Origin of the sequence: Methylibium rhizosphaerae (assembly GCF_006386545.1) — a bacterium.
GTDB lineage: Bacteria > Pseudomonadota > Gammaproteobacteria > Burkholderiales > Burkholderiaceae_C > Pseudorivibacter > Pseudorivibacter rhizosphaerae.
The window spans coordinates 1-99,731 of the sequence record NZ_SWAR01000019.1 but is presented as its reverse complement, the minus strand read 5'-3'; the positions used below and the strand labels follow the sequence as shown (position 1 = coordinate 99,731).

At 69.7% G+C, this 99,731-nt stretch carries 101 protein-coding genes and 1 tRNA gene; 54 read left to right on the top strand and 48 right to left on the bottom strand.

All coding sequences use genetic code 11. The features are described 5' to 3' along the window. Positions 1-119: 119 nt before the first annotated feature. Together E8D38_RS15110 and E8D38_RS15105 are read right to left on the bottom strand one after the other, a co-directional pair. Complete coding sequence (locus tag E8D38_RS15110; protein ID WP_140632293.1) at positions 120-824, bottom strand: anti-sigma factor; 705 nt, start codon at positions 822-824, stop codon at positions 120-122. A gap of 1 nt (position 825) precedes the next feature. Continuing rightward, positions 826-1,458 (bottom strand): sigma-70 family RNA polymerase sigma factor, encoded by a 633-nt coding sequence (locus E8D38_RS15105; RefSeq protein ID WP_140632290.1) that lies wholly within the window; start codon positions 1,456-1,458, stop codon positions 826-828. Between the two features lie 142 nt (positions 1,459-1,600). Between E8D38_RS15105 and purU the strand changes: the two genes are divergently transcribed. From purU to E8D38_RS15080, 4 genes are all read left to right on the top strand, one after another. Then, entirely contained in the window at positions 1,601-2,488 is an 888-nt protein-coding gene (purU, locus tag E8D38_RS15100) for a formyltetrahydrofolate deformylase (protein ID WP_140632286.1), read from the top strand. A 214-nt stretch (positions 2,489-2,702) separates the two neighbouring features. Further along, complete coding sequence (locus tag E8D38_RS15090; RefSeq protein WP_140632281.1) at positions 2,703-3,149, top strand: YybH family protein; 447 nt, start codon at positions 2,703-2,705, stop codon at positions 3,147-3,149. Position 3,150: 1 nt separating this feature from the next. Continuing rightward, positions 3,151-4,158: a YheT family hydrolase gene (locus tag E8D38_RS15085; RefSeq protein ID WP_140632278.1), complete on the top strand. Its 1,008-nt coding sequence runs from the start codon at positions 3,151-3,153 to the stop codon at positions 4,156-4,158. Positions 4,159-4,172: 14 nt separating this feature from the next. Then, entirely contained in the window at positions 4,173-4,730 is a 558-nt protein-coding gene (locus E8D38_RS15080; protein WP_140632273.1) for a DUF2946 family protein, read from the top strand. Positions 4,731-4,801: 71 nt separating this feature from the next. On the opposite strand, the gene E8D38_RS15075 is transcribed toward E8D38_RS15080, so the two are convergent. Further along, positions 4,802-5,359, bottom strand: a complete 558-nt coding sequence (locus E8D38_RS15075; RefSeq protein ID WP_140632268.1) for a c-type cytochrome — start codon at positions 5,357-5,359, stop codon at positions 4,802-4,804. A 154-nt stretch (positions 5,360-5,513) separates the two neighbouring features. Between E8D38_RS15075 and E8D38_RS15070 the strand changes: the two genes are divergently transcribed. The 6 genes from E8D38_RS15070 (at position 5,514) to E8D38_RS15030 (ending at position 11,488) form a co-directional block, all read left to right on the top strand. Continuing rightward, positions 5,514-5,589, top strand: a tRNA-Arg gene (locus E8D38_RS15070). Positions 5,590-5,753: 164 nt separating this feature from the next. Beyond that, positions 5,754-8,285 (top strand): hybrid sensor histidine kinase/response regulator, encoded by a 2,532-nt coding sequence (locus E8D38_RS28320; RefSeq protein ID WP_181179156.1) that lies wholly within the window; start codon positions 5,754-5,756, stop codon positions 8,283-8,285. 151 nt (positions 8,286-8,436) lie between these two features. Continuing rightward, complete coding sequence (locus E8D38_RS15045) at positions 8,437-8,910, top strand: Hsp20/alpha crystallin family protein (RefSeq protein ID WP_140632264.1); 474 nt, start codon at positions 8,437-8,439, stop codon at positions 8,908-8,910. A gap of 30 nt (positions 8,911-8,940) precedes the next feature. Further along, a complete protein-coding gene (locus E8D38_RS15040; RefSeq protein WP_140632258.1) occupies positions 8,941-9,357 on the top strand; it encodes an Hsp20/alpha crystallin family protein in 417 nt (138 codons plus the stop codon). Positions 9,358-9,419: 62 nt separating this feature from the next. Then, positions 9,420-10,898: a cytochrome P450 gene (locus tag E8D38_RS15035; RefSeq protein ID WP_246099507.1), complete on the top strand. Its 1,479-nt coding sequence runs from the start codon at positions 9,420-9,422 to the stop codon at positions 10,896-10,898. 107 nt (positions 10,899-11,005) lie between these two features. Beyond that, the gene (locus E8D38_RS15030; protein ID WP_140632255.1) at positions 11,006-11,488 is read left to right on the top strand and encodes a VOC family protein; all 483 of its coding nucleotides are present in this window, start codon (positions 11,006-11,008) and stop codon (positions 11,486-11,488) included. A 9-nt stretch (positions 11,489-11,497) separates the two neighbouring features. On the opposite strand, the gene E8D38_RS15025 is transcribed toward E8D38_RS15030, so the two are convergent. From E8D38_RS15025 to E8D38_RS15005, 5 genes are all read right to left on the bottom strand, one after another. Next, entirely contained in the window at positions 11,498-12,274 is a 777-nt protein-coding gene (locus E8D38_RS15025) for a fumarylacetoacetate hydrolase family protein (protein ID WP_140632251.1), read from the bottom strand. A 28-nt stretch (positions 12,275-12,302) separates the two neighbouring features. Continuing rightward, positions 12,303-13,562: an MFS transporter gene (locus E8D38_RS15020; protein ID WP_140632248.1), complete on the bottom strand. Its 1,260-nt coding sequence runs from the start codon at positions 13,560-13,562 to the stop codon at positions 12,303-12,305. Between the two features lie 108 nt (positions 13,563-13,670). Next, positions 13,671-14,789 carry a S1C family serine protease gene (locus E8D38_RS15015; protein ID WP_140632244.1) on the bottom strand — a complete coding sequence of 373 codons (1,119 nt, stop codon included), beginning with the start codon at positions 14,787-14,789 and terminating at the stop codon, positions 13,671-13,673. Positions 14,790-14,843: 54 nt separating this feature from the next. Further along, on the bottom strand, positions 14,844-15,110 hold the full coding sequence (locus E8D38_RS15010; protein ID WP_140632240.1) for a hypothetical protein: 267 nt from the start codon (positions 15,108-15,110) through the stop codon (positions 14,844-14,846). A 22-nt stretch (positions 15,111-15,132) separates the two neighbouring features. Continuing rightward, positions 15,133-15,342, bottom strand: coding sequence for a cold-shock protein (locus E8D38_RS15005; protein WP_140632237.1), 210 nt, complete (start codon positions 15,340-15,342; stop codon positions 15,133-15,135). 307 nt (positions 15,343-15,649) lie between these two features. Here E8D38_RS15005 and E8D38_RS15000 point away from each other — a divergent pair, with 307 nt between their 5' ends. Further along, positions 15,650-15,907, top strand: a complete 258-nt coding sequence (locus tag E8D38_RS15000; RefSeq protein WP_140632233.1) for a hypothetical protein — start codon at positions 15,650-15,652, stop codon at positions 15,905-15,907. A gap of 148 nt (positions 15,908-16,055) precedes the next feature. Here the strand turns inward: E8D38_RS15000 and E8D38_RS14995 are convergent, their stop codons facing one another. After that, positions 16,056-16,457, bottom strand: coding sequence for a hypothetical protein (locus E8D38_RS14995; protein WP_140632230.1), 402 nt, complete (start codon positions 16,455-16,457; stop codon positions 16,056-16,058). Between the two features lie 183 nt (positions 16,458-16,640). Between E8D38_RS14995 and E8D38_RS14990 the strand changes: the two genes are divergently transcribed. Continuing rightward, positions 16,641-17,408: a hypothetical protein gene (locus E8D38_RS14990; RefSeq protein ID WP_140632224.1), complete on the top strand. Its 768-nt coding sequence runs from the start codon at positions 16,641-16,643 to the stop codon at positions 17,406-17,408. Here the strand turns inward: E8D38_RS14990 and sorU are convergent. Then, a complete protein-coding gene (sorU, locus tag E8D38_RS14985; protein ID WP_140632221.1) occupies positions 17,405-17,740 on the bottom strand; it encodes a SorU family sulfite dehydrogenase c-type cytochrome subunit in 336 nt (111 codons plus the stop codon). The genes E8D38_RS14990 and sorU overlap by 4 nt on opposite strands. Continuing rightward, on the bottom strand, positions 17,737-18,948 hold the full coding sequence (sorT, locus tag E8D38_RS14980; RefSeq protein ID WP_140632214.1) for a SorT family sulfite dehydrogenase catalytic subunit: 1,212 nt from the start codon (positions 18,946-18,948) through the stop codon (positions 17,737-17,739). The genes sorU and sorT overlap by 4 nt, the downstream gene beginning before the upstream one ends. Positions 18,949-19,104: 156 nt before the next feature. Here sorT and E8D38_RS14975 point away from each other — a divergent pair, with 156 nt between their 5' ends. From E8D38_RS14975 to atpE, 4 genes are all read left to right on the top strand, one after another. Then, entirely contained in the window at positions 19,105-20,085 is a 981-nt protein-coding gene (locus E8D38_RS14975) for a zinc-binding dehydrogenase (protein WP_140632211.1), read from the top strand. A 63-nt stretch (positions 20,086-20,148) separates the two neighbouring features. Continuing rightward, positions 20,149-20,613 (top strand): low affinity iron permease family protein, encoded by a 465-nt coding sequence (locus tag E8D38_RS14970; RefSeq protein ID WP_140632208.1) that lies wholly within the window; start codon positions 20,149-20,151, stop codon positions 20,611-20,613. A gap of 77 nt (positions 20,614-20,690) precedes the next feature. Further along, positions 20,691-21,857, top strand: coding sequence for an acyltransferase family protein (locus E8D38_RS14965; RefSeq protein WP_140632205.1), 1,167 nt, complete (start codon positions 20,691-20,693; stop codon positions 21,855-21,857). An 88-nt stretch (positions 21,858-21,945) separates the two neighbouring features. Continuing rightward, on the top strand, positions 21,946-22,188 hold the full coding sequence (gene atpE, locus E8D38_RS14960; protein ID WP_140632200.1) for a F0F1 ATP synthase subunit C: 243 nt from the start codon (positions 21,946-21,948) through the stop codon (positions 22,186-22,188). A 21-nt stretch (positions 22,189-22,209) separates the two neighbouring features. Here the strand turns inward: atpE and E8D38_RS14955 are convergent, their stop codons facing one another. The 3 genes from E8D38_RS14955 to E8D38_RS14945 all read right to left on the bottom strand — a co-directional run bounded on the left by E8D38_RS14955 (position 22,210) and on the right by E8D38_RS14945 (position 26,641). Beyond that, the gene (locus E8D38_RS14955; protein WP_140632192.1) at positions 22,210-24,447 is read right to left on the bottom strand and encodes a TonB-dependent receptor; all 2,238 of its coding nucleotides are present in this window, start codon (positions 24,445-24,447) and stop codon (positions 22,210-22,212) included. Positions 24,448-24,513: 66 nt separating this feature from the next. Further along, positions 24,514-25,569, bottom strand: coding sequence for a purine-nucleoside phosphorylase (locus E8D38_RS14950; protein ID WP_140632187.1), 1,056 nt, complete (start codon positions 25,567-25,569; stop codon positions 24,514-24,516). Between the two features lie 34 nt (positions 25,570-25,603). Next, on the bottom strand, positions 25,604-26,641 hold the full coding sequence (locus tag E8D38_RS14945; protein ID WP_140632182.1) for a 5'-methylthioadenosine/S-adenosylhomocysteine nucleosidase family protein: 1,038 nt from the start codon (positions 26,639-26,641) through the stop codon (positions 25,604-25,606). A gap of 340 nt (positions 26,642-26,981) precedes the next feature. Here E8D38_RS14945 and E8D38_RS14940 point away from each other — a divergent pair, with 340 nt between their 5' ends. After that, complete coding sequence (locus E8D38_RS14940) at positions 26,982-28,856, top strand: S8 family peptidase (protein ID WP_246099506.1); 1,875 nt, start codon at positions 26,982-26,984, stop codon at positions 28,854-28,856. 81 nt (positions 28,857-28,937) lie between these two features. Here E8D38_RS14940 and pcaF read toward each other — a convergent pair whose 3' ends face one another. From pcaF to E8D38_RS14925, 3 genes are read right to left on the bottom strand one after another with little or no spacing between them, the layout of a single operon-like run. Next, the gene (gene pcaF, locus E8D38_RS14935) at positions 28,938-30,140 is read right to left on the bottom strand and encodes a 3-oxoadipyl-CoA thiolase (RefSeq protein WP_140632178.1); all 1,203 of its coding nucleotides are present in this window, start codon (positions 30,138-30,140) and stop codon (positions 28,938-28,940) included. A 24-nt stretch (positions 30,141-30,164) separates the two neighbouring features. Beyond that, on the bottom strand, positions 30,165-30,806 hold the full coding sequence (locus E8D38_RS14930; protein WP_140632175.1) for a 3-oxoacid CoA-transferase subunit B: 642 nt from the start codon (positions 30,804-30,806) through the stop codon (positions 30,165-30,167). 8 nt (positions 30,807-30,814) lie between these two features. Next, a complete protein-coding gene (locus E8D38_RS14925) occupies positions 30,815-31,516 on the bottom strand; it encodes a 3-oxoacid CoA-transferase subunit A (protein ID WP_140632168.1) in 702 nt (233 codons plus the stop codon). A gap of 150 nt (positions 31,517-31,666) precedes the next feature. Between E8D38_RS14925 and E8D38_RS14920 the strand changes: the two genes are divergently transcribed. From E8D38_RS14920 to E8D38_RS14905, 4 genes are all read left to right on the top strand, one after another. Continuing rightward, a complete protein-coding gene (locus E8D38_RS14920; protein WP_140632163.1) occupies positions 31,667-32,485 on the top strand; it encodes an IclR family transcriptional regulator in 819 nt (272 codons plus the stop codon). 281 nt (positions 32,486-32,766) lie between these two features. Further along, positions 32,767-34,848, top strand: coding sequence for a TonB-dependent siderophore receptor (locus tag E8D38_RS14915; protein ID WP_246099505.1), 2,082 nt, complete (start codon positions 32,767-32,769; stop codon positions 34,846-34,848). 14 nt (positions 34,849-34,862) lie between these two features. Further along, on the top strand, positions 34,863-35,411 hold the full coding sequence (locus tag E8D38_RS14910; RefSeq protein WP_140632149.1) for a sigma-70 family RNA polymerase sigma factor: 549 nt from the start codon (positions 34,863-34,865) through the stop codon (positions 35,409-35,411). A 43-nt stretch (positions 35,412-35,454) separates the two neighbouring features. Continuing rightward, a complete protein-coding gene (locus tag E8D38_RS14905; protein ID WP_140632145.1) occupies positions 35,455-35,730 on the top strand; it encodes a FecR/PupR family sigma factor regulator in 276 nt (91 codons plus the stop codon). Between the two features lie 13 nt (positions 35,731-35,743). Here the strand turns inward: E8D38_RS14905 and E8D38_RS14900 are convergent, their stop codons facing one another. From E8D38_RS14900 to E8D38_RS14860, 9 genes are all read right to left on the bottom strand, one after another. Then, positions 35,744-36,877: an aromatic ring-hydroxylating oxygenase subunit alpha gene (locus E8D38_RS14900; RefSeq protein ID WP_140632141.1), complete on the bottom strand. Its 1,134-nt coding sequence runs from the start codon at positions 36,875-36,877 to the stop codon at positions 35,744-35,746. Between the two features lie 7 nt (positions 36,878-36,884). Further along, a complete protein-coding gene (locus E8D38_RS14895) occupies positions 36,885-37,640 on the bottom strand; it encodes a siderophore ferric iron reductase (protein ID WP_140632136.1) in 756 nt (251 codons plus the stop codon). Next, positions 37,637-39,499: an IucA/IucC family protein gene (locus tag E8D38_RS14890; protein ID WP_425462781.1), complete on the bottom strand. Its 1,863-nt coding sequence runs from the start codon at positions 39,497-39,499 to the stop codon at positions 37,637-37,639. Before E8D38_RS14890 ends, E8D38_RS14895 begins: the two co-directional genes overlap by 4 nt. A gap of 11 nt (positions 39,500-39,510) precedes the next feature. Then, positions 39,511-40,110, bottom strand: a complete 600-nt coding sequence (locus E8D38_RS14885; protein ID WP_140632125.1) for a GNAT family N-acetyltransferase — start codon at positions 40,108-40,110, stop codon at positions 39,511-39,513. After that, positions 40,100-41,323, bottom strand: coding sequence for an MFS transporter (locus E8D38_RS14880; RefSeq protein WP_140632121.1), 1,224 nt, complete (start codon positions 41,321-41,323; stop codon positions 40,100-40,102). The genes E8D38_RS14885 and E8D38_RS14880 overlap by 11 nt, the downstream gene beginning before the upstream one ends. Before the next feature lie 136 nt (positions 41,324-41,459). After that, positions 41,460-42,776: a lysine N(6)-hydroxylase/L-ornithine N(5)-oxygenase family protein gene (locus tag E8D38_RS14875; protein ID WP_140632115.1), complete on the bottom strand. Its 1,317-nt coding sequence runs from the start codon at positions 42,774-42,776 to the stop codon at positions 41,460-41,462. Between the two features lie 124 nt (positions 42,777-42,900). Next, a complete protein-coding gene (locus tag E8D38_RS14870; RefSeq protein WP_140632109.1) occupies positions 42,901-43,683 on the bottom strand; it encodes a DUF2189 domain-containing protein in 783 nt (260 codons plus the stop codon). A 92-nt stretch (positions 43,684-43,775) separates the two neighbouring features. Continuing rightward, complete coding sequence (locus E8D38_RS14865) at positions 43,776-44,033, bottom strand: hypothetical protein (RefSeq protein ID WP_140632104.1); 258 nt, start codon at positions 44,031-44,033, stop codon at positions 43,776-43,778. Continuing rightward, positions 44,030-44,422 (bottom strand): VOC family protein, encoded by a 393-nt coding sequence (locus E8D38_RS14860; RefSeq protein WP_140632101.1) that lies wholly within the window; start codon positions 44,420-44,422, stop codon positions 44,030-44,032. The genes E8D38_RS14865 and E8D38_RS14860 overlap by 4 nt, the downstream gene beginning before the upstream one ends. Positions 44,423-44,522: 100 nt before the next feature. Between E8D38_RS14860 and E8D38_RS14855 the strand changes: the two genes are divergently transcribed. Genes E8D38_RS14855 through E8D38_RS14845 form a run of 3 tightly spaced genes read left to right on the top strand, consistent with a single transcriptional unit; the run spans position 44,523 to position 46,220 of the window. Beyond that, the gene (locus E8D38_RS14855) at positions 44,523-45,026 is read left to right on the top strand and encodes a hypothetical protein (RefSeq protein WP_140632097.1); all 504 of its coding nucleotides are present in this window, start codon (positions 44,523-44,525) and stop codon (positions 45,024-45,026) included. Positions 45,027-45,083: 57 nt separating this feature from the next. Then, positions 45,084-45,296 (top strand): hypothetical protein, encoded by a 213-nt coding sequence (locus E8D38_RS14850; RefSeq protein ID WP_140632092.1) that lies wholly within the window; start codon positions 45,084-45,086, stop codon positions 45,294-45,296. Positions 45,297-45,317: 21 nt separating this feature from the next. Then, a complete protein-coding gene (locus E8D38_RS14845) occupies positions 45,318-46,220 on the top strand; it encodes a hypothetical protein (RefSeq protein ID WP_140632087.1) in 903 nt (300 codons plus the stop codon). Between the two features lie 62 nt (positions 46,221-46,282). Here the strand turns inward: E8D38_RS14845 and E8D38_RS14840 are convergent, their stop codons facing one another. The 3 genes from E8D38_RS14840 to E8D38_RS14830 all read right to left on the bottom strand — a co-directional run bounded on the left by E8D38_RS14840 (position 46,283) and on the right by E8D38_RS14830 (position 49,524). Beyond that, positions 46,283-47,269: a Bug family tripartite tricarboxylate transporter substrate binding protein gene (locus E8D38_RS14840; RefSeq protein ID WP_140632083.1), complete on the bottom strand. Its 987-nt coding sequence runs from the start codon at positions 47,267-47,269 to the stop codon at positions 46,283-46,285. 74 nt (positions 47,270-47,343) lie between these two features. Then, complete coding sequence (locus tag E8D38_RS14835) at positions 47,344-48,549, bottom strand: CaiB/BaiF CoA transferase family protein (protein ID WP_140632077.1); 1,206 nt, start codon at positions 48,547-48,549, stop codon at positions 47,344-47,346. A gap of 33 nt (positions 48,550-48,582) precedes the next feature. Beyond that, positions 48,583-49,524, bottom strand: a complete 942-nt coding sequence (locus tag E8D38_RS14830; protein WP_140632073.1) for a hydroxymethylglutaryl-CoA lyase — start codon at positions 49,522-49,524, stop codon at positions 48,583-48,585. An 88-nt stretch (positions 49,525-49,612) separates the two neighbouring features. On the opposite strand from E8D38_RS14830, the gene E8D38_RS14825 reads away from it, so the two are divergent. After that, complete coding sequence (locus tag E8D38_RS14825) at positions 49,613-50,515, top strand: LysR family transcriptional regulator (protein ID WP_140632070.1); 903 nt, start codon at positions 49,613-49,615, stop codon at positions 50,513-50,515. A 19-nt stretch (positions 50,516-50,534) separates the two neighbouring features. On the opposite strand, the gene E8D38_RS14820 is transcribed toward E8D38_RS14825, so the two are convergent. Then, positions 50,535-51,887 (bottom strand): MFS transporter, encoded by a 1,353-nt coding sequence (locus E8D38_RS14820; protein WP_140632324.1) that lies wholly within the window; start codon positions 51,885-51,887, stop codon positions 50,535-50,537. Between the two features lie 226 nt (positions 51,888-52,113). Between E8D38_RS14820 and cyoA the strand changes: the two genes are divergently transcribed. The 7 genes from cyoA to E8D38_RS14785 are packed head-to-tail and all read left to right on the top strand — an operon-like array spanning position 52,114 to position 58,886. Then, complete coding sequence (cyoA, locus tag E8D38_RS14815; protein ID WP_246099510.1) at positions 52,114-53,106, top strand: ubiquinol oxidase subunit II; 993 nt, start codon at positions 52,114-52,116, stop codon at positions 53,104-53,106. A 24-nt stretch (positions 53,107-53,130) separates the two neighbouring features. Next, positions 53,131-55,140, top strand: coding sequence for a cytochrome o ubiquinol oxidase subunit I (gene cyoB / locus E8D38_RS14810; RefSeq protein WP_140632058.1), 2,010 nt, complete (start codon positions 53,131-53,133; stop codon positions 55,138-55,140). Positions 55,141-55,153: 13 nt separating this feature from the next. Continuing rightward, the gene (cyoC, locus tag E8D38_RS14805; protein WP_140632052.1) at positions 55,154-55,783 is read left to right on the top strand and encodes a cytochrome o ubiquinol oxidase subunit III; all 630 of its coding nucleotides are present in this window, start codon (positions 55,154-55,156) and stop codon (positions 55,781-55,783) included. A 35-nt stretch (positions 55,784-55,818) separates the two neighbouring features. Beyond that, positions 55,819-56,196, top strand: a complete 378-nt coding sequence (cyoD, locus tag E8D38_RS14800; protein WP_140632048.1) for a cytochrome o ubiquinol oxidase subunit IV — start codon at positions 55,819-55,821, stop codon at positions 56,194-56,196. Continuing rightward, complete coding sequence (locus E8D38_RS14795) at positions 56,193-57,002, top strand: SURF1 family protein (RefSeq protein ID WP_246099504.1); 810 nt, start codon at positions 56,193-56,195, stop codon at positions 57,000-57,002. The genes cyoD and E8D38_RS14795 overlap by 4 nt, the downstream gene beginning before the upstream one ends. 8 nt (positions 57,003-57,010) lie before the next feature. Next, positions 57,011-58,351, top strand: coding sequence for an ATP-binding protein (locus E8D38_RS14790; RefSeq protein ID WP_140632043.1), 1,341 nt, complete (start codon positions 57,011-57,013; stop codon positions 58,349-58,351). Continuing rightward, positions 58,335-58,886, top strand: coding sequence for a response regulator transcription factor (locus tag E8D38_RS14785; protein WP_246099503.1), 552 nt, complete (start codon positions 58,335-58,337; stop codon positions 58,884-58,886). The genes E8D38_RS14790 and E8D38_RS14785 overlap by 17 nt, the downstream gene beginning before the upstream one ends. 3 nt (positions 58,887-58,889) lie before the next feature. Here the strand turns inward: E8D38_RS14785 and E8D38_RS14780 are convergent, their stop codons facing one another. The 5 genes from E8D38_RS14780 to pcaH all read right to left on the bottom strand — a co-directional run bounded on the left by E8D38_RS14780 (position 58,890) and on the right by pcaH (position 63,122). Next, positions 58,890-59,099, bottom strand: a complete 210-nt coding sequence (locus E8D38_RS14780) for a hypothetical protein (RefSeq protein ID WP_140632030.1) — start codon at positions 59,097-59,099, stop codon at positions 58,890-58,892. Between the two features lie 63 nt (positions 59,100-59,162). Then, the gene (gene pcaCD / locus E8D38_RS14775; RefSeq protein ID WP_140632025.1) at positions 59,163-60,416 is read right to left on the bottom strand and encodes a bifunctional 4-carboxymuconolactone decarboxylase/3-oxoadipate enol-lactonase PcaCD; all 1,254 of its coding nucleotides are present in this window, start codon (positions 60,414-60,416) and stop codon (positions 59,163-59,165) included. 27 nt (positions 60,417-60,443) lie between these two features. Beyond that, entirely contained in the window at positions 60,444-61,838 is a 1,395-nt protein-coding gene (gene pcaB, locus E8D38_RS14770) for a 3-carboxy-cis,cis-muconate cycloisomerase (RefSeq protein WP_140632021.1), read from the bottom strand. A 47-nt stretch (positions 61,839-61,885) separates the two neighbouring features. Further along, positions 61,886-62,410, bottom strand: coding sequence for a peptidase associated/transthyretin-like domain-containing protein (locus E8D38_RS14765; RefSeq protein ID WP_246099502.1), 525 nt, complete (start codon positions 62,408-62,410; stop codon positions 61,886-61,888). Positions 62,411-62,429: 19 nt separating this feature from the next. Continuing rightward, positions 62,430-63,122: a protocatechuate 3,4-dioxygenase subunit beta gene (gene pcaH / locus E8D38_RS14760; protein ID WP_140632015.1), complete on the bottom strand. Its 693-nt coding sequence runs from the start codon at positions 63,120-63,122 to the stop codon at positions 62,430-62,432. Positions 63,123-63,330: 208 nt separating this feature from the next. Between pcaH and E8D38_RS14750 the strand changes: the two genes are divergently transcribed. Continuing rightward, on the top strand, positions 63,331-64,248 hold the full coding sequence (locus E8D38_RS14750; RefSeq protein ID WP_246099501.1) for an IclR family transcriptional regulator domain-containing protein: 918 nt from the start codon (positions 63,331-63,333) through the stop codon (positions 64,246-64,248). Between the two features lie 43 nt (positions 64,249-64,291). Continuing rightward, positions 64,292-65,473: a 4-hydroxybenzoate 3-monooxygenase gene (gene pobA / locus E8D38_RS14745; protein WP_140632008.1), complete on the top strand. Its 1,182-nt coding sequence runs from the start codon at positions 64,292-64,294 to the stop codon at positions 65,471-65,473. A gap of 7 nt (positions 65,474-65,480) precedes the next feature. Here pobA and E8D38_RS14740 read toward each other — a convergent pair whose 3' ends face one another. Together E8D38_RS14740 and E8D38_RS14735 are read right to left on the bottom strand one after the other, a co-directional pair. Further along, positions 65,481-66,185 carry a DsbA family protein gene (locus E8D38_RS14740; protein ID WP_140632003.1) on the bottom strand — a complete coding sequence of 235 codons (705 nt, stop codon included), beginning with the start codon at positions 66,183-66,185 and terminating at the stop codon, positions 65,481-65,483. Positions 66,186-66,188: 3 nt separating this feature from the next. Next, a complete protein-coding gene (locus tag E8D38_RS14735) occupies positions 66,189-66,833 on the bottom strand; it encodes an NAD(P)-dependent oxidoreductase (protein WP_140631998.1) in 645 nt (214 codons plus the stop codon). Between the two features lie 108 nt (positions 66,834-66,941). On the opposite strand from E8D38_RS14735, the gene E8D38_RS14730 reads away from it, so the two are divergent. Further along, positions 66,942-67,850 (top strand): LysR family transcriptional regulator, encoded by a 909-nt coding sequence (locus E8D38_RS14730; RefSeq protein WP_140631990.1) that lies wholly within the window; start codon positions 66,942-66,944, stop codon positions 67,848-67,850. Here E8D38_RS14730 and E8D38_RS14725 read toward each other — a convergent pair. Both E8D38_RS14725 and E8D38_RS14720 read right to left on the bottom strand, forming a co-directional pair. Further along, positions 67,847-68,059 carry a hypothetical protein gene (locus E8D38_RS14725; protein WP_140631985.1) on the bottom strand — a complete coding sequence of 71 codons (213 nt, stop codon included), beginning with the start codon at positions 68,057-68,059 and terminating at the stop codon, positions 67,847-67,849. The two genes, E8D38_RS14730 and E8D38_RS14725, sit on opposite strands and share 4 nt — an antisense overlap. A 29-nt stretch (positions 68,060-68,088) precedes the next feature. After that, on the bottom strand, positions 68,089-69,009 hold the full coding sequence (locus E8D38_RS14720) for a response regulator (protein WP_140631980.1): 921 nt from the start codon (positions 69,007-69,009) through the stop codon (positions 68,089-68,091). A 146-nt stretch (positions 69,010-69,155) separates the two neighbouring features. On the opposite strand from E8D38_RS14720, the gene E8D38_RS14715 reads away from it, so the two are divergent. From E8D38_RS14715 to E8D38_RS14700, 4 genes are all read left to right on the top strand, one after another. After that, positions 69,156-69,644 carry a glutathione peroxidase gene (locus E8D38_RS14715; protein WP_140631977.1) on the top strand — a complete coding sequence of 163 codons (489 nt, stop codon included), beginning with the start codon at positions 69,156-69,158 and terminating at the stop codon, positions 69,642-69,644. 57 nt (positions 69,645-69,701) lie between these two features. After that, a complete protein-coding gene (locus E8D38_RS14710) occupies positions 69,702-70,895 on the top strand; it encodes an amino acid aminotransferase (RefSeq protein ID WP_140631973.1) in 1,194 nt (397 codons plus the stop codon). A gap of 177 nt (positions 70,896-71,072) precedes the next feature. Next, positions 71,073-71,465 carry a DUF4148 domain-containing protein gene (locus E8D38_RS14705; protein ID WP_140631969.1) on the top strand — a complete coding sequence of 131 codons (393 nt, stop codon included), beginning with the start codon at positions 71,073-71,075 and terminating at the stop codon, positions 71,463-71,465. A gap of 62 nt (positions 71,466-71,527) precedes the next feature. After that, positions 71,528-71,890 (top strand): hypothetical protein, encoded by a 363-nt coding sequence (locus E8D38_RS14700; protein ID WP_140631965.1) that lies wholly within the window; start codon positions 71,528-71,530, stop codon positions 71,888-71,890. A 3-nt stretch (positions 71,891-71,893) separates the two neighbouring features. Here the strand turns inward: E8D38_RS14700 and E8D38_RS14695 are convergent, their stop codons facing one another. After that, entirely contained in the window at positions 71,894-72,133 is a 240-nt protein-coding gene (locus E8D38_RS14695; RefSeq protein ID WP_140631962.1) for a hypothetical protein, read from the bottom strand. A gap of 117 nt (positions 72,134-72,250) precedes the next feature. On the opposite strand from E8D38_RS14695, the gene E8D38_RS14690 reads away from it, so the two are divergent. Next, complete coding sequence (locus E8D38_RS14690; RefSeq protein ID WP_140631959.1) at positions 72,251-73,147, top strand: LysR family transcriptional regulator; 897 nt, start codon at positions 72,251-72,253, stop codon at positions 73,145-73,147. 33 nt (positions 73,148-73,180) lie between these two features. On the opposite strand, the gene E8D38_RS14685 is transcribed toward E8D38_RS14690, so the two are convergent. After that, positions 73,181-74,197, bottom strand: a complete 1,017-nt coding sequence (locus E8D38_RS14685; protein WP_140631954.1) for a LysR family transcriptional regulator — start codon at positions 74,195-74,197, stop codon at positions 73,181-73,183. 152 nt (positions 74,198-74,349) lie between these two features. Between E8D38_RS14685 and E8D38_RS14680 the strand changes: the two genes are divergently transcribed. The 5 genes from E8D38_RS14680 to ald all read left to right on the top strand — a co-directional run bounded on the left by E8D38_RS14680 (position 74,350) and on the right by ald (position 82,469). Continuing rightward, positions 74,350-75,258: an alpha/beta hydrolase gene (locus tag E8D38_RS14680; RefSeq protein ID WP_246099500.1), complete on the top strand. Its 909-nt coding sequence runs from the start codon at positions 74,350-74,352 to the stop codon at positions 75,256-75,258. A 59-nt stretch (positions 75,259-75,317) separates the two neighbouring features. Beyond that, positions 75,318-76,544: an efflux RND transporter periplasmic adaptor subunit gene (locus tag E8D38_RS14675; RefSeq protein WP_140631949.1), complete on the top strand. Its 1,227-nt coding sequence runs from the start codon at positions 75,318-75,320 to the stop codon at positions 76,542-76,544. 29 nt (positions 76,545-76,573) lie between these two features. After that, complete coding sequence (locus tag E8D38_RS14670) at positions 76,574-79,819, top strand: efflux RND transporter permease subunit (protein WP_140631946.1); 3,246 nt, start codon at positions 76,574-76,576, stop codon at positions 79,817-79,819. A 37-nt stretch (positions 79,820-79,856) separates the two neighbouring features. Further along, on the top strand, positions 79,857-81,254 hold the full coding sequence (locus E8D38_RS14665) for an efflux transporter outer membrane subunit (protein ID WP_140631943.1): 1,398 nt from the start codon (positions 79,857-79,859) through the stop codon (positions 81,252-81,254). A gap of 99 nt (positions 81,255-81,353) precedes the next feature. After that, a complete protein-coding gene (gene ald, locus E8D38_RS14660; protein ID WP_140631940.1) occupies positions 81,354-82,469 on the top strand; it encodes an alanine dehydrogenase in 1,116 nt (371 codons plus the stop codon). A 10-nt stretch (positions 82,470-82,479) separates the two neighbouring features. Here ald and E8D38_RS14655 read toward each other — a convergent pair whose 3' ends face one another. Then, the gene (locus tag E8D38_RS14655) at positions 82,480-83,424 is read right to left on the bottom strand and encodes a Bug family tripartite tricarboxylate transporter substrate binding protein (RefSeq protein WP_425462779.1); all 945 of its coding nucleotides are present in this window, start codon (positions 83,422-83,424) and stop codon (positions 82,480-82,482) included. Continuing rightward, on the bottom strand, positions 83,421-84,365 hold the full coding sequence (locus tag E8D38_RS14650) for a LysR family transcriptional regulator (RefSeq protein ID WP_140631936.1): 945 nt from the start codon (positions 84,363-84,365) through the stop codon (positions 83,421-83,423). The genes E8D38_RS14655 and E8D38_RS14650 overlap by 4 nt, the downstream gene beginning before the upstream one ends. Positions 84,366-84,483: 118 nt before the next feature. On the opposite strand from E8D38_RS14650, the gene E8D38_RS14645 reads away from it, so the two are divergent. Next, on the top strand, positions 84,484-85,821 hold the full coding sequence (locus tag E8D38_RS14645) for an alpha/beta fold hydrolase (RefSeq protein ID WP_425462780.1): 1,338 nt from the start codon (positions 84,484-84,486) through the stop codon (positions 85,819-85,821). 25 nt (positions 85,822-85,846) lie between these two features. Here E8D38_RS14645 and E8D38_RS14640 read toward each other — a convergent pair whose 3' ends face one another. Continuing rightward, positions 85,847-86,395 (bottom strand): carboxymuconolactone decarboxylase family protein, encoded by a 549-nt coding sequence (locus E8D38_RS14640; RefSeq protein ID WP_140631933.1) that lies wholly within the window; start codon positions 86,393-86,395, stop codon positions 85,847-85,849. A 116-nt stretch (positions 86,396-86,511) separates the two neighbouring features. On the opposite strand from E8D38_RS14640, the gene E8D38_RS14635 reads away from it, so the two are divergent. Further along, positions 86,512-87,387 carry an AraC family transcriptional regulator gene (locus tag E8D38_RS14635; RefSeq protein ID WP_140631930.1) on the top strand — a complete coding sequence of 292 codons (876 nt, stop codon included), beginning with the start codon at positions 86,512-86,514 and terminating at the stop codon, positions 87,385-87,387. Between the two features lie 166 nt (positions 87,388-87,553). Here the strand turns inward: E8D38_RS14635 and E8D38_RS14630 are convergent, their stop codons facing one another. The 4 genes from E8D38_RS14630 to E8D38_RS14615 all read right to left on the bottom strand — a co-directional run bounded on the left by E8D38_RS14630 (position 87,554) and on the right by E8D38_RS14615 (position 91,535). Continuing rightward, a complete protein-coding gene (locus E8D38_RS14630) occupies positions 87,554-88,009 on the bottom strand; it encodes a carboxymuconolactone decarboxylase family protein (protein ID WP_140631927.1) in 456 nt (151 codons plus the stop codon). Between the two features lie 166 nt (positions 88,010-88,175). Next, positions 88,176-89,066, bottom strand: a complete 891-nt coding sequence (locus E8D38_RS14625) for an RNA polymerase sigma-70 factor (protein WP_140631923.1) — start codon at positions 89,064-89,066, stop codon at positions 88,176-88,178. A gap of 165 nt (positions 89,067-89,231) precedes the next feature. After that, the gene (locus E8D38_RS14620) at positions 89,232-89,984 is read right to left on the bottom strand and encodes an SDR family oxidoreductase (protein WP_140631919.1); all 753 of its coding nucleotides are present in this window, start codon (positions 89,982-89,984) and stop codon (positions 89,232-89,234) included. Positions 89,985-90,110: 126 nt separating this feature from the next. Then, entirely contained in the window at positions 90,111-91,535 is a 1,425-nt protein-coding gene (locus E8D38_RS14615; RefSeq protein WP_140632301.1) for an aldehyde dehydrogenase family protein, read from the bottom strand. A 127-nt stretch (positions 91,536-91,662) separates the two neighbouring features. Between E8D38_RS14615 and E8D38_RS14610 the strand changes: the two genes are divergently transcribed. From E8D38_RS14610 to E8D38_RS14580, 7 genes are read left to right on the top strand one after another with little or no spacing between them, the layout of a single operon-like run. Then, on the top strand, positions 91,663-92,622 hold the full coding sequence (locus E8D38_RS14610; RefSeq protein ID WP_140631916.1) for an ABC transporter permease: 960 nt from the start codon (positions 91,663-91,665) through the stop codon (positions 92,620-92,622). Then, entirely contained in the window at positions 92,615-93,463 is an 849-nt protein-coding gene (locus tag E8D38_RS14605) for an ABC transporter permease (protein ID WP_140631913.1), read from the top strand. Before E8D38_RS14610 ends, E8D38_RS14605 begins: the two co-directional genes overlap by 8 nt. Next, positions 93,460-94,461, top strand: a complete 1,002-nt coding sequence (locus E8D38_RS14600) for an ABC transporter ATP-binding protein (protein ID WP_246099498.1) — start codon at positions 93,460-93,462, stop codon at positions 94,459-94,461. The genes E8D38_RS14605 and E8D38_RS14600 overlap by 4 nt, the downstream gene beginning before the upstream one ends. Next, complete coding sequence (locus tag E8D38_RS14595; protein ID WP_140631910.1) at positions 94,458-95,258, top strand: ATP-binding cassette domain-containing protein; 801 nt, start codon at positions 94,458-94,460, stop codon at positions 95,256-95,258. The genes E8D38_RS14600 and E8D38_RS14595 overlap by 4 nt, the downstream gene beginning before the upstream one ends. 38 nt (positions 95,259-95,296) lie before the next feature. Continuing rightward, positions 95,297-96,784, top strand: coding sequence for an ABC transporter substrate-binding protein (locus E8D38_RS14590; protein ID WP_140631907.1), 1,488 nt, complete (start codon positions 95,297-95,299; stop codon positions 96,782-96,784). Between the two features lie 9 nt (positions 96,785-96,793). Next, positions 96,794-98,191, top strand: a complete 1,398-nt coding sequence (locus E8D38_RS14585; RefSeq protein ID WP_140631903.1) for an amidase — start codon at positions 96,794-96,796, stop codon at positions 98,189-98,191. Positions 98,192-98,244: 53 nt separating this feature from the next. Further along, entirely contained in the window at positions 98,245-99,573 is a 1,329-nt protein-coding gene (locus E8D38_RS14580; RefSeq protein ID WP_140631900.1) for a tetratricopeptide repeat protein, read from the top strand. Positions 99,574-99,731: the final 158 nt, after the last annotated feature.

The following is a 99,731-nucleotide window of genomic DNA, read 5'->3' as shown; positions in this document are numbered from 1 at the left end:
TGCGCTGCTCTTGGCTCAACTCGATCGTCGCGTCTTCACGCAGGTGCATCGTCGTTCTCCGGCCGTCAATGTACCGGAGGACATGCAAGATCAATGCAAGTTATTTCTGCGACAGGACACTAGATCTTGCCGAGGGACAGGATCGGCCCGGTCGGCGCGCCGGTCGGCGAGCCGCCGGCCGGCTCCAGGCTGACCGCGAAGGCGGCGGTGTCCTTCAGCAGCTGGGTGCGCAGCACCGTGGTGGCCGCCTGCGGCGACACCAGGCCCAGCGAACGCGGCGCGCCCTGGCCGGGCACCGCCCACAGCTCCAGGGCCCGGCTCGCGTCGAGCGCCACCGCATCGAGCGGCTTCAGCACCAGGGCCTTGCCGTCGGCGCTGACGCTGGCCACGAAGCTGGCCCGCACGACGCCGGCGGCCTCGGGGTTGGCGTTCATCACGATCACGATCGGCGGCTGCGCCGGCTGCGGCTGCGACAGCAGCACGCCCAGGCCGATGGCGGCGACGGTGGCGAAACTGGCCATGGCCTGCCACACGCCCAGGCGCTGCCACCACGGCAGCACCGTCGGCGGCAGGGTCGTGGAAGGTGTGGCGCGGGCGGCGAACAGCGTCTTCTCGACGCCCTGCCACACCGCCTTCGAAGGCTGCACCGGCTTCACCGAAGCGGCCAGCGGCATCAGCCGGTCGTGCCAGTCGCGCACCGCCGCCCGCAGGGCCGGGTGAGCCTGCAGCAGCGTCTCGAAGCGGCGCCGCGCAGGGCCGCGCAGCGTGCCGAGCGCGTATTCGGCAGCGAGGCGGTCGGCGAGCGCGGGGCGGGAGTAGTCCACCTCAGGCTCCTTCCGGCCGGGCGCCCATGCGCTCGAGGCAGGCCTTCAGCGCCAGCAGGCCGCGTCGCACCCAGCTCTTCACCGAGCCGAGCGGCTGCTTCAGGTGTTCGGCCACCTCGGCATGCGACAGGCCCTGGTAGAACGCCAGCGCCAGGCTCTGCTGCTGCTCGCCGCTCAGCCCGCCCATGCAGCTCTGGATGGCGCGGGCGTAGGAGGCGCGGCCCAGCAGTTCCAGCGGGCCGGCGTCGTCGGAGGCGAAGTCCTGCAGCATGTCGTGTTCGTCGTCATCGTCGGGGCCGGCGGCCGTGGTCGTGCTCACGGTGTGCGGTTCGGTCTGGCGGCGGCGCAGGCTGTCGATGGCCCGGTTGCGGGCGATGCTGGTGAGCCAGGTCAGCGGCTGGCTCAAGGCGGCGTCGAAACTCTGCGCGGCCCGCCACACGTTGACATACACCTCCTGGAGCACGTCCTCGGCCTGGGCCCGGTCTCGATTGATACGTAGCACCACCCCCAACAGATGCGCACTGGTGCGCTGGTAGAGCGTGCCGAATGCCGCACGATCGCCCAGCGCCACGCGCGAGAGCAGCGCCGCGAGTTCGCGGCTGCGTTCGGTCCAGTCGTCCGATCGGGTGGTCATGGGGCGGCGGAGCGTGACGAAGTGCACGGGATTCTAGGGAGGGCGGGCCCGGGTGGCGATGGCGCAGCCGCTCTGCTACGCAGCCACCCCCGAACCGGATGCAGGGGCCTGACACGGTGCGGCTCCTACAATCGCGCCCACCATGCACACCGCTGCCCGCGAATTCGTCCTCACCCTGTCGTGCCGCGATGCCAAGGGCATCGTCTATGCCGTGTCCGGCCTGCTCTACCAGGCCGGCTGCAACATCCTCGACTCGCAGCAGTACGGCGACGTGCAAAGCGAAGACGGCACCGGCCTGTTCTTCATGCGGGTGCATTTCGAGGCCCCGGCGCACCTGGCTGACGCGCCCACGCTGAGCCGCCTGTTCGCCAACGTGCAAGGGCAGTTCGGCATGACCGCCCAGTTCCATGACCTGGCCCGCAAGCCGCGGGTGCTGGTGCTGGTGAGCAAGCACGGCCACTGCCTGAACGACCTGCTGTTCCGCTGGCAGACCCGCACGCTGGACGTCGAGATCCCGGCCGTCGTGTCCAACCACCCGGACTTCGCGGCACTGGTCAAGGGCTACGGCCTCGACTTCCACCACCTGCCGCTGGCCACCGGCGCCGCGCACGAGGCCAAGCGCGCGCAGGAGGCCCGGATCGAGAAGCTGGTGGCCGAGCACGACGTCGACCTGGTGGTGCTGGCCCGCTACATGCAGATCCTGAGCCCCGAGTTCTGCGAATTCCTCAAGGGGCGGGCGATCAACATCCACCACAGCTTCCTGCCCAGCTTCAAGGGCGCCAAGCCGTACTACCAGGCGCACGAGCGCGGCGTGAAGCTGATCGGCGCCACCGCCCATTACGTGACGGCCGATCTCGACGAGGGCCCGATCATCGAGCAGGACGTCGAGCGGGTGGACCACACGCTCGACCCGGACGACTTCACCGCCGTCGGGCGCGACGTCGAATGCGTGGTGCTGGCGCGCGCCGTGAAGTGGCACGTGGAGCACCGGGTGCTGCTCAACGGTCGCAAGACCGTGGTGTTCAGATGAAGGCGTCGGCGTACTCGACCAGCGGGGTGTCGTCCGCCACGGGCCGCCGCGCCGGGCCGCCCCCAAGCCAGGCCCGGCCCCTCCCGGAGGGGTGCTCGGCGTACTCGACGAGCGGGGTGTCGTCCGCCACGGGCCGCCGCGCCGGGCCGCCCCCAAGCCAGGCCCGGCCCCTCCCGGAGGGGTGCTCGGCGTACTCGACGAGCGGGGTGTCGTCATGAGATCGAAGGTGTTGCCGGGCGCCACCACCGCCGAAGACGTCGAGGCGCAGTTCTACGAAGCGCTGCAGCAGGCCGACATCGAACGGCTGATGGCGGTGTGGTCGGACGACGACGACATCGCCTGCGTGCACCCAGGCGGGCCGCGCGTCATCGGCGCCGGCGCCATTCGCGCCACCTTCGAGGCCATCTTCGCCAACGGTGCGGTCGACGTGCGGGTGCACCAGCTGCGCAGCGTGCAGTCGCATGGCTGCGCGGTGCACCACGTGGTCGAACACGTGCAGGTGCAGGGTGACGACGGCCAGCCGCAGGCGGCCTATGTGCTGGCCACCAACGTCTACATGGAAACGCCGCAGGGCTGGCGCATGGTGGCCCACCATGCGAGCCCCGGCAGCCCGCGCGAGCTGCAGGAGATCAGCGAGGCGCCTTCGTCGCTGCTTCACTAGGATGCAAAGCTATCGCGCGCCCGGCTGGCTGGGCTGGGGTGGCGCCCTCGGCGGCAACGTGCAGACCATCTGGCCGGCGCTGTTCTCGCGCCGCTTCCATGGCCTGGCGCCCCAGTTCCGCCGCGAGCGCTGGACCACACCCGACGGCGACTTCATCGACGTCGACTTCCTCGCCGACACCGAAGCCCGCGCCGAGGCGCCGCAGCTGGTGCTGTTCCACGGGCTCGAAGGCTCGTCGGCCAGCCACTATGCGCTGGCCTTTGCCCACTGGGCCCGGCAGCACGGCTGGCGTTTCGTGGTGCCGCACTTTCGCGGCTGCTCCGGCGAGATCAACCTCGCACCGCGGGCCTATCACTCGGGCGACTTCGAGGAGGTGGGCTGGGTGCTGCAGCGCCTGCGCGAGCGGCTCGATGCGCAGCAGCAGCCGGCGGCGCCCTTGCTGGCCGTGGGCGTGTCGCTGGGCGGCAATGCGCTGCTGCGCTGGGCCGAGGAGGCCGGCGACACGGCGGCGCACACGGCCAGCGCCGTCTGCGCGATCTCGTCGCCGATCGACCTCGCCGCCGGCGGCCGCGCCATCTCGCAGGGCTTCAACCGCCAGATCTACACGCGCATGTTCCTGCGCACCATGAAACCCAAGGCGCTGGCCAAGCTCGCGCAGTTCCCCGGGCTGTTCGATCGCCAGCGCCTGCTGGCCGCGCGCGACCTCTACGAGTTCGACAACGTCTTCACCGCGCCGCTGCACGGCTTTCGCGACACCGACGACTACTGGAGCCGCGCGTCGGCCAAGCCGCACCTGGCGCGCATCCGCTTCCCGGCGCTGGTGCTCAATGCGCTGAACGATCCCTTCGTGCCCGGCGCCAGCCTGCCGCAGCGCCATGAGGTGGGCCCGTTCGTGACGCTGTGGCAGCCGCCGCATGGCGGGCACGTCGGGTTCCCGGAGGGGCGTTTCCCGGGGCATGTGATGCAGCTCCCTGACGCCGTCATGGGCTGGATGTCGCGCCAGCTCTGACCGACACTGCCGCCATGGACGACATCGTCAAGGCAGCGCTGAAGAAGTGGCCCAATGTGCCGGCCTGCTATGGCTGGCTCGCGCTCGACGCGCGCGGCGACTGGTACATGCGCGACGACCGGGTGCAGGCGGCCGGCCCGTTTCCCCAGGTGAAGGGCAGCCGCATCCAGCACGACAAGCTGAAGGAATTCATCCACCGCAACTACGACGCCGACGAGCACGGCGCGTGGTTCTTCCAGAACGGCCCGCAGCGGGTGTACGTCGAGCTCGAGGCGGCGCCGCTGGTGCTCTGGGTGTCGGCCGCGACGCAGCATGAGTGGGCGGTGCAGGCCCACACCGGGCAGGACGCAGGGCGAGTGCACAGTGCCTGGCTCGACGAACACGGCCGCCTGTTCCTGCACACCGACGCCGGCTTCGGCCTCGTGCGTTCGCTCGACATGGATGCGGCCGCCGACGCGGTGAACAGCGGCGCCTGGGCCCCGCAGAACATCCGCTTTTCCGAACTGCCGGCGCGATTCGGCTACCGGCTCAGCCCGCAAGCGCAGGCCGCGCTGCCAGAACGCACCACCTGACGGGTGCTTGCTGCGGGCAGCAAAAAGCCGGTCACTGGGACCGGCTTTCCTTTTCTGCTGGGGCGACCCGCTTACTTGCTGGCAGCGGCCTCGGGGGCCGAAGCGGCGCCAGCGGCCACCTTGGGCTCTTCGAACTTGCCGCCGCTGCCGTTGGCCATGTAGACCACCGCACGGCCGATCTCCACATCGGAGAAGTCGCCGCCGCCTTGCGGGCCCATCGCGCCCTTGCCCTTCAGGGCCGAGTTCAGCAGGGCCGGGAAGCCCTGGCCCAGGCGCGGCGCCCAGGCGCCCGCGTCGCCGAACTTGGGCGCGCCGGCCACGCCAGCCGTGTGGCAGGCGCCGCACTGCTGGTTGAACACTTCCTGGCCGGTCTTGAGCGCCGAGGCGTCGGAGGCGTCTTTCACCTCGACCATGCCCACCGGCTTGATGCGTGCCGCCACGGCCTGCTCGTTGAGCAGTTCGCTGCCGGCGCCGGACTTGGTGTCGGACGACACATAGCTCACCAGCAGCACGATCGCGAAGATCGGCACGATGAAGGCGGCCACCACGGCCACGATGAGTTGCTTGGGGGTCTTGATCGGACCTTCGTGGGCGCTATGGTGCTCTGCGTGGGTGTGTTGGTCGCTCATGAAATCCTCGAAGGGAGCGTGTTCTGGGACTAGCTGCCGCGCTTGCAGCCCGGCGAGGCCACGCGCGCAAAACTTCGGGATTATAAGGGGCCGGCCCGAGTCGACCGGTGAGGTGAAGTGCGTCGCTGCTAGAATGCGCGCCTTCCCTGTCGCTGCGCCCGTAGCTCAATGGATAGAGTACTGCCCTCCGAAGGCAGGGGTTGCTGGTTCGATCCCAGCCGGGCGCGCCAATCCCTCCCTACCAAAGCCTTGCCGCCGCCGCCTGCTGCTGCCCGCGCCGCAGCCGCGTGACTTTCGGCCGCTTGCTGCATCGCGCAATTGCGTTGCGCGATGGCTTCAAGGAACATCGGGCCCCAGCCGAGTCGTTGGACGGAGGCAGCCTCAGGGAGGCGACGTGGCCGAAGAAGTCTTGCAGCGCAGGGGCGACGACCCCTTGGCGGGCGACGAGAGCCCCTCGTTCCTGCTGAACCAGCCCGCGGGGAGGGCCGAACGCCGGCGCGCCCTGGCCGTGCTGCTGGTCTCGGCCATCGTGTTCGCCGGGCTGGTGCCCCTGGCGAAGCGGCAGCTGGCCCCGGTGCCGGCGTTCATTCCGATCTACGAGTCGGCGCTGGTCGTCAACGACCTCATCACCGCCGCACTGCTGTTCGGCCAGTACCGCATCCTGCATTCGCGCCCGCTGCTCGTGCTGGGCAGCGGCTACCTGTTCACCGCGCTCATCGCCGCCGGCCATGCGCTCACCTTCCCGGGGCTGTTCGCGCCGGGCGGCCTGCTGGGTGCCGGGCCGCAGAGCACCGCCTGGATCTACATGTTCTGGCATGCCGGCTTTCCGCTGTTCGTGCTGGCCTACGCGCTGCTGCCGCGCGAGCCGGCGCGCCCGCATGCCGGCTGGGCCTTCGGCGGGCCCGCGGCGGCAGTGCTGCTGAGTGCGGCCCTGGTGGCCCTGGCCACCGCCGGCCAAGGTCTGCTGCCGGCCATCATGGCGGGCAACCGCTACACCCCCGCCATGCTGGCCACCGTGGGCAGCGTGTGGCTGGCCAGCCTGGTGGCGCTGGCGGTGCTGTGGTGGCGCCGCCGCCCGCACACGGTGATCGACCTGTGGCTGATGGTGGTGCTGTGCGCCTGGCTCTTCGACATCGCGCTGTCGGCCATGCTCAACGCCGGGCGCTACGACCTGGGCTTCTATGCCGGGCGGATCTACGGGCTGCTCGCCTGCAGCGTGGTGCTGCTCGAGCTGCTGCTCGAGAACTCGCTGCTGTACGCGCGGCTGGCCGAGGCCCATGGCGACGAGCGCCGCCGCAGTGCGGAGCTGGCCGCCGCGCGCGACGAGGCCCAGGCAGCCAATGCCGCCAAGAGCCTGTTCCTGGCCAGCATGAGCCACGAGATCCGCACGCCGATGAATGCCGTCATCGGACTCACCCACTTGACGCTGCAGACCCGGCTGGACGATCAGCAGCGCGACTACCTCACCAAGGTGCACGTGTCGTCGAAGGCGCTGCTGGCCCTGCTCAACGACATCCTCGACTACTCCAAGGTCGAGGCCGGCAAGATCACGCTCGAATCCGAGGAGTTCAGCCCCGAGGAGGTGATCGAAAGCGTGGGCCAGCTGTTTTCGGCGCGGCTCGAGGAGGCGGGGCTCGACCTCGTCTTCGAGATCGACAAGGACATCCCGCAGCGCCTCGTGGGCGACTCGCTGCGGCTCAACCAGGTGCTCAACAACCTGGTGGGCAATGCCATCAAGTTCACGCCGCGCGGAGAGGTGGTGATCCGCGCCGAGCTGGTGTCGGCCGACGCCGAGCGGGTGCAGCTGCGCATCTCCGTGCGCGACACCGGCATCGGCCTCACGAAGGAACAGGCCGGCCGGCTGTTCGAGGTGTTCTCGCAGGCCGACAAGGCAACCTCGCGCCGCTACGGCGGCACCGGGCTCGGGCTGGCCATCTGCAAGCGCCTGGTCGAATTGATGGGCGGCACCATCTCGGTCGAGAGCGAGCCGGGCGTGGGCAGCACCTTCAGCTTCACCGCCTGGCTCAAGCCGGCCCGGCCGGGCGTCGAGCGCATCGACCTGCACCGTATCCGAGGCATGCGCGCGCTGGTGCTCGACGGCCAGCCCACGGCGCGGCAGGCGCTCGCGCAGATGCTGCAGAGCTGGCGCTTCCAGGTGGCCCTGGCCGCATTCGCCGACGACGCGCTGTACAAGCTGCGCCGGGCGGCCACCGAGGCCGCCTACGAGCTGCTGGTGCTCGACTGGAAGAGCGGCGGCCCGGAGGTGCTCGAGCAACTGAGCAGCCTCGCCGAGCAGCGTGTGGTGGCGCAGCCGGCGGTGGTCGTGCTGACGACACTGCATGCCCGCGAAGGTGTGCGGCAGGAGCTGGCCGACCTGCCGTGGTGCTGCGTGCTGGCCAAGCCGGTCACGCCGTCGCGGCTGTTCGAGGCGGTGGTGCGACTGCAGCACGGTGATGCGATGCCCACGCCGGCCCAACCGCTGGGTGCCAAGCTCGACCTCGCGCAGGCCTTGAAGACGATCCATGGCGCGCGCGTGCTGCTGGCCGAGGACGACCTCGTCAACCAGCAGGTGGCCATGGCCTTCCTGCAGATGGCGGGGCTCGACGTGACCCTGGCGGCCAACGGCCTGGAGGCGGTGGACTGCATCAAGCGCGAGCCGTTCGACGTGGTGCTGATGGACATGCAGATGCCCGAAATGGACGGCATCCATGCCACCCGCGCGATCCGCCTGCTGCCGCAGGGCGAGAAGCTGCCCATCATCGCGATGACGGCCGCCGCCATGGACGAGGACCGGCAGGCCTGCCTGGCTGCCGGCATGGACGCCCACGTGAGCAAGCCCATCGATCCCAAGGAGCTGGTGCGTACGCTGCTGGCCTGGGTGCCGGCGCCCCACCCGGCGCCCCACCCGGTGCAGCAGGCGCAATAGTCTTTGATCTGCGTCAGCAGGGTGCGGTTGCGCAACGCGCCCGTGCGCCTGCCCTCTTGAACTCCCCGCACCGAACACTATTTCGCTCCTCAGGCGCCCGGCGGCCTGTTGCTGCGGGCGCCGACCCAACCCACTGAAAGGAGCGACAGCCATGTATGAATCGATGCTGAACTTCCCGGGCAGTGTGTTCGGCGAATTCGAACGCCTGCGCCGCGAACTCGACGACGTCTTCGGCGCCGCGGGCCTCCCCAGCAGCATCCGCTCGGTGGCCCCGGGCACCTTCCCTGCCATCAACGTCGGCAACACGCCCAACAGCGTGGAGGTGTATGCCTTCGCCCCGGGCATCGACGCGTCCAAGCTCGACGTGAGCATCGACCGCGGCGTGCTGACCATCTCCGGCGAGCGCCCATCGGCGCTGCCCGGCGCCGGCGAAGGTACCCAGAACACCGGCTCGCGTGCCAGCGTGTACAGCCGCGAACGGGTGAGCGGCAGCTTCAAGCGCGCCATCGCGCTGCCCGACGACGTGGACCCGACCCGGGTGAACGCCAGCTACCGCGACGGGGTGCTCAACGTGAGCATCGCGCGGCGCGAGTCGGCGCAGCCACGGCGCATCGCGATCCAGTAATCGAAGCTGCAGGACGAAAGGAGGACCACCATGAGCACTCAGGAAGTCAGGACCACCACGGCGCAACAGCCACAACAGCAGTCGCAACAGCAGCCGCAACAGCAGCAGGCGGACAACCGCGCCATGGTGCCGCGGGTCGACGTGCTGGAAGACGAGACCGGCATCACGCTGCTGGCCGACCTGCCCGGCGTGCCGAAGGACCAGCTGGAGCTCAAGGTCGAAGGCGACACCCTGCTGATCGAAGGCGCCGTCGCGCCGGTCACGCCGGGCGGCCTGGAGCCGGTGTATGCGGAGGTGCGCGTGCCGCGCTATCGCCGTGCGTTCACGCTGAGCCGCGAGCTCGACACCGGGCGCATCGATGCCAACCTCAAGGACGGCGTGCTGAACCTGCGCATCCCGAAGCAGGAACACGCGCAGCCGCGCCGCATCACCGTGCAGGTGGGCTGAGCGGGCTGCTTGACCTGGCTCAGGTGCGTTGGCCATCATCAGGCTCCCCACGGGAGATCCTGATGATGCGCAGCCCCAGCACCACCGCCGCAACGCCGCCTGCCGCCGCGCCGCGCCGCATCGAAGACCTGCCCGGCCCGCGCGGCTGGCCGCTCGTCGGCAGCCTGTTCAGCGTGCGGCGCCAGCGGGTGCACCAGGCGATGGAGGCCTGGAGCCGCCTGCATGGGCCGCTGTTCCGGGTGAAGCTCGGCGCCACGCAGGTGGTGGTGGTGTCCGACCACGAGCTGATCGGCCAGCTGCTGCGCGAGCGGCCCGACACCTTCTCGCGCAGCTCCCAGCTGCGCCGCGTGGGGCAGGAGCTGGGCGGCATCCCGGGCCTGTTTTCCGCCGAAGGCGAGGCCTGGCGCCGCCAGCGCCGCATGGTGATGGCCAGCTTCGCGCCCGGCCACGTGCGGGCGTACTTTCCGGCGCTGCAGCAGGTGGCGCTGCGGCTGCGCAAGCGCTGGCTCCATGCCGCGCAGGCGGGCACCGCCATCGACCTGCAGGCCGACCTCAAGCGCTATGCGGTCGACATCATCGCGGGGCTTGCGTTCGGCAGCGAGGTGAACACGCTCGAAGCCGGCGAAGACGTGATACAGCGCCACCTCGACACCGTGCTGGCGACCATCTTCCGCCGGGTGATGACGCCCATTCCGTACTGGCGCTGGTTCAAGCTGGCCGACGACCGCCGTGCCGATCGCAGCATGGCTGCGCTGCAGCAGGCGATTGCCGGCTTCATTGCGCAGGCGCGCGAGCGGCTGCATGCGGATCCGTCGCGGCGCGAGCAGCCGCGCAACCTGCTGGAGGCGATGCTCGCGGCCGCAGAAGACGGCGATGCGGGCCTGAGCGACCGCGACGTCGCCGGCAACGTCTCGACCATGTTGTTCGCCGGCGAAGACACCACTTCCAACACCCTGGCCTGGCTGATCTGGCTGCTGCACCACCACCCGCAGGCGCTGCAGCGCGCCCGCGAGGAGGTGCAGCGCGTGGTGCCCGACCTCGCCGGCGCCAGCTTCGAGCAGATCGACTCGCTCGACTATGTGGAAGCCTGCGCCAGCGAGGCCATGCGGCTGAAGCCGGTGGCGCCCTTCCTGGGGCTCGAGGCGCTGCACGACACCACCGTGGCCGATGTGCAGCTGCCGCGCGGCACGCTGCTGTGGCTGGTGCTGCGCCACGACAGCCTGGACGAGCGCTGGTTCGGTGCGGCCGAACGGTTCGAACCCGAACGCTGGCTGGCCGCCGATGGCGCCGCCGCGGCCGCGCCGGCACCCAACAAGCGGGTGGCCATGCCGTTCGGCGGCGGTCCGCGCGTGTGCCCGGGGCGCTACCTGGCGCTGCTGGAGATCAAGCTGGCGATGGCCACGCTGCTCGGCTCCTTCGACCTGGATTCGCTCGCCACCGCCGACGGGCAGGCCATGCAGGAGCACATGACCTTCACCATGAACCCGAGCGAGCTGCAGCTGCGGTTGCGCCTGCGAACCCAGCCCTCTTTCCCCAGGTAACAGTGGTGTCGCCGGCTTGGCCGGCACTTGCAATCGCACCGAGGGGGTCTATGCTGTATGTCCGTACAGTGTTCGGGCTTCCCAGCCCCTGACCAGGAGACTCCCCCATGCCCAACCGTAAACCCGTGAAGGCCATCCCCGACGGCTACAGCTCCGTCACCCCCTACCTCACCGTGAAGGGCGCCGCGCAGGCGATCGACTTCTACAAGAAGGCGTTCAACGCCGAAGAGGTGATGCGCTTCAACAGCCCCGACGGCAAGATCGCCCATGCCGAGGTCCGCATCGGCGGCTCGGTGATCATGCTGCACGACGAAGCCCCCGAGTGGAAGGCGCTGAGCCCGCAGACCATCGGCGATTCGGGCAGCAGCATCATGCTGTACGTGCCCGACGTCGATGTGGTGTTCAAGCGTGCGGTCGAGGCCGGTGCCACCGTGCTGATGGACGTGGCCGACCAGTTCTATGGCGACCGCTGCGGCAACATCCGCGACCCGTTCGGCCACAAGTGGAGCATCGCCACCCACATCGAAGACGTGGAGCCCGACGAACTCCAGCGGCGCGCCGCCAAGCTGTTCGAGCAGCAGGGCGGCTGAGCCTGCGGGCTACAGCGTGACCCGCGCGTCGCCGATGCCGTCGAAGGCGACGTGCACGGTGTCGCCTGCATCGGCATGCAGCAACCCGCACCACGACCCGGCGCTCACCACGCTGCCGGCGGCCACCGTGGCGCCATGCCGCGTGGCATGACGCAGCCACTGCGGCAGCACGAAACACGGGTCGGCCAGCGGGTGGCTGCCCTGGTACACCGCCTCGGGTGCCGTGCCGATGCGCACCCGGCATGTCTGCGCGGCCCAGTCGCGCGCCGGCTCGAAGCGGGCCCAGTCGCCCAGCACCAGCGCGCCGTGCGACTGCAGGTCGGCCAGCCGGGCCAGCGGTGGCGCGTCCAGCGCCTCGGCCCAGCGCGAATCCACGATCTCGATCGACACGCACATCGCGTCCACCAGCGCGGCGGCGCGTGGCGTGTCGAGCGTGGCGGCGAGCGCCGCATCGACGTCGCGGCCCAGCCGCAGCGCCACTTCGGCCTCGATACCTCTCAAGCGCCATGACGGCCAGCCGGCCGGTGCGACGACGGGGCTGCGCCACACGCCGGCCGGCGGCAGCGGCGCATGGGTGAGTTCGATGTCTCGCGACGGGCCGCCGCTTTTCCAGAAGTGCGGGGCCCGGTCGCCGGCGCCGAACCAGCCCAGGGCCCGGGCCACCCCATCCTGCACGGCATAGGCGCTGGGCGCGTCGGGCAGCGGCACCGCGGGCACCGGCTGGCCGCTGCGCCGGGCCTGCACCAGTCGGCGCACGGCCTCGGCAATGCCGACGGGTTCTGTCATGGCTGTTCCTTCAAGGCAAGGCGTCGGGTCAGCGCTGCACGGCGGCCGTGCCCGCCGGCTGCTGCGGCGGGGTGGCGTTCGGTGGTGCGGCCGGCAGCTGCAGCCGCCCGACCCACCACAACGACGCCAGAGTCAACACCGCCGCGACCCAGCCGCAATGCTGGTAGCCGGTGACCAGCCCTTGCGCATCGCGGCCGATCAGCGCGCCGCCCACCAGCGAGGCCACACCCATCGCGGCCGACTGCACCGAGCCGTTCAGGCTCATGAAGGTGCCGCGCAACGCCGGCTTGGCGGCCTGGGTGATGAGCGCCATGCCGGGCACCATGCGGCCCGACACGAACACGAAGAACATCGTGGTCACCACCAGCAGCACGGCGACGTGCACCGGGCCCAGGTAGGTGATGCCCACCAGCGGCAGCAGGGCGATCGCAGCCACGGCGCGGAACACCCGCACCTTGCCGAAGCGGTCGGCCAGCGCGCCGATCCAGCGCGCCGAAAACAGCGTGGCCACGCCGCCGGCCAGGTACACGAGCGGGATCTGCTGCGAGGGCAGCCCAATGTTGCTGGTCATGTAGATGGTGAGGAACGGAATGGTGGTGAAGCCGGTGGCCATGACGAGCGCGGTGAAGCCGAAGGCACGCCAGTGGGCACGCTCGCGCAGCACCTCCGCAATGTCCTGCCAGGGCGAACGACGGCGGCCCGAGTGCAGGTGCGCGTCGATGACGGGCAGCGTGCGCAGGCCCATCGCGCCGATCGCGAAGCTCACCAGCGCAATGGCGATGAAGCTGGCATGCCAGCCCCACAGCTCGGCCAGCCACAGCGAAGCCGGCACGCCGGCCACGGTGGACAGCGAGAACGCGGCCATCACGATGCCCATGGCCTGGCCGCGCCGCTCGAACGGGACGGCGTCGGCAACGATGGTCTGCACCAGCGTGCCCATCACGCCGCCGAACAGGCCGGCCAGCACGCGCGCGGTCATCAGCGCGCCATAGCTGGGTGCCAGGCCGCAGGCGAGCGTGGCCAGCGCGAAGGCGAAATACAGCATGAGCAGCAGCCGCTTGCGCTCGAACCGGTCGACGAAGGTGCTGCCCACCAGCCCGGAGGCGCCGGCAGCCAGCGTGTAGGCCGACACGAGCAGGCCGAACTGCGCATCGCTGATGCCGAACAGCCGGGTCAGCTGCGGCCCCAGCGGCATCATCACCATGAAGTCGACGATGTAGGTGAACTGCAGGGCGGCCAGCGTGTAGAGCAGGGCGCGTTCGTTGAAGCGGGGCAGGGCTGGCTGCATGGAGTGCGGAAGGCGGAGGCGCCGAAGAGGCGGGGCGACGGATTGCAGCACGGGCCCCGTGAACCTGCAGTGTCAGGGGCTTTGCGCTGCGGCCGCCTCGCTGCCTCGCTACTCGTCGGAAGCGCCGAGCGTGACCTGCTGCTTGCGCGTCCTGCCTTCACGCCACACCGACAGCGAGACCTTGTCGCCGGGCTGGAAGCGCTCCAGCGCGGTCAGCAGGCCGTCGAAGTCCTTCACCGGCTCGTCGTTCACCGCGGTGATCACGTCGCCGGCCACGATGCCGCCGCCGTCGCCGCGTGTGAAGGGCTTGAGTCCCGCTGCAGCCGCGGCACCGCCGCGCTGCACCTGCACCAGCGGCACGCCCTCGGGCAGGCCGAGCGCTCGGGTCATGCCTTCGGGGCCCACGGCCACGCCCAGGGCGGGGCGCACCATGCGACCGTCGCGGATGAGCCGAGGCACGATGCGGTTCACCTCGTCGATGGGGATGGCGAAGCCGATGCCGGCGCTGCCGCCGGACGGGCTGTAGATCGCGGTGTTGACGCCGATCACGCGGCCGGCGGAGTCGAGCAGCGGCCCGCCGGAGTTGCCCGGGTTGATGGCCGCATCGGTCTGGATCACGCCGCGGATGGTGCGCTGGTTCACCGAGTCGATCTCGCGGTTGAGCGCACTCACGATGCCGGTGGTGAGCGTCTGGTCGAGGCCGAACGGGTTGCCGATGGCGTAGACCTTCTGGCCCACCACCAGGTCGCGGCTGGTGCCCAGCGCGAGCGGCGGGAGCTTCCCCTTGGGCGCGTCGATCTTCAGCACCGCGATGTCGCGGTCGGGGAACACGCCCACAAGCTGCGCGCGGTGGGTGGTCTGGTCCGCCAGCGTCACGCGGGCCGCGTTGGCTTCCTGAACCACGTGGAAGTTGGTGACGATGTAGCCGCGCTCGTCCCACACGAAACCGGTGCCGGTGCCGCGCGGCACCTGCTGCACGTTCATGGAAAAGAAGTCGCGCTGCACCGCCAGCGTGGTGATGTTCACCACCGAAGGCGAGGCCTTCCTGAACACCGAGACGTTGTTGCTTTCCTCGGCATCGAGCGGTCCGCGGGCGGCCGGCGTGCGCGGCGCGGCCTCGGTGCTGCTTTGAACCTGGCAGGCCCACAACACGCCCAGCACCACGAGCACCGAAAGAGACCAGCGGCCGGCACGTTCGGCGAAGGAACGAAAAGAAGTGTTCTGCATCGTCGACTCCATCAGGCAGTGAGATGGGCGTGATGCTACTGGCCCGGTGCTGCTTCAGCCCGGCAGGTCGTACTCGTTGCGCAGGCGGTCGACGATGTAGCGGAATTCGGCGTGGCATTGCGGCCAGTGCGCGAAGCCTGTCTCGAACACCTCGATGTTCCAGTTGCGCCCGCAGCTGTCGCGCTGATGAGGGCGCGGCACTCCGATGCGGATCACAAACGAAGGGTCCGCCTGCATCGCGGACTGGAACATCGGCAGCGCCAGCAGGCGGTCGTGCACCAGGGCCATCAGCGCCTCCGGGTCGAGGCGTTGCTTGTCCACAGGACGCCCCTGTCTTCGCCGATCAGCGAGGCTCGATGTTGGTGGCCTGAGGTCCCTTCGGTCCTTGCTGCACGTCGAACTCGACGCGCTGGTTCTCGGAGAGCATCTTCTGGCCGCTGCCGGCGATGTCGTTCGCGTGCGCGAACAGGTCCTTGCCGCCGTTGTCCTGCGCGATGAAGCCGTAGCCCTTGTCGCTGTTGAACCACTTGACGATCCCGGTCTGCTTTGCCATGAGTGTTCCTCGGTTGGCGTTGTGGAATGCAGCAGCACTCCTGCTGCCGCAGCTGCAGAAACACTCAAGGAAGTTGGCTGGGGATCCTGGCAACGCCCGCCCGGTGTGGGGGCGGGGGAGAGAGACCTCGAGGAACTAGGTCTTGCGCATCGCTACGGGCGGGATGATACGCAGCGCTCACGCCAGCATCCGTTGCGTTCCCCTCTCTTCGACACAGGTACGCAAGGATGGCGTGTTAGTGTCTGGCGCCTCCAAGAGGCCGGCCGCGGCCATTTGCCGGCGCCCTGACCCCTACATGAAAGCCAACATGGACCAACGAGTTGACGGTCACCATGCCCATGCCGCCACCGGCCAGCTGTTCAGCTACCGAGGCCGTTACCTGGTGCTCGGGCCGATGGTCGACTGGAGCGCCGACGTGCAGGCCGAAGCCGGCGTGCTGGCCCGCATCTGCGGCTCCATCCGCCTGAGCCGCGGCCAGACCCGAAGCGTGGTGCCTTCGCTGGTGACGCTCATGGTGGCCGAGGCCATCGACGCGCTGCAGCCGGCCAAGCCCGCGCTCACCTGACCCTGCCCGAGGGGGCAGCGGCCGCCAGTGGCGGCCGCGGGTGCTTTCAGCGCGAGTCGTTTCAGCTGTTGCACCCCTGGCGGCGCATTGAATTTTTCGATGGGCACCGGCCTGGGCCGGCGTAACAAGCTACCTGCCGTGACCCAGGTCACCAGGTCGCGCGACCGGCGCGCCAGCCGGCAAAACGCTCGACGAGGTCGGTGAAGGTCGCCGGCACGAACCAATGCGGATCGAAGCTGTCGCTGCCGGCCACACGGGCCTTGTAGGTGCCCGGCTCGCAGAACTTCAGCTCCTTCGAGCGCACGTCGGCGAACTTGTCGAGCTGGTTGCGAAACGCCTGCAGCTTGAGCATGCCGCCGCCGGCCCGCGCGTTGAGGCTCATGCTGCCTTGGTTCACGAGCACGGCCCTGCGGTCGTCGACCATCAGCAGGGCAAAGAGGTCGTCTCGGGCCGCTGCGTCCTGCACCAGCACGGCGCGGCGCAGTGCCTCGGGCTTGACGATCGACCGGTGCAGCGCATCGCAGTCGATCACATCGATCAGCTGGATCATTTCAACCGGATTTTGTGCAACGCAGCATGCGCGAAAGTTTGCGCCCGTTCCGCCGCAAAACTCAAATTCCCCAGCGGCGCGTGTGTGTTTGAGACGGGTCATGGCGGCGTGCTATACCAAACGCCCGTTGTGGGTTGCTGCGCTGCAGCATGGTTTGTCGCTTCCATGGTCGAGCCGTCATTCATGTCCACGCCGTACTCCAGCGTCGTTTCCTACCGCACACGGTGGCCTTCGCGGGCGCCGTCGCAGATCGCACTCGGGCCCTACCACCTGAAGGTCGAATTCCGTGAGCGCTCACGCATGTACGACCGGCGCAAGCGCGCCTGCGTGAACATCGAGGACGGCCGCATCGAACTGCGCGAGGACCTCGCCGGGCTCCAGCTCGCCGAAGCCTTCTTCGAATGCATCATCCGCCTCAGCCACTTCAGCAAGGGCTGCCAGCAAGGTTGCATCGAGGAGGCCTACACCCACAGCTTCGCGACCGGCATGGTGGAGTTCGCGCAGCGCAACCCGCAGGCCTGGCAGTGGTTCAACCTGCTGCTCGCGCAGCACCTGTCGTCAAAGGAGGCGCAATACGACCGCGTTGTGCACGGCTTCGTCGACCAGCCTCCCGCCATGCCCACGCAGGTGTTCATCGGCGGCCACCCGGTCACCCTGCGCAGCATCCCGAAGGCGCAGTGCGCCGGCGCGTTCGGCTGGTACCACTTCTCGCGACGCGAGGCGCAGCTGTACGACGGCCTCACCGGCTCCAATCTCGCCGTGGTGGCGCTGCACGAACTCACGCATGCCGTGCACCACACCTACGACCTGAAGAAGCGGGACCTGCATCGCAACTTCAGGCGCGCGCAACTCAAAGGCTGGCTCGGCATCATGAAGCGCAGCCCGCACGTGTGGCGCTGGCTCGCCTGGGTGATGAGCTTTCCGGCCAAGGCGACGCTCGAAGCCGCCTAGGGCTGCGCCCCGCTCGCGCGCGACACGTAGTGCGCCAGCGCATCGATCTGCTCGGAAGACAGCGTGGCACGGTACGAAGGCATGTTGCCAAGGCCGTTGCGCAGCGCGTTGGCCACCCGCGCGGCATCGGGCTTCAGCTCATCGAGCACCGGGCCCACGCTGCCCTCGCTGCCAGCATCCTTGAGCGTGTGGCACAGCGAACACGCCGGCATCGCACCGGTGAGGAACAGCCTGCGGCCGAGCTCGAACTGCTCGGCCGGCCCGGCCCGTGCGGCCGGTGCCGCGGCGAGCGCCAGCGCCGTCGCGAATGCAAACCCGTGACGCCGAGTCATCCGACCGAGACCCTCACCGCGTGATCGGCCCAGCTGTTGTTGTTGTAGCCGGCCACGTTCTCGAGCCGCTGCTCGGGCTGCACGTTGCCGGCGGTGTCGGTCGCGCGGCTGGCCAGCACATGGCTGCCGGGCGCCAGGCGCGCCTGCAGCACGAACTGCCGCCAGGCGAAGCGGCCGAGGTCGGGGCCCACGAACCGTGCCTCGCTCCAGCTCTTGCCACCGTCGGTGGACACCTCGACGCGCCGAAGCGCCTGTGCGCCGCCGAAGGCCACGCCATGGATCAGCACCGTGCCCGCGGGGAGGCTGCCGCTGTCGGGATGCGGCGAGTTGATCCACGACTTGACGCCCATCTCCAGCACGGAGGGTTGCGACGGCTCGGCCTTGCCGCCCGGCGGCGTGACGCGGTAGCCGTGCGACATGATCTTCGCGTCGGTCTCGGTGGCGGTGAACGCGAGCCGCTTCACGTACTTGATGTTGTTGATGCCGCTGTAGCCGGGCACCACGAGGCGCAGCGGCCCGCCATGGGCGAGTGACAGCGGCGCACCGTTCATCTCCCACACGAGCAGCGCGTCGTCGAGCGCCTTGATGGGCACCGAGCGCTCGACCACGATGGTCTTCGGGTCGATGCCCTCGGGCAGCTTCTCGCCGCCGGTGCCGGTGATGAACAGCATGCCGTCGGCCACGCCGCCGAGCGCCTGCGCCACGGCCCTGAGCGGCACGCCGCTCCACAGCACGCAGCCGGCGGCACCCACCGTCCAGGGCGTACCGCTGGGCTTGCTCGGGAAGAAGCCGCGGCCGTTGCCCGAACACTGCAGCACCGCCGCCACCGTTTCCACGCCCAGCGCCTTGAGCTCGCGCACGCTGAGGCTGCGCGGCTGCTTCACGCCTTCGATGCGCACCTCCCATGCATCGCGGTCGGCCACGATGGCGGCGTCCGGCGCGGGCAGGTTGTTGCGGACGTACAGCTGCTCGCCCGGCGTGATGACGCTGGTGCCGAAGGCGCTGCGCCGGGTCTCGATCGTGCTGGACGTGTGCACGATCAGGCTGTTGGCGTCCTTCCAGGCGGCATAGGGTGGCAGCGGTTTGGGTGCGGCGGCCGGCTGCTGTGCCGCCGCCTTGCCTGCCAGCGGCGTGAGGCCCGCGGCGGTCAGTGCGCCGGCACTGCCGGCCAGCAGGCGACGCCGGTTCAAGGTGGGTGACGATGGCATGTTCTCTCCCTCATGCTGGTTGTGTGAAGAACGCGGTTGTGCCTCAACTGCAGCCGTTGCGCAATCGGGAACACATGCTTCCCGTCGTGCGCGGCCGGCATACAGTCACCTGCACGTTCCACCGCATCACCCCACACCACCGCACGGAGGCGCTTCATGCGTTGTGTTCTGATCCACAGCTTCGGCCAGCCCTCGGAAGTGCTCCAGCTCGGCGAACAACCGCTGCCCGAACCCGGACCGGGCGAGGTGAGGCTGCAGCTCATCCTCTCGCCCATCCACAACCACGACCTGGCCATCGTGCGGGGCGTCTACGGATATCGGCCGCCGCTGCCGGCCATCCCGGGCACCGAAGCGGTGGCCGACGTGGCAGCACTCGGGCCGGGCGTGTCTCACCTAGCGCTCGGCCAGCGCGTCTGCGTCGCAGGTGCCAGCGCGACCTGGGCCGAGTACTTCATCGCCAAGGCGGCGGCGGTCGTGCCGCTGCCCGAGGCGGTGCCCGACGAAACCGCCTGCCAGCTGCTGGCCATGCCGCTGTCGGCCAGCATGCTGCTCGAAGACCTGCAGATGAAGCCGGGCGACTGGCTGATCCAGAACGCGGCCAACGGCGCGGTGGGCAAGGTGGTCAACGTGCTGGCCCGCCAGCGCGGCCTGCACGTGGTGAACCTCGTGCGCCGGCGTGCCGGCGTCGACGAGCTGCTGGCCGCCGGTGCCGAGCATGTGGTCGCCACCGAAGAGGCCGACTGGGCCGCGCGCGTGGCGCGCATCACCGGTGGCGCCCCGCTGCTGCGGGCGGTCGACTCCATCGGCGGCCGCGCCGCCAACGACCTGATGAACGTGATGGCGCCGGGCGGCCTGCTCATGGTGTTCGGCGCGATGTCGGGCGAGCCGCTTTCCATCGACGTGGGCCAGGTGATCTTCAAGCAGACCACCATCCGCGGCTTCTGGGGCAGCAAGCGAAGCGAAGGCACCAGCGGCGCCGACAAGCAGCGGCTGATCGGCGAGCTGGTGCAGCTGGCGGCCGCCGGGGCACTGCGGCTGCCTGTGGCGGGCAGCTACGAGCTGAGCCAGGCTGCCCAGGCCGCCGCGGCGAGCGAACAGCCGGGCAAGCCAGGCAAGGTGGTGTTGCGGGCCGACTGACGCCTCGCCGGCGCGGGCACCGCATTTGCCGGAGGCTGAAGACGCGTTTGCCAGACCCTGCCTTTGGACAAGACTTCCCGTTTCGCGCTCTTCGCCAAGCAGACCTCGCGCCTTTCCGGGCGGCCGGTCAGCTTCATGCTCGCCTTGCTGCTGGTGGTGGTCTGGCTGGTCTCGGGGCCGATGTTCGGTTTCTCCGACACCTGGCAGCTGGTCATCAACACCGGCACCACCATCATCACCTTCCTGATGGTGTTCCTGATCCAGAACACGCAGAACCGCGATGCCGAGGCGGTGCAGCTCAAGCTCGATGAGCTCATTCGTGCGCAGCAGGGCGCGCACAACGCGCTGCTGAGCCTGGAGGAGCTCGACGACGAAGAGCTCGAACGCATCCGCAACATCTATGAACGACTGGCCACCGCTGCCCGCCACCGCATGCAGCGCGGCAAGAGCGACACCGGTGTCATCAACGTGGCGCTGACGCCGCCGTCCGGTGGCGACGAAGAAGGCGATCCGCAGCGGCGCCGCTGAGCCGTGTAGACAGACGCTTACCGGCGTTTCAATCGCGCAGCCATGCCACAGCGGGCGCAGCGCGGTAGGGTGCGGCGATGCAAGAAGCGCCTGCCACCACAACCGCAACCACGAGCACGATCAAGCACGACCTGCACTACTTCGACTTCGTGCGGGGCTGGGCGGCGGTGCTGGTGTTCTTCCACCATGCGGCCATCCTGGGCGGCGGTCCGGCCTGGCTCACCGGCGATCGCGTCGGTGCCGAGGCGGTCAACGCCTTCATGTTCGCCTCGGGCTTCCTTATCCACTACCAATGCGTCACCAGCAGCGCCTATGACGGGCTGCGCAGCCGCTGGGGCATTCGCAACTTCTACCTGCGCCGCTTCTTCCGCATCGCGCCGGCCTACTACGTGACGCTGGCAGCGGCGCTGCTGCTGTCGCACTGGCTGGGGGAGGCGCGCATGGCCATCGGCGAGGTGGTGCCGGCCAGCCGCACGAGCATGGAGCGCTACTTCATCGGAGACTACCTGGGCAATGCGGCCATGCACCTGAGCTTCGCATTCGGCCTGCTTCCGCAATACGCCTACAGCACGCCGCTGCCCGACTGGAGCCTCGGGCTCGAGATGCAGTTCTACCTGCTGTTCCCGCTGTTCCATGCGCTGCTGCGCGGTCGCTTCCTGGGCGGCATGCTGTGCCTGCTGGGCGTCTTTCTGCTGGCGCGCGTGGGGCTCAAGCTCGCCGGTATCGAGTACCCCATGCCGTCGCTGCTGGCGCTGAAGTTCCACAACTTCGCCGCCGGCATGGTGGTGGCGCACCTGTTCACCACCCGCGCGTCGTGGCGCGACGCCGCGCCGGTCGTCGTGCTCACCCTGGCCTTCCTGGGCATCGGCGAGCGGTCGCTGGTGATGCCGGCGGTGCTGCTGTTCAGTCTGTGGTTCCTGTGCAGCCCGGCGCGGCACGCCGTCTTTCTGAAGGCGGTGCTGGCGCGGCTGTTCGCGCACCGCTCGTCCAGCCTGCTGGCCGACCTGTCGTACTCGGTCTACATCGTGCACCTGCTGTTCATGCTGCCGGTGTTCGCGGTGGTGGCCCGCCACACCAACGGCTCCACGCCGGCGTGGGTGGTGGCTTCGGTGGCCCTGCTGGCGCTGGTGGCGGCGGTCTCCTGGGCGATGTACCGCTGGGTGGAGCTGCCGGGCATCGCATTGGGCAAGCGCCTGCTCACCCGTGCGCCCGCCCGGCGCGACGACAAGTTCGCCGGCGCATGACCTGGGAGGTCATGGACGCCGCGCACTGAAGGCCCGAGCATGGCGCCGTGGGGTCACGAGCTCCACGCCAACCCAGAACGGAGTCCTCATGAACGGCATCGATCTCCTTCCCCTCGCCGTGGGCCACCTCATCGGACTGGCCGCCATCGGCTCGTGCATCGGCATCGGCACGCTGGGCGGGCGCTTCATCGAAGCTTCCGCCCGCCAGCCGGAGCTGATGGAGCCGCTGCAAGGCAAGGTGTTCCTGCTGGCCGGCATCACCGACGGCGCCTTCATCATCGCCACCGGCGTCGGCCTGTGGTTCGCCACCACCAACCCGTTCAAGGGTTGAGGGGCCCTGCCGGCAGGCGGCTCAGAAACTCGCCTTGAACTGCACGCCCCAGGTGCGCGGCTCGTTGACGAAGCCGGTGAGGTTGTTGAAGTCGATGCCGCCCGTCACCCGGATCTGGTTCGTGATGTTGCGGCCGAACAGCGCGGCTTCGTACTTGCCGTCGCCCCACAGGTAGCCCAGGCGCAATCCACCGGTGAGCAGCGACTTGCCGGTGAACTCGACCGACTCGTAGAGCGCGAAGTTGACCTTGCTGCGGTAAGCCCAGTCGGTGTAGACGAAGGCTTCGCCGTTGCCCAGCGGCATGCCGTAGCGCAGCGTGAAGCTGGTGGTCCACTTCGGCGCCTGCGGCAGGGGGTTGCCGTCGATCAGGGCCTGGCCGCTGCCGTTGCGCGGATCGGTCACGGTGCATGTGGCACAGGTGGCCACCGCCAGCGTCGGGTCCTTGATCTTCGTGTCGTTGTAGCTCACGCCCAGCGTGGCAAGCAGGCTGTCGGTCAGGTAGCCCTGCAGGTCGAGCTCGAAGCCCTGTCCGACGGTCTTGTCCGCATTGAGCAGGATGTTGGCGTTGTTGGCGCCGCCCACGGCGGTGAGTTGCTGGTCCTTCACCGTGTAGTGGAAGACGCCGAAGGCCACGCGGGCGCGGCTGTCGAACAGGTCGGCCTTGATGCCCGCCTCGATGGAGGTGTTGGTCTCCGGCTCGGCGATGGACTGGCCGTTGAACTGGGCCGCACCCTGCACGCTGGCCGCGCGGAAGCCGTTGGCCACGCGGGCGTACAGGTTGAGGTCGGGGCTCACCGTGTAGGTGCCGCTCAGGTCCCAGCTGGCCTTGCTCTTCGAGAGGCTCGCGCTCGTGGGGCCGGCTGCCTGCAGCTCTGCAAACGTGGCCGGCGCACCGAAGCCCGGGCTGAAGTAGTCCTCGACGGCGAAGTCCTTCTTGTCGTGCGTGTAGCGCAGGCCGCCGCGCACCTTGAGCGCCGGGGTGACGGCATAGGTGAGTGCGCCGAACGCGGCGGCGGCGGTGTTCTTCTGCCGCGAACGCTCGTAGGCGTTCTGCACGCCGCCGCTGGTGGAGTCGTAGCCGAAGCTCTCCATCCTGAAGTCTTCATTGAAGTAGTACAGGCCGGCCTGCCAGCCCAGCGGCCCGCCGGTGTTCGATTCCAGGCGCAGCTCCTGGGTGAACTGGTAGTGCTTCGGGATGCCGTCGGCCGTTTCCACCTGGAACGGGATGGGGCCGGGGCCGGCGGGCGTGCCGCCGTCGATGTCGCCGCGGCTGAAGGCGTCCACCGTCTCCCATGCGGTGATGGAAGAGAGCGACATGTCGCCCAGCCCCCAGCGCAGCCGCGCATTGGCGCCCTTGCTGGTGAGCCGGGATTCATTCCTGCCGTCGATGGAGATCTTGCGCTCGTCGAATCCGGCGACCAGGTCGTTGGTGCCGGGCTGGATGATGTTGGCGCGGAACAGCCGGGCTGAGCCGTCGAAGTCGCGCGCATGCACGTTGAACAGCGCGCTGAAGTCCTTGTGCGGCTGGAACAGCACCTGGGCGCGCACCGCCGCATCGCGGTAGCCCTCGAGGTCCTGCGTGGGGCCGGCATCGTTGGTGTTCTCGACCCAGTCGTCGCGCCGCTGCACCAGCGTGGACACGCGCAGCGCCCAGTCTTCGGCCATCGGTGCATTCACCGCGCCTTCGAAGTTGGTGGTGCCGAAGCTGCCGTACGAGAGGCTGCCGTAGCCTTCGACCTTGTTCAGCCGCGGCCTGGCCGAGTCGAACTTCACCACGCCGCCGGGCGTGTTGCGGCCGAACAGCGTGCCTTGCGGGCCGCGCAGCACTTCCACCTGCGCGAGGTCGAACACCGGGAAGCCCTTGAGGATGGGGTTCTCCTGCACCACGTCGTCGTACACGAGCGAGACCGGCTGCGACGCGTTGAGCCGGAAGTCGGTGTTGCCGTAGCCGCGGATGTAGAAGCGCGGGAAGGCGCGGCCGAACGACGACTCGATGTTGAGGCTGGGCACGCGTCCGGACAGGAAGCGCACGTCGTCGCCGCCGGAATTGAGCACGTCGAGCTTCTCGCCGCTCAAGGTGCTCACCGACACCGGCACGTCCTTGATGTTCTCGGCGCGCCGCTCGGCGGTCACCGTCACGGTGTCGAGCTTCGGCGCCGCGGCCGGTTCAGGGGCAGTCGATTGCGCGTAGCTTCCTTGGGCGCAAGCAAGCAGGATGGCGGCTGCCAGCGGGCGCCGGGCCGGTGATCGATGGGGCATGGGGCTCCTCCAGTTGGAATGGAGGGCCCTTCTGCAATGCCCATGCCACGGCCCGTGTTCACTCGCTCAGCGTGGAACGCCGTCCTTCCACAGGTCCCAGCGCGCCACGATGTCGCGCACCAGCGGGCCGCCCGCGATCACGAGGTTCTTCGTGGCCGGCACGAAGCCTCCGGTCGTGCCGCTGGTCGATGCCATGAGCGACGCGTACGCCGTCTGCCCCGGATAGGGGCGGTCGAAGTTCGATGCGGTGCGCAGCACGGCGAGGCGCTTCACGTCGGCGCGGCCCGCGGCCGTGGCGCGGGCGAGCGCGTTGTAGGTGGCGTTGTCTTCCTGTTGCGTCGTGCAGTAGGTGGCCTGGCCATCGCTCAGCAGCTTCGCCCACTCGCTCGCGTGCTGGCCGAGCTTGTGGCCGTGGAACCAGGTGTCGCCGGCCATGGTGTCGCACTGGGTCACCCGCGGCGGCTCGTTGGCCGGCGCGTGCCGGTAGTGCTGGCGATAGGCCCGCGCCTCCTGGCTGTCCTCGAGCTTGACGTTGCGGCTTTGCTGCAGTGCCTGCTGCAGCAGGGCCTCGTCGAGCCTGAAGGCCTCGGTCCGGTAGTCGAACTTGGGCTTCTCGCCGGGCCCCTTGGTCATGATGCCGAAGTAGCCCGTCTTCCAGCCTGCCGGCATCTCGCGCGCGTCGAGCTCGTGCGCGATGCCGAAGTCGATGAGCCAGCGGGCCCATGCGGCCGTGCCGAGGGTGCCGTGCGCCGGGTCGATGCCGGCGATGCCGCTCACCAGCACGTAGGTCTTGCGCAGGTCGAAGCGGTTGTCGAGCGCCACCGCGAGCGTGGAGGCGGCGGCATTCGTGTGGCCCATGCCGGTGGTGAGCAGGCAAACGTCGTCGGTGTTGCACTTGAGGGCCGGGTAGTCCTCGCTCAGCCCGGGCACCGGGATCTCCTGCGTCAGCGAGAACGGCTCGATCCATGGCGCGGCCTCGGGGCCGAACATGGTGACGATGAGCACCTTGAGCGCGCGCGGCGGCGGCTTGGGCTTGTCGGCGGTGGTCTGTGCAGTGGCGCTGCCGGCGACCAGCGAGGCCAGGCAGAAGGCGAGGGTGGCGATGCGGTGTGCGGGCTTCATGGCTGTTGTTCCGTTGGGTCGTTGTGCGGCTCGTTTACGGCTTTTTGTGCGGTTGTCTCTTCCAGGCCTCCAGGAAGGCCAGCGTCACCGCTGATGCATTGGCCTCGGCCAGGCCGCTGCCGAAGAAGGCACCCACGTCCTGAGTGTGATCGCCGCCGGCGAGGTCGGACAGGCTGCGAAAGCCGATGTAGGGCACCCGGTTCGCATAGGCCACATGGCCCAGGGCGGCGGTTTCCATGTCCACCGCCTCGGCCCGCAGCGTGTCGAACACGTAGCGGCGGTACTGCGGATTGGCCAGGAAGGCGGTGCCCGAGATGCCGCGGCCGCCCACCACCAGCTGCGGCGTGGTGCTCACGCACAGGCTCGGGTTCCTGGGGCCGCAGCGCTGCAGTGTGGGCGCCAGCGAGCGCGCCACCGCCAGCATCTGCGGGTCGGCCTGGTAGTCGAAGCGGAATTCGCCCTGCGGCGCATTGCCCTCGTGCATGACGAAGTTCTCGCGCATGAAGAGGCCTGTGGACACGGGCCCCGAGGGCGTGTCGATGCGGTAGTCGGGCAGCGGCTTGCCGCTGGCGTCGAGCGCGAGCTTCAGGCCCAGGCAGCCCACGTCGGTGGCCGCCCCGCAGGGCGCGGGCACGCTGCCGTCGGCATGCCAGTACACCTCCATCGGCATGGCCCAGCTGGCCGGCACCAGCACGTCGCCCACGTGGTGCGCGGGGTTCACGCCGCCGGCGATGCCGCTCATCACCAGCCGCTCGACCCTGAAGTGGTCGAGCATGAGCTGGGTGACCATCGTCGCGTTGATCATGCTCACGCCCGACAGCACGATCACCACCCGGTTGCCGCGCAGCATGCCGGTGGTGAAGCGGTTGCCATTGACCGTGTGGACGCGTTTGCCGGTGGTCTGGGCGATGAGGATGTCGGCCTCGGCGCCGAAGGCCGAGACGATGCCGATGCGCAGCGAGCAGTCGGTCAGGCAGCGCTGCGGCTGGGCGGCGGCCGGCCCGGCGGCGAGCCACAGCAGTGCGCAGGCCATGCCGAGAAGCGCCCTGCGGAGCGCGCGATTGAAGAACATGGAAGCCTCCCGTGAAGTCGTTGATGGTGTCGGGTTGCTGGTGCGCAGGCAATAGACGTGCCTGTGAACTCTGCCCCGGAAGTTCCCGGACTAGGGAGATATCCCCAGGTCTCGCGCGGCGATCGGCGGTTGCTCAACGATGCGGCAGCCACGGTCCGCAGCGCTCAACAACGCGCGCGCGTAAGCAAGCCCGGTGCCGCCGCCAAAGCCGTTCGCGTTTGGTTACCAAGTCGGTATGCGACAGCGTTGTCCTTGATTGTGAAGAGGGGTCGCTTCGGGCATGGTGCGCGCCGGCCCGCAAACCCCGCGGGCCGATTTCATCTTCACAAGCGGAGGACACATGACGCTGAAGATCGTGGCCCGACCCCGGGTCAATCAGGTGGTGGGCGCCGCCCTGCTGGGCGGCTTTCTTGCGGGCGCTGCGATGGCCGGAACGTCGGCCGAGCGCGCGTTGCAACAGCAACAGGTGCCGGGTTTTGCAGCCGCCGCTGCAGCGGGTGCGTCGAGGGAGGCCCTGACGGACCGACTCATCGTGAAGTACCGCGACGGCTCCGCGCTGGTGACCACTCAAGGTGGCGCCAGCGGCGCGGGCATGGCCCAGCAGCAGCGCCTGCGTTCGCTGGAAACCGCCGGGCAGCGCTTCAACGCCCGGCTGACGCGCGTGCGCAGCACCGCGCAGAACGCCGAGGTGTTGAAGCTCGACCGTCGCATGGCCGAGAGCGAAGTGGCCGCGCTCGCCCGCGAGATCGCGGCAGCCGACCCGTCGGTGGAGTACGCAGAGCCCGATCGCATCCTGAAGCCGATGCTGGTGCCCAACGACACGCAGTATTCGCAGCAGTGGCACTACTTCGAAGCCACCGGCGGCCTCAACCTGCCGGCGGCCTGGGACAAGTCCACCGGCAGCGGTGTCGTGGTGGCGGTGCTCGACACCGGCTACCGCCCCCACGCCGACTTGGCCGCCAACATCGTGGCCGGCTACGACTTCATCAACGACAGCTTCGTCGGCAACGACGGCAACGGCCGTGACAGCGACCCGAGCGACCCCGGCGACGCGGTGCAGGCCGGCGAGTGCGGCAACGGCGAACCGACGCAGGACGAATCGAGCAGCTGGCACGGCACCCATGTGGCCGGCACCATCGCCGCCGTCACCAACAACGGCACCGGCGTGGCCGGCGTGGCCTTCGGCGCCAAGGTGCAGCCGCTGCGCGTGCTGGGCAAGTGCGGCGGCTACACCTCCGACATCGCCGACGCCATCATCTGGGCCTCGGGCGGCAGCGTCTCAGGCGTGCCGGCCAACGCCACGCCGGCACGGGTGATCAACCTGTCGCTCGGCGGCGGCGGGGCCTGCGACTCGACCACGCAGAACGCCATCAACTCGGCACGGTCGCGCAACACCGTGGTGGTGGTGGCCGCCGGCAACAGCAACGCCAACGCGGCCAACTACTCGCCGGCCTCCTGCTCGGGCGTCATCACCGTGGCGGCCACCAACCGCAGCGGCGGGCGCGCCTACTACTCCAACTACGGCAGCGTGGTGGAGGTGGCGGCCCCCGGCGGCGACGTGCGCTCCGGTGCTTCGGGCGGCATCCTGTCCACGCTCAACGCGGGCCAGACCGCACCGGCCGGTGACAACTACGCCTGGTACCAGGGCACCTCGATGGCCACGCCGCACGTGGCCGGCGTGGTGGCGCTGATGCTCTCGAAGAACTCGGCGCTCACGCCCGACCAGGTGCTGACGCGGCTGCAGCAGAGCTCGCGTGCCTTCCCGGCCACCTGCAGCCAGTGCGGCAGCGGCATCGTCGATGCCTCGGCGGCGGTGGACGCGGCCGGTGGCGGCGGCGGCAATCCGGGTGGCGGCACGGTGGCCGAGGTGGAGTCGAACAACACGCTGTCCACTGCACAGGCCATTGCCAATGCCAACACCACGGTCAACGGCACGATCGGCTCCAGCAGCGACACGGACTACTTCCGCGTCACGCTGCCGGCCGGCCGCACGCTGGCTGCCACGCTCACGCCCAACAGCGCGAGCGATTACGACCTGTACCTGTACAACGCGAACGGCACGCAGGTCGCTCGCAGCATCCTGGGTACCGGTGCGGTGGACAAGATCAACTACTCGAACGGCGGTGCGTCGAGCATCACGCTGTACGTGCGGGTGCGCTACTACAGCGGCCGCACCGGCAGCACCGGCACCTATACGCTGGGACTTGGTTGGTAGGTTTGCTCTGGGGAGACGAGCACAAGGGCGCCCCTCGGGGCGCCCTTTTTTTCGTGTGGGTGCGGCGCTGATGCCGTGCGGTCAGACCCGCTCGAGGACCACTGCAATGCCCTGGCCCACGCCGATGCACATGGTGCACAGCGCGTAGCGGCCCTTGATGCGGTGCAGCTGGTTCACCGCGGTGGTGGCAAGCCGCGCCCCCGAGGCGCCGAGGGGGTGCCCCAGCGCGATGGCACCGCCGTTCGGGTTGACCCGCGCGTCGTCGTCCTTCAGTCCCAGTTGCCGCAGCACCGCGAGGCCCTGCGCGGCGAAGGCTTCGTTGAGCTCGATCACGTCGATCTGGTCGAGCGTGAGGCCGGTCAGAGCCAGCACCTTCTGCGTGGCCGGCGCCGGGCCGATGCCCATGACGCGCGGCGCCACGCCGGCGGTGGCCATGCCCACCACCCGGGCCCGCGGGGTGAGGCCATGGCGGCTCAATGCCGCTTCGCCGGCCAGGAGCAACGCGGCCGCACCGTCGTTCACGCCGCTTGCATTGCCGGCCGTGACCGAGCCGTCCGGGCGCACCACGCCCTTCAACTTCGCCAGCGCCTCCAGCGAGGTCTCACGGGGGTGCTCGTCCTTGTTCACGACGATGGGGTCGCCCTTCTTCTGCGCGATGGTCACCGGCGTGATCTCGGCATCGAAGAAGCCGCTCTGCTGCGCGGCCACCGCCTTCAGCTGCGAAGCCAGCGCCATGCGGTCCTGGGCCTCGCGCTCGATCTTGTAGTCCACCGCCACGTTTTCGGCCGTCTCGGGCATCGAGTCCACGCCGTACTGTTCCTTCATCAGCTTGTTGACGAAGCGCCAGCCGATGGTGGTGTCGTACACGGCATTGGTGCGCGAGAAGGCGCCTTCTGCCTTGGGCATCACGAAGGGCGCGCGGCTCATGCTTTCCACGCCGCCAGCAATCATGAGTTCGGCCTCGCCGCACTTGATGGCGCGCGCCGCGGTGCCCAGCGCGTCGAGCCCCGAGCCGCACAGGCGGTTCACCGTGCTGCCGGGCACTTCGAGCGGCAGGCCGGCCAGCAGCGCGCTCATGCGCGCGACGTTGCGGTTGTCTTCGCCGGCCTGGTTGGCGCAGCCGTAGATCACGTCGGTGATCGCGGCCCAGTCGAGCTTCGGATGGCGGGCCATCAGCGCCTTGATGGGAATGGCGCCAAGGTCGTCGGTGCGCACCGACGAAAGAGCGCCGCCGTAGCGGCCGAAGGGCGTGCGTTGCGCGTCGACGATGAAGGCGTGGGTCATGGTGCGGTGGTCTCGAGGTCGGTTTCAGCGGGCGTCGATGAGTTCGATCGCGGTGAGCTGCTGCAGCTCGGCGAAGCCCAGCCCTTCGACGATGTCGGTGACCCGCGCCCCTTGCGACGTGAGGTCGATGACCGCGAGGTCGGTGATCACGCGGCTCACGCAGGCAAGCCCGGTGATGGGGTAGCTGCAGCGCTCCACCAGCTTGCTCTCGCCGGCCTTGGTCTGGTGTTCCATCATGACCCAGGTGTTCTTCGCGCCGATGGCGAGGTCCATCGCGCCGCCCACCGCCGGAATGGCATCGGGCGCGCCGGTGTGCCAGTTGGCGAGGTCGCCGTTGCCGGCCACCTGGAAGGCGCCCAGCACGCACAGGTCGAGATGGCCGCCGCGCATCATGCCGAAGCTGTCGGCATGGTGGAAGAACGAGCCGCCGTGCAGCAGCGTGACCGGCTGCTTGCCGGCGTTGATGAGGTCGTAGTCCTCGGCGCCCTTGGCCGGCGCCGGGCCCATGCCCAGCACACCGTTCTCGCTGTGCAGGATCACCTCGCGGTCCGCCGGCAGGTGGTTGGCCACCAGCGTGGGCAGGCCGATGCCGAGGTTCACGAACATGCCTTCCTCGATGTTGGCCGCCACGCGCTGCGCCATTTCGTCACGGGTCCACTTCTTCATGGCTTCGCTCACGCTGCTTGCTTGAACCCACCGGCCGTGGTGGCGGTGCGCGAGATCTTCACCACGCGCTTCACGTAGATGCCGGGCGTCACCACCGTCTCGGGGTCGATCTCGCCCAGGCCGACGACCTCGTGCACCGTGGCCACGGTGACCTTGGCGGCCGTGGCCATGATCGGCCCGAAGTTGCGCGCGGTCATGCGGTAGGTCAGGTTGCCCCAGCGGTCGCCGCGCTCGGCCTTGATGAGCGCGTAGTCGGCATGGATCGGGTACTCGAGCACGTAGTGGGTGCCGTTGATCTCGCGGGTTTCCTTGCCCTTGGCCAGCTCGGTGCCGTAGCCGGTGGGGGTGAAGAAGGCGCCCACGCCGGCACCGGCGGCGCGGATGCGCTCGGCCAGGTTGCCCTGCGGCACCAGTTCCAGCTCGATCTGCCCACTGCGGTAGAGGCCGTCGAAATGGTGCGAATCCGCTTGGCGCGGGAAGCTGCAGATGATCTTGCGCACCCGGCGGGCGGCCAGCAGCGCGGCCAGGCCGGTGTCGCCGTTGCCGGCGTTGTTGTTGACGATCACCAGATCCTTGGCGCCCTGGGCGATCAGCGCATCGATCAGCTCGGCCGGCTGCCCGGCGGTGCCGAAACCGCCGATCATGACCGTCGCGCCATCCGGCACGTCGGCCAGCGCCGCTTCGACACTGGGTGAAATTTTGTTGATCATGTTCGCAATTAGAACGACAATGATGGAAAAGAGATAAAAGTTCTTATACAGAACCTAGATTCTTTAATCGAACGAAACTAGCATAGGTGGTGCCTCCGGGGCTGTCAATTCACCAGTTCGATGCATCGCCGCTTTCTCATTGCACCGCGCATGAACGAACCCTCTTTGCCCACATCCCCGGACGCTTTGCGCGCCGACGCGCCTCGCCCTGGCGACAGCTATGTGCAGTCCTTCGCCCGCGGCCTCGAGGTGCTGCGCAGCTTCGGTGCCGACGCCCCCGCGCAGACCCTGTCGGAAGCGGCCGAGCGCACCGGCCTCACCCGTGCCGGCGCCCGCCGCATCCTGCTGACCTTGCAGCACCTGGGTTACGTTGAAAGTGAGGGCCGGCTTTTCCGGCTCTCGCCCAAGGTGCTGGAGCTGGGCTTTGCCTACCTGTCCTCGCAGCCGGTGTGGCAGCTGGCCCAGCCGGTGATGGAAGAGCTCACCGCCACGCTGAAGGAGTCGTGCTCGGCCTCGGTGCTCGACGGCGATGAGATCGTCTATGTGCTGCGCATCCCGGCCAGCAAGATCATGTCGATCAACCTCGGCATCGGCAGCCGGCTGCCGGCCTACTGCACGTCGATGGGCCGGGTGCTGCTGGCCGGGCTGCCCGACGATCAGCTCAAGGCCCGCCTGGCCGCCATGACGCTGGAACGGCGCACCGCCAAGACGGTGACCGACCCCGAGCGCCTGCTCGAGGTGCTGCAGCAGGTGCGGCTGCAGGGGTTCGCGCTGGTGGCCGAGGAGCTGGAAGAGGGGCTGGTGTCGATGGCGGCGCCCATCGTCAACCGCGCGGGCCGGGTGGTGGCGGCGGTCAACATCAGCGGCCAGCAGCACCGCACGCCGCCGGCCCACATGCTCGAAGTCTTCCTGCCCAAGCTGCTGGCCGCCGCCGCCCGGATCAATGCGATGGTCAAGGCGCAGGACTGAGCCGCAGAAGAGAGCGGATACAAACGCGAATCATTCTCAACTGATGTAAGATCGCCGCCCCAGCCAGGGCCGGCCATCGGCGCCCCGCAGTCTTTCGGGTGCCGGCTCCTCCCAAGCCACGTTTTCTTCAACCGCAAGCGGCGTTGCCTGCGCGCTTGCGCCCGTGGTTTGCCACCAGAGGAGTTGTCGCCGTGTCCTTGGTCTTGCGTCGCCTGGTTCCGGGCCTTGCCGTTTCCCCCCTCGCTGTTGCTGCCGCGCTGGCATGTGCCGGCGGGGCCGCGTTGGCTCAGCAACAGCAGGAGCCGGCCGCGGCCCAGGCAGAGGCGCAGGCCGATGCCGCCTTGCCGGACGTGAAGGCCACAGCACGGGCCGAGCGCAGCACCGAAGGCACCGGCGCCTACACCACCCGCTCGGCCAATACGGCCACCAAGCTCGATCTTTCGCTGCGCGAGACGCCGCAGTCGATCAGCGTCGTGACCCGCACCCAGATCGAGGACTTCGGGTTGATGAGCGTGAACGACCTGCTCTCCAGCGTGACCGGCGTGAACGTCGAGCGTGTCGAGACCGACCGCACCTACTTCACCGTGCGCGGCTTCGAGGTCTCCAACTTCCAGATCGACGGCATCGGCCTGCCTTTCGCCACCGGCGATCAGCTGGGTGACCTGGACACGGCGCTGTACGACCGGGTGGAGGTGCTGCGCGGCGCCAACGGGTTGATGTCGTCCACCGGCAATCCCTCGGCCACCGTGAACTTCGTTCGCAAGCGTCCGACCCGTGACCTGCAGGCTTCGGCCGGGCTGACCTTCGGGTCCTGGAGCAACAAGCGCGTTGATGCGGACGTGAGCGGGCCCCTGAACGAGAGCGGCAGCGTGCGGGGACGTTTCGTGGCGGCGGCGCAGAAGAAGGACTCCTACCTCGATCGCTATTCCCTCGAGAAGAATCTGTTCTCGGGAGTGCTCGAAGCTGATCTCGCCGCCGACACAACGCTCACAGTCGGTCATTCGGAACAGCACAACAAGCCGAACTCGCCGATGTGGGGCGCCCTACCGCTCTACAGGACCAACGGAGCGCAGACCAGCCCGACGAACTACCCGACCTCCGCCAGCACCGCGGCAGGCTGGGCCTACTGGGACACCGACGACACCCAGACGTTCGCCGAGCTGACCCATCGCCTGTCCAATGACTGGCAGGCCAAGGCGGCCATCGCGCGACGCGTGCTGGAAAGCGATGGCGAGATGCTCTACATCGCGGGGGTGCCGGACTTGTCCGGCGCCGGCATGACCAGCTACCCGTCCAAGTACAACCACACCGAGCGCCAATGGATTGGCGACGTGAACCTCACCGGCCACTACACACTGGCGGGCCGCAGGCACGACCTCGTCTTCGGCGGCAACTGGGCCAAGAGCGACAACTGGCTGCATTCGTCCGACGACGACGTCGGGCTGCCGGTGTCGGAGGAAGAGGCATTGGCCGGTACCTTCCCAAGGCCGAACTTCGACAACGGAACGTCGGGCTTTGCCGACTTCCACGACCGCCGGATCAGCCTCTACGCCGCCACACGGCTGAATCTCACCGACGCCTGGAAACTGCTCGTGGGCGCGAACCTCACGCGTGCCAACAGCCACGGCGAGCAATACCGCGAGACGCACAGCTACCGCAAGACAAAGGCAACGCCGTACATCGGCGCCACCTTCGACCTGGATGACAACCACACCGTCTACGCAAGCTACGCGCAGATCTTCAACCCGCAGTTCAAGGTCGCCGAAGGCGATGTGCTGCTCGACCCCATCGAAGGACGCAATGCCGAACTGGGACTGAAGGGCGAGTGGCTCAACAAGCGCCTCAACGGCTCGCTGGCCGTGTTCCACGTGGTCCAGGACAACACCGCGGAATTCGACAAGTTCGATACCAAGTCGCGCTACAAGTCCGTCAACGCAGAGTCGCAAGGCGTCGAAATCGACCTGGCCGGCCGCCTGGCCCCAGGCTGGGAAGCCAGCGCAGGCTACACGCAGATGTCCATCAAGAACCGCGACACCGGAGCCGCTGCACGAACCTACGTGCCGCGAAAGACGCTGCGCCTTTCCACCACCTACAAGCTCGCCGCGCTGCCCCAACTCAAGCTGGGCGCGAGCCTGAAGTGGCAGGACGACATCGAGCGTGTGGAAAGTGCAGTCACCACGACCCGCCAGGACGCCTACGCGTTGCTCGATCTCATGGTGCGCTACGACTTCACGAAGAACCTGTCAGCCACCTTGAACGTCAACAACGTCACCGACGAGAAGTACATCGCCAGCCTGTACTGGAGCCAGGGCTACTGGGGCGCCCCGCGCAACGCGTCGGTGTCGCTGAACTGGCAGTACTGAACACGCAGCCGACGATGCAGGCCTCGAGCGCGTCATCGCTGCCGCCCGCCGGCGGGCTGGGACAGGTGTTCGCGGCCCATCGCGCGCAGCTCAAGCGCGCGGCCCAGCAAATCCTCGGCGACACGCACAGCGCCGAGGACCTGGTCCACGACGCGTATCTCAAGGCGGTGGAGTCCGGTGAAGACGTCCAGGGCGCGGTGCGCCAGCCGCTCGCCTATGCGGTGCAGATGGTGCGCCACATGGCCATCGACCGCTGCCGGCGCGCCACGCTGGAGCAGCGCCTGTTCGAAGTGCGCGACGACGGAGGTGCCGAGGTGCCCATGCCAGCGACCGCCACGCCAGAGGCGCTGGCCATCGACCGCCAGCAGCTGTCGATCGTCGAGCAGGCCCTCGCGCAGCTGCCCGAACGCGCACGCCGCGTGTTCGAGCTGTACCGGCTCGAGGGCCGCACCCAGCGTGACATCGCGGCCATGTTCGGCATCTCTCCCACGCTGGTGAACTTCATGATCCGCGACGCACTCGACCAGTGTCGCGACGCGTTGCGCCAGGGCAGGCCTCGATAGCCCGTCGCCCCCTACACTGCGGCGGCAGTACGAGGGGCGCCCCATGGATTCCGGACCAAGACAACACGAAGACGATGCAGCCTGGCAGGCGGCGCTCGACTGGGTGATGGCCCAGCACGAGTCGCCCGAGGACGCCTCGCTGCGCGAGGCGCTGGCCGCCTGGCTGGCCGAGTCGCCGGCGCATCGCGCCGCCTACGAGGAAGCCCGCCGCGTCTGGCTGCTCACCGGCTTCGTGCCGCCGATGGACGCCTCTGACGACGAGGCAGGCCGCGAGGACACGCCGGCCTCACCGCCGCCCTCGCACGCAGGCCGGCGCTGAAGCGCACGGTCCTTCAGCCCGCCATCATGCGGCGGTACCAGGCATGGAAGTGCCGCATGCCGTCTTCCATCGGCGACTGGTACGGCCCGTGGTCGGTTTCGCCGCGCTCGGCCAGTGCGCGCCGCCCGGCATCGATGCGCTCGGCGATCTCGTCGTCCTCGAGCGCCGTCTCGAGATAGGCGGTGCGGTGCGCCATCGCCAGCTCCGGCTCGAAGGCCAGCACCTCGTCGGGGTAGTAGAACTCGATCGTGTTCACCGTGAGCCGCGGCCCTTTGGGATACAGCGCCGAGATCACCAGCGCGCACGGAAACACCTCGATCATCAGCGTCGGGTAGCAGCTCACCCAGATGGCACCGAACGCCGGCGTTTCGCCGCCGTGGTGCTCGAGCAGCCGCCGGCGCCATTCCTCGTAGGCCGGCGAGCCGGCATCGGGCAGCCCGGCGCGCGCGCTCACCCGCTGCAGGCTCACGCCGTCGCCCAGCTCCCAGGCCAGGTCATCGCAGGTGATGAAGCGGCCGAGCCCCGGGTGGAAGGGGCCGATGTGGTAGTCGTCGTTGTAGATCTCCATGAAGGTCTTCCAGTTGCAGTGGCATGGGTGGACCTCCACGTGGTCGAGCACATGGCCCGAGAAGTCGAACTCCGGCCGCGCGAATAGCGGCGCCAGCTCGGTCGCCGGGTCGCCAGGCCCCTCGAACAGCAGGCCGCCGCAGTTGCGCAGCCCGAAGCGGGGCAGGTGCCGGCAGGGCGTGGGCTCGATGTGCGGTGCACCGATGAGTTCGCCGCGGTCGTTGTAGGTCCACGCATGCAGCGGGCACACGATGTTGTGGCCGGTGCCGCCGAGGTTGCCGCGCGCTTCGCTGCCGGCGGGCCCGTGGCCGAGGATGCGCGCCTGCCGGTGGCGGCACACGTTGGAGACCAGCTGCACTTCGCCGGCAGCATTGCGCAGCAGCACGCGGCCGCCGTCCTCATGCGCCAGGGCGCGCCAGTCGCCGGGGGCGGGCACCATCAGCTCGTGGCCGGCATACAGGGGGCAGCGCCTGAAGATGCGCTCCTGCTCCAGTGCGAACACCGCTTCGTCGCTGTAGTCGCCGCAATGCGGCTGCTCCAGGGCCTGCGCAAAGAACGCGGCCTCGTTCAGGTCCGACATCGTTCAATCACTCCAGGTTGAGGCAGGCGATGCGCTCCGGCAGCGGCCGCTTCGGGCAGGTGCTGCAGCGATCGCCGTCGTGCCGCCGGAAATGCAGGCAGCACACCTTGCGGTCCAGTGCCAGCCGTTCAGCGCCGGCCGCGTCTTGGTACTTGAAGTAGCCGCCTGCACGCGGCAGCCCCAGGGCGGCCAGCCAGCAGGCGCCGCGCCGCTGCGCGCGGGCTTCGCTCGCAGGGCCGGCCAGCCGCTCGTGTCGCTGCACGGCCAGCACGGCCGCCAGCGTGCTGTCTGCGAGCGTGAGGCGGGCAGCCTTGGGGTGCAGCGGCGCTTGCGCCTGCCATGCGCGCAACAAGCCCTCGCAGCCTTCGGCCAGCTGGGCCGCCGCAAGGCGCAGGCAGGCCGCCTCATCACCGGTGAATGGCAACTGGTCGGCCAGCGCGTAGTCGCCGAGCTCGCCGTCCGCCGGGCTTTGCAGCAGCGCCTGCGAGCGCGGGCACAGGCCGCACAGGTGCACCCCGATCACCGACAGGTACACCGGCTGCCAGATCAGCAACCCCCAGCCGCGCAGCGCCCAGTAGTGCGGCCCGGCCTCCGGATGGCGGCGCGCCAGCTGCGCATGCAGTGCGGCCAGCCCGCCTGTGCCGGGCGAGCACCAGGGCCGGTGCTCCGGCCCGGGCGCCTGCAGGCTGCCGCGCCAGCCGGGCAGCACGCTCGCGGCCGCGTCGACCAGTCTTGCCAGGACGGGCGCGGCCGCTGCGGTCATGCCGTCGCCAGTGCCGGCCGGTTCGTCGTGGCCGCGCCGCGCTGCGGCCGGAACTTCGCGATCGGGTTGGGCAGGTGCCCCGCCATGCGCAGGCTGCCGGCGGGATCGGCCAGGTTCACCATCTGCATCGTGTTGGCCAGCTGCAGTCGGTTCAGGCAGGAATGCAGGAACTCGGGCGCGAAGAAGTCGTAGCGCTCGAACTTGTGGGCCAGCTGCGGATGGGCGGCCTGGTATTCGGCGGCGCAGGCGGCCACCAGCGACCAGAACTCGTCCTCGTGCGCGGTCACGCCGTGGTCGAGCAGCAGCTGGTTCAGGTGTCGGAAGAAGCCGTCGAACACATCGATGAAGATGGCCAGCAGCTTGAAGTCCTCGGGCACGTCCACCGCGAGGCGGCGGATGTCGTCGGGCAGCTGGGCGTCCTTGTTCAGCACCGCCGACTCCTCGGCGATGTCCTTCATGATGAGCCGCGCCGGCACATGCTGCTGCAGCACCATGATGAGGTTCTCGCCGTGCGGCATGAAGGTGAGGTCGTGCGCATAGAAGCAGTGCAGCAGCGGCACGAGGTAGGCGCGCAGGTAGCGCCCGAGCCACTCGTGCGCCGGCAGGCCGGAGCGGCGCACGAGCTCGGGCAGCAGCGCGCGGCCGTCGCTGTCCACGTGCAGCAGCGCGGCCATGGTCATGAGGCGCTCGCCGGTGGCCAGCCGCTCGACCGGGCTCTCGCGCCACAGGCAGGAGAGCATCTTCTTGTACGGCGTGTCCGAAGCGATGGCCGCCTCGTAGTAGCGGTTGCGAAAGCCCACCGAAGCCACCTCGCGCAGGATCGAGAAGCCGTGGCTGCGCAGCGTGGCGTCCTCGCGCACCAGCCGGTCGATCCACTCGTTGATGGCCGGCGTGCCGGCCATGTAGTAGGGCGACAGGCCGCGCATGAAGCCCATGTTCAGGATGGACAGCGAGGTCTTGACGTAATGCTTGTTCTGGCGATCGGCATTGAAGTAGGTGCGGATCGACTGCTGCGCCACATAGTGGTCGTCGCTCGTGCCCAGGCACACGATGTGGCGCTGGGCCACGTCGGAGGCGAAGGCGATCGACAGCTTGTTGAACCACTGCCACGGATGGGCCGGCATGAACAGGTAGTCCTCGGGCGCAAGGCCCTGGTCGGCCAGCTCGCGACGGTAGCGCGTCACGTTGTGGGCGCCCAGCTCGCCGGCGATGAAGCCCTCGTAGTCGACGCTGGACACGCAGGCGAAGTGGGCCAGCTCGCGATGCACCGCCAGCCACACCAGCGCAAACCGCGAGCCGGCCTCGGGCGCGTAGCTGCGGTAGTCGGTGGCGTCGAAGCCCAGCCGGCCGTTGTTGGCGACGAAACCGGGGTGGCCCTCGGCCATCGACGACTCGATGGTCTGGAAGTCGGCGTCCACCAGCTCCGCGCTGGACGGCGCCGCCTTGCGCTGCTTGTAGGCGGCGCCGTAGAGGGTGCTGCTGATCTCGTCGAGGTAGACGGGCAACAGCTCGGGCTTGATGCCGAGAGCGTCCTTGAACTCGATGATGAACAGCAGCGCATCCAGCGGCTTCTCCACGCCGGCCACCCGCTTGCTGATCGAGGCGGCATCGATGCGCCAGTGCCGCAGGGCCATCGGTTGCGCCTCGAAGCGGTATTCGATGCCGCCCGGCGCATCCAGGCGCCAGCGGCTGAAGCCGTGGCGCTGCGGCAGCGCGTCCAGCAGCGCGGGCTGCAGCACCTGCTCGTGCGAGAACTCGGCGATCGCCTTGCGCACCAGCGCGCGGTTGACCTTGGCCCAGGTGGCCTTGTCGAGATGGGCGACCGCCTGGGTCGGGTCCTCGGGCTGCAGGCGGCGGATGTCGGTGGTGATCATTCGGCGTATTCCTCTTCGGTGTGGATGCGGGCTTGGGCGTTGATGAACTGCTCGCGCGTGCAGAACGAAAGCAGGGCGAGCTTGCGGGTGAGGCGCACAGGGCGCTCGTCCACGAAACCCATGTCGCGGTTGAGCAGGTGCACCTTGTGGTTGCGTGCGTCCGGCTCCACCACCACGCGGCGCGCCTGCAGCCGCTCGAAGATGAAGCTCATGAGCGCGCGGAACACGCGGCGCGTGTAGCCGTGGATGCGATCGCGGGCGGGCCCGACGAAGAAATGCATGCCCACGTCGCCGGGGCGCACCGGGTAGTGGCCGGCCAGCTCGTCGAATGCAGGGTCGTAGCACTCCACCAGGAAGGCCGGCGAGCCGTCGACCAGGCCCATGCAGGCACCCGCATGGCCGCAGGCGACCAGGTCTTCGTAGAACTCGCGCACCTGGGCCTCGGTGTGGTCCTGCATGTTCCAGAACGCGGCGTAGTCCTGGGTGAACCAGTGATGCAGCAGCGGGATGTCGCGCTCGAAGTCGAGCGCTCGCAGCGTGATCTGCGCATCCCATTCGTAGGGCTTGGCGAGCGCGGCGTGGAAATCAGTTCGCATGGTGGGCGGCTCCTAGAGGGACGGAAGGCGCGGTGGCGGCGTGCTGGCGGTCGCAGCCCAGCAGCAGCGCGTCGAGCGCGGCAGTGAGCAGCAGGCAGGCCGAGGCGATGACGAAGGTGACCGCGATGCCGAACGGTCCCACCAGGGCACCGGCGGCAAACGACGACAGCAGCACGCCCAGGTTCTGGAAGAAGTTGAAGACGCTGAAGTCGCGGGCGTAGTCGTCGGGCTTGCTGAAGCGGAACAGCACCACCTCGAACTTCACGATCAGCTGGAACAGCGACCAGCCGTACAGCACGCGGCCCAGCAGGATGAGCGGCTCCGAAGGGGCCGCCTGCATCAGCAGGCCCAGGCTGCCCAGCAGCAGGTTGGCCAGCACGTGGTCGAAGCGCCGGCTCGCATGCCGGTTGACGAACAGCGCTATCAGGGCCACCGCGCCGGGGATGGCGAACACCATGCCGCTTTCCGCCGGCAGCGAGCCGGGCGACACCTGCTGCCAGTAGACCGAGAAGAACGGCCGGATCAGGTAGGCCGAGAAGGTGAAGGTCAGCGTGATCAAACACAGCACCAGCGTGCGGGTGCCGATGCCGCGCCGTGCAGACCGAGCCTGCGGGGACGGCTCGGTGCCCAGCACCCTGACGACGCGGCCGCTGCCGATGAGCCAGGCGCACACCAGCATCTGGGCGAAGTCGCCGCCCGCCATGAGCCACAGGCAGGCCGCGGGGTCCACGCTCTGCAGCAGCCAGCCGCCGGCCACCGCGCCGAAGATGCCGCCCAGGTGCACCACCACCGACAGGAGCCCGATGGTGTGGCCGTGGTCCTCGGGCTTCTCGAGTCGCATCAGGTAGGGGTACATGAGCAGGTAGCTGCTCTTGCACATGAACATCAGCATCGACAGCACCCAGTAGCCCGCCAGGCTCTCGGCGAAGGCGCTGGCCAGGCACAAGAGGCCAGCGGCGCACTGGGTGACGAGCAGCAGCTGCATCGTCTCGACGCGCTGCGCCACCCGGGCCCACAGGGGCAGGGTGAACATCACCGCGATCGAGATGGCCGCGATGTAGGCGCCCACGTGGAACTCGCTGGTGATGCCGTAGCGGCTTTCGAAGAACTGCGGGTAGAACGCGATCAGCACCGCATCGCTGATAACCGCGAAGGCCGACATGAAAACGATCGCGCGGCGCAGTGCGCCGAAGGAGCTTGCGGTCGCGTTCATGTCTGCCCCTCGCCCGGCGAGTACGCCGGCCGATCCCCCGGGGGGATGCGGGCCGGCTTGGGAGCGGCCCGGCGCTCGGCCCGCAAGGATGTCTGCCCCTCGCCGGCCCGTGACATCCACGTTGACACAGGGTGTCTCATGCAACCTCGACGAAGCCGAGGCCCGCGCGCGGCACGAAGTCCTGCACCGCGGTGTGCGTCTCGATCGGGTAGTACTCGATGCCGGTGAGTTCCCGGATCAGCACCGCGTTGCGGTGGCAGGTCATGCCGAGGTCGGGGTTCGACAGGCCGTGGCTGTGGAAGCCGGCGTTCTGCACGAAGACCTCGCGCCCCGCATGGTCCACCGCATAGTTGCGCGCCTGGCGGTAGCGGCCCTGTTCATCCCAGGCGATGCGGTGTCGTATGCCTTCGATGAAGGCCGGCACGCGCGGTGCGTAGCCGGTGGCGAACACCAGGCCGTCGGTGGCGTGCCGGTAGCGCCGGCTGAGATCGGTGTGCTCGAACTCGAGCTCGTAGCGGCCCGCCTGCGCGTCGTGCCGGCAGCGCACCAGCTCCATGCCGGGCAGCAGCTGGGTGCGGTGGCGCAGTTCATCGCGCCGCTCGTCGAGCCGTTCGTAGATGGCGTTGACCAGCTGGGTGTTGATGCCGTTGTAGATGCTCTTCTGGTCGAGCAGGATCTCGGCCTTGCGCGCCGGCGGCAGCGCGTAGAAGTGCTCGATGTAGTCCGGAGAGATCAGCTCCAGCGTGAGCTTGCCGGTCTCCATCTGGAAGAAGCGGGGCGACCGCGTGACCCAGTTGAGCTGGTAGCCGTGGCGGTCGATCTCGCCCAGCAGGTCGTAATAGATCTCGGCCGCGCTCTGGCCGCTGCCCACGATGGTGATGGAGCGCCCGGCCTGAAGCCGCGCCTTGTGGGCGAGGTAGGAAGCGCTGTGCACATGGGGCGCGCCCGGCTCGCAGCAGGCCGGCAGCCGCGGCACCGAGCCCACGCCCAGCACCAGCCGGCGTGCGCGGTGCTCGAAGGGCCTGGGCTGCGATGCCGATGCGAGGTCGTGCCCGCGTACCACGTAGTGGCCCTGCGCCTCGTCGAAGGTGATCTCGGTGACCTCCCGGCTGAACGCGAGGTTGTTCAGCTGCGAGGTGGCCCACTGGCAATAGCGGTTGTATTCGTGCCGCGTGAGATAGAGGTTCTCGCGCACGTAGCAGGCATAGATGCGGCCCTGCTGCTTGCAGTAGTTGAGGTAGCTGAAGCGGCTGGTCGGGTCGGCCAGCGACACCAGGTCCGCAAGGAAGGGGTTCTGCAGCGTGCAGCGCTCGACCAGCATGCCCGGGTGCCAGGCGAACTGAGCGTTGCGCTCGAGGAACAGGCCCTTGTGTTCTTTCAAGGGCGCCATCAGGCAGGCCAGGCTCAAGTTGAAAGGACCGAGCCCGACCGCAATGAAGTCGTAGGTTTGCATCTCTTCTCCCTGAAGGGGCCCGCCCTGGCAACAGGGCGGGCTTCAGAGAGAAGACGAATCAGCGCCGCGAATATTTAGTCGGAACTTGCAACGCTTTGTTTGCAGGGTGGGTGGCGGGCAGCCTTCACGGCCCGACGAGGTCCCGGCAGGCATGCCAGCTGGCGAAGGCCAGCAGCGGGAACACCACCACGAGGCCCAGCATCAGCGTGGCGAAACCGAGCACGGTGAGCCCCGCAATCAGCGCGGCCCACACCAGCATCGCGGCCGGGTTGGCCGCGCAGCAGCGCAGGCTGGTCAGGATGGCGGTGACCACGTCCACCGGCCGGTCGATCAGCAGGGGCGCGCTCACCACGCCGAGCGCGAACACCAGCGCCGCCAGCAGCCCGCCGGCGACGGTGAAGGTGACGGCCAGCGCGGTGAGGCGGCCGGCCAGCAGGTCCCACAGCAGGTTCGAAAGCGTCAGTGCCTCGCCGGTGTAGAAGAAGGCGAACACGATGGCGGCGGTGCGTTCCCAGACGATGCAGGCCAGCGCCAGCAGCAGGCCGAACAGCGCGATCGACTCGGCATTGCCGCGCCACGACAGCCAGGCCTGCCTGGCGTCGGGCGATTGCCCCTGCTCGAGCTGGCGCGATACGGCATACAGCCCGATCGCGATGAAGGGCGCCGCCAGCAGGAAGCCGCCGAGCAAGGCGGGCGCGAGGTAGAGGGCCTTCCAGGTGGTGGCCACCAGCAGCCAGCCGACGGCCGCCACCAGGGCGCCAGTGCCGAGCCCGATGACAGGGGCTCGCAGCAGATCGGCCGCGCCGCGCCGCAGCCAGACGAGGGGGCGGGCGGCTTCCACCTTGCGGACCTGCGGCATCGCGGCGGGTCGCGAGGCGTTGCGGGCGGAGTCGAGCAGGTGTTCCATGACGAACCTCCCGAGGGGCGGCTGCTGCGGATGACCGATGCTAGCCACCGGTGCCTGGGGGCGCCAGCTCCGGCTTGATGCGCATCAAGCCATCACGCGGTCAGCGCGCCGCGCACCTGCTGCAGCAGCTGCGCCTGTTCCTGCTGCGTGCTCACACGCAGCCGGGTGAAGGTGGCCAGGTCGAGCTTCACGTCGGCATAGAGGCCCGACGGGTCTTCATGGAAATGCAGGAAGGCGCGGGACTTCAGGTAGAACGCGCCGGGGGTCCGTTCGACCAGCGGGCCGAGCTGGCGCAGCGCTTCGAGCAGCGGCTGCAGCTCGCGAAGGGCCTGCTCGGATGCGTGTTTCATGGCGCCTTGTGACACGCCACGCACAGCTTGTTGCCGTCGGGGTCGCGGAAGTAGGCGCCGTAGTAGTGAGCGTGGTACTCGGGCCGCAGGCCGGGCGGGCCTTCGCAGCGTCCGCCGTGGGCCAGCGCCACCGCATGGGCTCGGTCCACCGCGGCCCGGCTGTCGGCCAGGAAGGCCACCATCTGCCCGTTGCCCGGCTGGTGCGCCTGCTGGTCGTACGGCTTGCCGATGAGGAACAGCGGCCTGGGCCCGCCGGTGGTCTGCCAGCCGGCCCACGGGCGCCCGGCCTCGCAGAAGCGCGGCTCGATGTCCAGCGCGGCCATCAGCGGCCGGTAGAAGGCCAGGGCGCGTTCGAAATCGTTGGTGCCGACGAAGATGTGGGAGAACATGCGCAGGCCCGGGCAGCTGGTTCGAGCCGCATTCTGTCTTGCCGCCTGTTCGAACGGGCCCTCGATGCGAACTCGCAACACCTGCCGCGCTCCAACCGCCATGCGTTCCTGCCTTGCCGCTGCTGCCGTCGCCATCGCCTGCCAGGCCGCCTTCGCGCAGCCCGACGACCGAGCCCATTCCGCCGCCTGCCGCCAGGCGCTCGAGGCGTTGCAGGCGCAGGAGGCTGCCGCCGCGGCGGCCTCGTCGCCGCAGGGCAACCCGAGGCAACAGGCCGCGCGCAAGCGCTTGCCGGCCCTGCAACGCGAGGCAGCCACCGCCTGCCTGGGCGGCGGGCGCGCCGAGCGCCGTTCGCCGCCGGCTGGTGCCAGGGTCTCGCCGCCCGTCAGCGTGGCGCCGGTGACGGTGATGCCGCCGCCCGCACTGCCGCAAGGCGGGCCGCCGGCGCCGGCGCTGACCATGCCGGCGCCGCCGCTCACCGTGACGGCCTGCGACGCGGCCGGCTGCCTGGCGAGCGACGGCACGCGCCTGCAGTGGGCCGGCCCCAACCTGCTGGGCCCGCGAGGCATGTGCACGGTGCAGGGATCGTTGCTGCAATGCCCTTGAGAACATCAGCACCCGCCCTGATAATCCCCGCAGTTCGACAGTCGAGCCGGAGAAGGCATGCAGGTCCTCAAAGACAAGGATGACGCGCTGTACACGAGCCTGGTGCGCCTGGCCGGCGGCAACGCCGGCATCGTGATGCAGGTGCTGTCCAAGCCCTCGCGCCGCACCGTGAACCTCGGCACGGTCATCCAGGAGATCGAAGACCTGCGCGACCGCGCCGTCCGGGCGGCCACCGCCGCGAACGACGGCGCCAGCCGTCTCGCCGGCTGACCACCCCCCCCTTCTTCCCCCATGTCCATCGCCTGGGCGACCGGCGTCCTCGTCGTCCTCCTGCTCCCCGGTTTCTTTTTCTTCTGGGGCTTCTATGCCCCCCACCAGGTCACCCGCGAAAGCGTCCCGGCCAGCCCGCTGGGCCAGCTGGCCGGCGCGGTGGTGGTCAGCTTCTTCGTGCATGCGCTGGCCTACAGCGTGATCAACAGCGCGGTGGTGTGCGGTGCCTCCCGCGGCTGGCTCGCGGCCGTGCCCTGCATCGACTTCGACCAGCTCGCCGCCGTGCTGCGCATCGACGGCGCCACGCTGCCGGGGCGCCCGCAGCGTGCGCTCAACGGCATGTTCGATGCGTTCGCGCCGTGGATCCTCGCCTACTTCGCCATCGTGGCCGGCGCCGCCTTCGCGCTGGGCCTGGCCGGCGGCTGGGGCGTGAGCAGCGGCTGGCTGCCGCTCATGCGGCACCGCTACCTGTTCATGCTCGAAGAAGGCCGCAAGCGCGAGGGCGCCGCGCGCAGCGGCTCCAAGCAGACCGAGGCGCGGCTGGTGCGCGCCCACGTGCTGTCCAAGACGGCGCACGAGGACCTCGTGCTCATCTACGACGGCATCCTGCAGGACTTCTATGCCAAGGCCGACGGCACCATCAGCTACATCGTGCTGCGCGGCGCCCGCTCGGGCACCGTCAAGATCACCAGCGACCAGCCGCGGCGCGCCGGCGACACCACCGCGCTCGAGGGCGGCTCGGCCGGCGACGCCACGACGGCGCTGCTGGTGCTCACCAGCGACGACATCGCCAACGTCTACTTCGAGCACCTGAGCACGGTGATCGGCAGCCCCGAAGAAGAAGCGCAGCTCGCGCGGGCGCTGCAGCGCTACGAAGCCGAGCAGGCCGAGGTGGCACAGGACCAGGCGGCGCCGCCTGCCTGAGCCTGCCGCCCAAGGCGGCTCAGGCTCGCCGCGAGCCGAGGTCGGGCACCGCGTTCACGCGGTCACTGCAGCTCGACGCCGGCCTTCTTGACCAAGGCCGCGTACTTGGCGAGCTCGGTCTTGAAGAACTGCTGCGCGTGTTCGGTGCTGCTCACGTTGATGACGTTGCCCTGCTTCGCCATCAGTTCCTTCACGTCGGGCGCATTGAAGGCGGCCACCACCGCGTCGTGCACCCGCTTCACCTCGGCGGCCGGCAGGCCCTTCGGGCCTACCACCGCGATCCAGGCCTCGACCACGTAGTTGGGCACACCTTGCTCCACGAAGGTGGGGATCTCGGGTGCTGCTGCGATGCGCTGCTGCGTGGCCACGCCGATGGCGCGCAGCGCGCCGCTCTTCAGGTGGGCCTGCACGCTGGGCAGCGACACGGTGCCGAATTCCACCTGGCCGCCGATCAGGTCGGTGACCATCGGCCCCACGCCCTTGTACGGGATGTGGCGCGCCCTGGCGCCCACCTCGTCGAGGTACATCTCGGTGGCCAGGTGCAAGATGGTGCCGTTGCCGCCGGAGGCATACGTCATGTCGCCGTTTTTCGACTTGAGCAGCGCCACCAGCTCCTTCGAGTTCGTGGCCGCCACCTTGGCCGGGTTCACCACCAGCACCACCGGCGTATAGCCGCAGACGGCGATGGGCGTGAAGTCTCCCGGCATGTTGAACGGCAGCGACTTGTACACGCTCGGGAAGATCACCACGTTGTTCGACACCACGCCCAGCGTGTGGCCGTCGGGCGCCGAGCGCGCCAGGGCCTGCAGGCCGACGATGCCGCCGGCCCCCGGCTGGTTGTCGACCACCACCGTGGCGCCCAGTGCCTTGCCCAGGGCCGGCTGCGCGCCGCGGGTGATGGCATCCACGCCCGAGCCGGTGGCATTGGGCAGGATGAAGCGCACCGTCCTGTCCTGGGCCAGCGCGCCAAGGGGCGCCGCGCCCAAGGCGCCGAACGCGGCCAGGCCTTCGAGCAGATGGCGGCGGGTGAGGTGGCGGGAAGCAGTCATCGGGTGGTCTCCGTCCTGATGGATGTAGATGTGGCTGTAGATGTCGAAAGGGCTTGCGAGCGCGCGATCTTGCCTCACGCCACGGCAGCCGACCGTCTCAGGGCCTCCATGCCGGCATCGTCGTAGCCGAGCGAACGCAGCAGCTCCTGCGAGTGCGCGCCGCGCTTGGGCGGCTGCAGCCGCACCGGCAGCCGCATGCCGTCCAGCGTGATCGGGAACAGCGTGGTCTTCACCGACTGGCCGGCCTTGGCGCCGTCGGGCAGCTCCACGTCGGCCAGCGCGCCGGTGGCCAGCAGGTGCGGGTCGTCGAGCAGGTCGGCCGGCTTGCGGATCGGCGCGAACGGCAGCCCGGCACGTTCCATGCGCTCGGCCAGCTCGGCGGCCGGGCGGTGCGCCAGCCGTTCGCGCAGGGCGGCCAGCAGGCGCGGGCGTTCGGCCACGCGCTGGTTGTTGGTGGCCAGCGCCGGTTCGGCCAGCAGGTCGGGCAGGTCCAGCGCCTCGCAGAAGGTGCGCCATTGCGCGTCGCTCACCGCGGCCAGGAAGATCTGTTCGCCGTCCTTCACGGTGAACACGTCGTAGATGGCCCAGGGGCTTTCGCGCGCGGGCATGGGCGCCGGGTGCTTGCCGGTCATCGCGTACTGCAGCATGTGCTGGCCCATCAGGAAGGTGTTGTTCTCGTACAGGGCCGACTGCACCTCCATGCCGCGGCCGGTGATGCCGCGCTGGATCAGCGCCCCCAGGGCGCCGATGGCGCCGAACAGGCCGCCCATGATGTCGTTGACGCTGGTGCCGGCGCGCAGCGGGTCGCCGGGGCGGCCGGTCATGTAGGCCAGGCCGCCCATCATCTGCACCACCTCGTCGAGCGCGGTGCGGTGTTCGTAGGGGCCCGGCAGGAAGCCCTTGTGGCTCACGTAGATGACACGCGGGTTGGCGGCCGAGAGGCTCGCGTAGTCGAGGCCGTACTTGGCCATGGTGCCGGGCTTGAAGTTCTCGACCACCACGTCGGCGCTGGCCGCCAGGCGCCGCGCCACCTCGGCGCCCGCTTCGCTGTGCAGGTCGATCTCGATGCTCTTCTTGTTGCGGTTGAACATCGGGAAGAAGCCGGCGCCCGCGCCCATCAGCGTGCGGGTGCCTTCGCCGCCGATCGGTTCGACCTTCACCACCTCGGCGCCCAGGTCGGCCAGCACCATGCCGCAGGTGGGGCCCATGACCATGTGGGTGAATTCCACGACGCGCAGGCCGGCGAGGGGTTGGGGGGCGGTGGGTGTCGGGGTGTTCATCGAGGGTCTGTCCTGGGTCGTTCCTGAAGAGGGTCACGCGGCCTGCAGCAGCGTCTTGGGCAGGCCGGCACGCCAGATGTTGCCGTGCAGCGGCTCGCCTTCGAGCCATTGCGCGATGTGCCGGCGCAGCTCGATCAGGCGGCTGAAGTCGAGCCCGGTGGGCTGGCCCATGCTGGCGAAGAGGTAGGCCACATCTTCAGTGGCCACGTTGCCGCTGGCGCCCGGTGCATGCGGGCAGCCGCCGATGCCGCCCACGCAGGCATCGAAGCGGCGCGCGCCGGCCTGCCAGGCCGCGTACACGTTGGCCAGGCCCAGGCCGCGCGTGTCGTGGAAGTGGCCGCAGGCCAGCCTGTCGCCGGCCAGCACGAAGGCCTGCTCGAACAGGGCCGCCACCATGGCCGGGTCGGCATAGCCCACCGTGTCGGCCAGGCCGACGCGGTCGGCGCCGGCGTCGAGCACGGCGCGCAGGAGCCGCAGCACCTCGGCCGGCTGCACCCGGCCCTGCAGGGTGCAGCCGAAGGCGGTGCTCAGGCCCACCTCGATGAGGCAGGGCGAGCCCGCGGCGTCGCGCAGGGCGCGGATCGCGGCGATCTCCCGCACCACGTCGTCGGGTGTCTTGCGCAGGTTGGCCAGGCTGTGCGCATGGCTGGCCGACAGCGGCAGCAGCATCAGGTCGGCGCCCGACTCGAGGGCACGTTCGGCGCCCTTGAGGTTGGGCACCAGAACCGACGTGAAGAGCCCCGGCAGCGTCTTGCCGAAGGCCACCAGCTCGGCGGTGTCGGCCAGCTGCGGCAGCAGGCGCGGCGGCACGAAGGAGCCGACCTCGATCTCGCGCAGGCCGGCGTCGTAGGCCTCCTGAAGCCACAACCGCTTGATGTCGGTGGGCACGGTGCGGGCAATGGCCTGCAGCCCGTCGCGCAGGCCGACTTCGCGCACGGTGACGGGCTGGGGGGCAGCGGTTTGGTGTGCAGTCATGCGGGCAACTCTAGGCATTCTCTCGCGAGGCGCCAGCGTTATTTTGGAAGCGCCATCGTTCCGGTTCGGAACGGCACAATCGGCGTCCATGACGCGGCACTTCGATCCACTGACGCTGCGCCTTTTCGTCGCGGTGTGCGAGGAGCGCAGCATCGCCCGCGCCGCTGCGCGCGAGTCGCTGGTCGCGTCCGCCGTGAGCAAGCGCATCGGCGCCGTCGAGCGGCAGCTGGGCACGCCGCTGCTGGTGCGCGGCCGGCGCGGCATCGAGCCCACAGCCGCCGGCCAGACCCTGCTGCGCCAGGCCCGCGAGGTGCTGGGTGCGATGGAGCGCATGCATGCGGAGCTGAGCGAATTCGCCAGCGGCGTGCTGGGCAGCGTGCGGGTATCGGCCACCGTGTCGGCGCTGGCGGAGCGGCTGCCCGATGACATCGCCGGCTTCATCAACCAGCACGAGGCGGTGCGGGTGAGCCTCGACGAATCGGGCGGCGCGCAGGTGGTGCGCGAGGTGCGCGAAGGCGCGGCCGACCTGGGCGTGGTGTGGAACGCGGTGGACACGAGCGGCCTGCGAGCCCGGCCCTACCGTCGCGACCACCTCGGCGTGGCGATGCCGCCCTCGCATCCGCTGGCGCAGCGGCAAAGCATCCGGTGGGCCGACACCCTGGATCACGTCTCGGTCGGGGTGGTGCCCGGCGGCCTGCTCGACAACCTGCTGCGCCGCCAGGCCGCGCTGCTGGGCCGGACCTTGAACCACCGCATGCAGGTGGCAAGCCTCGAGGCCGCCGTGCGCATCGTCGCGGCGGGGCTCGGCCTGGCGATCCTGCCCTTCGAGGCGGCGGCACCCCAGGTGGCGTCGCTGCAGCTGGTCATGCGGCCGCTCGACGAGCCCTGGGCGGTGCGTCAGTTCGTGATCGTGTCGCGCGAGGACGAATGGCTGTCGGCCGCGGCGCGGTTGCTGCTGCAGCACCTGGCCCGCCACGGCGGCCGGGCTTGAAGCCGGCCGCCGGCGACGCTCAGTCGCGCGCTGCCAGCGCCCGGTTGGCCCGCAGCGCCAGCAGCGTGCACACGCAGCCGGACAGCAGGTACACCGTCACTGCGACGAGCCCGAACTTCGCCGACAGCCCCAGCGCCACCAGCGGCGCGAAGGCGGCGCCGAAGAGCCAGGCGAAGTCGTAGGTGAGCGCCGCGCCGGTGTAGCGAAAGCGCGGCTCGAAGTTCGACGTCACCGCGCCGGAGGCCTGGCCGTAGGACAGGCCCAGCAGCACGAAGCCGATCAGGATGAACAGGTCCTGGCCCAGCACGCCGCCGTCGAGCAGCCAGGGCGCGGCCAGGCTGAACAGCGCGATCAGCACGGCCAGCAGACCCAGCATGCTGCGCCGGCCGATGCGGTCGGCCACCAGCCCCGACACCGGCATGGCCGCTGCGGCCAGGCAGGCACCGACCATCTGCACCGCGAGGAATTCGCCGACCGCCTGGTTCGAGTACAGCGTGATCCACGACAGCGGGAACACGGTGACGATGTGGAACAGGGCGTAGCTGGCCAGCGCGGCGAAGGCGCCGATCAGGATGTTGCCGCCCTGGCTGCGGAAGAGTTCGCGTTCGTTGCAGGGCTCCAGCTCGTGGGCGGCCAGCTCCTGCTCGTATTCGCGGGTGACCACCAGCCGCAGCCGCGCGAACAGCGCCACCACGTTGATCGCGAAGGCCGCATAGAACGGGTAGCGCCAGCCCCAGGAGAGAAAGTCGGCGCTCGACAGGCTGCCCCACAGGTAGGCGAACAGGCCGCCGGCCACCAGGAAGCCGAGCGGCGCGCCCAGCTGCGCCAGCATGGCGTACCAGCCGCGGCGGTGTTCCGGCGCGTTGAGCGCCAGCAGCGACGGCAGGCCGTCCCAGGAGGCGCCCATGGCCAGGCCCTGGCCGATGCGGCACAGCGCCAGCAGCGCGATCGCCGCCGCACCCAGGCTGGCGTAGCCGGGCAGCAGCGCCATGCCGGCGGTCGAGCAGCCGAGCAGGAACAGCGCCGCGGTGAGCTTGGTGCCGCGGCCGAAGCGGCGCTGGATCTCCATGCCGGCCAGCGTGCCCAGCGGGCGCACCACGAAGGCGAAGGCGAACAGCGCAAAGGCGTACAGCGTGCCCTCGAGCCGGCTGGCGAACGGGAAGAACACCTGCGGGAACACCAGCGCGCAGGCGATGCCGTAGACGAAGAAGTCGAAGTACTCGGAGGCACGGCCGATCACCACGCCGACGGCGATGTCGCCCGGCGCCACGCGGGCATGTTCCTGTGCGGAAGTACCGGGCGCGTCGTGGATGCTGCGGGTGTTGCGCGGCGCGGCCGAGGGGAAGGGCGGGTCGATGGTGTTGCCGGACATCATGTTCAGAGCAGGTGGGTGGGACAAAATGTCCAATCGTTGATCCGGGTCAATCAAGATACATTCAGCCGCAACGCGCAACTATGGTTTACCCGCGCGCCTGGACTCGACAATGACCGCGACACGCCCGAACAACGACAGAACCCGCGTGCACCCCGCCCGAGGACTCGGCGCGGCGGTGGGCGCGCTGACCTTGCTGCTGCTGGCCGGCTGCGACACCGTGGTGATGAACCCCTCAGGTGACATCGCCGCCCAGCAGGCCCAGCTGATTGTCACCTCGACCGTGCTGATGCTGCTGATCATCGTGCCGGTGATCGTGCTGACGTTGGTGTTCGCCTGGCGCTACCGGCAGTCGAACACCGAGGCGACCTACAGCCCCGACTGGGACCACTCCACCCGCCTCGAACTCGTGATCTGGGGCGCGCCGCTGCTGATCATCATCGCGCTGGGCGCGCTCACCTGGATCAGCACCCACAAGCTCGACCCGTGGCGCCCGCTGGAGCGCATCGACGCACGGCGCCCGGTGGACCCGAAGGTCGCGCCGCTCGTGGTGCAGGTGGTCGCGCTCGACTGGAAGTGGCTGTTCCTCTACCCCGAGCAGGGCATCGCCACCGTCAACGAACTGGCCGCGCCGGTGGACCGGCCGATCCAGTTCCGCATCACGTCGTCGACCGTGATGAATTCGTTCTACATCCCGGCGCTGGCGGGGCAGATCTACGCCATGCCGGGCATGGAGACCAAGCTGCATGCGGTGATCAACCGCGCCGGCGTGTACGACGGCTTCTCGGCCAACTTCAGCGGCGACGGCTTCTCGCACATGCGCTTCAAGTTCCACGGCCTGTCGGCCGCCGGCTTCGACCGCTGGGTCGAGGCCAGCCGCGCCTCGGGCGAGGTGCTCGACCGGGGCCTGTACCTCAAGCTCGAGCAGCCGAGCGAGCGCGAGCCGGTGCGCCGCTTCGGCCGCGTGGACCCGCAGCTGTTCGATGCGGCGGTCAACCGCTGCGTCGACAAGACCAAGATGTGCATGGGCGAAATGATGGCGATCGACGCCGCCGGCGGCATGGGCAAGGGCGGCCTGGCCTACCTGGAGCGCAAGCCCTGGCGCGACGGCGAGCGCAGCTTCGTGGCCGCTGCCGCCTGCACGCCGGACAACCCGACCGGCGCTTCCCTGCCCGCCGCCGCCGCCACTGCCTTTACCGACGCCACGGCCCGCAACTGAGGCCAGCCCCGCGAGACGACCCAGATGTCCACCGACTCCCTCGACCTGCAAAAGCTCGTGTTCGGCCGCCTCGGCTGGGACGCGCTCCCGCTGCACGAGCCGATCCTGATCGGCACCTTCGCCGCCACCGTGCTGGGCGGCCTCGCCATCCTGGCGCTCGTCACCCGCTACAAGCTGTGGGGCACCCTGTGGCGCGACTGGATCACCAGCATCGACCACAAGAAGATCGGGATCATGTACATCGTGCTGGGCCTGGTGATGCTGCTGCGCGGCTTCGCCGACGCCATCATGATGCGGGCCCAGCAGGCCGTCGCCTTCGGCGACACCGCCGGCTTCCTGCCGCCGCACCACTATGACCAGATCTTCACGGCCCACGGCGTGATCATGATCTTCTTCGTGGCCATGCCGCTGATCACCGGCTTCATGAACTACCTCGTGCCGCTGCAGATCGGCGCGCGCGACGTGGCCTTCCCCTTCCTCAACAATTTCAGCTTCTGGATGACCGCCGGCGGCGCGGTGCTGGTAATGGCGTCGCTGTTCGTCGGCGAGTTCGCGCGCACCGGCTGGCTGGCCTACCCGCCGCTGTCGGGCATCCTGCAGAGTCCGGGCGTGGGGGTGGACTACTACCTGTGGTCGCTGCAGGTGGCGGGCGTGGGCACCACGCTGTCGGGCATCAACCTCATCGCCACCATCATCAAGATGCGCGCGCCGGGCATGGCCATGATGCGCATGCCGGTGTTCACCTGGACGTCGCTGTGCGCCAACGTGCTCATCGTCGCGTCGTTCCCGGTGCTCACCGCCGCACTGGCCCTGCTGAGCCTCGACCGCTACGCCGGCACCAACTTCTTCACGAACGACCTGGGCGGCAACGCCATGATGTACGTGAACCTGATCTGGATCTGGGGCCACCCCGAGGTCTACATCCTGGTGCTGCCGGCCTTCGGCATCTTCTCGGAGGTGGTGGCCACCTTCTCGCGCAAGCGCCTGTTCGGCTACGCGTCGATGGTCTACGCCACCATCGTGATCACCATCCTGTCGTACCTGGTGTGGCTGCACCACTTCTTCACGATGGGCTCGGGCGCCAGCGTGAACTCGTTCTTCGGCATCACCACGATGATCATCTCGATCCCCACCGGGGCGAAGATCTTCAACTGGCTGTTCACCATGTACCGCGGCCGCATCAAGTTCGAGGTGCCCATGCTGTGGACGGTGGGCTTCATGGTCACCTTCGTGATCGGCGGCATGACCGGCGTGCTGCTCGCCGTACCGCCGGCCGACTTCGTGCTGCACAACAGCCTGTTCCTGATCGCGCACTTCCACAACGTGATCATCGGCGGCGTGCTGTTCGGGCTGTTCGCCGGCATCGTGTTCTGGTTCCCCAAGGCCTTCGGCTACAAGCTCGACCCGTTCTGGGGCAAGTGCTCGTTCTGGTTCTGGCAGATCGGCTTCTTCTTCGCCTTCATGCCGCTGTACGTGCTGGGCCTGATGGGCGTGACCCGCCGCATGAGCCACTTCGACGACCCGTCGCTGCAGATCTGGTTCCAGATCGCCGCCTTCGGCGCGGTGCTCATCGCGCTGGGCATCGCCGCCTTCATCATCCAGCTGGTGGTGAGCTACAGGAAGCGCGAAGCGCTGCGCGACGTGACCGGCGACCCCTGGGACGGCCGCACGCTGGAATGGTCCACCGCCTCGCCGCCGCCCGACTACAACTTCGCCTTCACGCCGGTGGTGCACGACAACGACGCCTGGCACGACATGAAGCGCCGCGGCGCGGTGCGCCCGGTGGCCGGCTTCAAGCCCATCCACATGCCCAGGAACACGGCGGCCGGCGTGGTGATCGCCGCGCTGGCCACGGCCTGCGGTTTCGCGCTGATCTGGCACATGTGGCTGATCGCCGGGCTCACCTTCTTCGCCACCGTGGCGGCGGCCATCGTGCACACCTTCAACTACAAGCGCGACTTCCACATCCCGGCCGACGAGGTGACGCGCTGCGAAAACGCACGCACGCAGGCGCTGGCCGGCGCGTTGGCCTGAGGTGACTTCCAACATGTCGAGCGTTCAAACCTCCACCCTTGCCCCCGGCGCCGCCGCGCCGGTGTTCTACGACAACGGCGACCACCACCCGCAGCAAGGCACGCTGCTGGGCTTCTGGCTCTACCTGATGAGCGACTGCCTCATCTTCGCGGTGCTGTTCGCGGTGTACGCCGTGCTCGGCCGCAGCTATGCGGCGGGCCCGTCGGGCGCCGACCTCTTCGACCTGCAGCTGGTGGCCGTCAACACCGCGCTGCTGCTGCTGTCGTCCATCACCTACGGCTTCGCGATGATCGCCGCGCAGCACCGCCGCAAGGCGCAGGTGCTGGGCTGGCTGGCGGTGACCGGCCTGCTCGGCCTGGGCTTCCTCGGCATCGAGCTGTACGAGTTCGCCCACCTCATCCACGAGGGGGCCGGTCCGCAGCGCAGTGCCTTCCTGTCGTCTTTCTTCACGTTGGTGGGCACCCACGGCCTGCACGTCACCTTCGGCGTGATCTGGCTCGTCACGCTGATGGTGCAGGTGCAAAGGCACGGCCTCATCGCCGAGAACAAGCGCCGCCTGATGTGCCTGTCGATGTTCTGGCACTTCCTCGACGTCGTCTGGATCGGCGTGTTCACCTTCGTCTATCTCATGGGGGTTTTGTGACCCACCCCATGCACCAGCATCTCGGAGCTGCAGCCATGAGCGAACAACATTCCATTCACGACGATCACCACCATGACGACGACGGCGGCTACCACTTCTCCGCGAAGGGCTACGTCATCGGCTTCCTGCTGTCGGTGGTGCTCACGGCCATCCCGTTCTGGCTGGTGATGGCCAAGGTGCTGCCGACGCCCGGCGTCACGGCCGCGGTGATCCTCGGCTTTGCCGCGGTGCAGATCGTCGTGCACATGGTCTACTTCCTGCACATGAACGCGAAGATCGAAGGCGGCTGGTCGATGCTGTCGCTGATCTTCACGGCGGCCATCGTGATCATCATGCTGGCCGGTTCGATCTGGGTGATGTTCCACCTCAACACGAACATGATGCCGGTCCACGACGTGCGACAGATGCCATGACGACGAGCAGCAGCAACCGAACCCCGGACGCCGGCGCCGCGCAGCGTCCCTTGAGCGCGGCGATGTGGGTTGCGCTGCTGCTGGGCGGCCTGTTCGCCTTTGCCGGCCTCGTGTCGCTCGGCATGTGGCAGCTCAACCGCCTGCAGTGGAAGACCAGCCTCATCGAGCGCATCGAGCAGCACCAGACAGCCGCGCCCGCCGCCGCGCCCGGGCCGGCCGAGTGGTCGACATTCGACGGCGCCGATGCCGAGTACCGCCGGGTCATGGTGCGCGGCCGCTTCGCACACGAGCTCGAGACGCTGGTGCAGGCCACCACCGCCCTGGGCAGCGGCTACTGGGTGCTGACGCCGCTGCGCACCGAAGAGGGCTACTGGGTGCTGGTCAACCGAGGCTTCGTGCCGCCCGACCGGCGCGAGCGCGCCGCCCGCGGCCAGCCCGAGCCCGCCGGCGCGCAGACCGTGTCCGGCCTGCTGCGTCTCACCGAGCCGCGCGGCCGCCTGCTGCAGGACAACGACCCGGCCGCCGGCCGCTGGTACTCGCGCGACGTGGCGGCGATTGCCGCCGCGCGGGGCCTGGGCAGCGGCGAACATGCCGGCGCCGTGGCGCCGTACTTCATCGACGTGCGGGCCGACAACGACGCGCCGCTCGACTGGCCGCGCCCGGGCCTCACCGTGCTGCACTTCAGCAACAACCACCTGATGTACGCGCTCACCTGGTTTGCCCTGGCCGCCATGACCGCCGCCGCGCTGGTCTACGCCGTGGCGACCGAGCTGCGGACGCAGCGCCGCGCGGCCCGGCGCGACTGAGCCGCGCCATGCACGCCCAGCCGCAGCAGGCGCCGGGCGACGCCGCACAGGCGCCGGAAAGGATCGCCGGCCGCGAGAACCTGCTGCAGCTGGTGCAGCTGCGCTGGCTGGCCGTCGCCGGCCAGCTGGTCACCATCCTGGCGGTGCATTTCGGCCTGGGCATCACCTTGCCTCTGGCCGAGATGCTGACGCTGCTGGCCGCTCTCGCGCTGTTCAATGCTGCCTGCTGGCTGCGCAGCCGCTTCGCCACTGAGGTGCACCCGGGCGAGCTGTTCGGCGGGCTGCTGGTCGACGTGGGCGTGCTGAGCGGCCAGCTGTTCTATTCGGGCGGGGTCACCAACCCGTTCATCTTCCTGTACCTGCTGCAGGTGGCGCTGGGCTCGGTGCTGCTGCGCCCGCGCGACGTCTGGACCCTGGTGGGCCTCACCAGCCTGTGCTTCATGGCGCTCACCCAGTGGTACCGGCCGCTGCAGCTGCCGGGCTTCGCCGGCGCCGCGCTGTCGGCACCCTACATCGGCGGCCTCCTCATCTGCTTCCTGCTCAATGCGGCGCTGCTGGTGATCTTCATCGTGCGCATCGGGCGCAACCTGCGCCAGCGCGATGCGCGCCTGGCCGAAGCGCGCCAGCGCGCCGCCGAAGAAGAGCACATCGTGCGCATGGGGCTGCTCGCCTCGGGGGCCGCGCACGAGCTGGGCACCCCGCTGGCCACGCTGTCGGTGATCCTGGGCGACTGGTCGCGCATGGCGCCGTTCGCGGCCGAGCCCGAGCTGCGCGAGGAGATCGAGGAAATGCAGCGCCAGCTGCAGCGCTGCAAGGCCATCGTCAGCGGCATCCTGCTGTCGGCCGGCGAGGCGCGCGGCGAGGCGCCGGTGCAGACGACGCTGTTCGCCTTTCTCGACGAGCTGGTCGCGCACTGGCGCGCCACCCGCAACGCCGTGGGCCTGCACTACGAAAGGGCCGGCCTGCCCGACCTGCCGATGATCTCGGACTTCGCGCTGCGTCAGATGCTCGACAACGTGCTCGACAACGCGCTCGAGGCCGCGCCGCATGCGCCACCCGGCCTGCTGGCCATGTGCGAAGACGACGAGCTGGTGCTGCGGGTGCGTGACGAAGGTCCGGGCTTTGCGCCGGCGATGCTCGAACGCTTCGGCAAGCCCTACCAGTCGAGCAAGGGCCGCCCGGGTGGCGGGCTCGGGCTGTTCCTGTCGGTGAACGTCGCGCGCTCGCTGGGCGGCCGCATCGCCGCGCGCAACCGGCCCGAGGGCGGCGCCGAAGTGGAGATCCGGCTGCCGCTGGCGGCGCTCGCGCCGCCACGGCAAGATGACACGCCCGATGGAACCAGCCGCTGAACCCCGCCGCCTGCTGATCGTCGAAGACGACGACGCCTTCGCCCGCACGCTCGCACGTTCGTTCGAGCGGCGCGGCTACGAGGTCCTGCGCGCCGCGAGCCTCGACGACGTGCGCACGCTGATCGAAGGCGCGGGCCGCCGCCCGGCCTATGCGGTGGTGGACCTGAAGCTCGCCGGCGGCGCCTCCGGCCTTGCCTGCGTGCAGGCCCTGCATGCGCACGATGCAGGCATGGTGATCGTGGTGCTCACCGGCTATGCCAGCATCGCCACCGCGGTGGAGGCCATCAAGCTCGGCGCGCGCCACTACCTCGCCAAGCCGGCCAACACCGACGACATCGAGGCCGCCTTCGACCGCGCCCAGGGCGACGCCGACGTCGAGCTCACCGAGCGCACCACGTCGATCAAGACGCTCGAATGGGAGCGCATCCACGAGACGCTGGCCGAGACCGGCTTCAACATCTCGGAAACCGCGCGGCGGCTGGGCATGCACCGCCGCACGCTGGCGCGCAAGCTCGAGAAGCAGCGCGTGAAGTAAGGGTCAGCTCGCGCCGTCCTTCTCGCCGCTTTCGGGCGCGCGCCTCACGTCGTCCTTCTCGCCGTCCAGCCCCGAGGCAGGCGACGAGACCTTGCCGCCGGCAATGCCCTGGGACTTGCTCTGCACGCCGATGTCGGACTTTTCGGTGTTCGGGCCGACGTGGCGGCGCTGGTCGCGTTCGGCGCCTTGGCGCTTGGGGTCGGGATGGGCCATGGTGATCTCCTGGTTGCCGTGCCTTGGGGGCCGGCAACTGGAGTGCCCATCCCGCGCGCGACGCTACAGCCCGGCCAGGAAGCCCTGCACCGCCGCCTCGAAGGCGGCCGGCTGCTCCAGCACGCTCAGGTGCGAGGCGTCCTTCAGCACCATCAGGCGGGCATTCGGAATCTGCCTGGCGATCAGCTCCGACATCGCCACCGGCGCGCCCATGTCGAGCTCGCCGGCGATCACCAGCGTGGGCACCTTCACCTGCGGCAGGCGCTCGGTGGTGTCGTGGTGCTTCACGGCTTCGCACCAGCCGAGATAGCCCACGTCGTCGGTGGTGGCCACGCGGTGCCGCCAGCGTGCAATGGTGGCCGGCTGCGCAAGACGGAACGCGTCATGGAACCAGCGTTGCATGGCGGCGTCTGCCACCGACTCGGTGCCGCCGGCCTTGACCGCGGCGATGCGCTGGTCCCAGTTGGCGCGCGCCTCCGGCGGATAGGCCGAGGTCGAGTTCGCGATCAGCAGCGCCTTCACCCGCTGCGGGTGGCGCAAGGCCAGTTCCTGGCCGACCATGCCGCCCATCGACAAGCCCAGCCACACCACCGGGCCCGCATCCAGCTCGGCGAGCAGCCGCTCGGCGTCTTCGGCCATCTCGGCCATCGCATACGGGCCGACCGGCGATTCCGAGCAGCCGTGGCCGCGGGCGTCGTAGCTGATGACGCGGCAGTCGATGGCCAGGGCGTTGGCCAGCACGTCCCACATCATCAGGTCGCAACCCAGCGCATGCGACAGCACCACGGTGTGGCGGGGCGGCCGGCCGTTGCGCGGCTCGCGCACCGCATAGTGCAGCGACGGTCGCGAGACCGTGCGCCCTTCGCGGCCCACGCCGGGGTGCGAGGCCTCGGTGGCCGGGAAGGGCGCCAGCTCCATGCCGAGCTCGCGCATGATCTTCGTCGCCAGCGCCACGCCGGTGTTGGCGGCCGGCACGCCGGCATAGATGGCGGCCTGCATCAGCACTTCCTTCACCTCGTCGGGCGACAGGCGCGTCTCGGGTTCGCCGCCGGCCAGCGCCGCGCGCAGGTGCAGCTCGTACTCCTCCCAGCGGCCGAGGGCGCAGGTGATGGCCAGCACGATGATGCGGCGGGTCTTCCTGTCCAGCCCGGGGCGGCCCCAGATCTCGTGCCACGCATAGCGGGTGATGAAGTTCTGGAAGTCGGCGTTGAAGCTGTTGGCATTGGCCACCGACTTGTCGACCCAGGCGTCGCCGAGGATGCCGCGGCGGTTGCGCATGCCGCGTTCGAGGTCGTGGTCGAAAGGATCGAAGCTCATGGTGTGGGCGAAGTGGGTGGATCCGTTTCAGGCGGCCCGCGTGGGCCACGGGGCAGGCGGCAGCGCGGCCTCTTGCGCGCGCAGCGCTTCGATTCTGGCGCGAGCCTGCTGCGCGGGCAGTTGCACCGCGCGCGCCGGGTCGAACAGTGCGGCGATCTCGGCCGGGTTGACGTGGCCGCGCAGCTGCGGGTCGGAGCTCACGGCTTCAAGGACCAGTTCGCCGAGCGGGCGGCCGCTTTCGACGCAGCGGCGCGCCAGTGCCTCGAGCAGCTCGTGCGCGCGGGCCTTGCCTACCACCTGCGCGAAGGCCATCGAGGCGCCTTCGGCGAACACCAGGCCGTGCAGCGCATCGATGTTGCGGCGCATGCGGTCCGCATCGACGCCCAGGCCTGCCATCGCCTCGGCCATGGCGTGCGCGGCACCGTGGGCGCTCAGGAACAGGCCCGGCCATTCCGCCAGTTCGGCCTGCCAGGTGCCCAGGCCGCGCTCCTGCTGCTGGTCCATGGCCGACAGCAGGGCTGCAGCGCGATGGGGTGCGCGCCGCGCGGCCGCCAGCGCCACCATCGAAGCCACCGGGTTGCGCTTGTGCGGCATGGCCGACGAGCCGCCGCGGCCCGTGCCGGACGGCTCGGCCAGCTCGCCCACCTCGCCCTGCGACAGCAACGAGAGGTCGGTGGCGATCTTGCCCAGGCTGCCCGCCAGCACCGCCACCTCCAGGCCCAGGCGCACCCATTCGTCGCGCTGGGTGTGCCAGGACGCATCGGGCAGTGCCAGCTGCAGCGAGTCGGCCATGCGCCGTGCCACCGCCGGCGCCTTGTCGCCCATCACGCTGGCCGTGCCGATGGCGCCGCCCAGCTGCAGCGCGAGCGCGCGCGCGGCCACCTCGCGCAGCGTGCGGCGCGAGCGCGCCAGCGGCGCCGCCCAGTTGGCGAACTTGAGTCCCAGGCTGGTCACCAGCGCCGGCTGCATCAGCGTGCGCGCCAGCACCGGCGTGCCGGCATGGGCGTCGGCCAGGCGCAGCAGCTCGGCCAGCAACCGTTCGAGTTCGGCATCGACGAGCGCCAGCGCACGCCGCGTGACCAGCACCATCGCGGTGTCGATGACGTCCTGGCTGGTGCTGCCCCAGTGCACGTAGCCGGCCGATTCGGCATTGAACAGGCCCACCGTCTTGGTGAGCTCCTTCACCAGCGGGATGGCCAGCGAGCCGGCGCGGCCGCTGGCGGCCACGATGGCGTTCATGTCGTAGAGCTCGGCACGGCACACGCTGGCGATCGGTTGCGCGGCGCCGGCCGGGATCACGCCCTCGGCCGCCTGCGCGCGAGCGAGTGCGGCCTCGAAATCGAACATGGCCTGGGCCACGGCCGTGTCGCTGAACACGGCCGTGATCTCCGGCGTGGTGAGAAAGCTGTCGAAGATGGTCATGTCAGGGGCGGACGGCGACCCGCGATGCGGTCAAGTGGCATTGCAATTCATTCGTAGTCGAAGAACACGGTCTCCTTGTCGGTCTGCATCCACAGGTCCCAGCGGTATTCGCCGGGGCCGGTCTTGCGCGCCACCAGGGTGAGCCGGCGTTCGGCGTCCACCTGGTAAAGCAGCGCCGATTGTGCGAGCGCGGGGTCGTCTTCGAGGAACACGGCGGTGAACTGATGTTTCAGCACGCCGCGTGCGAACAGCGTGACGTAGGCAAGCGGCTCGCCCGACACCTTGGCCGAGGAGGCGAACTGGAAGCGGAACTCACCCTGGTCGCCGGCCGCCACACGGCGGAAGCCTGGGATGGGCAGGGCCGACTCGTCCTGCGCGGCTGCGGGCGCCCAGGCTTCGAGGACCGCATCGGTGATCGGCGCGCCGTCGCCGTCGAATACCTGGCCGCTCACGCTGACCAGGGCGCCGGCCGGCAGCTGCGCGGTGGCATCGAAACCCCAGCGCCAGCCTTCGTGCGGGAAGGGGCCGATGGTCTGGGAGGTGGTGATCTTGCGGCTCATGTCGTGGCTCATGTGGTTGCTCCTGCCCGGGTCAGACGTTGAAGGGCGTGGCGTCGCGGCCGCGCAGCACGATGTCCCAGCGGTAGCCGAGCATCTGGTCGCCCACGGTCAGGTCCATGTCGAGGCGGCAGGCGAGCCGCTCGCGCGCGCCCGCATCCGGAATGCTCTGGAAGATCGGGTCGTGATCGAACAGCGGGTCGCCGGCCCAGTACATCTGCGTCACCAGGCGCTGTGCGTGCACGTTGCCGAAGAGCGAGAAGTGGATGTGGGCCGGTCGCCAGGCCTTGTCGTGGTTGCCCCAGGGGTAGGGGCCCGGCTTGATGGTGACGAAGCGGTAGCTGCCGTCGTCGCCGGTGAAGAACTTGCCGAAGCCGAAGAAGTTCGGGTCCAGCGGCGCGTTGTGCTGGTCCTTCTTGTGCCAGTAGCGCCCGGCGGCATTGCATTGCCACACCTCGACCAGCGAATTGCGCACCGGCTTGCCGTCCTCGTCGAGCACGCGGCCGGCCACCACGATCTTTTCGCCCAGCGGCGCGCCGGCGCCATGGGCGGTGAGGTCGAGGTCGTTCGGACGCAGCAGCGCGGGCGAGAAGCGGGCGAGCTGGCCGGTGGCGATGGGGGCGGACAGCCGCACCGGGGCCTGGGTGGGACCGCGCTTCGCGGTGGACTTGTAGGGCGGATAGATCAGGCTCGGGTAGGTCCCGGCTTCGATGGCGTCGAACCTCATTGCGTGAACTCCTGGGGCGGTGCGGGGCGTTGCTGAAGCGGGCGACTGGTGCGGGCAGTGTGCGTTTATCGCCCGAACGTTTGTTTATCGAACGTTTCACCCAGAAATTAGCGCTACATTGATCCGGTAGCAAGGCGGCAACGCACTGAAGGGCGCGGACATCGCCCGTTCTGTGCGAATGGCGCCCAAAACGAGGGTTGACCCGCATATGGCCGACGCAAGCTCACAGTCTTCTTCGTCCGCCGGCGCTGCCGACGACGACGAGTTGGTTCCGTCCCCCCGGCATGCCGTTGCGCTGGGCGCGGCGCCCGCCGAGCCTCCGGCGCTGGACGAGGGGGAGGCACCCGCTGCGCGGGAAGCCGCTCCATCGGGCCCGCTGAAACGCGACCTGATCGCCGGCCTCGAGAAGGGGCTGGCCGTCATCGAGGCCTTCGACCAGGACCGGCCTCGCCTGTCGATCACCGAGGTGGCCGAGCGGACCGGCCTCACCCGCGCGGCGGCGCGCCGCTACCTCATCACGCTGTCCCACCTGGGCTATGTGCAGCAGGACCGCAAGATGTTCGGCCTCGCGCCCAAGGTGTTGCGGCTGGGACAGAGCTACATGCATTCGGCGCGGCTGCCGCGGGTGATCCAGCCGCAGCTGCACAAGCTGGCCTATGCGCTGCAGGAGGCCTCTTCGGCCGGCGTGCTCGATCACGACGACGTGATCGCGGTGGCAGCCGCCAGCGCCGGGCGGGTGGTGTCGGCCACCCTGCAGCCCGGCACGCGCGTGCCGGCGTACTGCACGTCGAACGGCCGGGTGCTGCTGGCGGCCAAGCCGCAGGAAGAGGTGGACGCCTGGCTCGCGCGCCAGACGCTGGAGCCGCTCACGCCCCACACCATCGTGAACCGCGAGCGGCTGCGCCTGGAGATCGCGCGGGCCCGCGCGAACGGCTATGCGATGGTCGACCAGGAGCTGGAGCTGGGGCTGCGCACGATTGCCGTGCCGCTGCGCAACTACCGCGGCGACGTGGTGGCCGCCATGAACGTGAGCGTGCATGCGTCGCGCATGCGCATGGACGAGCTGGTCGACAAGTGCCTGCCGGGCCTGCTGCAGGCCCAGGCGCAGCTGCGGACCCTTTTGTGAGCGCCTCGGGCGCATGACTGTGTAGCGTTAGGTAGTCGCATCCATGAAGACCCAAGTCGCCATCATCGGCGCCGGCCCCTCGGGCCTGCTGCTCGGACAACTCCTCTACAAGGCCGGCATCGACAACATCGTCATCGAGCAGCGCAGCGCCGACTACGTGCTCGGCCGAATCCGCGCCGGCATCCTCGAGCAGAGCACCTGCGAGCTGCTCGACGAAGCGGGCGTGGGCCAGCGCATGCATCGCGAGGGGCTGGTGCACGAAGGCATCGAGCTGTGCTTCGGCGGCGCGCGCCACCGCATCGACCTGACCCGGCTCACCGGCGGCCGCCACGTCATGGTGTACGGCCAGACCGAGGTCACTCACGACCTGATGGACGCGCGCAAGGCGGAAGGGCTCGCCACCGTCTATGAAGCGCAGAACGTCGCCATCCATGACTTCGGCGCCGGCAGCCGGCCGCGCGTCACCTACCAGAAGGACGGCATCACCCACGAGGTCGAGTGCGAGTTCATCGCCGGCTGCGACGGCTTCCATGGCGTGTGCCGCGCCAGCGTGCCGGCGCAGGCGATCAAGACCTATGAGCGCGTCTACCCGTTCGGCTGGCTCGGCATCCTGGCCGACGTGCCGCCGGTGGCGCACGAGCTGATCTATTCGAACCACGAGCGCGGCTTCGCGTTGTGCAGCATGCGTTCGCCCCACCGCAGCCGCTACTACGTGCAGTGTTCGCTCGACGACAAGGTGGAGAACTGGTCCGACGAGGCGTTCTGGGACGAACTGCGGCGCAGGCTCGACCCGCAGGCGGCCGAGCAGCTGGTGACCGGCCCGTCGATCGAGAAGAGCATCGCGCCGCTGCGCAGCTTCGTGGCCGAGCCGATGCGCTTCGGCCGGCTGTTCCTGGCCGGCGACGCCGCGCACATCGTGCCGCCCACCGGTGCGAAGGGCCTCAACCTCGCCGCTTCCGACGTGGGGTACCTGTCGAAGGCGCTGGCCGAGTACTACAACGGCAAGAGCAGCGAAGGCATCGACCGCTACTCCGAGAAGTGCCTGCGCCGCATCTGGAAGGCCGAGCGCTTCTCGTGGTGGATGACCTCGCTGCTGCACAAATTCCCCGACAACGGGGAGTTCGGCGCCAAGATGCAGCGAGCGGAGCTCGACTACCTCGTGAGCTCCGTCGCCGGATCGACCGCACTGGCCGAAAACTACGTCGGGCTGCCGTTCGAGGCCTGAGCCTCGTTCAGGCCGCGGCAGCCGCCTCCAGCGCCTGCAGCGCCTGCACCAGCGAGCCGTCGAACAGCACATTGCCGCGCAGCGGCCGGCCGGCCTGCAGCGCGCGTGCTGCCAGCGAAGCCTCGTCTTCCACGCCGTCATCGCCGGGCAGCACCAGCAGCGCCGGCACGCCCTGGAAGCCGAAACGCCGCATCAGCGACGCGGCCCGCTGCAGGCGTTCCTGCGCGGCTGCCGGCAGCTGCGGATCGGCCAGGCGCTCCAGCCATGCCGCTTGCGGCTCACCGGTGGCCAGCGCCAGCGCGTCGGCCAGCACGCCGGGCAGGGTGATGTCCTGGCCCAGCACCCAGCGCGCATGCTGGATCGCCTTGAGCGCGGCGCGCTCATGGGCCGCCGACGGGCTCCCGGCCACGGCGGTGAGCGCCAGGGTGGCCGGCCCCGAATCGAAGCCCGACTCAGGGTCGCGCAGCACCTGCTGCCGGTAGGCCTCGCTGAACGGCATGCCGCTCATCGCCGCAATGCGCCGGTCGGCCTGCCAGATGTGCGCCTCCATGGCCGGGTCGAGCCGGCGCTGCGGATCACCGGCGAACAGCCCGGTTGGCAGCGGCCGCAGCCGCCACTGCGGCGCCTCTCTCTGCAGCGTGTCGAGCGCGGCGGTAGCGCCATAGCACCAGCCGCACAGCGGGTCGTGCAGGTAGACCAGCGTGCCCGGCATGGCTCAGTACCCGAGCGTGAACCGCTGGCGCAGGTGGCGCGGCTGCTCGATCTCGTCCACCACCGCCACCGCGAGGTCGGCCACCGAGATGTGGGCCGGCGTGCCGTCGGCCTGCATGAGCGGCTCGTCCTTGCCGAGGCGGAATTTGGCGGTGCGGGGGCCAGGTTCCAGGAACACCGCGGGCGACAGGAAGGTCCAGTCCAGCTCGGTTTCCTGCTGGATGAGGCGCAGCGCCTCGCGGGCGGCCAGCGCACCGGCCTTCCACTCGGCAGGGAAGGTGGGCGTGTCCACCAGCTGCACGCCGGGGGCCACGAACAGGCTGCCCGCGCCGCCCACCACCAGCAGTCGCTTGACGCCGGAGGCGCGCACGCCGTCGTAGATGGCCCGGGTGCCCTTGAGGAACTCGTCGTGGATGTTGGCGTTGCCCCAGCCCGGGTTGTAGGCACTCAGCACGGCGTCGTGGCCGGCCACAGCGCGCGCCACCTGGGCGGCGTCCTGCGCGTCGGCGTTCACCACCGACAGGCGCTCGTGCGGCGTGTACTTCGAGGCATCGCGGGCCAGGGCGGTGACCTGATGGCCGCGTTCCAGGGCTTCGTTGAGCAGGGCGCTGCCGACAAAGCCGGTGCCACCGATGAGGGCGATCTTCATGAGCGGGTCCTTCGTTGCGGTTGAAAAAGCAATGCCGTGATGTTCGCTGCTTCACAATGGAGGCACTAGACAGTCCAGAGAGCTATCTCAATTAAGCTCAGCTTCAAGATGGACCAGCTCAAGCGCATGGCGATCTTTGCCGAGGTGGTGGCCTCGGGCTCGATGACGGCCGCCGCTCGCCGGCTCGGCATGACCGCCTCGGCGGTGAGCCAGCAGCTGCGCCAGCTCGAACGCGAGCTGGGCGTGACGCTGATGCACCGCTCCACCCGCAAGCTCACCCTCACCGAGGCGGGCGAGCGTTATGCCGCAGGCTGCGCTGCCATGGTGGCTGCGGCGCGCGAGGCGGGTGAAGCGCTGGCGCGCCTGCGCGATGCGCCCGAAGGGGAGCTGCGCCTCACCGCGCCGGTGGGTTTCGCACGCCACCTCGGGCCCGCGCTCGGGCCGCTGCTGGCGGCCCACCCGAAGCTCACGCTGCGGCTGCTCATCGACGATGCATCGATCGACCTGATCGAGCAGCGCATCGACCTGGCGCTGCGGGTGGGCGGGCAGCTGGCCGACTCGAGCTTCGTCGCCCGCAAGCTGGGCGACCTGTCGTTCGTGCTGGTGGCGTCGCCCGCCTACCTGGCGCGCCGAGGCTGGCCCGCCTCACCGGCCGACCTGGTGCAGCACGACTGGCTGGTGCTGCAGACCCGCGCGCGGCCGATCACGGTGTTCGAGCTGCTGCCCGAGAACGGCAGTGGAGCCCCCCATGTGCTGCGCATCGAGGGGCGGGTCACCAGCACCAACCAGAACTCGCTGCAGCAGTTGTGCGTGGCGGGGCTGGGCGTGGCGATGATGGGCCGGCCCGACATCGAGGCCGAGCTGTCCGACGGCAGCCTGGTGCCGGTGCTGCCGGGCTGGCGGCTGGCCGACATGGGCATCTATGCGGTCACGCCGCAGCGCGACCAGCAGCCGGCCAAGGTGCGGCACGCGATCGAGGTGCTGCGTGCCTACTTCCAGAGGCTTCCTGCGTCCTAACCCCTGGCCTGTGCGGCCGTGGCCTGCGCGATGACGTTGAGCCCCACCTGCGTGAGCTTCAAGGCGCCGCCGCGCCATTCCATCCAGTCGCGCGCGACGAAATGCTCGATGAGGTCGTCGCCGATCAGGTCGGCCCGGCGTTGCGCCAGGTCACGTGCAGCGGCGGGCAGCGCATCGCGGATCTCGCGGTCGGAAAAACGTTGCGGCATGGCTCTCCACTCTTCCTTCCAGTCTCAGGTCATAGATGTGCCAGCGGCGGCACGGTGTTCTCGAACACGCGCTCGAACGAGTCGTCGTACTTCGACAGCGTGGCGATGAGTTCGTCTTCGTTGAGCGGCTTGGTGAGGTAGGCGTCGCAGCCGGCCAGCGCGCCGCGGATGCGATCGACCGAGCCGCTCCTGCCGGTGACCATGACCACCACCGGCCCGCGCATCATCCGCTCGTCGAGCGGCCAGGGCATGTGCTTGATGTGCTTGCAGGTCTCGAAGCCGTCGATGCCTTCCATCGCGACGTCGAGGAACACGAAGGCGTAGCGGCGTGTGGCCACCATCTGCAGTGCGCCGTGCCCGCTGGCGGCGGTGTCGACCGTGTAGCCCAGCCGCTGCAGCTTCATCTGCAGGAAGCGCCGCGCGATCTCGCTGTCGTCGACCACCAGCACCTGGTCGAACATGCCGTCGCCGCCTTCACCGCCCAGCAGCACCGACTGCGAGAAGTCGCCGCTTTCGCTCTGGCGCGCCGCCTGTTCTTCCGCGTGTTGCCGCGCGCGGGCGGTGTAGCGGCGCACCGGGGTCGCGGCCGCGGCCGCGGGCTGGCGCGAGCGCCGCTCGACCGCCGCGTCGAACTCGCGCCTCACCTGCAGCGGGTCGATGGGCCGGGGCAGGTCGGCGAGCGCATCCGGCGGCGCCGGCGGCGCATGAGGAGTGCCCACGTACACCGTGTCGGCAGCCCGCCCCGCGGCGGCCACCACGTTGCGCACCTCGGCATGGTTCGCGTCGGCCAGCACGAAGTTGCATGCCTCACGGCTGGGCACGATATCGGGCAGCAGGTCGTAGTGGGTGTGATGGCGGCCGTCTTCCGGTGCAAGACGGAAGTACGACTCGAGAGCGCTGCGCTCGAAAGCGCTGAAACCGAGCAGGGCCACGCGATAGCGTGTCGTCATGGTGCGCGTTCAGATACGGGTGCGGTGCAGTTTGCATGAGCCATGCCCGCTGCGCATCGGGGTATGCCACGTTTCCCGTCGCCTGGGCGGCCCGTCGCTCAGCCGGCTACCATCGGCCGTTCCGTTTTCCGTGAAGGAGTTGTCACATGAGCAGCGTCTACGACTTCGAAGCCCAGTCGATCGACGGCAAGACCGTGCCCCTTGCGCAATACCGCGGCAAGGTGCTGCTCATCGTCAACACCGCCAGCGCCTGCGGGTTCACCCCGCAGTTCGACGGCCTGGAGCAGCTCTGGAAGGAATACGGCGAACGCGGTCTCGTGGTGCTGGGTTTCCCGTGCAACCAGTTCGGTGCACAGGACCCGGGCAGCAATGCCGAGATCGCGTCGTTCTGCTCGCTGAACTACGGCGTGAGCTTCCCGATGATGAGCAAGGTCGAGGTCAACGGCGCCGGCGCACACCCGCTGTACCAATGGCTCACGAAGGAGGCGCCCGGCATCCTGGGCAGCAAGTCCATCAAGTGGAACTTCACCAAGTTCCTCGTCGGCCGCGACGGCGAGGTGCTCAGGCGCTACGCACCGAACGACGAACCGAAGGCGCTAGGGAAAGACATCGAAGCGGCGCTGCAGGCCGGCTGAGCCACCGCCCGCTGACCCATACACAGACTGACGAACCACCGAGGAGAAGCCCCCATCATGTTCCAGCACGTCGAACCCTTTGCCGGCGATCCGATCCTGAGTCTCAACGAAGACTTCCAGAAGGATCCGCGGCCGAACAAGGTCAACCTCAGCATCGGCATCTACTTCGACGACGCCGGCCGCATCCCGGTGATGACGGCGGTGCGCCATGCCGAAACCAAGATGCTGGCCAACACCGGGCCCAAGCCGTACCTGCCCATCGAAGGCGCAGCGAACTTCCGCCAGGCCGTGCAGCAGCTGCTGTTCGGCGCCAGGCATGAAGCCGTGACCTCGGGCCGCGTGGCGACCATCCAGTCGGTGGGCTCCAGCGGCGGCCTCAAGGTGGGCGCCGACTTCATTGCGCGCTACTTCCCCGGCAGCGGCGTGTGGGTGAGCGACCCGACCTGGGACAACCACCGCTCGATGTTCGAAGGCGCCGGGCTGAAGGTGAACACCTACCCGTACTACGACGCGGCCACCGGTGGCGTGAAGTTCACCGAGATGCTGGCCACGCTGCGCGGGCTGCCGGCCAAGAGCATCGTGCTGCTGCATGCCTGCTGCCACAACCCGACCGGCGTGGACCTCACCCGTGCGCAGTGGGACGAGCTCATCCCGGTGCTGCGCGAGCGCCAGCTCATCCCCTACCTCGACCTCGCCTACCAGGGCTTCGGCGACGGCATCGAGGAAGACGCCTATGCAGTGCGCGCCATCGCGGCCGCCGGCCTCTCCGCCTTCGTGGCCAACTCGTTCAGCAAGAGCATGAGCGTGTACGGCGAACGCTGCGGCGCGCTCAGCGTGGTGTGCCCCGATGCGGAGCAGGCCGGGAACGTGCTCGGCCAGCTGAAGTTCACCGTGCGCCGCAACTACTCGAGCCCGCCCATCCACGGCGGCCAGCTGGTGGCCCACGTGCTGATCGACCCCGAGTTGCGCCCTCTGTGGGAACGCGAGCTGGGCGAGATGCGCGAACGCATCCTCGCGATGCGCAAGCAGCTCTACCTCGTGCTCAAGGCCAAGGTGCCGGGCCGCGACTTCGAATACTTCCTCACACAGCGCGGCATGTTCAGCTACACCGGCCTGTCTGCAGCACAGGTGGACGAGCTGCGCGAGAAGCATGCGGTGTATCTGGTGCGCTCGGGCCGCATCTGCGTGGCTGGCCTCAACACGCACAACGTCGAGCGCACGGCCGAAGCGATGGCTGCGGTGATGGGCTGAGCGCGCCGCGCTTCATCTCTTCTTAAAGACAAAGGCCTGCTCACGCAGGCCTTTGTCGTTTCAGCCGTCATTGTTCAGCCGGCTGCAACGGCCAATTGCCGGATCCGCTGTTTATCGCTTCAGGGTAAGCACCTAGATTTACGTCACCGACGAAACGAATCTCTGAAAGGAACCGACATGAAAGCCCAAGCCCTGATCGCCGCTGCTGTTCTCGCCCTCACCGCTTCGCACGCTGCCTTTGCACAGGACGCTGCGGCCCCCAAGACCCGCGCCCAAGTGCTGGCCGAACTGCAGCAGGCCCGCGCCGATGGCACGCTCGAGACGCGCAACAACTTCCACGGCGTGCACCTGCGCCAGTCGTTCGAATCGACCAAGACACGTGAGCAGGTGAAGGCCGAACTGGCCGCAGCCCGCGCCGACGGTTCGCTCGAGGCCCTGCAGAACTATGAAGGCGTGGCCACCGACCTGGCCTTCGCCGCCACCAAGAGCCGCGCCGAAGTGCGTGCCGAGCTCCAGCAAGCCATCGCGTCGGGTGAACACCTGAGCCGTGGCGACCGCAACGAAGGCTGACCTTGTCGTGCCGCGAGCCCCGTGGCTTGCGGCACCTCAGCCCCAACAAGCAGGACGACATCATGAACAAGATCTGGATCGCGCTGGCCGCCGCGGTGGCCGGAGTCATCATCCCCGTGGCTGCGCAGGCGCGCGACGAAGGCGCCTGGGACTCGACCCGCGCCCACGTGCAGGTGCAGGAGCGCAAGGACACCGTGCAGGTGGGCCGCGCTGACGACCGCTGGGACTCGACCCGCAACAACGTGCGAGACCTGGAGTCCGACGCCTACACGCAAGTGCCGTTCGCCACCACCGAGCAGTGGGACAGCACGCAGCGCGTTCAGCCGTCGCAACGGCTGCAGCGCACTTCGAGCGAGCCTCGACGCGCCGACAACGGCAGCCCGCTGATCTGCGCCTGCCTCGCGGCGGACGACCGCCTCGCCTGAGTGTCAGGCCTTCTTCGCGGCCGACTCGGCCGTGCTGCCGCCGCGCAACTCGCGGTGGCGCCCCCAACGGCAGGCAAATCGATGCGCGGCGCGCCGGGCAGTGTCCGCGGCGGCGCCCAGCGCGTCGTCGAGGTCCGACCAGAGGTTGGCAATCGCTTCTTCGCGCAGTCGCCGGGCCTCCTCGTGCGCACGGTCGTGCAGTTCGACGAGGCACAGATGGCTGGGACGTTCGCTCTTGGGCATGGTGATCTCCGTCGAGAGTGGATGGTTTCACTCTAGGCGGCGAGCCGCGCCTCGGAAACAGCACGAAGTGCGAATCGGTATTGCAGATTCGGCAAACACACGTCACAGTGGTTCACCATGAATCTGCAACTCGACGACGTGAACACCTTCGTGCGCGTGGCCGCGCTGGGCTCGCTGTCGGCCGCCGCGCGTGAACGCAACGTCGCGGTCAGCCAGGTGACACGCGTGCTCGCGCGCCTGGAAGCCGAATGCGGCGCGCGGCTCATGCATCGCAACACGCACGGCCTGAGTCTCACCGACGAGGGAGACGCCTTCCTCGCGAAGGCGCAGCGCCTGCTGGAGGTCCGCGCGGAGCTGCAGGCCGACCTGTCGGGCAAGCTGGGCGGCCCGAGCGGCTGGGTGCGGCTGAGCGTGAGCGCGGTGCTGGCGCAGGCCGTCGTCGCGCCGGGGCTCGACGGGCTGCATCAGCGCCACCCCGGCCTGCGGCTGGACATCTGCGCCGACGACCGGGTGGTCGACATGGCACGTGAAGGCATCGACGTGGCCTTCCGCACCGGCACGCCGCACAGCGAGACGGTCGTGGCGCGCCAGATCGGGGAGCTCACCCGAGGGTTGTATGCCTCGCCGGCCTATCTCGAAGCCTCCGGCACCCCTCGCAGTCTCGAAGACCTGCGGCAGCACCGCCTCGTCACCAACAGCGTGCACCCGGGGCTCAACCTGTGGGAACACCGCGCCGGGCGGCGTGGCGCAGGCATCTTCGAGGCCAAGGGGCATACCCGGGTCGACAACACCGCGACGATGGTGGCGCTGGTGCAATGCGGTGCCGGCATCGCGCGCGTCGTCGATCTGGTGGCGCGCCCCCTGGTGCGCAGCGGTGCGCTGGTGCCGGTGCTGCCCGATGTGTTCACGTCGCAGGCGGTGCCGATGTTCGCGGTGATGCTGCGCGAGCGCCACCGCCTGCCCAAGGTGCGGGCCTGCGTGGACTACTGGGCCGAGTGGATGCGCGGCCTGTAGCCGCGCGCCGTCAACGAACGATCCGCCGCCGCGTCACACCGTCTCGACTGCGCTGTCGGCTGCCGCGGCGGCCGGCTCGGCTTCGGCGGGCGATCCCTGTTCTGCCTCGACGGCCGGCAGCTTCTGCAGGCTGCACTTGCGCTGCACGAAGTCGCTGCGGGCGAACAGCTCGGCCACCCAGTCGACGAACACCCGCAGCTTGGTGGAGAGGTGCCGGTTGGGCGGGTACACCACGTGGATCGGAATGGAGTCCGCGCACCAGTCGAGCAGCAGCGGCACCAGCTGGCCCGAGGCAACGTGCTTCTGCACCATGAAGGTGGTGGAGCGCACGATGCCCAGCCCGGCCAGGCCGGCTGCCAGGTTGGCGTTGGAATCGTTCACCGCCACCACGTGGCGGCCTTCGAATTCGATGCGCTCCTTGGCGTTGGTGAAGGTGAACGGGAACACCTTGCCGGTGCGCGGCGAGAAGTAGTTGATGACCTTGTGGTCCTTCTCCTCGATGTCGCGCGGATGCAGGGGCGTGCCATGGCGCTTCAGGTAGGCGGGCGAAGCGCAATACACCAGATGGAACTCGCCGATGCGGCGCGCCACCAGCGACTGGTCGGTGAGCTCGCCCCCGCGCAGCACGCAGTCGACGTTCTCGCTGATCAGGTCGACCGGCCGGTCGCTCACGCCCAGGTCGATCTGGATGTCGGGATAGCGCACATGGAAGTCAGGCAGCGCCGGAATCAGCACCTGCTGCGCGACCGATGTGCCCACGTCGATGCGCAGCCGGCCACGCGGGTTGGACTTCGCATGCGCCATGCTCGCCTCGAGCTCGTCGATCTCGCTGAGCACGCGCACCGCGCGGTCGTAGTAGGCCGCGCCGTCGGCGGTCACCGTGACGCGCCGCGTCGTGCGGTTGAGCAGCTTGGTCTGCAGGTGCGACTCCAGCGTCTGGATGAGCCGCGTCACCGTGGGCTTGGGCAGGTTCATCGAGTCGGCGGCGCGCACGAAGGTGCCCGCCTCCACGACCCGAACGAAGGTCTGCATTGCCAGCAATCTGTCCATCGAACCTCTCCTTGCTTCCACCTCACGCGGTGTGCGGATTGAACAGGAAAAAGAGGCCGCGATTGTTGCGGCGTTGAAATGAAGCATGAGCGGCAGGGCTATTTATTGCCTGCGACGCGCGCCCTATCTTCTGCCCCATCACAACGTGTTCGATGCCGCACTGCGGCTTCAAGGCCATGATGGACCGCACCAATCCCGGGCTCGAGCCCGCCGCCGCAGCCACTGCCGACAGCCGTGACGAAGTGCTCACGCTGGCCGGCGGCCAGGCGATGCCGGTGCGGGTGTACAGCCCTGGGCAGCGCCGCCACCTGGTGGGCTATGGCGCGCCGCCGGCGCCGGTGGTGCTGCACTTCCATGCGGGCGCCTTCGTCGAAGGCTCGCTCGACAGCGGCGCGGTGGTGGCGCGCCTGCTCATGCAGGCCGGCGCCGTGGTGGTGTCGGTGGACTATCCGCTCGCGCCCGAGCAGCCGTTCCCGCGCGCGGTCGAAGCCGGCTACGAGGCGCTCGAATGGGCTGCCAGGCAGCGCCGTGCGCTGTCGCACCAGCGCGCCCCGCTGCTGGTGGCCGGCGAAGAGGCCGGCGGCAATCTCGCCGCGGCGGTGGCGCTGATGGCCCGCGACCGCGACGGCCCGCCGCTGGGCGGGCAGATCCTGCTGTCGCCGATGCTCGACGTGTGCGTGGCCACCAAGTCGCTGCGCGACGTGCGCGCCGGCCCGGTGGGCTGCCACTGGGCCGACGGCTGGCGCGCCTACCTGCCGCGGGCCGACGACGTGATGCATCCGTATGCCGCGCCCGGCCGCTCGATGCGGCTGGCCGGCCTGCCGCGCACCCTGCTGGTCACCGCCGAGGACGATCCGCTGCGCGACGAGACGCTGGGCTATGCACACCGGCTGTGCGAAGCCGGCGTGTGCGCCGACGTCACCCGCCTCGCGCAGGCCACGGGCTGGCCGCGCAGCTACACGCACGACGCCGGCGCGCCGCCGCCGTGGGCCGATGAAGTGCGCGACGCCCTGCATGACTTCCTCCACGCCGACCCGCCTGTCGCGCGATGTACGGCCTGAGCTTCCGATCTCCGCCCCAACCAACCGCCCCCCTCTCTCTTTTTGGAACAGGACCCAACATGAACAAGAAGCTTCTTTCCGATCGCCCCCGGCTGTTGGCCTCGGCCACGGTGCTCACCGCCCTCACCGCGGTGTCGGCCGCGATCTTCGGCCTGCACGGCGACGACGCCATCGCCGATGCACCGCCCGCGCAGCCGCAGGCCACGCCGGTGTCGGTGGCCACCGTGGTGCAGAGCAACGTGGCCGCCTGGAGCGAGTTCTCCGGCCGCCTCGAAGCGGTGGAACGTGTGGAAGTGCGCTCGCGTGTCGCCGGCTCGGTGCAGGCGGTGCATTTCCGCGAGGGCGCGCTGGTGAAGCAGGGCGACCTGCTGGTCACCATCGACCCCGCGCCCTATGCCGCCGAGGTGGACCGTGCACAGGCCCAGGTGCTGGCCGCCAAGGCGCGCGCCGCTCTCGCCAGGAGCGAACACGAACGCGCGCGCCGCCTGTGGGACGAGCGCGCGATCGCCCAGCGCGAATACGACGAGCGCAGCAACGCGCTGCTGGAAGCCGACGCCAACCTGCGTGCCGCAGAAGCCGCGCTGCAGTCCGCCAGGCTCAACCTTGGCTACACCCAGGTGCGTGCCCCCATCGCCGGGCGCATCGGCAGGATCGAGGTGACCAGCGGCAACCTGGTGGCCGCCGGCCCGGGCGCGCCGGTGCTCACCACGCTGGTGTCGGTGAACCCGATCTATGCGAGCTTCGATGCCGACGAGCAGATCGTCACCCGCGCGCTGAAGGGCCTGCCGGGCGGCACGTCGGCGCGTTCTCACATCGAGCGCATCCCGGTGCACATGGGCACCGCGGCCAGCACCGACACGCCCTTCGAGGGCCGGCTGCAGCTGGTCGACAACCAAGTCGATGCGCGCAGCGGCACGGTGCGCGTGCGGGCCGTGTTCGACAACAAGGACGGCGCGCTGATGCCCGGGCAGTTCGCGCGGCTGCGCATGGGCCAGGCCAGCAGCGATGCGGCCCTGCTGGTGAACGAACGCGCGGTGGGCACCGACCAGAACAAGCGTTTCGTCATGGTGGTGGACGCCGACAACAAGGCGGTGTGGCGCGAGGTGACGCTGGGCGCGCCGGTCAACGGCCTGCGCGTGGTCACCAGCGGCCTGAAGCCGGGCGAACGCGTGGTGGTCAACGGCCTGCACCGGGTGCGGCCGGGCGCGCTGCTGGCGCCGCAGCCGGTGGCCATGGACGCCAAGCCGGAAGTGCAGGCCAAGCGCGAGAGCGCGACGCAGTCGTGAGCTGAATCACAAGAACCAAGAGCGCTCCCATGAATCTTTCAAAGTTCTTCATCGACCGGCCGATCTTTGCCGGCGTGCTGTCGCTGCTCATGCTGCTGGCCGGCCTGATTGCGTTGCGCGCGCTGCCGATCTCCGAATACCCGGAAGTGGTGCCGCCCTCGGTGGTGGTGCGTGCGCAGTATCCGGGTGCCAACCCCAAGGTGATCGCCGAGACGGTGGCCACGCCGCTCGAGGAGGCCATCAACGGTGTCGAAGGCATGCTCTACATGGGCAGCCAGGCCACCACCGACGGCCTGCTCACGCTCACCGTGACCTTCCGCCTGGGCACGAATCCCGACCTTGCGCAGCAGATGGTGCAGAACCGCGTTGCGCAGGCCGAGCCGCGCCTGCCGGAAGAGGTGCGCCGGCTGGGCATCACCACCGTCAAGAGCTCGCCCGATCTCACGATGGTGGTGCACCTCGTGTCGCCGAACAACCGGTACGACATGAACTACCTGCGCAACTACACGCTGCTCAACATCAAGGACCGGCTCGCGCGCATCGAAGGCGTGGGCCAGGTTCAGACCTGGGGCGGCGGCGAGTACTCGATGCGCGTGTGGCTCGACCCGCAGAAGGTGGCCGAGCACGGCCTGGCCGCCGGCGACGTGGTGCGCGCCATCCGCGAGCAGAACGTGCAGGCCGCTGCCGGCGTGGTGGGCGCCTCGCCGGGCCTGCCGGGCGTGGACCTGCAGCTGTCCATCAATGCGCAGGGCCGCCTGCAGAACGAAGAGCAGTTCGGCGACATCATCGTGAAGACCGCCCCCGGCGGCGCCGTCACGCGGCTGCGCGACATCGCCCGCATCGAACTCGGCGCGGCCGACTACTCGCTGCGTTCGCTGCTCGACAACGACCAGGCGGTGGGCACCGGCGTGTTCCAGGCGCCGGGCTCCAACGCGCTGGAGATCTCGGCCGCGGTGCGCAAGACGATGGAAGAGCTCGCGCCCCACATGCCCGAAGGCGTGGAATACCGCATCGCCTACGACCCCACGCAGTTCGTGCGCGCCTCCATCAAGTCGGTGGTGCAGACGCTGCTCGAGGCCATCGCGCTGGTGGTGCTGGTGGTGATCCTGTTCCTGCAGACCTGGCGCGCGTCGATCATCCCGCTGCTGGCCGTGCCGGTGTCCATCGTGGGCACCTTCGCAGTGCTGCACCTGCTGGGCCTGTCGATCAACGCGCTGAGCCTGTTCGGCCTGGTGCTGGCCATCGGCATCGTGGTCGACGACGCCATCGTGGTGGTCGAGAACGTCGAGCGCAACATCGGGGCGGGCCTGTCCCCGCGCGACGCGACCTACCGTGCCATGCGCGAGGTCTCCGGGCCGATCATCGCGATCGCCATCGTGCTGGTGGCGGTGTTCGTGCCGCTGGCCTTCATCAGCGGCCTCACCGGGCAGTTCTACAAGCAGTTCGCGGTGACCATCGCGATCTCCACCGTCATCTCGGCGATCAATTCGCTCACGCTGTCGCCCGCGCTCGCCGCCTTGCTGTTGCGCAGCCACGACGCACCCAAGGATGCGCTCACCCGCGGCATGGACCGCGCCTTCGGCTGGCTGTTCCGCGGCTTCAACAAGGCCTTCGGCCGCGGCTCCGACGCCTACGGCTCCGGCGTGAAGCGCGTCGCCTCGCGCAAGGCGCTGATGATGGGCATCTACCTGGTGCTGGTGGTGGCCACCTTCGGCCTGTTCAAGGCGGTGCCCAGCGGCTTCGTGCCGATGCAGGACAAGCAGTACCTGATCGGCTTCGCCCAGCTGCCCGACGGCGCCACGCTCGACCGCACCGACGAGGTGATCCGCCGCATGGGCGAGATCGCCAAGCAGAACCCCAACATCGAGGGCACGCTGTCGTTCCCCGGCCTGTCGATCAACGGCTTCACCAACAGCTCGAACTCGGGCATTGCCTTCGCGATGCTGAAGCCGTTCGACCAGCGCAAGCGGCCCGACCAGAGCGGCCCGGCGGTGGCGGCCCAGCTCAATGCCGAGTACGCCAAGATCGAAGACGCCTTCATCGTGATGTTCCCGCCGCCGCCGGTGTCGGGCCTGGGTACCACCGGCGGCTTCAAGCTGCAGCTCGAAGACCGCGGCTCGCTCGGCTACGAAGCCATGGACGCGGCGGTGAAGGCCTTCATGGCCAAGGCGCAGCAGGCGCCCGAACTCGCCGGCCTGTTCTCGAGCTACCAGGTCAACGTGCCGCAGCTGTGGGCCGACATCGACCGCACCAAGGCACGCCAGCTCGGCGTGGCGGTGACCGACGTGTTCGACACGATGCAGATCTACCTGGGCAGCCTCTACGTCAACGACTTCAACAAGTTCGGCCGCACGTATTCCGTGCGGGTGCAGGCCGACGCGCCCTACCGCGCGCGGGCCGAAGACGTGGGCCTGCTCAAGGTGCGCTCGTCCACCGGCGAGATGGTGCCGCTGTCCGCGCTGATGAAGGTGCAGCCCAGCTTCGGCCCCGAGCGTGCCATGCGCTACAACGGCTTCCTCGCCGCCGACATCAACGGCGGCCCGGCGCCCGGCTATTCGTCGGGGCAGGCGCAGGACGCAGTCGAGCGCATCGCGAAGGAGACGCTGCCCCCAGGCATCAGCTACGAATGGACCGAGCTCACCTACCAGGAGATCCTCGCCGGCAACTCGGCGGTGTGGGTGTTCCCGCTCGCCATCCTGCTGGTCTTCCTGGCGCTGGCCGCGCTGTATGAAAGCCTCAAGCTGCCGCTGGCCATCATCCTGATCGTGCCGATGGGCCTGATGGCGGCGATGACCGGCGTCTGGCTTTCGGGCGGCGACAACAACGTCTTCACCCAGATCGGCCTGGTGGTGCTGGTGGGGCTGTCCGCCAAGAACGCCATCCTGATCGTCGAGTTCGCCCGCGAGCTCGAATTCGCCGGCCGTACGCCGCTGCAGGCGGCGGTGGAGGCGGCCCGCCTGCGGTTGCGTCCGATCCTGATGACCTCGCTCGCCTTCGTGATGGGTGTGCTGCCGCTGGTGTTCACCACCGGTGCCGGTGCCGAGATGCGCCAGGCCATGGGCGTGGCGGTGTTCGCCGGGATGATCGGCGTCACGGCCTTCGGCATCTTCCTCACGCCGGTGTTCTACGTGCTCATGCGCAGGCTGGCCGGCAACCGGCCGCTCAAGCTGCACGGCGAGGTGCCGCACCTCGACGAGGCGTTTGCTTCCTCGCCGGCCGGCGGCGGCGCCTCCATCAAGCCGGTGCCTGCGGCGAAGGTGGGCGACCATGAATGAGCTCGATCCACGACAACCACAACGAAAAGGAGCCGCGATGAACATCACCCGCCACCTGGCACCGCTGCTGGCCGCGCTGGTGCTGGCCGGCTGCGCTTCGGTGCCCGGTATCGACCCGGCCGCGCTGCCCGCCGCGCCGGCCGCCTTCAAGGAAGGCGACGGCCGCTGGACCGCCGTGCAACCCGCAGAGGCGCAGGCGCGAGGCGAATGGTGGAAGGCCTTTGCCGACCCGCAACTCGACGACCTCGTCGGGCGTGCGGCGCGCAACAACGCGAGCCTGCAGGTCGCGGCGGCGCGGCTCGCGCAGGCGAGGGCGCTGCTGAAAAGCGCCGATGCCGACCGCGCGCCGCAGGTGGGCGTCTCCGCCGGCGCGGTGCGCCAGGCCGAGCCGCTGGCCCAGGGCCGTGCCAACACCTTGATCAGTGCCGGTGCCAGCCTGTCCTACGAGATCGACCTGTTCGGCCGCCTGAGCCGTGCCAGCCAGGCCGCGGCGCTCGACGCCCGCGCCAGCGAAGGGCTGCTGCAGAGCACCCGGCTGCTGGTGCAGGCGGACGTGGCGCAGACCTACCTGGCCCTGCGCGCGCTCGACGCCGAACGCGCGCTGGTGCGCGACACCGTCGAGGCCTACCGCAACACGCTGCGCCTCACCGAGCGGCGCTACCAGGTGGGCGACATCTCCGAACTGGACGTGGCCCGCGTGCGCACCGAGGTGGCGGTGACCGAAGGCGAGGCGCTCGCGCTGGACCGCCAGCGCGCCGCGCTCGAGCATGCCCTGGCCGTGCTGGTGGGCGAGGTGGCCTCGGGCTTCGAGGTCACGCCGGTCGCGCAGTGGAACACCGCCTTGCCGGTGGTGCCGGCCGGGGTGCCGGCCACCGTGCTGGCGCGCCGGCCCGACGTCGCCGCCGCGCAGGACCAGCTCAAGGCCGCGCAGGCGCGGGTGGGCGTGGCGCAGACGGCCTGGTTCCCGAACCTCGCGCTCACCGCCTCGGGCGGCCATGCGTCGCCCGAACTGTCGGACCTGTTCAAGTGGTCGGCCCGCACCTGGGGCGTCGGCGCCTTGCTGTCGCTGCCGCTGCTCGACGGCGGCCGCCGCGAAGCCGGCGTGGCCAACGCCCGCGCCGAGATGGACGCCGCGCTGGCGCGCTACCGCGAGCAGGTGCTGGTGGCCTTCAAGGACGTGGAGGACGAGCTCGCATCGCTGCGCCTGCTGGCCGAGCAGTCCGAGGTGCAGGCCCGTGCCATCGAGTCGGCCAGCCGCGCCACTGCGCTGTCGGAGTCGCGCTACCGCAACGGGCTGGTGAGCCAGCTCGACCTGCTGGACGCGCAGCGCAGCGAGCTGCGCAACCGCCGCCAGTCGGTGCAGGTGCGCTCGGCGCAGTACCAGGCGACGGTGGGGCTGATCCGTGCCCTGGGCGGCGGGTGGAGCGCCGGCTGAAGCAATTCCAGTCCCGGCCCGCCAACACCGAGAGTTCTTCGCCGCGAGCCGGCCTAGAGTGGCCTTCATTCCAGCGCCAATGCCGGCAGGAGGCCCGCCATGAAGATCGGTGTTCCACGCGAGATCAAGGACCATGAATACCGCGTCGGCCTCGTGCCCTCGTCGGTGGCCGAGCTGACGCGGCGCGGGCATGCGGTGCTGGTGGAGCACGGTGCCGGTGCCGGCATCGGTTTCGCCGATGCCGACTATGCTGCCGCCGGGGCCGAGATCGTGGAGCGCGCCTCGCGCGTGTGGGCAGAGGCCGAGATGGTGGTCAAGGTGAAGGAGCCGCTGGCCGACGAACGCCGCCAGCTCAAGTCGCACCAGGTGCTGTTCACCTACCTGCACCTGGCGCCCGATGCGCCGCAGACGCGCGACCTCGTCGAAAGCGGCGCCGCGTGCATTGCCTACGAGACCGTCACCTCGCCCAGCGGGGGGCTGCCGCTGCTCACGCCGATGTCCGAGGTGGCGGGACGCCTGGCGCCGCAGGTGGGCGCCCATTGCCTCGAGAAGGCCCAGGGCGGGCGCGGCGTGCTGCTGGGCGGCGTGCCGGGGGTGCCGCCGGCCGACGTGCTGGTGCTGGGCGGCGGCGTGGCCGGCACCCATGCGGCCACCATCGCCATCGGCATGGGCGCCGAGGTCACGGTGGTGGACCGCTCGGCCGAAGTGCTGCGGCGCCTGTCGGCCCAGTTCGGCGACCGTGTCCGCACGGTGTTCTCCACGCGCGACGCGATCGAGCAGCTGGTGGCGCGCGCCGACCTCGTGATCGGCGCCGTGCTGGTTCCGGGTGCCGCAGCGCCCAAGCTGGTGACGCGCTCGATGCTCGCCACCATGAAGCCCGGCGCGGTGATGGTGGACATCGCCATCGACCAGGGGGGCTGCTTCGAGACCTCCCGTCCCACCACCCATTCGGCGCCCACCTTCGTGGTCGACGGCATCGTTCACTACTGTGTGGCCAACATGCCGGGCGCGGTGGCGCGCACCTCCACCTTCGCCCTCAACAACGTGACGCTGCCGTTCGTGCTGGCGCTGGCCGACAAGGGCTGGCGCCGCGCGCTGGCGGACGACCCGCACCTGCGCTCGGGGCTGAACGTGGCGGCCGGCCAGGTGACCTGCGCGCCGGTGGCCGAGGCGCACGGCCTGGCCTACAGGCCGGCCGAGACGCTGCTGGCTTAGCGCCCCGACCCTAAGGCCGGTTCGCCGCCCGCTCCGCGCGGATCTGCCGTGCGAACTCCTCGGCGCTGCCGCCGGTGGGCACGTTGTTCACCGCCAGCAGCTGCTCGCGGATCTCGGGTGATGAGAGCGCCGCATTGATCTCGGCGTTGAGCCGGGCCATCCGCTCGGGCGGCGTGGCGGCCGGTGCGAAGAAGCCGAACAGCGACACGCGGTTGGCCTTGGGGAACCCCAGTTCGGCCAGCGTGGGCACCTCGGGCAGCACCGCCACCCGCTGCGGCGAGCCCACCGCCAGCGGCTTGAAGCGCCCGGCGTGCACATGTTCCAGCTGGGTGGCGCCCACGTTCGACGACAACACCTCGAACTGGCCGCCGAGCGCATCCGACAGCTGCTGGCCGCCGCCCTTGTAGGGCACATGGGTGAAGGTCACGCCGCTGGCCTGCTGGACCTGCTCGAGCACGAGGTGCCCGGTGGTGCCCAGCCCCGAGGTCGCCCAGCGCACGCGGCCCGGTTCGGCCCTTGCAGCGGCCAGCATCGCCGTGAAGCTGCCGGCCGCCAGCGCCGGCGTGCCGAGCACCAGCACCGGCGTGTACATCACGCTGACCAGCGGGGCGATGCCCTCGGGCGGCCGCTCGCCCTGGGTGAGCGGGCTGATGGCCGAGAAGCACAGGGTGTGGCCGTCGGGCGCCGACTTGGCCACCGCGGCCATGGCCACCGCGCCGGCGGCGCCGGCACGGTTTTCCACCAGCACCGCAACGCCCAACCGTGTGGTCAGTTTGTCGGCCAGCGCCCGCGTGATGGCATCGCTCACGCCGCCCGGCGGGTAGCCCACCACGATGCGCACCGGGCGCGCGGGCCAGGCCTCGGCACGGCCGCGCGCGGTGGGCAGCGCGGCCGCAAGGCAGGCGGCGGCTTTGAGCAGGAGGCGGCGGTGCAGCGGCATGGTGGTGGGCATCATGCCCGCCGCGCGAGCGCACGAAAGCGCGTGCTGCGTGCGATCTTCCGCAGCAGGGACACGAAGGTGGCGGTCGGGCCGGTGCAGTCGGCCGCGCGGTACGCCAGCGTCAGCGGCGCCTGCAGGCGCACGCTCTCCTCGAACGGGTGGTAGGCCACCGCCTGAGGGTGGGCGCCCGTCATCGAGGCCGGCACCACCGAGATGCCGGCCCCGGCGGCCACGAGGTTGAGGTTGGTCATCATGCGCTCGACCTCCGCCGCGATCAGCGGCACGAAGCCGGCCTCCTCGCACAGCGCCAGCAGGTTGGCATAAAGGCCTGGTGCGCCCGGGCGGCGCACCAGGATCAGCCGCTCGGCTTCGAGGTCGCGCAGCGACAAGGGCGCCGGCTTGCCGCCGCGGGTGGTGCGCCGCGCCAGCGCATGGTCGTTCGGCAGGGCCACCACCACCGGCTCGTGCAGCAGCGTCTCGAGCGCCACGCCGTCGGGCCGCGACACCGGCACGCGCAGCAGCCCGCAGTGCAGCCGCGCCGCGGCCACCGCCTCGGTGATTTCGGCCGCGTTGTGCTCCGACAACTGCAGCTCGATGTCGGGATAGCGGCTGCGGCTTTCGCGCAGCGCCGCCGGCGTGAAGGCATGCGCGGCGGCAGAGCTGGTGAAGGCCACCGACAGCACGCCCTGCTGGCCGCGCGCCACCCGTTCCATGCGGTGCTGCATCGCGGCCATGTCGGCCAGCAGCCGGCGCGCCTCGTCGAGGAACACGCGGCCGCCGTCGGTGAGCGTCACGCCCTTGGGGTGGCGGTGGAACAGCGCCATGCCCAGCTGTGCTTCGAGTGCGCGGATCTGCTGCGACAGCGGCGGCTGCTGGATGCCGAGCGTTGCCGCCGCACGGGTCATGTGACCGGCTTCGGCCACGGCCACGAAGTAGCGCAGGTGTCGAAACTCCATATCCGGAACATATCGGAACGACCTCGTCAGTGTATTTGACCGTCTGGCACGCCTTGCTTACCGTGACGCCGGAGTTCCCCCCACAAGACGATCGGAGACAGCCTTGCCGTACCGCTTCATGTTCGCCGCCGCGGCCTCAGCCTTCGTGCTGGCCGGCTGCGGTTCCCCTTCGAAGGCCCCGCAGGCCCAACGCAGCAGCGGCGAAGCCGCGCCGCAGGCGGCCGCCTGCCCGAAGGGCGTGCCCGCCGGCGGGAAGTGCCTGCGCGGCGTCGACTCCGCGGGGGCGCCCTATCTCATCGTCATGCCCGAACGCTGGAGCGGCGTGCTGGTGGTGCATGCCCACGGCGGTCCGGCCCTGGGCGAGCCCAAGCCCGAGCGGGCCGACGAGGACATCGAGCGCTGGGCCGTCACGGTGAAGGCCGGCCATGCCTGGGCCGGGTCGGTGTTTCGCCAGGGCGGCGTGGCCGTGCGCAGCGCCGCCGAAGACACCGAGCGGGTGCGCCGCATCTTCGTCGACCACGTCGCGCAGCCGAAGCGCACGCTGCTGCACGGCCAGTCCTGGGGCGCCAGCGTGGCGGCCAAGGCGGCCGAGATGTACGCGGCCGATGCGGCGAAGTCACCCTATGACGCGGTGCTGCTCAGCAGCGGCGTGCTGGCCGGCGGCACCCGCTCGTACGACTTCCGCCTCGACCTGCGGGTGGTCTACCAGTACCTGTGCGCCAACCATCCCAAGGCCGACGAGCCGCAGTACCCGCTGTGGATGGGGCTGCCGGCCGACAGCAAGCTCACGCGGGCCGAGCTCGCCCGGCGCGCCGACGAGTGCCTGGGGCTGCGCAAGCCCGCGGCCGAGCGCAGCGCCGAGCAGGCCAGGAAGCTCAAGACCATCGTCGACGTGATCCGCATCCCGGAAAGCTCGGTGCTGGCCCATCTCAACTGGGCCACCTGGCACTTCCAGGACATCGTGCGCAACCGCACCGGCGGCAGGAACCCGTTCGACAACGAACGCGTGCGCTACAGCGGCTCCGACAACGATGCGGAGCTCAACGCGCGGGTGCTGCGCTACCGCGCCGACCCGCAGGCGGTGGCCGTGTTCGGCGCCGATGCCGACCTGACCGGCCGCATCGGCGTGCCGGTGCTGACGGTGCATGGCATCAACGACCCCACCGCGTTCGTCGAGCTGCAGTCGAAGTTCCGCCAGACCATGGAGCAGGGCGCCGGCACGAAAAAGCTGGTGCAGACCTATGTGGACAGCCGGGAGCACAGCTATCTCGGCGAACCGATCTACCCGACGCTTTTCGACGCGCTGCTGCAATGGGTCGAGCGCGGCGACAAGCCCACGCCCGAAGGCATCGCCTCGAACTGCAAGGGCTACGAGGCGCGCTTCGGCGCGGGCTGTGCCTTCCTGCCGGCGTACCAGCCCGGGCCGCTCGACGCGCGGGTGGCGCCGCGCGGCTGAGGCCGGCGGGCCGCTGCAGCGCGCGTCAGGCCGCCGCACGCTGCAGCTTCACCGCCGGGAAGTCCAGCGGCACGCCGAAGGCCACGTTCACATAGTTGGTGAACAGGTTGAGCGCCACATGGGCCAGGACCTCGACGACCTGCCCGTCGTCGAAGCCTGCCGCCCGCAATGCCTGCACGTCGGCATCGCTCACCTGGCCGCGGCCGTCCACCAGCTTCAGCGCAAAGCGCAGCGCGGCGGCGGTGTGGGCGTCGGCCGACTCGCCCTGCTGCGCGGCCGCCATTTCGGCGGCGCTGGCGCCGGCCTTGCGGCCGAGCATGGTGTGGGCGGCCAGGCAGTACTCGCAGCCGTTGCGGTCGGCCACCGCCACCGCGATCTGCTCACCCAGCTTGGCCGGGATCACGCCACCGCCCAGGGCGCCGAAGCTGCCCCACATGCTCTTGAGCGCGGCGCTCGAGTTGGCGACGGCGCGGAACATCGCCGGCGTGGCGCCGAAGGCGCCGTGGATCTGGTCGAGCAGCTGCTTGCGCTCGCCGGTGGCATGGGCGGGGTCGATGAGGGGAACGCGGGACATGGTGTTTCCTTTGCGGAGTTGAAGGGATGAAGAAGCAGCTGCCAACGCCAGTGTGCGGGCCGCTCGAATACCATTGGTTGCCTTTCATCCGAACAACGTACCTATTCGTCCACGCCATGCCAGCAGCAGCCCCGGTGGATCGCCTGTCCGGCGTGCTCGAGCACTTCAAGGTCCGGGCACGCCTGTTCCACAACGGCCCGTTGTGCGGCGTGAGCCGCTTCCCGGCCGAGCCGGGGCGCGGCTTCCTGCATGTCATGCGCAGCGGCCGGCTCGAACTGCCCGGCAGCGCCCGGGCGGGCATGCCGCGGCGCCGCGTGTTCACCGAGCCGACGCTGCTGTTCTACCCGCGCCCGCTCGCGCACCGGTTCCACAACCCGCCGCGCGAAGGTTCGGACTTCGTGTGTGCGGAGCTCGAGTTCGACGGCGGCGAGCGACATCCGCTGGTGCGCACGCTGCCGCCTTTGATCGTGCTGCCGCTGGCGCAGGTCGAAGGGCTGGAGCCGGCGCTCGCCCTCCTGTTCAACGAAACCGAGCGGCTGCGCTGCGGCCAGCGCCTTTTGGCCGACCGGTTGTTCGAGGTGGTGCTGATCCAGCTGCTGCGCTGGGTGATCGACCACCCGGCCGAGGTCGGCGTGCGGCCGGGGCTCATCAACGGCCTGGCGGATCCGCGCCTGGCGGCGGCGCTGGTGGCCCTGCACGAAGAGCCGGGCGCGCCATGGAGCCTGGCCGCCATGGCGGCGCGCGCCGGCATGTCGCGCAGCGCCTTCGCGGCCGCTTTCAAGGCCGCGGTCAGCCAGCCGCCGGCCGACTACCTGGCCGACTGGCGCCTGAGCCTCGCGCAGACCGAGCTGCGCCGTGGCCGCCAGGTCAAGCAGATCGCCGACGAACTGGGCTATGCCAGCGCGCCGGCGCTGTCGCGGCTGTTCAGCCAGCGGCTGGGGTGTTCACCGCGGCAATGGCTGGAGCGCAGCCGGGCCGAGGGCCCTCGGTAGGTGTGGGTTGGCAGGCGCGGTGCGGGCCGTTCTGCCGGACCAGGCGGGAAGTTTCGAAGACTGACCTGTTGCCCTTGGGTGTACTCGAGAACCCGGTCGATGCACTCGCGCATATGCGCGAGCAGCACTCGATCACTGTCTGGCCCCGGGATCACAGCTCGACAGGTCAGGCGTTCTCCGGCATCGGGTTGCGGAAGCTCACGTTGAGCAGGTTCCAGGCAGTGATGTTGGCGATCACGAAGCCGAGTTCGGCGATCTCCTGGTCGGTGAAGTGCTGCTTGAGTTCGGCGAAGTCTTCGTCGCTCGGGTCGCGTTGCGGGATCAGCGTCACCGCCTCGGCCCAGCGCAGCGCCGCGCGTTCGCGGTCGCTGAAGAAGGGTGCCTCGCGCCAGCCGGCCACGGCATTGAGGTGGCGCGGGTCGGCATCGAGCTTGATCAGGTCGCGCCAGTGCATGTCGATGCAGTAGCCGCAGCCGTTGATCTGCGAAACGCGCAGCAGCACGAGGTCCACGAGGCGGGCGCCGAGCAGGTCCTTGCGCAGCGCGCCCGAGAAATTGAGCATGGCCTGGAAGGCCTTCGGGGCGAGCTGGTAGTAGGGCAGTCGGGCGGCGTGAGCGGTCATGGCACGGTCCTTTCGGTTTGGCTTGGGTGGCGGCCGCACCTTGCGACCGCCTACATCCTTCAAGACGTGGCGGCGCGCCGGCTTGTGACAGGCTCAGAGAAAAATCATGCGGCGGTCGACCTCGAAGGCCACACCCCGGCAGAGGCAGCCTCCACGCAGCATCGCCTCATGCCTGTGTCATGCCGGCGATACCGGCCAGCTTGTCCGGGTTGCGCACCACGTACATCGCGGTGATGCGCTCGCCGTCGGTGACGAAGGCCTGGGCCGACTCGAGCTGGCCATCCACATAGCGCAGCAGCCCGGGCTCGCCGTTGATCTGCACCAGCCGGTAGGTGATCACGTCGCCCAGACGCTTCGACAGCGCCCAGAACAGGTTGGTGATGCGGTCGGCACCGCGCAGCACCTCGCCGAACGACGGCACCTTGCCGCCGCCGTCGCCCACCAGCTCCACGTTGTCGGCCAGCAGCGCCTTGATGGCATTGCGCTCGCCGCTCTGCGCCGCATGGATGAACTTCTCCAGCAGCGCGCGGTGCGTCGCCGGCGTCACCTCGAAGCGGCGGCGTTCTTCCTGTACCCGCTTGGCGGCGCGGCTCACCATCTGCCTCACGGCCGCTTCCTGCTTGCCCAGCAGCTCGGCGACGTCGGCGTAGTCCTGCTCGAACATCTCGCGCAGCAGGTAGGCCGCCCGCTCCTCGGGCGCCAGGCGCTCCAGCACCCACAGGAAGGCCACCGAGATGTCGCTTGCCTGCTCCAGCAGCGCCTCGGGCGAGCGTTCGTCGATCTCCTCGACCAGCGGCTCGGGCAGCCAGAAGCCGACATAGGTTTCACGCTCGGCCTTGGCTGCGCGCAGCCGGTCGATGGCCAGCCGCGTGACGATGGTGACCAGCCACGCCTCGGCGGACTGCACGCTGGAAGCGTCGCTGGCGTGCCAGCGCAGCCAGGCGTCCTGCAGCAGGTCTTCCGCGTCGGCGCGGGTTCCGAGCATGCGGTAGGCGATGGCAAACAGGCGCGGGCGCAGGGCGGTGAAGACGTCCGTGTCGGACAGGGACTGCGTCATCGTCAAGAAAGCTCCTTCGTCATGTTCGATTGCCTCGCGGTCCTGAAGTCGCGCCGCGGTCGCCAGACCCGGCGCACCCCGGCAGGGGCCGCGGAACCGGCTTCGCCGGGCCGCAGGCACCGCCCCCTCGAGGGGGAGCGGCGAAGCCGCTACGGGGGTGGGCCATCAGACACAGCGGCCGCCATCCACCTCCATCGCGACGCCGGTGATCATCGACGCTTCGTCGCTGCACAGGAAGCATGCCGCATTGCCCAGGTCCTCGGGCGTCGAGAAGCGGCCGATCGGGATGGTGGACAGGAACTTCGCGCGCAGCTCCGGCGTGTCGCCGCCCATGAAGGTGGACAGCAGAGGCGTCTCGCCGGCCACCGGGTTGAGCGCCACCACGCGGATGCCCAGCGGCGCCAGCTCTACCGCCATCGAGCGGGTGGCGGTGATGACCCAGCCCTTGCTGGCGTTGTACCAGGTGAGCCGGGGCCGCGGGCTCACGCCGGCGGTGGAGGCCATGTTGAGGATCACGCCGCGCCGGCGCTCCTTGAAGTGCGGCAGCACCGCGCGCGCGGCGAGGTAGATGGACTTCATGTTGACCGCGAAGAGGCGGTCGAAGTCTTCCTCGGACAGCTCTTCCATCGGCTGCGGCAGGTGGCCGATGCCGGCGTTGTTGACCAGGATGTCCAGTCCGCCGAAGTGTTCCCAGGCGGCTTCGACCATCACCGTCGTGTCGGTGGCGCTGCTCACGTCCACCCGCAGCGCACGCGCTGCGGTGCCCAGCGAGGCCGCGAGGTCGAGCGCGGCTTCGAGGTTGCGGTCGGCGATGAGCACCTGCGCGCCTTCGGCCACGAACTTGCGCACGATGCCGGCGCCGAAGCCCGACGCGCCGCCGGTCACGATCGCGATCTTGTCCTGCAGCCGTCCGCTCATGTCTGCCCCTCGTCCGGCGCGTACGCCGGCCGATCCCCCGGGGGGATGCGGGCCGGCTTGGGAGCGGCCCGGCGCTCGCCCCGCGACATCGAGGTTGACACAGGGTGTCTCATGTCTGCCCCCTCTTCAGCCATGGTGGATCGCCACCGTCTTCAAGCGCGAGAAGCCGTACAGCGCCTCGAAGCCCTTCTCGCGGCCGTGGCCCGACAGCTTCACGCCGCCGAAGGGCAGTTCGATGCCGCCGCCGGCGCCGTAGTTGTTGACGAACACCTGCCCGCACTTCAGGCCGCGAGCCATGCGCCATTGCCGCGCGCCGTCGCGCGTCCACACACCGGCCACCAGGCCGTAGGGGGTGCCGTTGGCAATGCGCAGGGCCTCGGCCTCGCCGTCGAACGGGATGAGCACCTGCACCGGGCCGAAGATCTCTTCCTGGGCCAGCGCGTGTTCGGGCGGCACATGGTCGACGAGCGTGGGCCGCACGTAGAAGCCGTCTTCCGGCGCATCGGCCACCAGCTCGCCCTGCGCCACGATCGGCAGGCCGCTGTCCACCGCCAGCTGCAGGTAGCGCTCGACCACGGTCTGCTGGCGCCGGGCGATCACCGGGCCCAGGTCGAGGTCGGCCAGTGCCGGCCCCACCTTCAGCGAGCGGTAGCGCTCGGCCATCAGGTTGCGCACCGTGTCGTACACCGGCCGCTCCACCAGCACGCGCGAGGCGGCCGAGCAGGTCTGGCCGGCGTTCTGGATGCCGGCATTCACCAGGTAGGGCAGGGCGGCCTCGAGGTCGGCATCGGCAAACACGATCTGCGGGCTCTTGCCGCCCAGCTCCAGCGTCACCGGCACCGCATGTCTCGCGGCCGCGGCCTGCACCAGCGCGCCGGTGGCCACCGAGCCGGTGAACGACAGGTGGTCGACGCCGGCGTGCGACGACAGCTCGGCGCCGGCTTCCTCGCCCAGCCCCGGCACCACGTTCAGCGCGCCGGCCGGCAGCTGCGCCTCGGCGGCGATGCGGGCGAAGGCCAGCGCGGTGAGGCAGGCCTCCTCGGCAGGCTTGAGCACGCAGGCGTTGCCCATGGCCAGCGCGGCGCCGACGCTGCGGCCGATGATCTGCATCGGGTAGTTCCACGGCACGATGTGGCCGGTGACGCCGTGCGGCTCGCGCAGCGTGAGCGCGGTGTAGCCGTTGGCGAAGGGCAGCGTCTGGCCATGCACCTTGTCGGCCGCGCCGGCATAGAACTCCAGGTAGCGCGCCAGCGCCACCGCATCGGCGCGGCCCTGGCGCAGCGGCTTGCCCACGTCCAGCGCCTCGAGCCGGGCCAGCTCGTCTGCCTGCTCGAGCACACGCCGGCTCATGGCCAGCAGCAGGCGGCCGCGTTCGGCGGCAGTGAGCCGCCCCCAGTCGCCCTCGATTGCGCCGCGGGCGGCACTCACCGCTGCGTCGACGTCGGCCGGCCCGCCGCGTGCGATGTCGGCCAGCGGGCTGCCGTCCGACGGGTTCACGAGCTCCAGCGTCTCGCGACTGGTGCTTTCGCACCAGAGGCCACCGATGTACATGCGGCGGGTGTCGAAGGGGATCGGGTCGGGTCGTCGCACTGCGGTGGGCTCCGGCTGGCTTGTCGGCAACGAGGCAAACAGGATACGCTGCGGCGCCCCGGCCCGGGGCCCGCCACTTTCCCTCTTGATGAGCTGGTTTCTGTTCAAGCGAGCGCTGACCTTCGCCGCCACCTTGCTGTGCGCGTCGGCGGTGATCTTCTTCGTGCTGGAGGTGCTGCCCGGCGATGCGGCACTGGTGAGGCTGGGCGACACGGCCACGCCCGAGGCGGTGGCGGCCCTGCGCGCCCAGCTGGGGCTCGACCAGCCGGCGGCGGCGCGCTACGGCGCGTGGCTGTCGGGGCTCGTCACCGGCGACCTGGGCACCAGCGTGGCCTACGGCACCCCGGTGTCCGAGCTGATCGGCGAGCGGCTGGTGGTGAGCCTGCCGCTGGCGCTGCTGGCCATGCTGCTGACCACCGTGGCGGCGCTGGCGCTGGGCATCTATGCCGCGGCCCACCACAACAAGTGGGGCGACCTGGGCGTCATGGGCCTCAGCCAGCTCGGCATCGCGATCCCCAGCTTCTGGTTCGCGATCCTGCTGATCCTGGTGTTCTCGGTGCAGCTGCGCTGGTTCTCGGCGGGCGGCTTCCCCGGCTGGACCGAAGAGGCCGGCGGCGGCTTCTGGCCGGCCCTGAAGGCGCTGGTGCTGCCGGCGGTCGCGCTGGCCGCGGTGCAGGCGGCCATCCTGGCGCGCATCGTGCGGTCGTCGGTGCTCGAGGTGCTGCGCGAGGACTTCGTGCGCACCGCGCGGGCCAAGGGCCTGTCGCGGCGGTCCGCGCTGTGGCGGCACGTGCTGCGCAATGCGATGGTGCCGGTGGTCACCGTGATGGGGCTGCAGTTCGCGAGCCTGCTCACCGCCACCATCGTGGTCGAGAGCGTGTTCTACCTCCCCGGGATCGGCCGGCTGGTGTTCCAGGCCATCGCCAATCGCGACCTCGTGGTGGTACGCAACGTGGTGATGCTGCTGGCCGGGATGGTGGTGCTGGTGAACTTCGTGGTGGATGTCCTGTACGGGGTGATCGACCCCCGCCTGCGGCGCGATGGCTAGCCTCGCGTCGTTCTGCCGCCTGGCCCGCCGGCACCGCAGCTTCATGCTCGGTGCGGCCCTGGTTGCGCTGCTCCTGCTGGCCGCAGCGCTGTCGCTCGTCTGGACGCCTCACGACCCCGTCGGGCTCGACATCCCGCACAAGCTCCAGCCGCCCACGCCGGCCCACTGGCTCGGCACCGACAGCCTCGGCCGCGACGTCGCCACGCTGCTCATGGTGGGCGCACGCAACTCCATCGCGGTGGGCGTCATCGCGGTGGCCATCGGTGTGCTGCTGGGCGTCACGCTGGGGGCGATCGCGGCGGCGCAGAAAGGGTGGGTCGAGGAGCTCGCGATGCGCGCGTGCGACTTCACCTTCGCCTTCCCGGCGCTGCTCACCGCCATCATGCTCACCGCCATTTACGGCCCGGGCCTGCTCACTTCGGTGGTCGCGATCGGCCTGTTCAACATCCCGGTGTTCGCACGCATCACGCGCGGTGCGGCCAACGCGGTGTGGTCGCGCGAGTTCGTGCTGGCGGCGCAGGCCTGCGGCAAGGGGCACGCGCGCATCACGCTCGAGCACGTGCTGCCCAACATCGCTTCCATCCTCATCGTGCAGATGACCATCCAGTTCGCCACCGCCATCCTGGCCGAGGCGGCGCTGTCATATCTCGGGCTCGGCACGCAGCCGCCGCAGCCCTCGTGGGGCCGCATGCTCAACGAGGCGCAGACCCAGATGTTCCAGGCGCCGCAGCTGGCCATCTACCCGGGCCTCGCCATCGCGCTGTCGGTGCTGGGGCTCAACCTGCTGGGCGACGGGCTGCGCGACCTGCTCGATCCGCGTCTGGCGAGGGCACGGTCTTGAGCGCGACGCCACTGCCACCGCCGCTGCTCGAAGTCGAAGACCTGCGGGTGCGCCTCGGCACGCCGCGCGGGGAGGCCGAGGCCCTGCGCGGGGTGAGCTTCTCGATGCAGCGCGGCCAGACGCTCGGGCTGATCGGCGAGTCGGGTTGCGGCAAGTCGATGACCGCGCTGGCCGTCATGGGGCTGCTGCCGGAGGGCGCCACCGCGAGCGGCAGCATCCGCTTCGAAGGGCGGCAGCTCGTCAGGCTCGACGAGGAGTCCCTGTGCGCGCTGCGCGGCAATCGCATGGCCATGGTGTTCCAGGAGCCGATGACGGCGCTCAACCCGCTGCACACCGTCGGCCGGCAGGTGGCTGAGCCGCTGCGCCTGCACCAGGGGCTCGACGCGGCCGCGGCGCGGGCCGAGGCGCTGCGGCTGCTGGACCGTGTGCAGCTGCCGCAGGCGGCGCGGCGGCTGGACGCCTACCCGCACCAGCTGTCCGGCGGCCAGCGGCAGCGGGTCACCATCGCCATGGCGCTGGCCTGCGGGCCGCAGCTGCTGATCGCCGACGAGCCGACCACCGCGCTCGATGCGAGCACCCGGCGCGAGGTGCTGGCCCTCATCGGCGAGCTGGTGCGCGATGCGGGCATGGGCCTGCTGCTGGTGTCGCACGACCTCGCGCTGATGGCCGGGCAGGTGCAGCAGGTCATGGTGATGTATGGCGGCACGGTGGTCGAAAGCGGGCCGACCGGCGACGTGTTCGGGCGCCTGGCGCACCCCTACAGCCGCGGGCTGTTCGCCGCGCGGCCGCAGCTGGGGCTCGGCCGCGGCCGCCGGCTGCCCACCATCGCCGGCCGCGTGCCGGAGCTCGCCGACCTGCCGCGCGGCTGCCCGTTTGCCGACCGGTGCCCGTGGGTGGTGCCGGCCTGCCGCGAGGCCTTGCCGCCGCGGTTCGAGGTCGGGCCTGTGCACCATGCCCGCTGCATCCGGGTCGACGACGTGCTCGGAGCCCGCGCATGAATGCCGCACCTGCGCTGCTCGAGGTGCGCGCCGTGAAGCGCCACTACCGGCTGCCGCGCGAGAGCCTGTTCCAGGCGCCGCCGGTGGTCGAGGCGCTCGACGGGGTGAGCCTGCGCATCGAAGCCGGCCGCAGCCTCGGCATCGTGGGCGAATCGGGCTCGGGCAAGTCGACGCTGGCCCGGGTGGTCATGGCGCTGGAAAGGCCCGACGCCGGGCAGGTGCTGCTGGCGGGCACCGACCTGCATGCCCTGCCGCGCGCCGCGCTGCGGCGCGCGCGGCGCGATTTCCAGATGGTCTTCCAGGACCCCTACGGTTCGCTCGACCCGCGGCAGCGGGTCGGCACCATCGTCGCCGAGCCGCTGGCGGCGCTGGGCGGCTGCCCCAGGGACGAGCGCATCGCCCGCGTGGCCGAGTCGCTCGAAGCCGTGGGCCTGCGCGCCGGCGACGCACAGAAGTACCCGCACGAGTTCTCGGGCGGGCAGCGCCAGCGCATCGCCATCGCGCGCGCGCTCATCACGCGGCCCCGGCTCATCGTGGCCGACGAGCCGGTGAGCGCGCTCGACGTGTCGGTGCAGGCCCAGGTGCTCAACCTGCTGCAGGACCTGCGCGAGCAGTTCGGCGTCAGCTACCTGCTCATCAGCCACGACCTCGCGGTGGTGGACCACGTCTGCGACGAGGTGGCGGTGATGCAGCACGGCCGCATCGTCGAGCAGGGCCCCGCGCAGCAGGTGTTCGGCGAGCCGCAGCATGCCTATACCCGTGCGCTGCTCGACGCCCTGCCGCCGGTTTTGTCATGATGGCGCGTCCGGCGCCAGCCCAACAGGAGAAAGCCCAAATGAGGTTCCCGCTTCGTGCCGCTGCCGTGTTCGCCGTCTCGGGCGCAATGGTGTTCGCCGTTGCTGCCCAGGGCCGCAAGGATGCCGCGGTCATCGGCATCACCCTCGAGCCGCCGGGCCTGGACCCCACCACCGCGCCGGCCGCGGCCATCGGCGAGATCGTGCACTACAACGTGCTCGAGGGCCTCACGAAGATCCAGATGGACGGCACGGTGAGTCCGCTGCTGGCCGAAAGCTGGAAGCTCGAGCCCGACGGCAAGACCTACACCTTCAAGCTGCGCCGCGGGGTGAAGTTCCACGACGGCGAAGCCTTCGATGCGGCCGACGTGAAATGGAGCTTCGAGCGGGCCAAGGCCGAAGGTTCCACCAACAAGGCCAGGAAGCAGGTGTTCGACAACATCGCCCGCATCGACACGCCCGATCCGCACACGGTGATCGTCACGCTCGACAACGCCGACGGCGACTTCCTGTTCCGCATGGGCGAGAACACCGCGGTGATCCTCGACCCGAAGAGCGCAGCCACCACCGCCACCCGGCCGGTCGGCACCGGCCCGTTCACGTTCACCCACTGGGCAAAGGGCTCGGCCGTCACCTTGACGAAGTGGGACGGCTTTCGCAACGCCGCCGCGGTGAAGCTCAAGCGGGTGACCTTCCGCTTCATCAACGACCCGGCGGCGCAGGTGGCCGCGCTGCTGGCCGGCGACGTGGACGCCTTCCCGCGCTTCCAGGCCTCCCAGAGCCTCGCGCAGTTCAAGAGCGACCCGCGCTTCTCGGTGGCGGTGGGCGGCACCGAGGGCAAGACCATGCTCAGCATCAACCACCGCAGGAAGCCGCTCGACGACGTGCGCGTGCGCCGCGCCATCGCCCACGCCATCGACCGCAAGGCGCTCATCGACGGCGCGATGGACGGCTACGGCAAGCCGATCGGCAGCCACATGGTGCCGAGCGACGCGGGCTATGTGGACCTGACCGGCACCTACCCATACGACCCCGAGAAGGCGAAGGCCCTGCTCAAGGAAGCCGGCGTGGCCACGCCGCTGCAGCTGTCGCTCACGCTGCCGCCGCCGCAGTACGCACGCAAGGGCGGCGAGGTGGTCGCGGCCCAGCTGGCCAAGGTGGGCATCGTCGCGAAGATCGAGAACGTCGAATGGGCGCAGTGGCTGTCGGGCACCTTCAAGGGCAACTTCGACCTGTCGATCGTGAGTCACGTCGAGCCGCTGGACATCATGGTCTATGCCAACCCGCAGTACTACTTCGGCTACGACTCCAAGGCCTTCCAGGCCCTGATGAAGAAGTACAACGGGACCACCAACCCCAGGGAGCGCACGAAGCTCATCGGCGATGCGCAGCGCATGCTGGCCGGCGATGCGGTGAACGCATGGCTGTTCCAGCTGCCGCAGTTCGCGGTGGGCAGCGCCAGGCTCAAGGGCCTGTGGAGCAGCTCACCGGTGTTCGCCAACGACATGGCCGCCGTCTACTGGCAGTGAGGGCGGCACGTGGCGCAACTGCATGAACTCAGCGCGGTCGAGCTGGTCGGGCTCTACCGCCGCAAGGAGGCCTCGCCGGTCGAGGCCACGCAGGCGGTGCTCGATCACATCGGGCGCTGGGAGCCTCACCTGCAGGCCACCTATGCGCTCGATGCCGACGTGGCGCTGGCCATGGCGCGCGAGTCACAGGCGCGCTGGCTGGCCGGGCGGCCGCTGGGCGAGGTGGACGGCGTGCCGACCATGCTGAAGGAGAACATCGCCACCCGCGGCGTGCCGGTGCCGCTCGGCACCGCGGCCACCGAGCTGGTGCCCGCACCCGAAGACGCGCCGCCCGCCGCGCGCCTGCGCGAAGCGGGGGCGGTGTTCCTCGGCAAGACCACGATGCCCGACTACGGCATGTTGTCGTCGGGGCTGTCGAGCTTCCACCCGCTCACCCGCAACCCCTGGGACCTGAGCAAGAACCCCGGCGGCTCCAGTTCTGGCGCCGCGGCCGGCGCAGCCGCGGGCTACGGCCCGCTGCACGTGGGCACCGACATCGGCGGCTCGGTGCGCCTGCCGGCCGGCTGGTGCGGCCTGTTCACCCTGAAGCCCAGCCTGGGCCGCATCCCGATCAAGCCGCCGTACCCGGCCCGCGTGGCCGGCCCCATGACCCGCAGCGTGGCCGACTCGGCGCTGCTGATGCAGGTGCTGTCGAGGCCCGACTGGCGCGACCACATGAGCCTGCCCTACCAGCCCATCGAATGGCAGCGGCTCGAAGGCCGCGAGCTGAAGGGCCTGCGGGTCGGCCTGTGGCTCGACGCCGGCTGGGGCACGCCGGTCGAGCCGCAGGTGCAGGCCGCCGTCGTTGCGGCGGCGAAGCAGTTCGAGGCCGCCGGTGCCATCGTCGAGCCCGTCGCGCCGTGGTGCCAGCGTTCGATGATCGAAGGCGTGGACCGCTTCTGGCGCATGCGCTCCTGGATCGACATGAGCGCCTTGCCCGAGGAGCGGCGCAACCGGGTGCTGCCCTTCATACGCGCCTGGGCCGAGGGTGGCGCCCACCTGGGCGGCGAAGAGGTGTTCAAGGGCTACAGCCAGATGCTCACCATCCGCGAGGCCACGGTGGCCGCCACGCAGGCCTTCGACTACGTGCTCTCGCCCACGTCGCCGATGCCGGCCTTCGCTGCCGAGCTGCCCTGCCCGACCAACGACGTGACCCGGCCGTTCGACCACATCGCCTTCACGCTGGCCTACAACATGAGCGAGCAGCCGGCGGCTTCGGTCAACTGCGGCTACACCGGCGAGGGCCTGCCCATCGGCCTGCAGATCGCCGGCCGCCGCTTCGACGACCTCGGCGTGCTGCAGATGGCCCGTGCGTGGGAGCAGATGCGCGGGCCGCAGAGGCCATGGCCGACCCCACCGCAAGCGTAGTCATGGCGGCGGGGGTATCGTCGCGCGCAGCTTGTGGAGTGAGTGAACCGGTCATGAAAACAGATGCTCGCGGCTGCGCGGTCAGCACCCGGTCACAGGCCGCGGTCGACCACCTCGAACGTGCCTACTGGCGCCTGGTCTCCTTCTACGGCACCCCGCTCGAAGACCTCGACGCCGCGAGCGCCGCCGACCCGCAATGGATGCTGCCTCACGTCGTGCGTGCCGGCTTCCTGCTGTCGGTCACCGAGCACAAGCTGCTGCCCGAGGCGCACGCGGCGCTGGCCAGGGCGCAGGCCCTCGCCGCGGGCGCCAACGACCGGGAGCGCGCGCAGCTTGCCGCCGCCCATCGCTGCTTCGGCGGCGACTGGCACGGCGCCTGCGCGGCCTGGGACGCGCTCCTCAACCAGCACCCTCGCGACCTGCTGGCGCTGCAGCTGGCGCACCTGTTCGACTTCTACCGCGGCGACGCCCGCAACCTGCGCCAGCGCGTCGCGCGGGTGCTGCCCGAATGGGACAAGTCGGACGCGCTGTACCCGTACGTGCTGGGCATGTATGCCTTCGGGCTGGAAGAAAGCAACCTCTATCCGCAGGCCGAGCAGGCCGGCCGCGAAGCGGCGGGCGGCAGTGCCTGCGTGCCCTGGGCCATCCATGCGGTGGCGCATGTGATGGAAATGCAGGGCCGCCACGAGGAAGGCCGGGCCTGGCTCAACACACGGCGCAGCTGCTGGGCCGAAGACGACAACGGACTGGCCGGCCACAACTGGTGGCACCTCGCGCTCTTCCACCTCGAGACGCTGGACGTCGCCGGCGCCTTGCAGATCTATGACGAGCAGATCGCCACCCAGGCCGCGATCGACGTGACGCTGCAGCGGCTCGATGCCACCGCACTGCTGTGGCGCCTGCACCTGCTCGGCAGCGATGCGGGGGCTTCGCGCTGGGCGGCCAATGCGGCGGCCTGGCAGCAGGACGAAGCCGCCGCGGGCTTCTATGCCTTCAACGACCTGCATGCGCTGCTCGCGTTCGTGGGCAGCGGCCAGGTCGAGCGGGCCGAGGCGCTGGTGGCCGAGGTCGCACTGAAGGCCGAGCGCGACGAGGGCATCAACAAGGCGATGGCGCGCGAAGTCGGCCTGCCGCTGATGCGCGGCCTGCTCGCGTTCGCGAAGGCGCGCCATGACGAGGCGATCGGCCTGCTGCAGCCGATGCGCACGGTGGCGCACCACTTCGGCGGCAGCCATGCGCAGCGCGACCTGATCGACCAGACACTGCTGGCCGCCGCGGCACGCAGCACCCACCACAGGGGCCTGGGCCGTGCGCTGCTCAACGAGCGGCGGCTGGCCAAGGCGACCACGCCGCTCACCCAGCACTGGGCTTCGCAGCTCTGACTCCCGCCTTTCGCGCTCGAGAATTTCGACGGCCCGCTAGTGTCCTGTCCCGTGGATAACTGGCATAAATAGTGCGTGCCATTGCGGTATCTTGGAACTGGAGATACCGCGATGACGAGAGGCAGGCCGAAGGTCGAACTGGTTGTGACCGACGACGA

What these genes read in the sequence shown, in the direction of transcription:
- E8D38_RS15080 (WP_140632273.1), top strand. Translation starts at nt 4,173, where the DNA reads ATGGACGACATCGTCAAGGCAGCGCTGAAGAAGTGGCCCAATGTGCCG.
- E8D38_RS14615 (WP_140632301.1), bottom strand. Translation starts at nt 91,535, where the DNA reads ATGTACATCGGTGGCCTCTGGTGCGAAAGCACCAGTCGCGAGACGCTG.
- pobA (WP_140632008.1), top strand. Translation starts at nt 64,292, where the DNA reads ATGAAGACCCAAGTCGCCATCATCGGCGCCGGCCCCTCGGGCCTGCTG.
- E8D38_RS14695 (WP_140631962.1), bottom strand. Translation starts at nt 72,133, where the DNA reads ATGCCCAAGAGCGAACGTCCCAGCCATCTGTGCCTCGTCGAACTGCAC.
- pcaCD (WP_140632025.1), bottom strand. Translation starts at nt 60,416, where the DNA reads ATGAGCTTCGATCCTTTCGACCACGACCTCGAACGCGGCATGCGCAAC.
- E8D38_RS14730 (WP_140631990.1), top strand. Translation starts at nt 66,942, where the DNA reads ATGGACCAGCTCAAGCGCATGGCGATCTTTGCCGAGGTGGTGGCCTCG.
- E8D38_RS15005 (WP_140632237.1), bottom strand. Translation starts at nt 15,342, where the DNA reads ATGGCAAAGCAGACCGGGATCGTCAAGTGGTTCAACAGCGACAAGGGC.
- E8D38_RS14685 (WP_140631954.1), bottom strand. Translation starts at nt 74,197, where the DNA reads ATGGACAGATTGCTGGCAATGCAGACCTTCGTTCGGGTCGTGGAGGCG.
- E8D38_RS14590 (WP_140631907.1), top strand. Translation starts at nt 95,297, where the DNA reads ATGAGGTTCCCGCTTCGTGCCGCTGCCGTGTTCGCCGTCTCGGGCGCA.
- E8D38_RS14880 (WP_140632121.1), bottom strand. Translation starts at nt 41,323, where the DNA reads ATGAACGCGACCGCAAGCTCCTTCGGCGCACTGCGCCGCGCGATCGTT.
- sorU (WP_140632221.1), bottom strand. Translation starts at nt 17,740, where the DNA reads ATGACTCGGCGTCACGGGTTTGCATTCGCGACGGCGCTGGCGCTCGCC.
- E8D38_RS14620 (WP_140631919.1), bottom strand. Translation starts at nt 89,984, where the DNA reads ATGAGCGGACGGCTGCAGGACAAGATCGCGATCGTGACCGGCGGCGCG.
- E8D38_RS14645 (WP_425462780.1), top strand. Translation starts at nt 84,484, where the DNA reads ATGTTCGCCGCCGCGGCCTCAGCCTTCGTGCTGGCCGGCTGCGGTTCC.
- E8D38_RS14950 (WP_140632187.1), bottom strand. Translation starts at nt 25,569, where the DNA reads ATGAAGCCCGCACACCGCATCGCCACCCTCGCCTTCTGCCTGGCCTCG.
- E8D38_RS14870 (WP_140632109.1), bottom strand. Translation starts at nt 43,683, where the DNA reads ATGGAACACCTGCTCGACTCCGCCCGCAACGCCTCGCGACCCGCCGCG.
- E8D38_RS14920 (WP_140632163.1), top strand. Translation starts at nt 31,667, where the DNA reads ATGAACGAACCCTCTTTGCCCACATCCCCGGACGCTTTGCGCGCCGAC.
- E8D38_RS14665 (WP_140631943.1), top strand. Translation starts at nt 79,857, where the DNA reads ATGAACATCACCCGCCACCTGGCACCGCTGCTGGCCGCGCTGGTGCTG.
- E8D38_RS14625 (WP_140631923.1), bottom strand. Translation starts at nt 89,066, where the DNA reads ATGACGCAGTCCCTGTCCGACACGGACGTCTTCACCGCCCTGCGCCCG.
- E8D38_RS14735 (WP_140631998.1), bottom strand. Translation starts at nt 66,833, where the DNA reads ATGAAGATCGCCCTCATCGGTGGCACCGGCTTTGTCGGCAGCGCCCTG.
- E8D38_RS14690 (WP_140631959.1), top strand. Translation starts at nt 72,251, where the DNA reads ATGAATCTGCAACTCGACGACGTGAACACCTTCGTGCGCGTGGCCGCG.
- E8D38_RS14930 (WP_140632175.1), bottom strand. Translation starts at nt 30,806, where the DNA reads ATGAAGAAGTGGACCCGTGACGAAATGGCGCAGCGCGTGGCGGCCAAC.
- E8D38_RS14700 (WP_140631965.1), top strand. Translation starts at nt 71,528, where the DNA reads ATGAACAAGATCTGGATCGCGCTGGCCGCCGCGGTGGCCGGAGTCATC.
- E8D38_RS15105 (WP_140632290.1), bottom strand. Translation starts at nt 1,458, where the DNA reads ATGACCACCCGATCGGACGACTGGACCGAACGCAGCCGCGAACTCGCG.
- E8D38_RS14710 (WP_140631973.1), top strand. Translation starts at nt 69,702, where the DNA reads ATGTTCCAGCACGTCGAACCCTTTGCCGGCGATCCGATCCTGAGTCTC.
- E8D38_RS15045 (WP_140632264.1), top strand. Translation starts at nt 8,437, where the DNA reads ATGTATGAATCGATGCTGAACTTCCCGGGCAGTGTGTTCGGCGAATTC.
- cyoB (WP_140632058.1), top strand. Translation starts at nt 53,131, where the DNA reads ATGTCCACCGACTCCCTCGACCTGCAAAAGCTCGTGTTCGGCCGCCTC.
- pcaF (WP_140632178.1), bottom strand. Translation starts at nt 30,140, where the DNA reads ATGACCCACGCCTTCATCGTCGACGCGCAACGCACGCCCTTCGGCCGC.
- E8D38_RS14965 (WP_140632205.1), top strand. Translation starts at nt 20,691, where the DNA reads ATGCAAGAAGCGCCTGCCACCACAACCGCAACCACGAGCACGATCAAG.
- E8D38_RS14580 (WP_140631900.1), top strand. Translation starts at nt 98,245, where the DNA reads ATGAAAACAGATGCTCGCGGCTGCGCGGTCAGCACCCGGTCACAGGCC.
- E8D38_RS14875 (WP_140632115.1), bottom strand. Translation starts at nt 42,776, where the DNA reads ATGCAAACCTACGACTTCATTGCGGTCGGGCTCGGTCCTTTCAACTTG.
- E8D38_RS15035 (WP_246099507.1), top strand. Translation starts at nt 9,420, where the DNA reads ATGATGCGCAGCCCCAGCACCACCGCCGCAACGCCGCCTGCCGCCGCG.
- E8D38_RS14740 (WP_140632003.1), bottom strand. Translation starts at nt 66,185, where the DNA reads ATGCCGGGCACGCTGGTCTACCTGCACGACCCGCTGTGCGGCTGGTGC.
- E8D38_RS14725 (WP_140631985.1), bottom strand. Translation starts at nt 68,059, where the DNA reads ATGCCGCAACGTTTTTCCGACCGCGAGATCCGCGATGCGCTGCCCGCC.
- E8D38_RS14630 (WP_140631927.1), bottom strand. Translation starts at nt 88,009, where the DNA reads ATGACCGCTCACGCCGCCCGACTGCCCTACTACCAGCTCGCCCCGAAG.
- E8D38_RS14820 (WP_140632324.1), bottom strand. Translation starts at nt 51,887, where the DNA reads ATGTCCGGCAACACCATCGACCCGCCCTTCCCCTCGGCCGCGCCGCGC.
- pcaB (WP_140632021.1), bottom strand. Translation starts at nt 61,838, where the DNA reads ATGACCATCTTCGACAGCTTTCTCACCACGCCGGAGATCACGGCCGTG.
- E8D38_RS15090 (WP_140632281.1), top strand. Translation starts at nt 2,703, where the DNA reads ATGAGATCGAAGGTGTTGCCGGGCGCCACCACCGCCGAAGACGTCGAG.
- E8D38_RS14750 (WP_246099501.1), top strand. Translation starts at nt 63,331, where the DNA reads ATGGCCGACGCAAGCTCACAGTCTTCTTCGTCCGCCGGCGCTGCCGAC.
- E8D38_RS14720 (WP_140631980.1), bottom strand. Translation starts at nt 69,009, where the DNA reads ATGACGACACGCTATCGCGTGGCCCTGCTCGGTTTCAGCGCTTTCGAG.
- E8D38_RS14715 (WP_140631977.1), top strand. Translation starts at nt 69,156, where the DNA reads ATGAGCAGCGTCTACGACTTCGAAGCCCAGTCGATCGACGGCAAGACC.
- E8D38_RS14785 (WP_246099503.1), top strand. Translation starts at nt 58,335, where the DNA reads ATGGAACCAGCCGCTGAACCCCGCCGCCTGCTGATCGTCGAAGACGAC.
- sorT (WP_140632214.1), bottom strand. Translation starts at nt 18,948, where the DNA reads ATGCCATCGTCACCCACCTTGAACCGGCGTCGCCTGCTGGCCGGCAGT.
- E8D38_RS15025 (WP_140632251.1), bottom strand. Translation starts at nt 12,274, where the DNA reads ATGACAGAACCCGTCGGCATTGCCGAGGCCGTGCGCCGACTGGTGCAG.
- E8D38_RS15075 (WP_140632268.1), bottom strand. Translation starts at nt 5,359, where the DNA reads ATGAGCGACCAACACACCCACGCAGAGCACCATAGCGCCCACGAAGGT.
- E8D38_RS14995 (WP_140632230.1), bottom strand. Translation starts at nt 16,457, where the DNA reads ATGATCCAGCTGATCGATGTGATCGACTGCGATGCGCTGCACCGGTCG.
- pcaH (WP_140632015.1), bottom strand. Translation starts at nt 63,122, where the DNA reads ATGAGGTTCGACGCCATCGAAGCCGGGACCTACCCGAGCCTGATCTAT.
- E8D38_RS15030 (WP_140632255.1), top strand. Translation starts at nt 11,006, where the DNA reads ATGCCCAACCGTAAACCCGTGAAGGCCATCCCCGACGGCTACAGCTCC.
- E8D38_RS14705 (WP_140631969.1), top strand. Translation starts at nt 71,073, where the DNA reads ATGAAAGCCCAAGCCCTGATCGCCGCTGCTGTTCTCGCCCTCACCGCT.
- E8D38_RS14655 (WP_425462779.1), bottom strand. Translation starts at nt 83,424, where the DNA reads ATGATGCCCACCACCATGCCGCTGCACCGCCGCCTCCTGCTCAAAGCC.
- E8D38_RS14675 (WP_140631949.1), top strand. Translation starts at nt 75,318, where the DNA reads ATGAACAAGAAGCTTCTTTCCGATCGCCCCCGGCTGTTGGCCTCGGCC.
- E8D38_RS14955 (WP_140632192.1), bottom strand. Translation starts at nt 24,447, where the DNA reads ATGCCCCATCGATCACCGGCCCGGCGCCCGCTGGCAGCCGCCATCCTG.
- E8D38_RS15040 (WP_140632258.1), top strand. Translation starts at nt 8,941, where the DNA reads ATGAGCACTCAGGAAGTCAGGACCACCACGGCGCAACAGCCACAACAG.
- E8D38_RS14845 (WP_140632087.1), top strand. Translation starts at nt 45,318, where the DNA reads ATGTCCATCGCCTGGGCGACCGGCGTCCTCGTCGTCCTCCTGCTCCCC.
- E8D38_RS14925 (WP_140632168.1), bottom strand. Translation starts at nt 31,516, where the DNA reads ATGATCAACAAAATTTCACCCAGTGTCGAAGCGGCGCTGGCCGACGTG.
- E8D38_RS14680 (WP_246099500.1), top strand. Translation starts at nt 74,350, where the DNA reads ATGCCGCACTGCGGCTTCAAGGCCATGATGGACCGCACCAATCCCGGG.
- E8D38_RS14840 (WP_140632083.1), bottom strand. Translation starts at nt 47,269, where the DNA reads ATGACTGCTTCCCGCCACCTCACCCGCCGCCATCTGCTCGAAGGCCTG.
- E8D38_RS14835 (WP_140632077.1), bottom strand. Translation starts at nt 48,549, where the DNA reads ATGAACACCCCGACACCCACCGCCCCCCAACCCCTCGCCGGCCTGCGC.
- purU (WP_140632286.1), top strand. Translation starts at nt 1,601, where the DNA reads ATGCACACCGCTGCCCGCGAATTCGTCCTCACCCTGTCGTGCCGCGAT.
- E8D38_RS15015 (WP_140632244.1), bottom strand. Translation starts at nt 14,789, where the DNA reads ATGCAGAACACTTCTTTTCGTTCCTTCGCCGAACGTGCCGGCCGCTGG.
- atpE (WP_140632200.1), top strand. Translation starts at nt 21,946, where the DNA reads ATGAACGGCATCGATCTCCTTCCCCTCGCCGTGGGCCACCTCATCGGA.
- E8D38_RS14650 (WP_140631936.1), bottom strand. Translation starts at nt 84,365, where the DNA reads ATGGAGTTTCGACACCTGCGCTACTTCGTGGCCGTGGCCGAAGCCGGT.
- cyoA (WP_246099510.1), top strand. Translation starts at nt 52,114, where the DNA reads ATGAACCCCTCAGGTGACATCGCCGCCCAGCAGGCCCAGCTGATTGTC.
- E8D38_RS14945 (WP_140632182.1), bottom strand. Translation starts at nt 26,641, where the DNA reads ATGTTCTTCAATCGCGCGCTCCGCAGGGCGCTTCTCGGCATGGCCTGC.
- cyoC (WP_140632052.1), top strand. Translation starts at nt 55,154, where the DNA reads ATGTCGAGCGTTCAAACCTCCACCCTTGCCCCCGGCGCCGCCGCGCCG.
- E8D38_RS14900 (WP_140632141.1), bottom strand. Translation starts at nt 36,877, where the DNA reads ATGTCGGACCTGAACGAGGCCGCGTTCTTTGCGCAGGCCCTGGAGCAG.
- E8D38_RS14790 (WP_140632043.1), top strand. Translation starts at nt 57,011, where the DNA reads ATGCACGCCCAGCCGCAGCAGGCGCCGGGCGACGCCGCACAGGCGCCG.
- E8D38_RS14795 (WP_246099504.1), top strand. Translation starts at nt 56,193, where the DNA reads ATGACGACGAGCAGCAGCAACCGAACCCCGGACGCCGGCGCCGCGCAG.
- E8D38_RS14635 (WP_140631930.1), top strand. Translation starts at nt 86,512, where the DNA reads ATGCCAGCAGCAGCCCCGGTGGATCGCCTGTCCGGCGTGCTCGAGCAC.
- E8D38_RS14940 (WP_246099506.1), top strand. Translation starts at nt 26,982, where the DNA reads ATGACGCTGAAGATCGTGGCCCGACCCCGGGTCAATCAGGTGGTGGGC.
- E8D38_RS14895 (WP_140632136.1), bottom strand. Translation starts at nt 37,640, where the DNA reads ATGACCGCAGCGGCCGCGCCCGTCCTGGCAAGACTGGTCGACGCGGCC.
- E8D38_RS15000 (WP_140632233.1), top strand. Translation starts at nt 15,650, where the DNA reads ATGGACCAACGAGTTGACGGTCACCATGCCCATGCCGCCACCGGCCAG.
- E8D38_RS14910 (WP_140632149.1), top strand. Translation starts at nt 34,863, where the DNA reads ATGCAGGCCTCGAGCGCGTCATCGCTGCCGCCCGCCGGCGGGCTGGGA.
- E8D38_RS14640 (WP_140631933.1), bottom strand. Translation starts at nt 86,395, where the DNA reads ATGTCCCGCGTTCCCCTCATCGACCCCGCCCATGCCACCGGCGAGCGC.
- E8D38_RS14830 (WP_140632073.1), bottom strand. Translation starts at nt 49,524, where the DNA reads ATGACTGCACACCAAACCGCTGCCCCCCAGCCCGTCACCGTGCGCGAA.
- E8D38_RS14605 (WP_140631913.1), top strand. Translation starts at nt 92,615, where the DNA reads ATGGCTAGCCTCGCGTCGTTCTGCCGCCTGGCCCGCCGGCACCGCAGC.
- ald (WP_140631940.1), top strand. Translation starts at nt 81,354, where the DNA reads ATGAAGATCGGTGTTCCACGCGAGATCAAGGACCATGAATACCGCGTC.
- E8D38_RS14885 (WP_140632125.1), bottom strand. Translation starts at nt 40,110, where the DNA reads ATGCGAACTGATTTCCACGCCGCGCTCGCCAAGCCCTACGAATGGGAT.
- E8D38_RS15085 (WP_140632278.1), top strand. Translation starts at nt 3,151, where the DNA reads ATGCAAAGCTATCGCGCGCCCGGCTGGCTGGGCTGGGGTGGCGCCCTC.
- E8D38_RS14610 (WP_140631916.1), top strand. Translation starts at nt 91,663, where the DNA reads ATGAGCTGGTTTCTGTTCAAGCGAGCGCTGACCTTCGCCGCCACCTTG.
- E8D38_RS14825 (WP_140632070.1), top strand. Translation starts at nt 49,613, where the DNA reads ATGACGCGGCACTTCGATCCACTGACGCTGCGCCTTTTCGTCGCGGTG.
- E8D38_RS14860 (WP_140632101.1), bottom strand. Translation starts at nt 44,422, where the DNA reads ATGTTCTCCCACATCTTCGTCGGCACCAACGATTTCGAACGCGCCCTG.
- E8D38_RS14975 (WP_140632211.1), top strand. Translation starts at nt 19,105, where the DNA reads ATGCGTTGTGTTCTGATCCACAGCTTCGGCCAGCCCTCGGAAGTGCTC.
- E8D38_RS14595 (WP_140631910.1), top strand. Translation starts at nt 94,458, where the DNA reads ATGAATGCCGCACCTGCGCTGCTCGAGGTGCGCGCCGTGAAGCGCCAC.
- cyoD (WP_140632048.1), top strand. Translation starts at nt 55,819, where the DNA reads ATGAGCGAACAACATTCCATTCACGACGATCACCACCATGACGACGAC.
- E8D38_RS14855 (WP_140632097.1), top strand. Translation starts at nt 44,523, where the DNA reads ATGCGTTCCTGCCTTGCCGCTGCTGCCGTCGCCATCGCCTGCCAGGCC.
- E8D38_RS15020 (WP_140632248.1), bottom strand. Translation starts at nt 13,562, where the DNA reads ATGCAGCCAGCCCTGCCCCGCTTCAACGAACGCGCCCTGCTCTACACG.
- E8D38_RS14990 (WP_140632224.1), top strand. Translation starts at nt 16,641, where the DNA reads ATGTCCACGCCGTACTCCAGCGTCGTTTCCTACCGCACACGGTGGCCT.
- E8D38_RS14905 (WP_140632145.1), top strand. Translation starts at nt 35,455, where the DNA reads ATGGATTCCGGACCAAGACAACACGAAGACGATGCAGCCTGGCAGGCG.
- E8D38_RS14670 (WP_140631946.1), top strand. Translation starts at nt 76,574, where the DNA reads ATGAATCTTTCAAAGTTCTTCATCGACCGGCCGATCTTTGCCGGCGTG.
- E8D38_RS14850 (WP_140632092.1), top strand. Translation starts at nt 45,084, where the DNA reads ATGCAGGTCCTCAAAGACAAGGATGACGCGCTGTACACGAGCCTGGTG.
- E8D38_RS14765 (WP_246099502.1), bottom strand. Translation starts at nt 62,410, where the DNA reads ATGAGCCACGACATGAGCCGCAAGATCACCACCTCCCAGACCATCGGC.
- E8D38_RS14780 (WP_140632030.1), bottom strand. Translation starts at nt 59,099, where the DNA reads ATGGCCCATCCCGACCCCAAGCGCCAAGGCGCCGAACGCGACCAGCGC.
- E8D38_RS14865 (WP_140632104.1), bottom strand. Translation starts at nt 44,033, where the DNA reads ATGAAACACGCATCCGAGCAGGCCCTTCGCGAGCTGCAGCCGCTGCTC.